We start from the raw sequence: 115,343 nt of genomic DNA, 5'->3' as shown, positions 1-115,343 counted from the left end.
TGCACAAACTGTTGGTGACCGCTGCCCTCGTCGTCGCCCCGATGACGTTTGCCCTCGGCACCGCTTCGGCCGGAGCGCCCGCACCGACCTTCACCATCTCGCCCAACCCGGCCACGCCGGGCTCGACGGTCGTCTTCAGCGGCACCGGTTGCCGGGGACAGGAAACCGATCCGGAAGGAAAGCAGCCGCACGTCACGCTGTACGCGATCGATGTCACCCCGACGTTGGCCAGTGCGGCCCGCCCGGCCAGGCAGTTCAAGGCGGCTGACAACCAGGTCGTCGCAGTCGTCCCGGTGAATCCGGATGGGACCTGGTCCTTCACCCCGGAGCCTATTCCGGACCCGTATCCCAGCGCCGAGATCGACTTCGGGGCGACCTGTGACACGTACACGGATTCGTTCCAGTACAAGCCGGTTACCTTCACCATCAACGGCAACGTGTCCTCCGCCGCCATGTTCTTGCCGGACTTCCTGATGGACACGCCGATCCTGAACGCCGGCAAGAGCTACGACGTCGACGCACTGGGTTTCGAACCGGGTGAAACGGTCGACCTCTACATCCACAGCACGCCGGTGAAGATCGCCAGCTACGTGGCCGACGCCGACGGGGTCATCGACACCAAGAAGTTCACGATTCCGCTGGACACCGTCGGCGGTGCCCACACCCTCGAGCTGGTCGGTGAAAGCAGCGCCGTCACCACGTCGCTGGCGATCGAGGTGATGGCCGCGCCGGTCAACACGACGACCACCGTGACCGCGACGACCACCGTTCCCACCATGGTGCCCGCGACCTCTGGTGACCCGGCGACGACCACGTCGACCACCGCCGGCGCCACCACGACTACCGGAGCGCCCATCCTGGCCAGCACCGGTGTCAGCGCCGCGCCCCAGATGACGGCCGTCGGCCTGCTGCTGACCTTGGGCGGCCTCGGGACCCTGCTGTTCGCCCGGCGTCGTGGGAGCCGTTCACACTGAGTTCCGTGAGCATCACTGACGACGGGCCGGACATCGCGACTGCGGTGCCGGCCCGTCGCCGTACCCGGCGCAGCCGCGCGGTGAAGGCGTTGTTCGCGGTCCTGTCGGCCGTCCTGGTGCTGATCGCGCTCGACGCGGTGGTGCTGTCGGCGCGGATCGACCACATCACGATCACCCCGACCGCCGGGGCACCGGGGGAGACGTGGGTGATCGTCGGCTCCGACTCACGGGCCGAGATCCCGGACGGGGCCAGCCGGGCGACGTTCGGGACGACCGATCAGGTCGCCGGGGCCCGGGCCGACATCGTCCTGGTGGTGCACCGTTCCCCGGCCGGCGCCGTGTCCACGCTCTCGATTCCGCGGGACATGTTGCTGCGGAACAGTCTCCGCCAGCTCAACCGGATGACCTTGACCTTCCAGGTCAGTCCGCAGAACCTGGTCGACAGTCTCTGCACCACCCTGGGGATACCGACCGACCACCTCGTGGTGGTGGATTTCGCGGTGTTCACCTCCGTGATCGACGATCTCGGCGGGATCGTCGTCGATGTACCGGCGCCGGTGCGCGATGCCTACACCGGACTGGACCTGACCACGGCCGGCCCCCAGCGCGTTACCGGAACGCAGGCCCTGGCTCTGGTCCGGTCCCGCCATCCCGAGCAGTTGGTCGGTGGCCGGTGGCAGCTGATGTCCGACGGGGCGCAGCAGCGCACGTCATGGGGTGGCGTGATCTTCCGGACCGTCGAGCAGGCGGTCGCCGCGTCCGGGAACCCGGCATTGCTGCAGGGACTCGCGTGGACGGTCAGCGGTGCCATGCGGACCGACCACAGCACCTCGCTGGCCGACCTGGCGATCCTGGCCCAGTACGCCGGACCGGTGGTCGACCTCCCGGCCAAGTCGGTGGGGGACGGGTTTGCGGTGGCGGCATCGGACGACACCTACTCGGCGCTGCAGGCGGCCGGATTCGACCGCACCTGCCGGTAGAGGCCGGGATCGGACCACACCCGGCCGTCGGTCAGTCCTCGAGCGTGTCCAGCATCAACCGGGCGGCCACGGCCTGGGCGTGTTCGGACGTCGGGCCGGGCGCCGGGACGAATACGGTCGCGCGGTAGTAGGCGAGTTCCCGGACCGACTCGATGATGTCGGCCAGGGCCCGGTGGGCCATGCCCTTGGCCGGCTGGGCGTAGTACACCCGGGGGAACCAGCGGCGGGCGAGTTCCTTGATGCTGGACACGTCGATCATCCGGTAATGCAGGTGACCGTCCAGCTCCGGCATGTCGCGGGCCAGGAAGCCGCGGTCGGTGGCGATGGAGTTGCCGGCCAGCGGTGCCGTCCGGGGGTCAGGGACGTACTGCTTGATGTAGTCCAGAACGATCTTCTGGGCCTCGTCGAGGGTGACCGTCGACGCCCGGACCTGTTCGGTCAGGCCGGATTTGGCGTGCATCTGCTCCACCACCTCGGGCATCGCAGCCAGTGCTTCGTCGGAGGCGTGGATCACCACGTCGACCCCGTCGCCGAGGATGTTCAGGTCCGCGTCGGTGACCAGGGCGGCGATTTCGATGAGGGCGTCGTTGTGGAGGTCGAGACCTGTCATCTCGCAGTCCACCCAAACCAGTCTGTCGTTCACAGTTAGTGACAGTAGCCGCCCGCGCCGTGACGCGTCGGAAGCCAACACGGCCGGCGGGCCGCGCCGCCCCGGATCCGGCCCTCGCCCGTGCTCAGATCTCCTGATTCACGGGCAGGATCACCAGGTCGCGAATGCCGATGTGGCGTGGCCGGGTCAGCATGAACACGATGGCGTCGGCCACGTCCTCGGATCTGATTCCGGTGCCCGCGGCGACCTTGTTCTCGATCTCGGCCGGTCCGGTGACCTGCCACAGATCGTTGAGCACGACGCCGGGCGCGATGGCGCCGATCCGGATGTCCGACCCGATCAGTTGCCGCCGCACCCCGTGGACGAAAGCCTGGACCGCGTGCTTGGACGCCGAGTAGACGGGCTCCCAGTGGATGGCCTGGTGGCCGGAAACCGAGCTGGTGACCACGATGTCGCCACCGTGACCGGCGTCCCGCATGGCTGTCACCGCGGCCTGCACCGTGGTGATCACCCCGGTCACGTTGGTGCTGATCAGGTTGGCGAAGTCGGCCGGGGCCCCGTCCCACAGATCGCCGGGCACGTAGACACCGGCGTTGGCCACGAGCACGTCCAGGCGTCCGAACGCCTCCACCGCCGCCGCGACCAGGCGGGGCCCGGCATCGGCCGCCGAGACGTCCAACGCCAGAACGGACGTGGGGCCGCCGAGGGAGGCGGCCGCCGTGTTCAGCTTCTCCACCGTCCGTCCGGTGAGCAGCACGGACGCCCCGAGAGCACAGACCGCGGCCGCGGTGGCCAGCCCGATGCCGGACCCGGCTCCGGTGACGGCGACTACCTTCCCGGCCAGCGGTGAGGTCGGATCAGACAATCGAGTAACCGCCGTCGATGACGATCGATTCGCCGACGATGTACTGCGATGCGTCGGAGGCCAGGAAGCAGACCAGGCCGTCGAGGTCGGCCGGCTGGCCCATGCGGCCGGCCGGAATCAGCGACTTCCAGTAATTGCCGAGCTCGGCGTTGGTGTCCAGGAACTGCCTCGTCATGTCGGACAGGAAGTAGCCCGGGGCGATCGCATTGACCCGGATGCCCTTCGAAATCCACTCGACGGCAAGTGATTTCGTGAGCTGGTCGACTGCGGCCTTGGAGGCGTTGTAGGAGACCTGGTTCTGCGGGATGTTGACCACGAACGCCGACATCGACGAGACGTTCACGATGGCGCCGGTGCCGCCGCCGGCCAGAACCGACCGGGCAAAGGCCTGGCAGCTGAAGAAGGTGCCGGTCAGGTTGACGTCGATCACCTTCCGCCACGACTCGGCGGTCACATCGAGGGAGTCGGACCAGGCCGTGATGCCGGCCGCGTTGACCAGGATCGACGGGGTACCGAGCGACCCGGCAACGGCGGCTACGGCGTTGCCGATGGAGGTCTGATCGGTGACGTCGGCGGCGATGCCGACGGTTCGGACACCCTTCTCGCCGGCCAGACGGGCGGCACTGTCGGTGACCTCGGGCAGCAGGTCGAGCAACGCGACCTCGGCGCCGAGTGCGGCGAGGGCGCCGGCCATCTGGTAGCCCAGTCCGCGGGCACCTCCGGTCACGACGGCGACTTTGCCCTTGAGGTCCTCGTACACGGTGTGCTCCTCCTCGTGCGGCAGTTCTCTGCCGGTTGTTCCTGCTCGACTGGCGCCCATCACGATCTCACCGCGAGAGTAGTGCGCGCGCTTTCGGGGGGATCATCGGGCTGCACTAGGGTCGAGCCGACCGGCCCGCACGGAATCTCGAAGGACCAGCCATGATGCCAGCCTCTCCTGATCGCATTCCCTGGCGCCGGCCGATGGCGCCGCGCAGCCGGGACGAGCGGCACCGTGCATCGACCCCGCTCGAGTGTCTGTTCGATCTGTGTTTCGTGGTGGCGGTGTCCAGGGCCGGGATCTCGATCGAGGAGCAGATCGGACAAGGACATCCCGGTGCCGGGGTCCTCAGCTACGCCATGATCTTCTTCGCCATCTGGTGGGCGTGGATGAACTTCACCTGGTTCGCCTCGGCCTACGACAACGACGATGTGCCGTACCGCATCTCGGTACTGGTACAGATCGCCGGCAGCCTGGTGCTGGCCGCCGGAGTGACCCCGGCCTTCGATCCCGAGCACCGCGACTTCACGGTCTTGGTGATCGGATACGTGGTGATGCGACTGGCGACGGTCAGCAACTGGCTCCGAGCGGCGCGCAGCGACCCTGAGCGTCGAATGACCGCCCTCCGATACGCCGGTGGCATTGTCGTCGTGCAGGTCGGGTGGGTTGCCCGGCTCTGGCTGCCGGAGAGCTGGGGCCTGGGCAGTTTCGTCCTTCTGGCGCTCCTGGAGATGGCCGTCCCGGCCTGGGCCGAGCGCACCGCCGTCACGCCCTACCACCCGTCGCACATCGCCGAGCGGTATGGGTTGTTCACCGTCATCGTGCTGGGCGAGTCGGTGACCGCCGTGGTGGTGGCGCTGGAAGCCGGAATCCACGAGACCGACCACAAGGCGGCCATGATCGGCGTGGCGACGGCCGGGATCCTGATCCTGTTCTCGATGTGGTGGGTCTACTTCGACAAGTCGGCCCACGACGCGCTCAACAATCTCAATTCGTCACTGCTGTGGGGTTACGGCCACTATCTGATCTTCGCGTCGATCGCCGCGGTGGGCGCCGGACTCAACATCGCGGTGGAGTACGACCGGCACGAGATCCACATCTCCGGCTGGGCATCCGGGCTGGCCGTGACCGTGCCCGTCACGCTGTACCTGGTTGTCGTCTGGGCCCTGCACCTGCGGCACCGGCACACGCCGGTCGCGTCGATGGCGTTTCCCGTCGTGGCCGTGCTGGTGCTGGCCTCGACCTTCTTCGGCGCTCCGATCCACATCACGGCCGTGCTGATGATCATCCTGGTCGCCATCACCGTGACGACCTCGCGCGGACGATCGCCGGTGGTCGGGCCGACGATCCCAAGTGTGCGCCGCTGATGTTCACTAGGATCGGCCGATGACCGTGCTGATCTGGATCGTTGTCGTGGTGCTGGTCGTGGTTCTGCTGCTCACCTTTGTCGGCCGCCGCGCCCAGGGCGGTGTGGATCCGACGCAGCTGCTGTTCGAGCCCGAACTGATCAACCGCGTGCGCGCCCTGGCCCAGACCAATCAGAAGGTGGCCGCGATCAGGATGTTGCGGGCGGGCACACCCGGCCTCGGGTTGGCGTCGGCCAAGGTGATGGTCGACCGGATGGCCGCCGGACCGGTCCCGCCCCCGCCGGCCGGGCCCGACCTCACCAAACCCGTCGCGTTGTCGGCCGACGAGATGCTGCCCAGCGCATCGTGGGTGCCGCTCGAGGTGGAGTTGCAGGCCCGGTCGCTCAAATCGTCCGGCCAGGCCATCGCGGCCATCAAGTTGGTGCGCGAACACACCTCGTGGGGACTGCGCGAGGCCAAGGACTACGTCGACGGGCTGTGATGCGGGTCAGGCCTCGAAGGATTCGCCTTGGGTCGGCACCACCCAGGTCGCGTCCGCCGGGCCGAACTTCTCCTGGATCCCGTAGAACATCGCCGGGTTGGCCAAGATACCCTCGTGGATCGGGAACGCCACCTTGGGCATGACCGCGCGGTAGTAGTCGACGCTCTCCTTGAGCGCCATCCACGGGGCGGCCGTCGGCAGGGCGAGAATCTCGACGTCCAGGTCGAACACGTCGAGCGCGTCACCGGGGTGCAGCAGACGGCCGCCGATCAGGTACGAGGCGTTGGTGATGGTCGGGATCTCGGGATAGATGACGGCGTGCTGGTCGCCGTGCACCGTCACGGGCGTCCCGACATCGAACGAGTCGCCGGCCGCGACCGCGGTCGCGGCCAATCCGGCGGACCTCAACGTGGCGGCCGAGCCGTGATCGGCGTAGAGGCCGGCCTGCGGGTTGGCCGCGACGAGGGCGGGCAGCCGATCGAGATCGAGATGGTCGAGGTGCTCATGGGTGATCAGGATTCCGGTCAACCCGGTGAGGTTCTCGAAGCCGGAGGAGAAGACTCCGGGGTCGACGAGCAGGTTGGCGTCGCCATCGACGACGTGCAAGCAGGAGTGGCCCAGCTTGGTGATCTGCATGAGGAACCTTTCGCGCGTGAAGTACTTTGTCCCGCTCACGATACGACCGGAGGCAGGGCTATGAACGGCGGGGCCGATGTCGCGTACCGTCTGCTGGGTGGCATTGCGCAAACAGGTCCGGCAGGCCGGCAACATCTTCGTCGGGACGGTGCTCACCGTCGTCGGCGTGATCGCGCTGGTGCACGCGGGCAACGCGCAAAGTCGGGTCTTCGCGGTGTTCGTGCTCCTGATCGGCCTCGCCGCCATCTATCTCGCCATTGCCGCCCTGCGCCGGCGGACCTGACTCCTGGCCCTGCCCTGGCGGCGCGGGTCGTCCGGCGTCAACCGATCCGCGTGAGCCAGGTTCGAGCGATGGGTCGCCGGGGGATCGGGCTGATGATCGTCGCGCTCGCGCTGATCGTCGTGGACGCGAGATATCGGCAACTCGACGTCACTGCTGAAAGCGCGAGAGTTAGCATTCACAAATGACTTCTGCTCTCGCTCGGGCCTCACGCGTGGTGAACCTGCCGTGGCGCCAACGCCCGATGGACATCGTGTTCACCGTCATCTTCTCGATCTTCATCGTCACCTGCATCATCAGTGACTCCGTGGAGGGCCTCGGCCTCGATCAAGTGGCCGATTCCCCGAACATCCTGGTGCGCTGGAACTACACCTACTCTTCGGCCAACGATCCGCTGTATCAGGCACATCCGCTGTGGCTGCGGTTCATCAGCGGAACGTCGGCGTTCGTCTACGTTCTCTTCTACGTGGTGCTGATCGTGGCATTGGTCAAGGCGTACAACTGGATCCAGCTCTACGCGGTCATCTACGCGACGATGATCATCTCGCTCACCGCCATCCCGATCTTCGGCGTCGAGTTCTTCGGTCCGGTCGGCCAGCGCACGCCGCACCCGTTCATCTTCCTGCTCTACAACGCGCCTTACGTGCTGTTTCCGCTGCTGCTGTTGATCCGCATGAGAAAGCCATTGCCGTTCACGCGGAAGTTCTGACCACCGGTCCGCCGAGAGCGCCGCAGACAACCGCCCTTCTCGTCGCCGCCGGCGATTCCGCGGCGGCGTGCTTCGTTCTCGAAGGTGACCGTGTGGCCCGGCTCGGGCCGGGCAGTAGACCTCGTCGACCCGGGACTTGCCGAGCGGGACTACGGCATGGCCGGGTCGTTGGATTCCTGCCGTCCCCGGGCCCGCTCGCTCTTGGCGATCGCCCGTCCGTTGGCGGAGACGATGATCCGGTTCGGATTGGCGACCGCCCTGGTCGGGTGGCCGGTGCCGGGATGCAGTTCAGGTCGGTCGGACATGGTGACTCCTCGCCGAGGGGGCAACGGGCGGTCGTGCTGCCGCTCTGTAGTCGTGGAACGCGCCGAGCGGGTGGGTTCATTCCCGTGCGTGGGAATCTCGGCGGCTGAATGCCTGCCCGCGCGCGTTCGCACGGTCGCGGCCGAGCGGATGCGGACATCGTCGATGCGGCGATCGAGGGATCCCGGCCGTATCAGGCGAGGTCGTGTATCACCTACATCCGCGATCGGCTCTCACCTACAGGGCCGACGACCGACCACGGCTGACCAAGCGCCGGCGGCCGGCCACCCAACGAGGCGATGTCCGGGAGCAAGGTGAACGCACCGATCATTCTGGCCGAGAAGCTCCGCCGTCCTGACGCGAGCGGGCTGTCACGTCCGCGCCTGGAACTTCCCCTCACGAGCGACCGGGGTCCCGGGCTGGATCTTGTTGTGGCGCCGGCCGGTTCGGGCAAGACCACCCTGCTGGCGCGAGTGGCCGACCGGTCCGCGGATCCGGTCGCGTGGTACCGCCTGACCCCGGACGACTGTGATCAGGACGTCTTCCTCGCGCATCTGGTGTGCGCCCTGGGATCGGTCTGCCCCGGGCTTCGCGACCAGTACGACCATGACGGGACGCTGCCGTTCGATGAGTTGCTGGCCACTCTGCACGATGCCGTCGTGTCCGACTGCTTGCTGGTCCTCGACGATGCTCACGAAGTGACCGGGTCGCCGGCCGAACGAAGCCTGGAGAGGTTGCTGCAGTTCCGGCCGCCCGCGGTGCGGGTGATGATCGGATCGCGGGGGGTGCCGGCGGTCAACGTGCCTCGGCTGCGGGTGTCCGGCCTCCTGCGCGAGATCGGCGCTGACGATCTCCGCTTCCGGTCCTGGGAGGTGGAGGAACTGTTCGGGGGTTACGGCGAGCCGATGTCCCCTGAGGCGGCGGCGGCGCTGACCCGCCGGACCGGGGGATGGGCGGCGGGGTTGCAGTTGTTCCATCTGGCCAGCCGCGGACGGTCGGGTGAGCGCCGAGTGCAGATGGTGGCTGAGTTGTCCCGTGGCTCGCGCCTGGTCCGTTCGTACCTGGCCCGGAACGTGATCGACGAGTTGCCGGAGTCCCGGCGCCGGTTCCTGGTGCTCACCAGCACGCTCGGGATACTCACCGGAGACCTGTGCGACGCGTTGCTGGACACCACCGGGAGCGCGTCCGTCCTCGATGAACTCGAGCAACGCCAGCTCTTCACATCATCGGACGACGACGGCCGCTCGTTCCGGTACCACGAGGTGCTCCGCTCGCATCTGGAGTTGACGCTGGTCGAGGAGTACGGCCCGGGCCTCGCTCGCCAGTGGTACGCCCGGAGCGCCGACCTTCTACGCCGGTCCGGCCATCATCGGGCGGCGGTCCGGGCGTACGCGCGGGCCGAGGATTGGTTGGCGGTCACGGAGCTGCTGAGGACCGTCGTGGCCGACGGCGACGACGACCTGGCCCTGCCTGCGGCAATGGTGCAGACCGATCCCTGGCTGGCCCTGGCCCAGGCGCGGCGGCACGTCCGGGACGGTGCTCTCGACGAGGGAGTGCGCCTGTTGCGCCTGGCTGAACGATTGCACGACGAGCCGGAATTCCAGCTGCAGTGCCGACAGGAACGCGCACGGGTCCAGGACTGGACGACGGCCACGGCCGTCGGCGCGGGGCGGGGGGACGAGTGGAGCGAGCGGATCCGGGCGGCCACCAGGGGGCAGCGGCAACGCTCCGAACCGAACCCAGAGCGGGGCCGGGAGGTGCTCGGAGAGGCGTTGTGCCGGTTGATCGGCGGGGACCTGGGCGGCGCGGCCGGTCTTCTGCGCCTGGTGCGTAACCATGACGACCCGGTGGTCGACCTGCTCGGCCGGCTGGCGTCGGGGGTGATCGAGTTGATCAACGGCCTGCGCGGACCGGTGGAGGACTGTGCCCTGGCGGAGCTCTCGGTCGACGCCGACCTCGCCGGGTACCCGTGGATCGCTCGCCTGTCCCGCGGCCTGTACGAGCTCGCGCAGATCAACCCCGATTCGCCGGCGTGGCGGGTGACGGCTGCGGCCGGACTGCCCGATGAGTGCGCGCGGCGCGGTGACCGGTGGGGTTCCGCCCTGTTGCGGCTGGCCGGGGCGGTGGTCGCTCACCTGACCGGTGACCCAGCGGCCGGCAGGCAGTATCTACTTGCCGCCGATGAGTTTCACGCGCTCGGTGCACCGGCACTGGCCGTCTGGCCGGAATCACTCGGGCTGCTGACCCGCGATGCCTCGCAGCAGAAGACGCGCGATGCCTCGCAGCCGACCACGGATGAGGCATCGCATCCGACGACGGGTGAGGCATCGCATCCGATGGCGACCGCGGCGGCGGTCGAGCGGGCCGCCGAGAAGCTCGGCAGCCCAGGGCCGCAGGCGGTGGCGTTGCTCGCCGTGGCCATGGCGGCGAATGACCAGGATTGGGTCAGGGCAGCCGCAGACGTGGCCGCCCGGTGCGGTCTGCGAAACGGCCTACGTGCGCTCGTCTCGCATCCGGGCCTGGGGGGCCGGGCCTCGACCCAGGACCGCGTCCCCGCCTCGTCGACCCGGGGCGGAGCCCCGGCCACGTCGCCCGGTCCGGCGGCCGCGCGGACGCTCCTTCCGTCTCCGGTTCCCGTGCCGATGCCGGCCCTCGACCGGCTGGGGGCTCCGGTGGGGTCGGGGGTTGCGGTGGGGTCGGGGGTTGCGGTGGGGTCGGGGGTTGCGGTGGGGTCGGCGGTCGCGGTGGGGTCGGAGGTCGGGGTGGCGTCGGCCGGTTCGTCCCGACGGAGCCAGTCCGGCGCGCCGAGGTCGATCGGCATCCGGCTCTTCGGCGGATTCGCCATCACCCTCGATGGCTGCCCCGTTGATGTGTCCGCCTTGCGACCGAGAGCGTTGGCGTTGCTTCGCTTCATGATGCTCTCACCCGACCGAGATCTGCATCGGGAGACGCTGATCGCCCAGTTGTGGCCGGAGGCCGATCTGGTCGCCGGGACCCGGCGTCTGCAGGTGGCGATCTCGAGCATCCGGCAGGTGTTGGAACGGGCCGAATGGCCGACCGGGGAGAGCCTGGTCCGTCACGGGGATGCCTACCAGCTGCATCTGCCGCCGGGCGCCCAGATCGATGTCCGCGAATTTGTGGACGCGGTGGCGTTGGCCGAAACGGCCACCCGCCGTGGCGATCTGGCCGCAGCCGCAGCGGCTCGTCGACGTGCTCTCGATCTGTACGCCGGAGATCTGCTCCCCGAGGATGGACCGGCCGAGTTCGTGGCGGACCGCCGGGAGGAGTACCGCCTGACCGCGGGCGCCGCCGCCACCGCGCTCGCCGCCGACCTGGCCGCGGCGGGCCACGCCGATGATGCCTTGGCGACCGCGCGGCGTGCCGTCCAACTGGACCCGTACCAGGATCCGCCGTGGCTGTTGACCATCGAACTGCACGAAGCGCGCGGTGATGCGAGTTCGGCCCAGCGCGCCCGGCGCCAGTATCACCGCATGCAGGAAGAACTCGGATTGCCCGTCGGCTGACTGGTTCGGCGTACTGGCGAGTTCGGCGTACTGACGGCGGCGGGGGTGCGGCGGCGGGGGTGCGGCGGCGGTCGTGGGACGCCTGGGATCACTGGTATTACCTGCGAGACCTCGTCACGGCCCCGGCAGCATGACGAGTGGAGGGCCGGTCTTACGAGTCGCCCAACCGGTCACGGCGTATCCACTACCTCGACGCGGTACGGCACGTGGGCCGGGACCGAGGCGGCGATGACCGACTCCAGCCGCCGCACGTCCAGGCCCGGATAGTCGGCCGAGCGGACCCTGACCACCAGTTCTCCACCCGGCGAACCCGGCGAACCCGACGAACCTGACGAACCCGACGAACCTGACGAACCTGACGAACCCGGCAAACCCGGCAGAGGGGCGTCCGGCGACTCCGACCACCGATGGCCGCCGGGATCCTGCAGGTGGACCTCGACGTCCAGGAAAAGCCGGATGGCGGCCCGGAGGCCACCGAGCGTGCCCCGCCGTGCCAGCAGGTCGATCCCGCCCGCGACCAGATCGCGTTGGCGTCGCTCGGGCTGGTTGTCGTCGATGGTCAAGCCGAGCCACCCGGCGAGCCAACCGAGGAGGTCCGGTGGCGCGGTCGCCGGATCCAGGTAGGCCGGGAACGAATCGAGGGTGGCGATCACCGGGGCCAACACCTCGTCCAGACCCGCGCAGATGGCCTGGGCCAACGGGTCGGCGAGGAACAGCGCCGGCAGGCCGGCGCCCAGGGGGTGCGGCGAGACCAGGTCGGGCACGGAGCCTCTCATGGCCGCACCCGGACCTGGTGTTCGAACGAGAACACCAGGGAGGTCGGCCTGAGCGTCAGCCGCTGCGTTTCCTGTCCGCGGCGTCGCGTGACCGGGTCGGCCGGATACAACCGGATCGTCATGTCCTGCGAGAGGTCGACCCCGCGCACTCGCGCCAGGGCGGCGTTGACCTCATGGGCTTGCACGGCCCGGCCGAGCGGCCACCCGGTGCCGTCCGCCCCGCCGATCAGCGGATCGAACAGCCGGTACAGCGCCTGCAGCACCTGCCGGCGGACGTCGTCGGAACGATGGGTGGCCTTGGCCGTCACGCTCACCACGGCGGTCAGCCACTCGTAGCGCGGTGGTGTCACCAGCAGTCGGGTGCCGATCAGCTTGCGCTCGGCCAGGTGGTTGGTGACCCGGTCCAGAGTCTCCGGAAGCGGGGACAGGTCCTCCAGGGCAACCGCTCCGGTCTGTGGATCCCGGCTCAGGTGCGGCACCAGCAGGATCCGAACGCCACCGGCCTCGGCCGGCGCCTCGGCGGCCACACACTGCACCCGGCCCAGTTCAGGCGCCACCTCCAGGGCGAGCTGCACGAAATCGTCCGCCGTGACCGCCCGGCTGCGGGACCGCAGCAGAAGCGGACCGCGGACCATCGCGTCGCCGATCGTCTCGCCGTCGGCGCCTCCGACGGCCGCCGACCGATTGACCACCGACGCGATCTCCGGATTGCTGGTCTTGAGCACCGCCACCTTCCCGGCGGCGACATTGCCGACGCTGCCGCCACCGGTCCGGTAGCAGAGCAGACGCAGGTGCGCCCCCTTGGGCGGGATGGCCCCGAAGCAGCGCAGCGTGCCGTCGGCCTGTCGCACCGCCGGACCGAATTGCACCTCACCGGCGAACGAATCGACGTGGAACACGGTGTCCTGCGGGCCGGACGCCGCGAAGTGTTCGACCGCGGTCCAGGTGGCGACCCCCTCGTCGTCCATCACCCCGAGCGTCATCGGTTCCTCCCACGGAACCACCGGATGGCGGGCCAGCCGGAAGCGTTGCGCGGGCGCCCCGTCCGACCGGCCGAGCTCCTCCTCGCGGATCACCTCCGCGTGGACCATCTTCGCCGTGCCGCCCTTGGTGAAGGCCGAGATGTGGCGCACCTGAGGCGATTCGCTGTAGGTCCGTTGATCCTCGCGCGGGGCCAGCAGCCGGCAGCGCAGCCAACCCGCCCGTTCCCCGCCGATGATCGACGTCTCGTGTGCGTCAGGCACATGCAGGACGACGTCACCCGGCCGGTTGAGGCCGCCGGTCTCGTCCAGGTCGGTCTCGCACGGCTGCCAGCCGGTCGCCGTCCAGGCCTCCCACTGCAGCGGTGGGTCCCGCGGGTCGACACCGACGCCCGACACCCGACAGTCCATGCGCAGCACCACCGCGCACGACGGAACCGCTGCGGACAGACCCACCAGGAGCGCGTCGCCCACCTGCGGTCGCTCCGCGAAGCAGGCGAAGCCACCGCCGGCGGCGAGTGCCGATGTCATGTCGACGACCTCGCCGCCGGCCGGCGCGGCACCGGCCCGTAGGAAGCTGCACGGAACGATCTCGAGGTCGGCGACCGTCGAGAACACGACGGCGTCCTGGGCGTCGGTGCGTGCCGTCGCCACCTCGGTCTCGGCGCGCACCAGTACCGGATAGGGGCGGGCGGCCGCGAGCCAGAAGGTGACCGTTCCCCGGGCCGCGCTCGGTGGGCGTTGCTCGAGCCCGATCAGTTCCAGGAATTTGACGTAGTGCTTGTCGGGCACCCGGTTCAACCGATAGATCAGTTGATCCACCATGCCGGCGAAGGCTTCGATCAGCGTGACTCCCGGGTCGGAGACGTTGTGATCGGTCCAACCCGGGCATCGCTGCTGCACCAGCCTTTTGGCGTCGTCCACCAGATCCTGGAAGTGCCGGTCGTCGAGGTGGGGGACGGGAAGGGCCATCGGGGCTCACCTGCTCGATTCGTCGGGAATGAGGTAGAACGGGAAGACCAGATTGCGTCGATCGTTGTAACCCTTGATGCGATAGGCGATGTCGATGTGCAGGACGCACAGGTCGGCGGTGGCGAAACTGACCTTCACGTCCTGCAGTTCGATGCGTGGCTCCCACGCCTCCAGCGCCGACCGCACGTCGTCCGCCACGGCGGCGGCGGTCGAGGCGTTGGCCGGGGAGAAGACCCGATCGTGTACGGCGCATCCGAACTCCGGCCGCATCGGACGCTCGCCGGGCGACGTGCCCAGGATCAACCGGATGGATTCGGCGATCTCCCGATCGCCCGACACCAGGCCGAAACGCCCGGACGCGTCGATGGAGAGCGGGAAGGACCAGCCGCGGCCGACGAAGTCCGGGGACGTACGGGCGCTCGTCATGCTCATCCTCCGATCAGGACGGTGAATTCGCCGACGACGATCGGAGCGCCGCACGCGGCCAGGTCGCCGACGCGTGCGGCCGGCCGCCCGCCGATCAAGACCGTGGGGCAGCCCGGCGGAACGATGACGGTCGGTGGATGGACGGCCGGCGGCGGGAACGAGCAGATGTGTGGCGTGCCGACGGTGGCCGCCGGGCGACCGCCGATGAGGACGGTCGGCACGCCGGGCGGCCCGATCAGGCCGGGATGTGCTGTGGCGTCGCCGATCCGGGCGGCTGGGGGCATCTGATCCTCCTAGTTGATCTTGACGAGGGTGGCCGACACCGAGCAGAGGGCGCCCCCCTTGACCTCGGTGGTGGTGGAGCCCTCCAACTTGGCCGTCGTCCCGGTCAAGGCCAGCGCGCCGCCGGCCTTGACCGTGACCCCGCCGCCGCTGCTCTCCAGGCTCAGGCCGGTGGAGGCCCTGACCGCGATCTCGCCGCCCTTGAGTTCGAGCTTGGCCGACGCGGCGTCGATGACGATCCCTTTCTTGCCCTCGACGCGGACGGTGCCGTCGCTGTGGACGGTGACCGCGGTCCCGACGGCGTCGAGGGTCAGCTTCAACCCGTCCCCGGCCACCGCCAGGGTGATGCCCTCGACCCGTCCGTCATCGTCGAACAGGTCGATGCGATGCCCACGCCGCGACACCGTCGACCGACGGTTCACCCGTCCCGAATTTGCGTCCACCGCGTCCCCGCCGCCCACCCTGGGCGTGTCGACCCCGTTGAAGAGGCCGCCGACGACGTACGGACGGCGAATGTCGTTCTGCTCGAACAGGACCAGCACCTCGTCGCCGACTTCCGGGACCACCATCCCGCCGCGATCCTTACCGGCTCCGGCCTGCACCGTGCGGGCCCAGTCGCTGGTGTAGTCGTCCGACAGCCACGGCATCGACAACCGGACGCGGCCCTGCGCCTGTGGATCGTGGTTGTCGCTGACCAGGGCGACCATCGGGCCGGCCAGGCCGGCGCCGGTACCGGTCGCGCCGGCGCCGGTCAACCCGAGCAGGCTGCGTTCCTGCCGACCGGTGACCGCGAAACTGGTGGTGTACCCGGTCACCGGGTCGTATCGGTGGCGGGATGTGGTGATGGTGTACTTCCCGTCGAACGGCTCTCCGATGTTGGCCACCGAGATCGCCTGTCCGGCCACCAGTTGCGGGTTCCCGCGAGCCACGCCGTCGAATTCGGCGAAGCTGCCGGCGACCTGCTCGGCCATGGCGGTCGCCGCTGCGTCCACCTCGGCCTGGCTGCGGTAGGGAGTGTCCGTGCTGACCAACACGGGCGAGCCGAAGGTCTCGGCCAGCTTGGCCGGGTTGGCTCCGGGGAGGTCGGCGCTCGTCGTCCGGGCCGGGGCGGTGGAGACCAGAGCCTTCTTGGTCGCCAGATCCCACCCCCGCACCTGCACCTGGCTGACCTGTTCGGCCGAGGTCACCACGGCCCGGAACCGCAGCAGGTCGACCCCCTGCTGCAGGACGAGCGGATCCTCGGTGGGGCGGGCGGTGCCGACCGGCGCGGTGGAAGCCGATGTCGGCTTGGCGAAATCCAGTGCCCCGTCGGTGACCGACACCTCGACGCCGACCTCCCGGGCCAGCGACTGCAGGAATTCCCAGTCGGTGATCCCGCTCTGGGTCAGGTGCTCGTACACCGTGCTGGTCGGGTCCATTCGTCCCGACCGCAGACCGGCCCGTTTGGCCACCGCGGCGGCAACGTCGGCCGCCGTCACCTGCCGGTAGGTGTGGGTCCCTCGGCCGCGGAACAACCGGTGCGACTGGTCGTACCCACGGATGACGGTGAACGTTCCGGTGCTGTCGAAATCGGTTTCCACCGCGGTGATCTCGCCGTCGAGCAACCCCGTGGCGCCCCGGCCCCCGGCCACCTCCACCGAGATCTTCACCTTGGCACCGATTTTCGCTCCCGCTTTGGCCAACACGATGTGGTCGGGATCGCGGAACCGGAGGAGGAACAGGTCCGGCAGCAATCGGCTGTCGTCGACCACGGCCGAGACGAGGCGAGCGCGCACGTCATCGGGCAACGGCGAGCCGCCGATCTCGACGGCGAAGCTGGTGCTGGTGGGCATGACGGTCAACCTTCCGCGCGAGTGAGCTCTTCCGCATCGGGGAGCAACAGCGTGTATCCGGAACCGATGCGCAACGGGTCGTCGATGTCGTTGAACTCGGCCAGCTCCCGCCATCGGGTGGCATCGCCGTACTCGCGGTAGGCCATCGAGGCCAGGGTGTCGCCGCTGACCATGCGATGCACCTTCTTGGTGGTGAGACTGCCGGACGTCGGGTTCTGCTTGCCCTTGCCGCCCGGCATCTCCTCCAGGGACACCGTGCACACGGCGCGGATGGGCGTGCCGTCGGAGGCGAACACCGTGTACTTGGCGCTGACCGACGTGATGAACGCCGGAAAGCTCTTGATCGGGCCCCAGTGGAACTGCACCAGGGGGGGCGACGCGGTGGGTTTGTCGCTGCTCGGAACGCAGCAGTTGAAGAGTTTCTCGACCACGGCCACCACACTGCCGTCGTGCTTGCCCGAGGCGTCGAAGAACATCTCCAGGGTCAGCTTGCACGGCTCGGCCCCCTTGAACTCCGGCGGCGCCGCCTTCTGGGCCGACTTCGCCGGTTTCCGTTCCCACTTGGCCGTCTTGGCGATCGTCAGTTCCTTCGGATTGAACTGGAAGTCGATCTTGTCGAGTTGGGCTCCGAGGGCGGCCCCGCCGACCGCCGGTTTCGATTCGTGGACGGTGATGCTGGCCCGGTCGATCTGCGCGCGGTTGTCGCCGCCGAGCGGCATGGGCGCCGCGGGTGTCCCGCCCGCGTTGGCCGACAGAGCGGTCGCCTCACCCATCACGCCGCCCCGGGAAGGATTCCGTGATGGGCGATCTCGAGCGTCTCGGTGGCCACCTTGGGCGAGTCGTAGTTCAGGCTCGGGCCGGTCCAGCGCACCGGGATGACGCCGATCAACGACCACCGGGCGACCACGCGGTCGTCCCACGACATGGCCGAGATGACCCCGGTGGTCGGCTGCACGCCGTTGACCATCTTGGCGAACCAACCGGTGAGCTTGGCCGAATCGGCGCCGATCGGGCGGGACAGCTTGACGTTGGAGTACTTCAGGCGGGTCGGCAACTGCCAGACCATCGAGTTGTTCCCGCCCTCCTCCCGTTGTTCCATCACCATCTCGATGCCGAGCCCGTCACAGCTGTTGAAGACGCCGAGATCGTCGTCGTCGATGCTGACCGCGAAACAGACGCTAACCGCCGGATCGTTGGTGTCCATGCTCTTCTCCTGGTGCGATAGGTGTGGTGCGCGAACGATTCCCGTGCCGTCAGCGCCGCAGATCGGTGATCAGGCCGGCTCGTTCCCGCTCCATCCAGAGGGCGTTCCGGAGCAGGGCCGACATCGGATCCAGCAGCCGACGGGCCAGTTCGTCCAGGTCGGTGGGCAGCGGCTCGCCGGGGCCGGTCCCCGGGGTGGCCACGGCGGCGACCGCCGGGGACGCTCCGAGACCGGCCCCGGCGACCCCCGGAGGTGGGGTGGGACTGCTGGTCGTGATGGACGGGGAGCCGTTGCCGGTGTCGGTGCCGACGCTGCCGGGGAGGTCCGGCCGGGCGGTGCTGCCTGCGGAGGCGGTAGCGCCCGTCGGCCCGGTCAAGGACGAAGCAATTCCGGGGACAGGCGGGCGGCTCGGCCAGGCGGGCGATCCGGATGGGGCCGACGCACCGGCAATGAGGGGGAGGGCCGACGGAAAGCCCGGTAAGGACGCGGGAAGGGATGCCGGCCCGCCGCTCGGCAATCCGATTCCATCGGGTAGCCCGGCCGGGCCGGACGTCAGGTCCGGTTGATCCAGCGGGAGCTCGGGTCGATGGATCATCCGGTCCCCGAGCGCCGGCCGACCCAGCGGCAGCGCGGCCAGATCGGAAAGGGTTGGTCGAGCCGGCAGGTCGGAGGGCGACGGAACCCCGGGCAGCGACGAGACATCCGGGAGGGCCGGCCACGCCTGCGGCAGGTCGGACGCCGACGGCACGTTCGGCAGACCGGGCACGTTCGGGAGATGCGAGATGTCGGGTGCGCCGGGCAGGGTCGGGAGGTGCGAGAGGTCGGGCACGTTCGGGAGATTCGACATGTCGGGTGCGCCGGGCAGGGTGGGGAGGTGGGACAGGTTCGGCAGACCGGGCACGTTCGGGAGATGCGAGATGTCGGGTGCGCCGGGCAGGGTCGGGAGGTGCGAGAGGTCGGGCATGTTCGGGAGATTCGACATGTCGGGTGCGCCGGGCAGGGTCGGGAGGTGCGACATATCCGGTAGGCCGGGCATGTTCGATGCGTTCGGCACCGTCGGTAGGTGCGGCAGGTCGGGAAGACCCGGCACGGCCGGCGCCGCCGGAAGATGGGGCAGTTTCGGCACGGAGGGCATCTTCGGCAGCGACGGCAAGCCGGGCAGAGATGGGAACGTCTGCACCACGGGGCCGTCCCCACCGGGTCCGGCGCCGCTGGTGACGCGAGGAGCCCCGGACAACGCGCCCGCCGTCGCGGGCGAGGGCGAAGGTGACGAGCCGGGCGAGACGCCCGAGGCCCCGGCGGACGGGTCCAGGGCGGTGGCCTGGATCGGACCGGACAGCAGGTGGGCCAGTCCGATGAGCGGTTGGTCCGAGTCGATCCCAGCCGTCGGATCGGTCGCCGAGGTAGGCCCGGCTGGATCAACCGGGCTCGGCCGCTCGGTCGGCTTCTGCGCGGATTCCTGGCGCTGCAGGACGAATGGTCCTCGCCCCAGCTGCAGCGGCGGCTCGAGAGCGATCGGGCCGGGTGACGGTGCCCCATGCGGCCCGGGGCGGGCCGGCGCCGAGGGAGCCATGTCGCGGACCACCCGTTGGACGCCCACGAAGGGCGCGGACCCGGTCGAGTCGGGCGTCGGTGTCCCCGTCAACGGCATCCCGAGTCCGCGCTCGACGGCGGGGTCCGGAGGGACCGTCCTGGTCGTTGCCCCCGAGGTCGGCCGGTGCCCCGACGAGAGCGGCATCGACGTCATCGGACCCTCGGTACCGATCTCGACGGGCGAGGCCGGCGTGGGCAGCGGAGATCGGTCCGCCGGCGCAGCGTCCGGTACTCGCTGGGCGACGGGCGATGTCACCGGTGCGTCCGACGGCGAGAATGGCTGCGGGGATGACGACAGTGCCGATGGGACAACGGAATCCGTCGTCGCGGCCGTGTCGCCGCTGCGGTCCGCGCCGGTGGGTCGCCCCGCGGTGGGGACGACCGGCAACTCCAGCCGGGGGCCGGTGTCTACGGCCTGGACGGCCTGGGCCACCCGCTGCACCTGTGGCAGGGAAAGGGGCACCACCGGTACCGGCCAGGGCTCTGCCAGAAGGTGCGGCGCGGCCGGTTCGGTCGGCGCGGCCGGTTCGGCCGACCGGGTCAGATCCGTTGCCGAGGAGGTGGTCCGGGACTCCGACGCAGTCGAACCACCGTCGGCGGCGGGAAGACGCTGAGCTGCCCGGTCACCGCCCGGCCGGTCACCGCCCGGCCGGTCGCCGCCCGGCCGGTCGCCGCCCGGCCGGTCGCCGCCCGGCCGGTCGCCGCCCGCCCGGTCGCCGCTGGACCGAGCGGCGACATCGGGCGCCGAGATGATGCGTTGCAGCAGACGCCGCACCGGCGCCGCCCCGCGGCCCGCCGCCGGTGGGGCCGAGGCCAGGACCAGGTCGGGACCGGAGTTGTCGCGTACCGCCGAGACCGGGTGAGCCGTCACCGTTCCGGCCGGCCCGGCGGTGTCCAGCTGGTGGCCCAGCGGGCCGAGCAGACTGGGGTTGTAGGACGTCACCATCGACGGCGTGAAGTCCGGAGCCGCCGGGGGCATGGCCGTCACCGACCGCTGGATGGGCGGCAGCTCCCGCCACCCGGGAGTCGGTTCCAGGCCGAGCGTGGGTGCGGACCGTCCGGACGTCTGCTTCGCCGGCCCGGCGGGTCCCGGCGCCGGCGATGACGTCGGCGTCGCCCGCGGCCACCACCGTGCCATTGTGCGTCACTGCCCCTTCTGGATCCTGGTGTTGATCTTGGCTATCTCGGCGGCGTACCGGCGCCGTTCGGCGTGTTCGAGATCGAGGAGATCGTCGGCCGCCCAATGGAAGTGATAGGCGATGTACGCGACCTCCTCGTACAGCCGGTCCGGTGCGCACGTCGTTATTCCCCCAGGCGCCCACCGGCGATGTCGATCGCGAAATGGTGGTCGCAGTTGGGACAGGTGACCGCTGCGCGGGTGTGCCCCTCGGTGTTGAGCCGCCGATAGAGGTCCTGCAGGAACGCCAGATCGGTGGCGAACATGTTCTCGATGACGCCGGCGTGCACATCGCTGACGGTGCCGATCCGGGTGACCACCCGGGCCAGCAGCACGACGGTCAGATACGCCGGGTTCTCCCGCACGCGGTCGTCCCGGAGTGGCACCAGTTCGTCGCGGGCAGTCGCCAGGCGCATCACGCCGTCCCGGTGCACGGTCCCGCCGGCGTCCACGTAACCCCGCGGCAGCTGGAAGGCGAATTCGGTGCGGAACGGCTCGGGGCGGACCTCGACCTCCCGGGTCCGCTCCGCGGCCGGCCGCTCGGCCAGGGACACCGCCCCGTCGGCCGGACCCCGTCGCATCAGCCGACCTCCATCCGCTCGTAGGTGACCACCAGTTTCTCGGTGAGCACGCTGGTGTCACCGGCCTTGAGCGAGCTGATCTCCAGGCTCTTCGGCCACGCGTTGGTCAGCGTGTACCGCTTGAGCGCGTTGCCCTCGTAGTCGTAGACCACGACGGCCCCGTTCTTGCGGGAGTCGCTCATCTTCCCGAACTGCGAGTCCTTGACCCACTGCTCGAAGCTGGTGTCGTCGGTGAGGCCGCGGGTCAACGTCACCTCGCCGGCCTTCCACCGTCCGGGGAGTTTCTTGATGACGTACTTGCCGTCGACGCCGTTCTCCTTGAGCTCGATCACATCCTGTTCCATCTTCAGACCGCTCACCTCGGTGATCGATTTGATCTGGATGCCGTCGATCTCCAGGCCGAACGAATGCCCGACGCTCGAGTCAAAATCCGCCAGAGCCATTGCTGCACAACCTTTCCGCAGAGATTCGAGTGAGAGGACTATTCGCTGACCAAGCTGGTGCCGCCGGAGAACTGCGAGAGCTGGAAGATGACGAACTCGGCCGGTTTCACCGGGGCGACCCCGATCTGGCAGACGACCTGCCCGGCGTCGATGCCTTCGGCCGGGTTGGTCTCGCGGTCGCACTTGACGTAGAACGCCTCGTCCGGGGTGCGGCCGAAGAGTGCACCCTTGCGCCATTCCATGACCAGGAACGCCGACAAGGTGCGCCGGATCTTGGCCCACAGAGCGTCGTCGTTGGGTTCGAACACCACCCAGTTGGTGCCGGCCAGGATCGATTCCTCGAGATAGTTGAACAGGCGTCGAACGTTCAGATACCGCCAGGCCGGATCGGAGGACAGCGTCCGGGCGCCCCAGATGCGGATGCCGCGGCCGGGGAAGGACCGCAGAGCGTTGATCCCGACCGGGTTCAGCAGGTCGTGCTCGTTCTTGGTGATCTGCACCTCGAGCGAGATGGCGCCTCGCACGACCTCGTTGGCCGGCGCCTTGTGCACGCCCCGGGTGTCGTCGTTGCGTCCCCAGATGCCGGCCACGAATCCGGACGGCGGCATGTAGATGTTCGATTGCGATGCCGGGTCGGTGGCCTTGACCCACGGCCAGTACAGCGCGGCGAACTTCGAGTCGTACCCGGCCTTGTCGACCCGCCATTCCTTCACCTGCTGGGCGTTGAGACCGGGCGGTGGGTCCAGGATGGCAATCCGGTCACCCATCAGTTCGCAGTGCGCGATCATGGCCAGCTGCACCGACTGGACTGTCTCCAGATCGATCGCGCCCTGCTGGTAGGCGCTCATCAGGTCCGGGACGCAGACCATGGTGACCTCGTCGATCGCCTCCAGCCCGGAGAATCCGGTGCGTTCGGACACGTCGCCGACGTAGTCCTCGCTCGACAACCGCGCTGAGGGCACCGCCGCCGGCGGAGGGGGTGCGGTCAACGTGACGCTCGCCCCGATCGGGGGCGCGACCAGGGCGGCTCCGCTGGCCGCCTCCTCGATCTTGATGAGCTTGGAACCGGCGTTCACGGCGGTGGCCAGGTTCTGCCGTCCCCGTCCCGTACCGAGCCGGTCGAACTCCTCCAGAACCTGCTCGCCCTGTCGCACCACGAGCTTGAAGGTGCCCTCCGGGGCGTCACCCTCGGGTCCGCGGATGTCGACCGTGAGTTGCCCCTCCGGAGTGCCGGCGTCCAGGGCGACGAATCGGTAGCCGCCGGAGACCGCTTGCGGACCGGCCAACTCGGGCCGATGGGCGCGGCCGTTCCCATTGCCCGGCTCGGCCCCGATCCGGACGACGTAGGCGTTCCCGCCGCCGTTCTGGAAGTAGGCGTAGACCGACTGGGCCAGGTAGGAGCCGACGACGAAACCGCCGAAGGCGTTGGTGAACTGCGTCCAGTTGCTGACCAGGGTCGGGCTGTTGAACGGCCCCTGTTCGGCGAGCCCGACGAAGGCGGCGACGGCGGTGCCGACGCCTTCGATCGGACGGGATCCGGAATCGACCTCGTCGATGTAGACCCCGGGGGAGAGGTAGGTCGGCATGTGCACTCCTTGACGGTGGTGGGGACAACAGGTTCCGGTCGGCTCGGTCTGACTCCGGCCGCCGGTGATCGGCTCGCCCGGCACATCGGGTGCCGGAACGTCAGGACTCGACTTCCTCCGTCTCGTCCTCCCGTTGGACGTAGGTCTGCACCTCGTCCTCCTCGGTCACTTCCTCGCGCTGGACGGCGGCGCCCGCCCCCGGCACGGTGGTCGGGCCCCCGGCGGTCACCGGGCCGGACATGGCGGCGTCGGCGGTCGCCGCCGCCTCCCGTTCGAACCGGTCGCCCGGATCGCTGACCCTGACCCCGTTTCCGGAATCAGTGCCCTCGACCGGTCCGTTGCGCTGTTGGACGACGTGGGTCAATTCGTGGGCCAGCATGTGCCGGCCCGCCTCCGACGAGGGTTCGTACCGGCCCTGTTGGAACACGACGTCGTGGCCGACCGTGTAGGCCTGCGCGTTCACCGCCCTCGCCGACTGGTGAGCGGCCCCGTCGGTGTGCACCCGAACGTCGGAAAAGTCATGTCCCAGTGCCGCTTCCATGTCCGAACGGACGTCGGAGGCCAAGGGGGCACCGCCCGAGGACAGCACGTCGTGCACCGGTGACGCATCCGGCTCGAGTACCGACCCGACGCCGGCGTTGCCCACCATCCGCTGTAGACCCATCAGTCCGGCCGGACCGAGGACATCCGGACGCCCCTGACCGGCCGCCTGCCACATCGGCGACGACGGCTCCGGTTCGATCCGAGAGGCCTTAGGACGCAGGGCGGAGCCGGCCCGTTCGTGGTCGTGGTCGTGCATCAGATCAACCCCTCCCGCACGGCGTAGGCGACGGCATGGGACCGGTTCTTCAACTGGAGCCGGGTGGTCAGATCGTGCAGAACGTTCTTCACCGTCCGCTGGCTGTAGCACAGCTCGGCCGCGATGGCGGCGGTGTCGTGGCCGTCGGCGACCATGCGGAGCACCTGCGCCTCACGGTCGCTCAGACCGGAGAAGGCCAGACCGCGCGGGGCGAGGACCTGCCGCTGCAGTCGGCCCACCTGGCCGAGCAGTCGGCCGATCAGGTCGGCCGGGATCTCGCCGCCACCGGAGGCCACCTTCATCACGGTCCGCACCAACAGGTCGGGGGTGGCCTCGGTTCGGCGCAGCAGCCCGGCCACCCCGGCTTCGGCGGCGGCGACCAACGTGGCGTCGTCGATCACCCTGGCCACCAGTACGGTCCGCGGCACGCCGCCGCGCTGGACCGCCCGGAGCACCCTGGTCACCTCCTCGTCGAGCGTGTCGGCGACGATCACGGCCACTTCGGCCGCGTCGATCTCGCCCGGACCGAGCACTCTGATCTCCGGGCGCATCCGCAGCTGGCTGGCCACCCCGGCCTGCAGGATCGGGTCGTCGGCGTACACGTAGGTCGGGATGGGAGCGGGCACGAGATCCTCCGGGTGAGCAGATGTTTCGTTGCCGGCCATCCTCCGCACCGTCCTCAACGTGCGCTCAACAAATGCTCAACGCGGCCACAGAATTTCCGCGGCGCCGGGCGAGGCGGGCTCACCGTGCCGTGGACCGGGCCGTGTAGGGGGCGAACTCCCGATCCAGGACGAGCCGACCCAGCTTGCGGTACTCCTGGGCGATGGCCGACACCAGATCGCTCATCTGCACCGGACGGCCGGCACCGGCGGCCAGATAGGCGGCGGTGATCGCCGCGGACCGGATGTTGCCGCCGGACAGGCTGAACGACCGGGCGCAGAAGTCCAGGTCCAGGTCCGGTGCGCACGGCAGTGGGGGCGCCAGGCACCGATGCCAGAGGGCCGCCCGGGCTGCCTCGTCCGGGGCCGGGAAGTCGATGACCGAGTCGAGCCGGCGGGTGAACGCCTCGTCGATGTTGGACCGGAGGTTGGTCGAGAGGATGGCCAGCCCGTCGAAGGACTCCATCCGCTGCAGCAGGTAGGCACTCTCGATGTTCGCGTAACGGTCGTGGGCGTCACGGACCTCGCTGCGCTTGCCGAACACCGCGTCCGCCTCGTCGAACAGCAGCACCGCGTTGACCCCGCCGGCCTCGGCGAAGATGCGTTCCAGATTCTTCTCGGTCTCGCCGACGTACTTGTCGACCACGGTGGCCAGGTTCACCGTGTAGAGGTCCAGTCCGAGATCGGCCGCGATCACCTCGGCGGCCATCGTCTTGCCGGTGCCCGAGTCCCCGGCGAAGAGCGCCAGCACGCCACGACCACGCCCTCCGCCCGGCCGCATCCGCCAGTGGGCGAGGACCCGGTCCCGGTTCCGGGCGCGGATCGACACCTCCTGCAACTGCCCGATGGTGGCGGGTGGCAGGACGAGATCGGGCCATCCGACGGCCGGTTCGATCCGCCGGGCCAGCCGCTCCAGGCCGGCCGCGTTCTGGGCCATGGCGCCCCGCCGCAGCAATCCCGCGTCCAGCGGGGTCCGCTGGAACCGGGCCAGGGCGGTGGCCGCACTCACCGCCCGGTCGATCTGGTCCGGCCCGAGCACCAGCTGCGCGCCGGACGCGCTCTCGGTCCAGGCGGCCAGTGCGCCGTCGTCGTCGGTGCGGGCCAGGGCGTGTCGCCACAGCCCGGTCCTGGTTCCCGCGCTCATCTGACCGGCGGGCACGATCAGCGGCACCAGGGAGCTCCATGACGGGTCCCAGTGGACCGAGCCGACCAGGGCGAGGGGGAGCCCGATCGCCGACAGGCGTTGGAGCGCACCGGGTACGGCGGCCAGGGCTTCGATCGGATGGGCCAGCACCAGGCCGCCGGTCAGGGCGGCCTCGCGGGCGACGACCGTCACCAGGTCGGCGGTCGGCGGGTAGGGCGGCCAGCGGGTCAGGTCGAGACCGATCAACGGGCGGCCGGCGCGGGTCGCCGCCGCCACCACCAGTCCGGTGCCGGTACCCGGGGCCGATTCCCGGACGTACACCAGAGGCTCGCCGGCCAGCAGGCAATCGGCCAGGGCGCCGACCAGCGGGCCGTCGAGCGGACGGCGCTCGGTCAGGAGCTCCAGCAGTTGCTCGTCGGGGGTGTCGTCGCCGAGCAGGTGCGCGGTCACCCGGTCCGGAATCCGCAGTCCGCGGCTCAGGAATGGGCGGTCCGGTTCCTCGATGGTCAGCAGTCCGGTCCGCACCAGCGGCGCCGCGGCGTGCAGCCGGGCTCGGGCGGCACCGTCGGTGGCCGGTATCCGCAACAGTTCCAGGGCCAGGCCGATGGTGGCCCGGCGGCGGGTGACGTCGTCGTTCAGGTAGGCGTAGAGCTTCTCGAACCGGCTGTCCAGGTCGGGAACCAATGCCACCAGCAGCAGCTCGACGTCCAGTTCGGTCAATTCGGCCCGGCGGGCCAGGAGGCGCAGCCTCGACGGTCCGCCGACCCGTTCGTCCTCGTCGGCCGCGGCCTCCACCACCCGAAGCCCATCCCGATCGGCGGGCGGCACCGGGTCCGGTTCCGACAGCACGTGTTCGATCGCCGCTTCGGACAGGTACAGACCCCGGAACGGATCATCCGGCGCCGGGTCGTTGCGGCGCCGGTGCTCGATCAGCCGGCGGACCTCCGTTTCCAGCCGGCGGGCCCGGGCCAGTAGGTGGGCCACGCCCGCCGGCTGCGCGACGACCGCGGACCGGTCATCGAGCACGGCGGACCCGGGCCCTTCTCGTCTCGGCCGGCGCGCGGCCGTCGACGCCTTGCAGGCCGACGGTCAGCGGGGCCTGAACCTCGCTCGCGGCCGGGTAGGAACGGCCGCTGTCGGTCGGCGCCGACACGACGACGTCCAGCGACGGCTTGAGCTCGCCGCCCAGTGCCGTCCAGACGTCGGCGAACGACCGGTCCTCCGGTGGTGGCAGGGCCACCGACACGGGGACCGGCAGTCCGATGTCGGCCAGGGATCCGGTCAGCACGTCGCCCGGCAGCGCGTCGTGGCGCAGGAAGCAGGCCAGCAGGGAGGCGAGCAGCCGGTGCTCGTCCTCCGGCCGCTGGGTCCAGGCGGTCACCAGGTACGACAGGCTGAAATAGCGGGGCGGCAGCCGGCGGCTGACCACCCGGTCGTCGGAATACTCGTTGATCAGGCCCCGCTCCCGGCGACGCAGGTCCTCGCGGATGTCGTAGAGGTAGACGTCGATGGTCGGGACGTTGCGCCGCCCGGCCCATTCCTTGGTCGGTGCGTCCAGCACGACTTCCACGTCCGACGAGTCGGCCGCCTCCCGCTCGATCAGCGCGCGCAGGGCGCTGTCCACCTCGGAGATCACCCGTCAACCCTCCGCCCCCGGCGGGGCCCGGTGAAGGCGCCGCGGGCACATCGGGAGGGAAGCGCCGATTGCCTTTTCGGGCAGGGGTCACTCAGCGACGCCCCACCACGCCGCCGGCGAATGCGCACACCGCGCCGGTGGCCACCATGATCAACCCGATGCCGGGGCCGAACGTGTCGGCTCGCACGACGAAGGCCAGTGAGAACCCGACCACGAACAGGAATCCGAGCATCGCCATGGTCCGGATCAATCGACCCTTGGTGCCGGTCAGACCGAACAGCGTCAACGTCGCGAACAGCAGGACGATCAGGCCCGCCGAGATCAACGCGGCCGGGACGTGGCGCAGTTGCTCGGCGCTGGTGTGCAGCGGCTTCAGGCTGATGTTGGTGTCCTCGGCGAACTCCGGAAGGGAGAAGTTGATGCCGGTGATCCGCCGTGGGGCGGTGGTCCAGGGCAGGAAGACACCGGCGATCATCAGCAGGCAGCCGAGCAGGGTGAGGAGCCGTCCGATCATCGGGCGCCGGTCCGACGACGTCTGGATCAGGCTGCCGGTGGTCGACACCTCGCGGCGCTCGTCCACCGCGGTGACGGTGATCTGCCGGGTCAGTTCCTTGCCCCGCTCGGGGCGGGAGGCGCGCAGGTGCAGGCGCGACGAGGCCCATCCGCCGGGCGGTATGTCCAGCCACGACGGCTGGAAGTCGAAGCGGACGGCCCGTTCCGGGTCGGATCCTTCGAGCTGGATGCGGGCCGGGACAATGCTCTCCCGGTTGTCGGCGATCAGGGTGACGACGGCGTCGGAGGCGTCCTGGATCCGCACCACACTGGGGTCGAGCCGAAGCTCCAGGATGGATGCCGAGGATGTCTGGACGAACGATCCAGTCCCTTCCACCCGGCGGCCGTCGTGGCTGGTCCCGACCACGGTCAGGGGCCGTTCGACCTCCTGGCCGTCGGGCGGGAGAGCGGCGTCCACGCGCAGTTGGGCGGTGAGGATCTCGCCCGGCCCGATCTGGACGACCGGTGGTCCGAATCCGAAGCGCACCGCCCGCTCGGGGTCGGAGCCGGACAGCGTCACGGTCTGCGGACGCCGTCCGGATCGGTTGTCCAGCACCACGTTCAGATATCCGGCGCCGGCGTCCCGGACGCGCAGGATGTTCGGTTCCAGCCACAGGGCCAGGTTCTGGGCCGAGGTCGACTGGGTCAGCGTGCCGGTGGCGGCGATCTCTCCGCGGCCGTCGTGGGCGCCGATGGTGAACCGGCGGGAGATCTCCTGTCCCGGTTCTGGCTCGGGCGCCTCCAGGCGCACGGTGCACACCCCGGCCCCGCCGGGCGGGACGACCAGCACCGGCGGGGTGAAGGTGAAACGCACGGCTCGCTCGTCATCGGAACCCTGCAGGGTCAACCGCACCGGCCTCGGACCTCCGGCCACGGCGGCCACCAGGCGGATGGTGGCCGCGCCGACGTCGCGGATCTTCGTCACGCTGGGCTCGAGTCGAAGGTCCACCTGCTGGGCGGTGCTGGCCTGAGTGAAGGTTCCGGTGGTGGTGAACTCGCGCGTGCCCTCGATGGCGGTCACCGTGAAGGACCGCGTCAGTTCCTGGCCGGGCGGCGGTTCCGGTGCCTGCAGCCGGACCCTGGCCGTGGCCTGGCCGCCGGGCGGAATGTCGAGCCGTGCGGGCTCGAAGATGAAGCGCACGAGCCGTTCCGGGTCAGATCCTTCCAGCCGCAGGCTCAGCGGGCGATTGCCGCCGGTGTTCTCGGCCAGCAGTTCGGTCTGACCGCCCGACGTGTCCCGGACCCGGACGATGCTGGGCGTGACGGTGAGCGTCACCGGGCCGTCCACCACACCGACCGTCAGGTCCACCCGCTGCGAGACCGCGACGCCCTGGTGGGCGGAGGAGCGCACCCGCAGATCGATCGGATATCGCCCGGCCGGCGCCATCGGAGCCGGCACCAGGCCGATGCGCAGGTCCACCGATTGATCGGCGTTCGGCAGGAGGCGCACCTCCGCCGGGACGGCGGTGACGAAGGGGGGCGCCGACAGGAGCTCGACGGTGAAGCGGTCGACGACGCTGGACAGGTTGATCACGTGCACCGAGACCATGGCCGGCTCCAGGCCGGGGATGACCGAGATCGTCGTGGGCTCGACGGCGATCCGGAGCCGCTCGCCGGCCCGTCGTCCGGACCCCGGGTCGACGGCCGGCGGGGAGGTGCCAGGTCGCACTGCGGGCACTCCGCCGACCGGGAGCAGAACCGTACGTTCATCGGGCCCGTTCGCCGGGTCCCAGGCCAGATAGGTGTTGCAGGAGTTGCAGAACTCCGTCATGGGCGAGTTGCTCTCACCGCACGACGGGCACACGAGTTCCGTCACTGCCATTGGTCGAGCGTGCGCAGCTTCGGGTTCCGCATCCAGCGCCCGCCAGCCCGCCGTTCGGACCGTGGATCCTGCCCGAACGGGCAGCGATCAGCGGGCCGGGACGGTGTCCATCGCCTCGGCGGTCAGCTGCACCGACCGCAGCCGGGCGGTCACCGAGGAGGCCTGGTGGGCGATGATCAGTTCGTCGGCGTCCGCGTGCCGGGCGAAGTCCACGAGGTAGTCCCGGACGGCGTCGGGAGTGCCGACCGCCGAATAGCGCACCATCTGCTCGATCTGCCGGCCCGCGTCCGACTCCAGAACGAGGTCGGCCTCCTCATCGGTGAACGTGCGGCCGCCGCGGCCGAACAGGGCGCCGACCCGGGCCCGCTTCACCAGGTGCAACTCCGCCTCGGCGGTGGCGAGGTCGTCGGCGGCGACCACGTTCACCCCCGCGATGGCGTGGGGGGCGTCCAGCTGCGGTCCCGGCCGGAACTCCTCCCGGTAGATGGAGATGGCGTCGTGCAGCGATCCGGGCGCGAAGTGCGAGGCGAACGCGAACGGCAGGCCGAGGGCGGCCGCCAGTCGCGCCCCGAAGAGCGACGATCCTAGGATGTACAGCGGAACGTCGGATCCGTTGCCGGGCACCGCGTTCACGCCCGCGACCACGGTTTCCCCCCGCAGGTAGCCCTGCAGCTCCAGCACGTCCTGCGGGAAGCGGTCGGACGAGGAGGCGTCGCGCCGGAGCGCGTACATGGTGGCCTGGTCGGAGCCGGGCGCCCGTCCGAGCCCGAGGTCGATGCGGCCGGGGTGGATGGCGGCCAGGGTGCCGAACTGCTCGGCGATGGTGAGCGGGGAGTGGTTGGGCAGCATGACGCCGCCCGCCCCGAGCCGGATGCTCGTGGTGTGGGCGGCCACGTGCGCGATGAGCACACTCGTCGCCGAGGAGGCGATGGAGGCCATGTTGTGATGCTCGGCGTACCAGACCCGTCGGTAGCCGAAGGTCTCGGCCTGCCGGGCCAGGGCCACGCTGGCCGCGATGGCTTCGCCGGCGTCCTGGCCCTTGTTGATCGGTGCGAGGTCGAGGATCGAGAGTGGAAGGTTCACCGAATTTGCAACCTCGCCCGGCGGGCGGGTATTCCGGTTTCCCCGCGGGTAACGTCGGGTACTGGAACAGGTTCCAAGAAGCGGTCGGTCCGCGGCCGCGCGAGCGGAAGTGGAGACCGCCGTGAGCATGCCGACACCGGTTCCGGACATCCCCGATCCGGCCCACCCATTGCCCACCCCCGAGCCGGGTCGCCCGCTGCCGACCCCCGAGCCGATCGAACCGCCGCCCTATCCGCCGGATCCGCTGGCGCCGCCGAGCCCGTTCGATCCGCCGGCCCTGTAGATGTCCTCGTCGGGCGCGGCGACCGGCAGTGGAGTCGGTGCCGTCCGCCTCGTCCGCAGCCCGTCGAGGAACAGCACCAGATAGCGGCGCCAGAGGTCAGGCGGTGCCAGTTCGTTGACCGAGCCGACGATGGTGCCGAGCACGGAGAAGTCGGTGAGTTCCACGTCGGGGCGTAGTTGTCCCTGCTCCTTCGCCCGGGTGAGCAAGGCTGCGACCGCCGGCACCAGTTTGTTCTTGGCCTCGATCGAGCAGTCGGCCCACCGGCCGGACATCTCCATCAGTTCCCGGAGCCCCCGGTCGTGCATCTGCATGGCGATGCTGCCCTCCAGGAAGTCGACCAGACCGGCCCAGGCGTCCGGATTCTGCGCGCTGACCCGGGCGAGCTCGGTGAGCTCCCCGAGCCGGTGGGTGAGCAGCGCCTCGATGAGTTCGTCCCGGTGCGGAAAACGTCGGTAGACGGTGCCGGCGCCGACGCCGGCGCGGCGGGCGATCTCGTCAAACCCGGCGTCCAGTCCCTTCTCGGCGAAGACGTCGGCCGCGACCTCGAGGATGAGTCGGCGATTGCGTTCGGCGTCGGCCCGCAGCGGACGGGCGCTCGCGTCGGCGCGGGCAGCGGTGGTCATGGCCCGATCCTACGGGAGACGGAAAGAGCTTTCCGGTTCTTGTGTTCCGCGTCACTATGTGGAGCAACCCTCTCCACTTTCGGCTAGCTTGATCGAAGCGGAAGGAACCTTCCGATTCTGACCATGGAGGCCGTGATGTCCACCAGTACTGCCCGGATCGATCAGGACGGGGCGGCGGCATCAACCATCACGCCCGCGCCCCTCGAGCAGGAGACGGCTTCCGGCCGGCAGCATTCGCGCCGTTGGTGGGTCCTCGTGGTGGCGGCACTGGCGCAGTTGGTCGTCGTCCTCGACGCCACCATCGTCAACATCGCCCTGCCGACGGCCCAAGCGTCCCTTGGGTTCTCGAACGACAATCGGCAGTGGCTGGTGACCGGCTACGCCCTCGCCTTCGGTGCGCTGCTGCTGCTCGGCGGGCGCCTGAGTGACCTGTTCGGCCGCCGCCTGATGTTCACCATCGGCCTGCTCGGCTTCGGTGCCGCCTCCGCGCTCGGCGGCTCGGCGAACAGCTTCGGCCTGCTGCTGACCGCCCGCAGCCTCCAGGGCGTGTTCGGCGCGTTGGTCGCCCCGGCGGCCCTTTCCCTGCTGACCGTCACCTTCACCAACGCGGCGGAACGAGCGCGAGCCTTCGCCATCTTCGGCGCGGTCGCCGGCAGTGGTGGCGCCATCGGGCTGATCCTGGGCGGTGCGCTCACCGAGTACGCCTCCTGGCGCTGGTGCATGTTCGTGAACGTTCCGCTGGTCGTGCTGGCCGTGATCGGCGCGGCCCTGCTGCTGCCCCGCCAGAACAAGGCCGAGGTCAAGCCGAAACTCGACCTGCCGGGAACGATCGTCATCGTGCTGGGCCTGGTCTCGCTGGTCTACGGACTGGCCCAGGCCGAGACCAAGGGCTGGACCAGCGGGGTCACGCTCGGCTTCATCGCCGCCGGCCTCGTGCTGATCGCGGTGTTCGTCAAGGTCGAGACCACGGTGTCGCACCCGTTGTTGCCGATGCGGATCCTGGCCGACCGGACCCGCGGTGGCGCCTACGCCGCCGTCGGGATCGTCGGGGCCGGCATGTTCGCGGTCTTCCTGTTCCTGACCTACTACCTCTCGACCATCCTGGCGTTCACTCCACTCGAGACCGGACTGTCGTTCCTGCCGATGATCGGCGGGCTGATGGTCTCGGTCCAGCTGACGCCGTCGGTCGTGAGCCGGATCGGAGCCAAGGTCCCGGTCCTGGTCGGTATGGCCGTGGCCGCGGTCGGCATGCTCATGCTGACCCAGCTCGACCTGCACAGTGCCTACACGGCGAACATCCTGCCCGGCCTGGTGGTCATGGGCCTCGGTATCGGCGCCGTCATGGGTACCTCGTTCGGAGCGGCCACCCAGGGTGTTGCCGCGGCCGACGCCGGCGTGGCCAGCGCTGTGGTCAACACGGTCCAGCAGATCGGTGGCTCCATCGGAACGGCGGTACTGAGTGCGGTCTCGGCCGCCGCGGCCACCAACTACCTCGTCGGCAAGCAGGCCACTCCGGCCAATGTGGCGCAGGCCGCGATGGACAGCTACACCACCGCCTTCTGGTGGGCGGCCGGTATCTTCACCCTGGGCGCGGTCGTCTGCGGGTTGCTGCTGCGGCACGGCGCGGTGGCGGTCGACCCGGAGGCCCCGAAGGTCATCGCCCACTGATCCCGTCCCGCCTCGAGCGGCGGGCGGCTCGCGGAAACGCGTGCCGCCCGCCGCTTTTCGCTCATCCGACGGCGGAGTACGCACCGGTATCGATGTCCTCGACGAGCCCGGGGCCGGTGGGGGTCCACCCGAGCAGCGCCTGCGTCGCCGCGCTGGAGGTCGCACCCTCCATGGCGAAGTAGCGGCCGATCCAACCGAAATGATCGGCGACGTCGCCCGGGTCGATCGAGACCACCGGCAGGTCGAAGGTCCGCCCGATGGCCTCGGCGATCTCCCGGGTGGGCACACCTTCCTCGGCCACCGCGTGCAGGCGGGATCCGGCCGGCGCCTTCTCCAGGGCGAGCGCCACCAGCCGGCCGGCATCGGACCGGTGAACCGCGGCCCAGCGGTTGGTACCGGCGCCGGGATAGCCGGAGACGCCCTTCTCGCGGGCGATCCCCGCGATCACCGAGATGAACCCGTGGTCACCGGCTCCGTGGACGGTGGGTGCGAAGCGCAGGCTCACCGTGCGGACGCCCCGGTCGGCGAACTCCAGGGCGAGGTTCTCGCTGCCGCCGCGAGGTGACTCCGGACCGTGGAACGGCGACCGGTCGGTCTCCACGGCCGGCCGGCCGTGGGCCAGGCCGACAACCCCGGACGCCAGCAGGAACGGCCGGTTGCTGCCGGCCAGTGCGTCCCCGATGGTCTGAACGGCGCCGCGCTCGGCGGCATTGGACACCGCCGGGTCCGCGAAGTCGTGTTTGTTGGCCAGGTGGACCACCGCGTCGGCCGCTTCGGCTCCGGCGCGGATGCTCTCCAGGTCGTCCAGATCGCCGCGGCGAACGTGAGCACCTTTGGCCTCGACGGCGGCGGCGGACGCGTCGGAGCGGGCGAGGCCGGTGACCTCGTGGCCGGCGGCGAGCAACTCGTCGACGGCGGCGGATCCGATCCATCCGGAGGCTCCGGTGACGAAAACACGCATGATCTTCTCCTTCGGCCCCGCCCACCAGACGGGCGGGGCAATCGGGGTGACGGCAGACTGATGTCAGCCGCAGACATCAATCTACATCTGACGACAGGCGCTGTCATCACTACACTGCACCCATGGCGCGATGGGAACCCGGTGCACGAGAACGCCTGCAGGTCGCAGCGCTGGAGTTGTTCGCCGCCCGGGGCTTCGAACAGACGACGACCGCCGACATCGCCCAGGCGGTCGGACTGACCGAGCGCACCTTCTTCCGCCACTTCGCCGACAAGCGTGAGGTGCTGTTCTTCGGTCAGGAGCAATACCTGCAGGCGTTCCTGGACGGAGTCGAGGCGGCGCCCGACGCCGCGGCGCCCCTGGAGATGGTTGCCTCCGCGCTGAATGCGGCGGCGCGGCTCTTTCCGAACGAGCGTCGGGGCTACTCGAGGGCTCGGCAATCGGTCATCGAGCGGAACCCGGCTCTGCAGGAGCGGGAGCGGCACAAGTTCGCCGAATTGGCCTCGGCCGTGGCCGGGGGCCTGCGCGGCCGGGGCGTCACCGAACCGGCCGCCACCCTGGCCGCGGAGTCGGCGGCCACCGTGTTCGGCATCGCCTTCGCCCGGTGGATCGCCGAGGGGGAGGACCGCCCGTTAGCGCAGATCGCCTCCGATGTGCTCGGCGAACTGCGGAACCTCACGAGTCCGGTGTCCCGGGCGACGACGACCTGATCGTCGGGCCGTCGGCCCGCTGCTCGTCGAGCATGACGGCGCCGACGTCGGCATCATCGACCGGCCCGCCGCCGTCCACTGCTCTCGATTGGTCCGACTTGGTGTCGTCCTCGGTCGGGGGGCCGGCGTCCATGCCGCGGGCCTCGTCGTCGGCGCTCGGGATCTCCTCGAGGTGACCCTCGACCGCGCGGCCGCGACGTTCCAGCAGCGCCTCCTCCAGATCCAGGTCGTGCTGCATCTCGATGAGCACGTTCTCCGACAACTCACCGCTGTTGCGCATCGAGACGATCACCGATCGCTCGATGCCCAGGAGGGAGCGTCGCCAGTCGGACAGGATGCTCAGTCGTTGGCCGAAGGCCCGCGACTTCCCCTCGTCGTCCCAGTTCCGCCAGTCGCGCAGGCCCGCCCACTTGCGCATCAGGTCGGCCTGACGGTCCGACAGCTGCCCGGCCTCCACCAACTCGTCGACGCGTCGATTGATCGCCGCATTGACCTCCGCGTGGGCTGATGCCCGCTCCCGGAGATCGTCGACCGTGCGGTCCTCGGTCAGATGCAGACGCCGGATGAGCAGCGGCAGGGAAGGGCCCTGCAGGCCCAATGTCCCGATGATCACCGCGATCGTGCACACCAGCAGGAGCGATCGGTAGGGCGTGTGCAGCGGCAGGGTCTGCGCGGCGGCCAACGAGACCACCCCCCGCATCCCGGCCCAGGACAGGGCCGCGACCCCGGCCACCCCGGTGGCCGCCGTGGTGACCGGGATCAACCGGACCGCCAGGTGGATGGCGTACAGCCAGAGCGGTCGACTCAGGATCACCGTGGCCAGCACCACCACGATGGCCGGGAGTACCTGATGCCCTTCCATGTCCAAGGAGGCGAAGACCCCTCGCAACTGCAGCCCGACCAAGGCGAACACCGTTGCCTCGAGGGTGAACCGCAGGGTGGCCCAGGTGGCGTCCTCGGTCAGCCGGACGGCCACTGCCACCTCCGCGGGGGAGCGGTGGCCGATGATCAGGCCGCTGACCACGACCACCAGGACTCCCGACGCGCCGGCACTCTCGCCCACGACGTACGCGGCGAACGGGCACAGCAACGTCATGGCCGTGATGGTCAATGCCGACCCGATGTGCCGACGGCCGTAGGCCACGGCGAAGCCGATCGCGGCCCCGATCAGCAGGCCCCCGACCGATGCCCAGGCGAATTCACCGGTGGCGTGCAGAAAGGACACGGAGCCGGCGCCGATGGTGGCCACCGCCACCTTGAGCGTCACCAGTGAGGTGGCGTCGTTGAAGAGCGACTCGCCCTCCAGGACGGTGAGCAGATTGCGGGGCAGGCCCACCTTGCGGGCGACGGCCACCGCGGCCACGGCATCCGGCGGGGCGAGAATGGCGCCGAGGGCCAGGGCGGCTCCGAACGGGATTCCGGGAAGCACCGCGGTGAGCGCGAACGCCACCGTGAACGCGGTCAACAGCACCAGTAGGACCGCCAGTTGCACGATCGGGCGGAGCAGGGCACGAAGGGCCACCGCGGAGGATTCGAAGGCGGCCCCGAACAACAAGGGCGGCAGCAGGACCGACAGCACGACCTCCGGGCTGACCTGGTAGGCCGGGATGCCCGGGAGGAAGGAGACCGCGAAACCGGCGACGACCAGCAGGATGGGCGACGGGATGGAGAGCCGTCGGGCCAGGGCGGTCACCAGCAGGACGCCGGCGAGAAGCCCCAGGACAGGCAAAGTGATGATCATTGATCCGCTTGTTCCCCGTTCGGGGTGATCCGAGCACTTGGACCGCGCCGAAGTGCCCGGGTCCGGGGATGACCCCGGCGATGACATTGTGCACGGCCTGGCGCAACGGGGCGCGGCGGCGTGGGACGGTAACGGGCGTGTCCGGATTCTCGTTGCGACGACCACGTCGGCCGATCACCGGAGCGACCGACGGCAGCCCGCGATCCTTCTGGCCGGCCGCGCGTATCCGGCGTCCGCTCGACATCGGCCGGCTGGTGCTGACATCGGGCCTCCTCGCCGTGGTGCTGACGGTGGCCCCGATCGATCTCGGCCAGTTGCGGGCCATCGCCTCACTGTTGCCCACGGTCCGCTCCGGGTTGCCTCGGATCGTGTTGGCCATCGCGAATGTGGCGGTCTCGGTCGCTGTCTTCGGGGCGCTGACCGCGCTCGTCGTGGATGCCGTGCGCTCACGGCGGCTGGCGCTGACCAGCGCCGCAATGGCCTGTGTGACCGGGCTGGTGATGGCGTTCGGGCTCGGTCTCCTGTTGCGCGTGGTGGCCGGTGACGAGATCGGGAGGTTGTTGACCGGGCCGTGGAGCGGTTCGGCCGGTCTGGCCATCACCGCAGTGATCGCGCTGCTGGTCGGGTCCGACCCGCACGGTCGTCGCGGATGGGTCGCGGCCCGGGTCAGCGTGGCCGGCGCGGTCGCGTGCGACCTGGCCCTGGGCAGCCTGACCGTGCCGAGCCTGGCCTATGCCGCGCTGGTCGGCGCGGCCGCCGGCTTCGCGGTCCGGGTCGCGGTCGGGGTCGTTCCGGCTCGACCACCTGAGGAGGTGTTGCGGGCCGTGCTGGCCGACGCGGATCTGGTGCTGACGGCGCTGACGCCGCTGGAGCAGGCGGCCGGGCGGATCCGATATACCGGGGTGGGTCCGGACGTCGGCGAGGTACGGGTGACCGTGGTGGACCCCGATCGCGGCGGTGTGCCGTTCGTCCGGCGGATCTGGCGGTTGCTGCGTCTACGCACGGCGGTCGTGGGCCGCCCGGCTCTGACGCTGCGGGGCCAGTTGGAGCGGCAGGCTCTGACCGCCGGACTGGCCAAGGCGGCCGGGGTGCCGGCCCCCGAGGTGCTCGCGTTGCTCGCGGCGGGCCCGGCGCTGGTGCTGGTCGAGCGGCCGCTGGTCGGAGTGCGGATCTCGGCGTGTTCGGCCGACGAGGCGGGCCGGGCCGTGGCCGCCGCGTTCGTGGCCCTGCGCCGGCTGCACGGGGTCGGCGTCGCGCACGGAGCTGTCACCGCCGAGGGCATCCGGCTGTTGCCCGACGGGGGAGCCGGTTTCGCCGACTTCTCACTGGCCCAGCCGGCCACCACGGAGCTGCAGCGCGGGTTGGACGTCGCCGCTCTGCTGGTCGTCACGGCGGCCGAGGTGGGCGCGGATGCCGCAGTCGCCGCCCTGCGCGCGACCTACGCCCTGACCCCGGCGACCGAGGCTCGCCTGGCCGCCCTGCTGCAACCGGTCGTCCTGCCTCCGCCGCTGCGCCGGGAGGTGCGCCGCACCCCGCGGCTGGGCGAGGTGCGGGAGGCGATCATCGGCCCGGGCGGACTGCGCGGCATCGTCGGAGCGCCGCGTCTGGAGCGTCTCCGCCCGCGCACCGTGCTCAGCATCGTCGGCGGAACCGTCGCCGTCTATCTCCTGGCCACGCAGTTGTCCCGGGTCAGCATCGGCGCGGCCATCCGGGCCGCGAACCCGGGGTGGCTCGCCGTCGCGGTGGTCGGATCGGCTCTGACCTACCTCGGCTCCGCGGTGGCCCTCCAGGCCTTCGTGTCCACGAGACTGCCGCTCGGCCGGACCGTCTTCGCGCAGCTGGCCGCGTCCTTCGTCGCCCTGGTGACGCCTCCGGCCGTAGGCCATGTCGGTCTCAACATCCGATACCTGCAGAAGTCCGGCCTGTCCACGGCCACGGCGACGGCCGACGTGGCGGTCAAGGAACTGGTCACCGTGATCATCACGGTCCCACTGCTGCTGATCTGCGGCTGGCTCAGCGGTGTCTCGGGGTCCCGGCTGGCCCTGCTTCCGAGCGGCACCGTGCTGGCCATCCTCGGTGCCACGGCTGCGGTGATGGCGGTGATCGCGCTGGCTCCGCCCACCCGGCGGCTGCTGCGCCGCCGGCTCGAACCGCTGATCCGGCGCACCCTGCCCCAGCTGATCACCACGCTCAGCGATCCGAAGCGCCTGGCCACCGCACTGGTCGGGGTGCTGGTGCTGAACGGGGGGTACGTGCTGGCGCTGGATGCGTCGCTGAGGGCCTTTTCCACGTCGCTCGGCCTGCCGACCCTGGTGGTCGTCTACCTCGCCGCTTCCACTCTCGGATCAGCCGCGCCGACGCCGGGCGGGCTGGGGGCGATCGAGGCGGCGCTGGTCGCGGGCCTGACGGCGGCCGGCGTGCCGGTCGGTGCCTCGATCACCGCCGTCCTGGCCTTCCGGGCGGCGACGTTCTGGTTGCCGGCGCCGTTGGGCTGGGGCGCCTTCGTGATGTTGCAGCGCCGTAGCCGGATCTAGCTGTACGCCGGCCGCGGGGGCCGGGCTCGACATCGCCGCCGGGAGGATGGCTGGCCCGAACGAACGCGGCCGGCTGCCCCCTGGTGCGGGGACAGCCGGCCGGAGGTCGGGAGCTGGTGCGTTGTCTCAGGTGTTGATGCCCAGAGCCCTGGTCATCGTGTAGAACAGCTCGGTCTGGTCGGTGACGCCCAGAACGTTGGCCGCCTGCGGGCCGCCGGCGGCGATCCGGACCTGGGTGCCGGTGTGCTCCTGGGAAGACCCGGCCGGGGCGGTGCCGTAGCTGATCGTCATGTCGGCGCCGTCCTTCGTGACCAGGGTGGCGGTCAGGCCGGGCGTGACCGATCCGGCCTCGACGATCTGGCTGGTGTGTCCGTGGTCGGCAGTGACGACGACCAGGGTGTCGGGGTGGCTCTTCTGGTAGCGCAGGGCGGTGGCGACGGCCTTGTCGAATTCGACGGTCTCACCGATCTGGCCGCACGGGTTGGCGGCGTGATCCTGCTTGTCGATGGACGCGCCTTCGATCTGCAGGAAGAAGCCCTTCGACTTGCCGCCCGACTTGCGGTCCAGGACCGAGATCGCGGTGTGGGCCATCGCCGAGAGGTGCGGCTGGGTGTTGGCCCGCGCGGCGTTGACCTGGCAGGTGGAGGGGACGGTTCCGGTCGAGGTCGGGGTCGGGCCAACGTATTCCAGGTCCATGTTGCCCGCGGCGAACGTCCCCAGGATCGGCTTCGTCCAGCTGACGTTGGCGAGCCCGTTGGCGTCGGTGACCACCTGGTAGCCGGCGCTCTGGGCTTGCTGGAGAACCGTCTTTCCGGTGAAGGTACCGGCAGCGATGGTCTCGTCGAAGTACTTCTTGCCGCCGCCGAGCAGGACATCCGGTCGGGTCTGGACGAGTTGCTCGGCGATGGATCCCTTGCCCCCGTACTGCTTGGCGTTCTGCGGGCACAGCTTCAGAGTCGCGGCGGGGCCCTTGCAGTCCCGGTTCACCACGTGCGCGCCGAGAACGGCGGGGGTGGCGTCCTGCAGTTCGGCCGTGGTCACGTCACCGGTGGCGTATCCGGCCTTGCGGGCCAGTTCCAGGACGGTGGGGACGTCCTTGCCGGAGGGCAGGACGGAGATGGCGCCGTTGTAGGACTTGTGGCCGGTCGCCCATCCGGTCCCCGACGCGGCGGAGTCGGTGACGTAGTCGGGCAGCGACGGGTTGTCCTTCTGCACTGAGTACGTGGTGTAGGCGCCGGTCAGCGGCAGCGAATCCATCGACAGCCGCCCGGCGGCGCCCTTGGCGTAGTTCCGGGCGATGGTGATCTCGGAGTCACCCATGCCGTCGCCGATCAGCAGGATGACGTTGCGGGCCTTGCCACCCTTGATCGCCTCGCGTGCTGCCTGCGTGTTGTCCCGGTGCTTGCTGCTGACCACCGTTGCGGTGGCGATCCCGGCCGCACCGATCGTCAGGGTGCCGGCCATCAGTACGACGCCCGCGCGGCGGGTCATCCTTGAACCGAACATCAATTTTTCGCTCCTGCTCGTCTGTGGTGGCGGCACCGCCCGTCGGCGCCGCCACCACAGCACAACCCGCCCGCATTAAAGGGCAAGTAAACCCGTATGAGCAGGGCGCAACGGGGGTATGAACAATGAGCATCTCCGCACTGAAGCGTCCGGCCCGCCGATCCGCAGTGCGGATCGGCGGGCCGGATGGCACGCCACCGCCTGGTCAGTCCCGGCGCGGACGACGCAGGGTGAAGGATTCGAACTCGCGGAGCTGCCCGTCGGTGCCGACGATCTCGTAGTAGGTGACCGCGATGGACGTCGTTCCGCCCCGGCGGGTGCCGGGATCGACGGTGAAGGAGGCGAACCCGTAGGCGTTGGCGGCGTCGCGGTTGGCCGACCAGGGCGCCGGTTCGGAGACATAGACCGGCGGTCGCTTGCCGGTGGTCGGGTCCGGAGTGCCGACGGAGGTGATCACCCGGCACTGCGGCGGCTGGAAGAACAGCGCGTTGGACGGGGCCGAGGTGCCACCGCCACCGATCACCATGTGCACCGTGCCCTTGCTGGTGTCGATCACGTCCGTACGGTCGGACACCGGGATCGGGGTCAAGGTCGCGTTGGCTTCTCGTCCTCGAATCGGGTGGGACCGCTCGTAGTGGTGCTCGTGACCACAGACGACCAGATCCACCCCGTACTGGTCGAACAAGGGGAGCCATTCCTGGCGGATACCCAGATCGGCGCCGTTGAACTTGTCGGCGGTGCTGATGGCCACCTGGTGCATGCACACGACGATCCAGTCGATGTCGGCGTTGCGGCGGGTGGCCGCCAGTTCCCGTTCCAGCCAGACCTTCTGGGCGTTGCCTGAGTAGCCGCGGACGTAGGAGTCGCCGCCGTCCTGGTAGCAGATGTCGTCGTTGTTCAGGCTGATGACCTTCACCGACCCGACGGTGAAGGAGTACCACAGGCCGGCGGTCACGTCCGTCTGTCCGGGCACCGGCGGGACGGAGAAGTAGGTCTGGTAGGCGCGGTAGCCGATCGGGCCGTTGCCCCTTTCGTTCTCGTGGTTGCCGGCCGACGGCATCCAGGGGCGGGATTTGGCGCTGCGGGTGTTGTTGTCCCAGAAGTCGGACCAGGTGCGGACCCGGTCGGTGGCCAGGTTGGCGTAACACAGGTCGCCGTTGAACAGGTGGAACAGGGGCTGCACGCGTTCGACACCGGCCGTGGTGTCACTGGCGGCCGGGGAGCCGAGGTTGTCGTTCACGAACGGCGGGTTGGCGATGGTCACCCCGGCCGGCGGAACGTACTTCTTGCCGGTGGTGGGGGTGCCCTGGTCGCCGAAGCTGGTGAAGGTGAACTTGGCCCGACCCTTCGGCGCGGTGCGGAACGTCGCGAATTCGGGTTCGGCGCCGTCGTGGCCGGCGGCGTACAGGTAGTCGGTGCCCGCCCTCAGCCGGGTGAACTTCGCGTGGTGGGCATTGACGACCTGCCCGGACTTGGCGTCGGTGTAGCTGACGGTCTCGGCGTCCACGGCCCGGAGGAATTCGCCGTCGATGGTGCCCAGCAGCACGCGGGGGCGGTGCACCGGCTGGAGGGAATGCCAGGACACGGTGACCTGGGTGGCGGCGTCGGCCCCGAACTGCAGGTGCAACCCGGCCACGCGTGGGGTGGTCAGCGGATCGCCCGCCGGGCGGGGCGACCACCCCGGCCGGGTCCGGGACTCAGCCGGGGAGGCGCCTGAGGCCGGGGGTGCTGCACTCAGGCTCAGTCCGGCGAAACCGATCCCGGCGGCGCCGGCCGCAGCCAGGAATCGGCGGCGGTTCGGGGCGCCCGGGACGGTGGGGGGATTGTGATCAGCGATGTCTTCAGCCATGGGTCAAGTGTGGAACGACGGGTGCCGATGACGTGCGACAACGTCCTGAACACTGGGCGAACACTGACGTTCCCGGCCGATGACGAGTTGCCCTCCCGTCGATGAAATCCGGTGCCGGATCACCGATCGGAGAAGATCTCCCGAGCGGGCGGTTCGCGCAGCGGCCGGGGTCCGGCCCGGTCGGTCAGTCGTTCTCCACGACGAAGTCCCAGGACGCGACGACGGAATTACCGGGCGCCCAGCGCATGAGTCCTTCACCGGTCTCCATCCGTGTGCGGACCCGAAAGGCCACGGTCTGGCCGGGTCCGATCGCCGCCGGGGGTGTCGATTGTCCCGGGGCCAGGGCCAATCGGTAGGTGCCACCGAGGTGGTCGATGGTGGTGAACTCGTGCAGGTCGATCGGTACGGTCGCCGTCGCCCGATCGAGAGTGATGGTCCAGGTGCAGGTGGTGGCCGGACTGACGTAGGGCAGGCCTTCACCGGGTACGTCCGGTCCGGAAACCGTTGCCCGCACCGACTTCCCATTCCCGAGACGGACCTCGACCTGATCTCCCTGAGTGGTCAGCGCCGGGTGCGCGGCGCTCCCGGTGAGCACGCTGTCGGGCTGTATCGCGGCGGTCGGCAAGTAGGTGGGCAGGGAACCGTAGGCCGGTTCGGTGGTGGCCGGGGCATTGCTGCAACCGGCCACGAACATCGCCGCAGCCGCGAGGGCGACGGTGGCGATCAGGCGCCGGGGGCGCCGGACGGTTGCCCGTCCGGCGTCCCTGGCTGGAATCAACGGTGTCCTCGGGTCCGGACGTTGTTGAACACGTCCCGCCCGAAGGGGGCGAGTCCGGGCTGGGCGGCAAATCCGAGGTGCCCGGCCCGGTCCAGACCGCCGGAAACCGTTCCGGCGACGAGCTTTGCGTGGTCGCCGCCGTGGCTGACTCCGAAGATGTCCTCCATCGTGCGCAGCCAGCTGTAGTGGTTGTAGAACACGCTGCTGGTCGTGCCGGGCTTGATCAGCGGGCTGATCAGCACGCTGCCGGTGTCGCCACCGCCGGGCGTGGCGTCGTTGTCGTCGTACAGCGGGTCGGCGGTCTGGCCGGGCAGGAGGTGCCCGGGGGCGCCTTCCGCACTGAGGGTGACGCTACTGACCGCCCCGGTCGGGGTGACGGCATTGCCCTTCGAGTCGACCAACTGGAACGAGCCGTCGACCACCGAGCCGCTCGAGGACGCGGCCGGTTGCGGTCCGGTGTCGCTCACCGTGCCCACGAAGGTGTCGGCCGGGATCGGGCTGGTGCCACCGGGTCCCGACTTGTCCACGGTGTCGACGACGCCGCGGCCGGTGTCGTCGGCCAGGATCGAGGCGTCCAGGACGTACGACGACGTTGCCATCGCCGCGGCCGAGTCGGTTCGCGCCCCCGGGGTGTTGCCGGAGCCGCCCCGGACGATGCCGGGCACACAGTTGGCCGGCACGAGGGTCGGGGTGGTCTGGGTGCAGGCCGGCGGCCGGTCGATGAACGCGTTGTTCCCGGGACCCGGGTACAGCTGCTGACCGGACGAGTTGTGGCCGAGCGTGGAGTTGGGCCCGGTCGGTTCGGTGTGCACGTTGCGGCCGAACAGGTTCTCGCCCGCGGCGTCGGCGGAGATTCCGGCGCTGGCGTTCGGCTGGTCGCCTTGCGTCGGCCCGTAGGCGTTGGCGTTGTTGAAGCTGTTGCCGCTGTAGGTGAACGGCGGATTTCCCTCGTCGAAGGTGATGTCGATGAGGCCGCCGTCCTTGAAGGCGGCCGACTTCTCGATCATCGGGATGTAGTACTCCAGGAACAGGTCGGAGGCGTACAGGCCGCCGGTGTAGTTCTTGGGGGCCACTGATTCCGGGTTCGGGGTGGGGGACTGGTAGATCGGTTGCCCGGCCGGGCTGAAGGAGCCGGAAAGGTTGTTGCCCTTGCAGATCGCGTCGTGCGCGTCGCTGCAGTTGTTGGGGGTGATCCAGGAGAAGGCCGGTGTCGTCGAGGCGTGCTGCAGGTCCTTGTACAGACCGTTGGAGGCACTGTCGAGATTCGCGATATGTGCGGCGTCACAGTCGCTTCCGCCCTGCGCCGGTGTCGTCAGCCCCGGCGTCGTCCCCCCGTTCGCGGTAACCGTTCCGGTGATCGCGTGGAACCACGGGAAGGGGAAGTGCTTGGCCACGTACTGGTCGTTGGCCTGCGCCCCGGTGAAGCTGGTGACGCCGGTCGGGAACGGGTGCGCGGCGCTGGCGCTCATGTAGGTCGGGTTAGTGGTCGGGTCGTTCGCGGCCATGCCGGGACCACCGCACGCGGCATCCTCACGTCCGGCCTGGTTGCCCAGGTCCTGCGCGTAGCCCTTCCAGGTCTTGCCGGCCGCGTCCAGCTGATTGAACAGAGTAGGCGCTTCGGTGGGGTAGGTGCAGCCGTTCGCACCGTTGGGCGCGTTCGCTCCACTGGGCTGGGCGCCGTTGGCCAGGGAGGCCACCTGCCCGTAGTTGACGGCGTCCTTGCCCGTCTTGGTGGTCAGAATGCTGGAATTGCTGCCGAAGTCGTAGTTCTCGACGCTGCAGTCGGACTGCACGTCCTGCTGCGGGCCCTGGCCCGAGACCATCGAGATGTAGTTGTCCTGGCTGTAGTGGCCCGTGCCGTAGTAGTTCTTCAGCAGGACACCCTGGGCCGGCAACGCCTTCCACAGGTAGCTGTTCTGATTCAGGCCGGTGAACGTGGCATCGTAGGACTTGTTCTCCAGGATGATCAGCCAGACGTGCTTGATGTCGCCGGACTTGAGGCCGGTGCTGGAGATCGTGGTCCCGGCCTGTTCGGCGTCCAGCTGGGCGGCGGCCCGCTGCGCCGCCGTCGGAACGGCGGCATTGGTGGAGGCGACGGCCAGCAGCGATGCGGCGACCGCGGCGACCGCGGCGGCTGCCACCAGCTTGGTGCGATGTCTCCCGAAGGATCGAAACTGCATGAGCAGGCTCCCGGTGTCGGCGAAGGGCGAGGCGGTGTCGCTCGGCCCAACATGGGAGTCTGCTGTCAGTGTCCGACCGGGAGTAGGGCCCTTCGGCGAACCGCGAGTGGCCAGCAGATGAACACGGCGTGGGGATGAAAATCCTTGTGCCACAACGGTAATGAGTCAGTAAAGTCGCCGGCGCTGGTCGGGTGGCGGCGAGTGCTCGTGGTCACCGCCACGGGCTGTTCGCTGCCCGTTCATGGAGGTGGCGCTGCCGTTCACGCCCGTCCGGCATCATGGCGCCGGTGCTGGGACGACGCGGACAGACGATGGCCTTCGCCGGTCTGCTCCTGGTGGCGATCACCTGGGGGACGACGTTCCCGATCTCCAAGACCCTGTTCGGCCGGGTCGGGGTGTGGGACCTGCTGGCCGTGCGGTTCTCCATCGCGGCCGGGGCGATGCTCGTGTGCTGGCTCCCTGCCGTTCGCCGGCTTCCGCGGCGGCTCCTGCGGCACGGCGCCGGGCTCGGTGTGGTCTACGGCGCGGCCCAGATCGTGGCCAACCTGGGGTTGGAGCGGGCGCCGGCTGCGGTGGCCGGTTTCATCACCGGAACCTACGTCGTCCTGACGCCCCTGTGTGCGGCCTTGATCCTGCGAGCGCGCATCGGGGCGAGGGCCTGGGTCGCCGCCGCCGTGGCTGCGCTCGGGCTGGGGACATTGGCCCTGCACGGATTCTCGGTCGGCGTCGGCGAGACCTTGGCTCTGCTCTCGGCCCTGCTGTACGCCCTGCACATCGTGGCGCTCGGGATGATCTCGACGGTCCGTGACGCGGTGGGGCTGGCGGTGGTTCAGATCGTGGCCACCGCCGCGGTATCGGTGGTGGCTGCGCTCGTCGTGCAAGGAAGGATCAACCTGCCCGGCCGCGGGACCGACTGGGCCGTGATCGCGTACATGGCCTTGGTCTCCGGGGCTCTGGCCATGATGATGCAGTCCTGGGCCCAGGCACACCTGCCGGCCACTCGGGTCGCCCTCGTGATGGCCACCGAGCCGCTATGGGCGGCCGCCCTGTCCGTGATGTTCCTGCACGAAGCGGTCACCGCGCGGTTGGTGATCGGCGCCACCGCCATCGTGAGCGCGCTGATCATCGCCGAGACCGGGGCCAGCGACGGACGGCGACCGGGCCGGGCGTCGCGACGACGGGTACGGCGGGCCGGCCGCCGACAGCGGTGATGGCCGAGGCGCCGGCCGCCCTATGGTGGTGCGGTGCACTGCGACTACTTCAGCGCCGGCCGATGCCGCTCCTGCCGGCTGATGGGCGTGCCGTACCACCGGCAGCTGGCCGACAAGCAGGTCATGGCCGCTCAGGCGCTGCGGCCGGTGGCGCCGGAGGTCCGGTGGGCCGATCCGTTCGCCAGCGCCGAGTCCGGTTATCGCAACAAGGCGAAGTGGGTGGTCGGGGGTGACCGGCGGAATCCGACCATCGGGATCCTGGACGAGCGCCGCGAAGGTATCGACCTGCGGCGGTGCGGGATCTGTGAGCCGTCCCTGATCGAGGCGTTCCCGGCGCTCGTCGACTTCATCGCCCGTATCGGCCTGGTTCCCTACGACGTGAACCGCCGGATCGGCGACATCAAGTACCTGATCGTCACCACCTCCCCGCAGGGCCAGTTGCTCGTCCGGTTCGTCCTGCGGTCGCTCGACCGCCTGGACGACATCCGGCGCGGACTGCCCGCGTTGCGGTCCGCTCTGCCCCAGCTCGCGGTCGCCTCGGTGAATCTGCATCCGGAACACAAGGCGGTACTCGAGGGCGATCGGGAGATCCTGCTCACCGAGGAGAGCTCACTGTCCATCCGGCTCGGGGACGTCAGTCTGTATCTGGGGCCGCAGGGCTTCTTCCAGACCAACACGGCGGTCGCCGCCGGCCTCTACCGGCAGGCCGCGGACTGGGCGACGCAGACCACCCCGACCTCGGTGCTGGATCTGTACTGCGGTATCGGCGGCTTCGCCCTGCACTGCGCGCCACCGTCCGCGCGCACCGTTCACGGCGTCGAGATCTCCGCGGACGCGGTGTCCGGGGCGCGGCGCAGCGCCGCGACCCGGCCGGACCCGGGTCGTTTCACGTTCGACGCCGATGACGCGGTGGCGCGACGGTTGGACGCGGATCTGGTGATCGTCAACCCACCTCGTCGCGGACTCGGCGCAACCGTGGCCGACTGGATCGACACCGGCGCCGCGCGCCACCTGATCTATTCGAGCTGCAACCCGGCGACTCTGGCTGCCGACCTGGCCCGGATGCCTTCGCTGCGGGCGATCGAGGCTCGACTGTTCGACATGTTCCCGCAGACCGCGCACATGGAGGTGGCGGTCCTGCTGGAACGGCGGTGATCATGGACGGGCCGCTGGTTCCGCCCCGCCTCGCTCCGGTACCCGGATTGTGGGCCCGAAGGGCGACCGTCGGATGGCCGGGGGAACAGGTCGCCCGATTCGGGCCTTTGTACCCTAGCCGCGTGCCGGACGACTGGTTATCGTCCACCGGATGCCATGGTTCTTTCGAGTGATCGAGCAGGATGACGGTACCTGGGCGTGCCGCCACGGCCGCACGCACTTCGACGTGCACGACCGGCTTGCGCTCGCCGTGGCCCATATCGTGGAACTGGCCAAGGGTTCCGAGCCGGCGCGGATATTCCTCCATCGACTCGATGGCGAGGTTGTCGAGCTGGCCGAATCGTGACGACACACGGCAGACCGGCTCGGGACTCTGCTCGGTCGTAGCGGGCGGTGGTGTGTTGCCCGGTCAGTCTGTGCCGGTCGGGTTCGGCGCCGTTGCACGGGAGGGATCCGTGTTGCTGCCGTTGGTCGACGATGCCCACAGGCGCGGGAGATCCGGAGCGGGAACGGGTGGTGACCAGAAGTATCCCTGCCCGAAATCGCAACCCAGGTCACGGGCAATCTGGGCGTTCCGGCGAGTTTCGACCCCTTCGATGGTGGTCTTGAGATCCAGTTCCGACGTCAATCCGGTGACCGCTGTGGTCAATGCGTTTCCGATGCGGCTACCGAGCGCGAGGGTCAGGGCGCGGTCGATCTTCACCCCGGACACCGGCATGCGCAGCAGGTATTCCAGTGATGACCAGCCGGTGCCGAAATCGTCCAGCCACACTCCGAACCCGGCGTCCCGCAACTGGTGAACCAGGCCGGACGTCACGCGCTCGCCCAGATGCTTCGTCTCGGTCAGTTCCAGGTCTACCGCCTCCGGTGACAAACCGGCGTCGGTCACCGCTGACGCGATCGGGGTGAGGAAATCATCTCGATCGAAATGGCGTCCGGACAGATTGACACTGAGGCGCAGATCGGGTCGTTCCGCGTGCCAGCGCACCACGTCCCGGGCCGCGAGTGAGATGATCGTCAGGTCCAGATCGATGATCAGGTCGCTGTCCTCGGCCAACGGGATGAATCGCGCCGGATTGGTGATTTCTCCTTCCGGGTGCTGCCATCTGGCCAATGCTTCGACTCCGACGATTCGATCGCTATCCAGGTCGACCACCGGCTGATACCAGGGGATGATGTGGCCACCCCGGATGGCCTGAGCCAATTCTTGGGTGAGGACGGACCCGACCTGCCGTTGTTCGTTCAGGCGTCGCATCAGGTCGAGCTGGTCTTCCACAACCGAGCCGAATTCGACCAGGCGGTCGGCCTGGTCGTCCGCAACGTCGCGAGGTCGGGGGTCGATGACGCACAGAGCGCCGATGATCAACGATTCCCGGCCCATCAGGGGGACCCCGATGAAGGTGCCGACATCGCGGCCGGTGACCACCGGGAAGCCGGCGAATCGCGGATCGAGTCCGGCGTCGGTGACCACCAGGGCCGACCCGCTGCGCACCACTGCATCGCACAGCGCCACCTCCCTCGGGGTGGCCATCTTGTCGTCGGTGCCCAGAATGCCGATGGTGTGCTGAGAGTCCTCATCGAGGATGTTGATCATCGCCATCGGGAAGGACAGGGCGCGCGCGGCAAGGGCGATCGTCGTCTGCAGGCGGGTGGAGGTCGCGGCGCCCTTCAGGTAGTGCCGGGCCGATCGACTCCGCAGCAACTCCGGCCCGTCCGTCACGAGGCCAGTGTTGCATATCACTATCGGGCGTGCAGGGTCGATTGTCTAAGGAGATGACGAGGCTCGCGTGCGCTGGATGCGCGACATGAGGGCTCGGGCCGCTGCTTCCACCGTGGGGCGGTCGTAGGTGAGGGCGAACTCGAATTCCCGCTCGTCATCAGGTCCGTTGTCACCAAGGTCGCGGGCCACCAGGGCACACGCGAAGTGCGGGGCCAGGACGATGAGATCCCATTCATTGCGAACCGGGTCGTCATCGGCCAGATTGGCGTACCGCAACCGACTGCTCTCGTCACGGGGAAGGTCGTGTCCGATGGCGGCGACAAAGCCGAGATGCTCGGCCAGGTCGTGGTAGCGGTCGGCGACGCGCGGCGTGAAGTGTTCGGCGATCTGAAAGGTGGCCAACAACATGCAGGTGGAGCCCAGACGCATTGCCTCCCGTTCCAGATGTGCGCTGACCTGTGTCAGAAGTGGCTTACGCGACCGCCGCGGGGTCACCGCCCACGGAAGGCAACCGAAAGGTGAGTTCAGCGAAGGACTCTCGATCGGTTGGGGCAGGCTCAGCCCTTCGATGTGCGTGGGAAGGCGATTGATCGGCCCCGGTCGGCCGAACCTCCAGCCCTGCCCCAAGCGGGCGCCGAGAGCTTCGGCTACCTCGATGTGCTGCTGTTCTTCTATGCCTTCGGCGAGGATGAGGGCGCCGGTCCGTTCGGCGTAGGCGTTGACCGCGTTCATGATTTCGGCGACGGCCGGGCTCGGGCGTCGCTGCACCAGTTGCAGGTCCAGTTTGATGATGTCCGGGCGCAACAATGACATGAAAGTCAACGACAGGTCGTTGGCGCCGACGTCGTCCAGGGCAATTCGCCATCCGGCCCGCCGTAGCCCATTCACGGTGGCCATGAGCTCCGCCGGTCGATCAGCCAGGGCTCGTTCGGTGATTTCCAGTACCAGTTGCAGCCGGCCGGGCGCCGATTCGGCCAGCAGCAGGAGCTCGCGCAACGGTGCGGATTCCAGTATCTCGGGTTCGATGTTGACGAACAGGGTAAGGGGCGCGTAAATGCCGCTGGCGATCGCACCGCGTACTGCGGCGCTCCGGCACAGCTGGTCCAATTCGGCCAACCGGTCGGCTTGCCGGGCCGCGGAAAAGAGCCGGTCCGGTGCGTGCAGCGGACCGACCGGACCGCGGGCGAGCGCTTCGTAGCCAACGACCGCGCCGGTGGTCAGATCGACAATCGGCTGGAAGACGCTGTGCACCAGACGGCCATCGAGCACCGCGTCGATATCGTGTATGGATCTGACCCCTTGGCTCATGCGGCGCTCCCGCAGCCGCACCGATCACGCCGGCAGCTGGAGCGGCCGGGCAGCGACACGACGACGCCCTCGGCCGGTGAGCCTCCCATCAGCCCATACTTTCACAGGCCCAGGTTGGAGCCGGAGCCACGCTGCGCCGAACGGTCGCGTCCAACACCCCAGGAATGGCGGGGCGGGCGTTGCTGCGAGGAGGTCGGAGCGGACCGGCAACGAGGTTCGCTCATCCATCGGGCGGTGTCGCTCGCTGGCGGTAGAGGTCCGCGTCGGCCTCGGCAATCAGCGCAGGTAGGGATTCCTGGTCTCCCAGGTCGGCCAAACCGATCGTTACGGATCCACCACCTGCGCCGTCCTCCGCCAGGAACCTGTTCACCCGGGCGAACCGAGCTCGCGCGGCGGCGACATCGATGCCCTCGATCGCGCAGAGGAACTCATCCCCGCCGTAGCGCATGACCAGGTCGTAGGGTCGCAGGGCGGCCTTGAGGGCATGGGCAACCCGCTGTAACAACAGGTCACCGGCCGCGTGGCCGAGGGTGTCGTTGATTCCCTTGAGGTCGTCAACGTCGATGAACGCCAGCACCATGCCATGCCCGGCGCGCCGTGCTCGCGCCATGTCCAGGTTCAGCTCGACGAGGCCTGCCGCCCGGCTGCACAACCCGGTCAGGCCGTCGACCGAGGCGACGTAGCGATCTTCGGCGGCGGCCTGCCGGTCAGCTGCCGCCTCTTCGCGATCATGCTTGGCGTCGATGCGGTCACCCGCCCCGGCGGTTCGATCGTCCCTGGCGTGGAGCCGGTCGTCCCGGGCCATCGAAGAAAGGGCGGCCTGATCGGCGGCGAGCCGCTCCTCTCGGGCGGAGGCGGCCTCGTCCCGGATGGAGGCGGCCTCGTCCCGTGCGGAGCCTTCCTCGTCTCGACCGACGGCCGCGACATCTCGTTGGCGACCGGCCTGATCCCGGCGTTCCGCGTCCCGCGCCCGCGCCTGTTCACCGAGAGAATTGTCGTTGGCATCGGTCACTTCGTGCCGCACCTTCTGCATCCCACGGCTACAGCGTGACCGGCCGGGATGCCCGAGCTGATACCGCCTAAGTCTAGATCCTTGCCGTGACTGACGACGGCGACGATTTGCCGTTGACCGGGGGACGGTTTGCTGCTCCGCGAGGTTCGCCGGCTCGCGCTCCACCCGCGCTGCGACCTGGACGGGTCCAACTGTCGCCTGGCGTTCATCCGGTGCTTCCTCGACAACCCCGCCCCTTCGCATCATGCCCATAGCTTTTTCGTACCGGACTCACACAGGGGGGTGGAGCATGCAGCGAGTGCCTGCCGTGCGTGCGCGAGGCATCGTCAAGTTCTTCGGTGATGTCATCGCCCTGGACGGCGTCGACATCGACATCGCCGAGGGTCACGTGCATGGCCTGGTCGGCCCGAACGGTGCCGGTAAGACGACTCTGCTCGGGTTGCTGTTGGGTTTGGCGGCGGCCGACAGCGGAACGCTCGAGGTGCTCGGCCGACCGGTGCGCCGCGCCCTCGCGCTGCCCGATGGCGTCGCGGGTTTTGTAGACGGGCCCGGCCTCTATCCGGCGCTGACCGCCCGGCAGAACCTGGTAGCGCTGGCTTCGCTGCGTGGTGACCGAAAGCCTGGAATTGATGACGCCCTCGACACGGTCGGCCTGATCGACGTCGCTGACGACCGTGTGCGCGGCTTCTCCCTCGGCATGCGCCAGCGACTCGGGCTCGCCGCCGCTCTGCTGACCCGCCCGCGCCTGCTCGTGCTTGATGAACCGGCCAACGGCCTGGACGCCGCCGGTACCCGCCAAGTTCATCGCGTCCTCTCGCGCCTGGCGGCCGACGGCGCTTCGGTCGTCCTGTCCAGCCACCGCATGGACGATCTCACCGCGTTGTGCACCGAGGTCAGCCTGCTGGCCGCCGGGAGGGTTGTGTTCTCCGGGCCGGTGAGCAAGCTCGCCGCGGAGACCGGTGAGGTCGACTACCGGCTGCGTACTTCCGACCGCGCGGCGACCCGACGTCTCGCCGACCAGGTCCCTGGCGTTCGCGTGCTTCCCGACGACGACCTGCTGCAACGTCAGGATGCCCAGGCTCTCCTGGTTCGGGGATCGACGGAATCGGTTGAGGGCCTCGTCGCGCACCTCGTCCGCGCCGGGGTCGCGGTCCGCGAGCTCGCTCCGGTCGTTTCCCCGCTGGAGTCCGCCTACCTCGCCCTGGTCGGGGCCGAGGAAGACCGGGTCGCCGTTGGCGTTTCGACGGGTGACGGACACCCCATGGCATCGACGACGGGATGACGCTGTGACTGCTCCGACCACCACCGTCCGGCCCGACTCGGCGGAGACGTCCCCGCGGCGTGATATCGCGCCCCCGCCCCTGCGGCGCGCCTATCGCTTCGAGCTCGTCAAGCTGCTGGCCCAATGGCGGCTGCGCCTGATCGTCCTGGTCTGCTGGCTCGGGCCCGGTCTGGCCGTGGCCGTTGTCAGCACCCAGACCACCTTGCCGTCCGACACCGTCTTCGGGCGCTGGATGGGTCAAACCGGCTGGGCCGGGTCCTTGGTCGTGCTGTCCTTCGCGTGTGACTGGGTGCTGCCACTGGTGGCCTCGCTGGTCGCCGGCGATGTGTTTGCCGGGGAGGACCGGCAGGGCACCTGGCGGCACCTCTTGGTAGCGGTGCGGTCACCGCGCCGCATCTTCTTGGCCAAGGCGCTGGCCAGTCTGACGGTGGTGCTCGGGCTGATGATCGCTCTCGCCGTGTCCAGCGCGGTCGGCGGGCTCGCGGCCGCCGGCGACCGGCCGTTGGTGGGGTTGAGTGGCCAGACCATCGCGCCCGGCCACGCCGCGGTGTCGGTGGTCGTGGCGTGGCTGGTCGTGCTGGCACCCACTCTGGTGTTCTCCGCAGTCGGGCTGCTCGGCTCCGTCATGTTCGGCCGATCGCCGATGGGGTTGCTGACCCCGGTTGTGCTCGCGTTCATCCTGGCCCTCGCGCAGCTGCTGCCGCTGCCCGTCCTCGTGCGCGCGGCCCTACCCAGCTGGTCCTTCCTGGCGTGGCGCGGACTCTTCACTGATCCGGCACAGACCGGCCCCGTCGTCGCTGGGGTGGTCGTCGACCTGGTGTGGGCGCTGGTCGCTGCGGTCCTGGCCTTTGTGGTGTTCATGCGCCGTGACTTCACCGACCCGGCCTTCGACGGGGCGAACGTTCGCGTGATCACCCTGGCCCTGGCGCCGCTGGTCGCCTTGCTGGCCGTCACCGTCGCCGTGCTTGGCGCGGTCACCCCGGCCTCTGGTTCAGGCATTGACCGGCCGAAGCTCGAGCTTTCCCTCGCGACCGCCTACGCCCACCTGTATCGGCTGCAAACCGGAGAACTGGGCCGCCCGGACGTGCCCGAGGCGCAGCTGCGCACTGGCGCGTCGTGCGACAAGGGCGGCGACCTGGTGGAGGACGTGGGCCCCGGGAACGACTGGCGGTGTGTCGTCACCTGGCACATTCCGGGCGCCACCGCAGTCGGGTCCGCGATCTATCAGCTGGACGTCACACCCGACGGGCGTTACGTCGCGGACGGCGACGGTCCCCAATCGGTCAACGGATTCTTCCAGGTGCGGACCCCAACGGGCGACGCGCCGAATCCGCTATGGCAGTTCGACGGTTCTGTCGATCTGTTCACTGCCACACAGAAGGGTTGACACATGCAGGTCACACGACAACGACGGCCACGCGCGCGACTCCGCCTCCACCTCGGCCGTCGGTCGCGGATCGTCGCCATCGGTGCCACGGCGATCCTCATCGGCGGGGCCGGCGTCGGATACGCATCCACCACGCCGTTCGGACACCGGCTGGTCGGCACGCAGTACACGGACGGGCTGCAGATCTCCTCCGACCAGGTCATCAAGCCGCTGGGCGATCGCCTCTTCACCAAGTTCGGCAAGTTCATGGCGTCGACCCCCAGCCCGAACGGGCGTTACTTGGCCGTCACGAGCGCTGACAAGGGCATCGTTCTGCAGATGTTCGACCTGAAGGACTACCGCTTGGTCTACACCGTCGGCTCGGCAACGTTCGCGAACCAGTCGACCAAGGACGGCACGGTCGGCCAGGGCGGGCCGGCGTGGTCACCCGACGGCAGGACGCTGTGGCTGCCGCAGGCGAACGGCCTCACCCGCTACCCGGTCCAGGACGACGGCACGCTCGGTGTGCCGATGACCGTCCACCTGCCGACGGTGAACGGCGCCGCGCCGCTGCCGGGTAAGGCCGTCTACTCTCCCGACGGCAAGGCCCTCTACGTTCCGGTCAACGGACAGAACACCGTCGTCTCCCTCGATCCGGCCACCGGCCAGGTGCAACAGACCTGGAACGTCGGCATCGCCCCGCGTGAACTGGCCTTCGTCGGCACCAAGCTGTACGTGAGCAACGAAGGCGGCCGTCTCGCCAGACCAGGCGAGACCACGATCAACTCCTACGGTACCGAGGTCCCCGCCGACGCGTTCTACGGGACATCGACCACCGGCACCCTCAGCGTCATCGACACCTCGTCCACGTCGGCGAGCGTGCGGTCGATCGCCGTCGGCCTGCACCCCACCGCCCTCTACGTCAGCGGCAGAGCGCTGTTTGTCGCCAACACCAACAGCGACACGGTCTCGGTCGTCAACACCGGCAACGACAAAGTCGTCCAGACGATCGCGACCCAGCCATGGCCGCAATCGACCGTCGGCTACCAGCCGACCGGCATCGCGCTCACCAACGGCCATCTGCTGGTGACCTTGGCCCGTGCGAACGCGGTCGCCGTCTACCGCTACTCCGGCGCACCGCAGGACCCGGTGAGCTACCTGGGCCTGCTGCCAACGGACTACTACCCCGAGGACGTCACGGTGGCCGGCGGCCAGGTCGTGGTCACCAACACCCGCGGCATCGACGCCCGCGGGCCTGAGCTGACCTTCGCCAAGGGCCCCGGCACCGTGCCGGCGACGGGACACGGGACCCACAGCACCACCGGGTCGCTGACGAAGTTCGCGCTGCCCAGCGACCAGCAGATCGCGAAGGACACGGCCACCGTGTTCGCTCAGAACGGTTGGAAGACCAAGGACGCAGCCCAGGCAAAGGGCAAGCCCAAGGCCCCCGTTGCCGTGCCGGTCCGGGTGGGGGACCCGTCGACGATCAAGCACGTGTTCCTCATCGTGAAAGAGAACCGCAGCTACGACCAGGTGTTCGGCGACGTCGCCAAGGGCAACGGAGACCGCACGCTGACGCAGTTCGGTGCGAACGTGACGCCGAACCAGCACGCGCTGGCCGACCAGTTCGGGCTCTACGACAACACCTACGACACCGGCACGAACTCCGCCGAAGGTCACAACTGGGTGATGCAAGGTGACAACCCGGAATACACCGAGTCCTCCGCCGCCGAGTACCTCCGCAGCTACGACACCGAGGACGACGTCCTGGGTCACCAGCGTTCCGGGTTCCTCTGGACGGCCGCCGAGGACGCGGGCGCCGGCGTGCGCAACTTCGGTGAATTCACCCAGTTCGAGACCAAGCCGGCCGACGCCACCTGGCAGAAGTACTACTGCGCCGCCACGAACGTCGACCAGGGCGGGGACCCGGCCCAGCTGACCGACCCGTCGATCAAGCAGGACACCGAGTCCCCGATCCCGTCGCTCAACGCGGTCACCAACCACGACTACCCCAAGTTCGACACCAACATCCCGGACATCTACCGCTACAACATCTGGAAGCAGGACTTCGAGAAGAACGGCCCGGCCAACCTGAACATGCTCTGGCTGTCCAGTGACCACACGGGCGGCACTCCCGACCCGCAGGCGCAGGTCGCCGACAACGATGTTGCGGTCGGCAAGATCGTCCAGGAAATCTCTCACAGTCCCTACTGGAAGGATTCCGCGATCTTCGTCCTCGAGGACGACAGCCAGGACGGCGCCGATCACGTCGATGGACACCGGGCGCCGATCCAGATCATCAGCCCGTACGCCAAGCACGGCGTCGTCGACAGCACCTACTACACCCAGATCACCATGGTGCGCACGATCGAGCAGATCCTGGGCGCGCAGCCGCTGAACCAGAAGCTCGCCGCCGCCACACCCATGTCCGGCGCGTTCACCAACAAGCCCGACTTCACGCCGTACACCGCGGTGAAGAATCAGATCCCACTGACCGAAGGCGTGAGCTCCGCACCTGCCTGCGGCCTGGATACCGTCAGCACAACCCGGACGGCTGCGAAGGTGGCGGCGGCGCCGTCGATTCCTGCTATGCAGCAGGGCGTCGCAGCGCAGTGGGCGACTTGGGCCAAGAGCCAGCGTTTCACCGGTGACCGGGCCGTACCCGACTACGCCGACCCCGAGCAGATGAACCGGTACACCTGGTATCGGACCTACGGTTTCACCAAGCCCTACCCGGGCGACCCGAAGATCTACGCTCCGGCGCAGGTCCCGGGTGCCTACATCCCGAGCCCGGACACCGAATGATCTGACCCGCCCCATACGGCGAACGCACCACCAGCACGAAATGACGGCCCGCCGGGACCAACCCGGCGGGTCGTCATGCTGCGGGTCAGCGGGACGGTGTGACTGATCTTGGCTTCTGGACCCGCCGGGCGCAGCTTGGCCGGAAGGAAGGTTGACGACCGAGATCACCGAATCCATGCCGAACCTCAGCGGGATGGATCAGCAGGAGTTCGCGCCGGCTCTGGTCGCCCAGAGCAGGTCAGAGCGTTGTGGAGTTGATCAGGCCGGTAGGGCTGTGGCCTGGTTGACCAGGTGATCGAGAACGACTCCCGGCCGGCAATTTCCTGATCTGCGAGAGTGCGCCCGGCAGGATTCGAACCTGCGACCGGCGGATTAGAAGTCCGCTGCTCTATCCAGCTGAGCTACGAGCGCTTGCGGTCCACAGCGTAACGAACGCGGGGCCATGGCCGGCACATGCGGGCGGGCCGACTCGGATGGTCGCACCGGGACCTTCGTCCCGGCCGGGCGTCCGGCTCCACTGGGTACCCTGACCAGGTGCCCGATGCGACGTCCCTCGACGCCGGTGACGTTCTGGAAACGGATCTGCCGAGCGACCCTGCCCCCACCCCGCCCGACGCGGGAGTGGGTGAAGCGGACGCGGGAGGCCCGATCGAGCCGGCCGAACCGGACGCGCCGCCGGCGCAGACCGGACCGGGTGACCGCTGGCGGGTGACGGCCATCGCGCTGGCCACCGTTGTGATCGGCGCGTGCGTCTCGATCGTGATCTCGATCTTCCTCCCGTCGCGTTACGCGGTGGCCGGTATCGCTGACTCGGGTCAGTTCACCGAGTTGACGCTGGCCGGGATGAAGGCGCTGTTCGACCTGTCGGCCGCGCTCACGGTCGGATGGCTGATCGCCGCCTTTGCCCTGGCGGCGCCGCAGAAGTCCGGCATCTTCGACGTGGGCGGGTACCGGGCGATCCGGGCCGCCTCGCTCTCGGCCTGGGTGTGGACCGCGGTCTCGTTGGCGATGTTGCCGTTGACGGTCGCTGACCAGCGGGGGATCACCCTGGCCAGGGCTCTGAACGCCGACGATCTGAAGGCCGGCATCCAGCAGTTCCCGGTCATCCGCGGCTACCTGATCTGCGCCGTCATCGCCGTTCTCATCGCGCTGATCTCTCGTGTCGTGATGCGCCCGGGCTGGGCGTTCGTGCTGCTGCTGGCGGGCATCGGTGCGTTGCTCCCGCAGGCCCTGGGCGGCCACGCGTCCGGCACCGACGACCACGACGTCGCGGTGGACACCATGATCTTCCATCTGATCGGCATCTCCATCTGGATCGGCGGGCTGCTCGCCTTCCTGGGCATGGTGCGCCAGAACGTTCCGCACCTGCCGTCGATCGCCCGGCGCTACTCGAACCTGGCCCTGATCGCGTTCATCGCGGTCGCCCTGTCGGGTCTGGTCAACGCCTACATCCGCATCACCTACGTCTCCGACCTCTGGACCACCGCCTACGGCCGGCTGGTCGTGGTGAAGGCGATCGCTCTGATCGCGCTCGGCATCTTCGGCTACGCCCAGCGCAAACGGGCCCTCCCGGCGATCGCCGGAGGCAAGCGCCGCCCGCTGGTTCGGCTGGCCATGATGGAACTGGTCGTCATGGGGGCGACCGTCGGTGTCGCCGCGGCCCTGGGCCGCACCGCGCCGCCGGCCCCCAACGGTGTGTTGGCGACCGGGCTGAACGCGACCGTCGAGCCGATTCTGGGGTTCCCGCTGTCCGGTCCGCCCACGTTGCTGCGGTTGCTGTTCGACTGGCGGTTCGACTATCTGCTCGGAACCGCGGCGGTGGTCATGGCCGTGCTGTACCTGGTGGCCGTCCGACGGCTCCGCCGGCGCGGGGACGCGTGGCCCCCCGGCCGCACCTGGGGCTGGATGCTCGGCTGCCTCGTCATCTTGATCGCCACCTCGTCCGGCCTCGGCCGGTACGCCTCGACGCAGTTCTCGCTGCACATGATCGCCCACATGCTGCTGGGCATGGTCGTGCCGATCCTGCTGGTCCTCGGCGCCCCGGTCACCCTTGCGCTCCGCGCGCTCCCCGTGGCCGGCCGGAACAACCCGCCTGGGCTGCGCGAGGGCATCGTGGCCGCCGTGCACGGCCGGATGGCGCGCTTCCTGACCCACCCGCTGGTCGTGCTGCCGTTGTTCATCGGGTCGTTCTACGCGATCTACTTCACCGGGCTGTTCGACTCGATGATCCAGTCGCACTTCGGTCACCTGGTGATGAGCGTCCACTTCATGGTGGTCGGCTACCTGTACTACTGGGTGATCATCGGCATCGACCCGGGCCCGCGCCGGGTGCAGCCGATGGTCAAACTCGCACTGCTGCTCGCGGCGTTGCCGTTTCACGCCTTCTTCGGCCTCGCCCTGATGAACTCCCACTCGCTGCTGGCGGCGAACTACTACCACGACCTGGCGCTGCCCTGGGTGACCGATCTGATCGGCGATCAGCGACTCGGGGGCGCCATCGCCTGGGGCGCCACCGAATTGCCGATCATCATCGTGCTGATCGCCCTGCTGTCCCAGTGGGCCAAGGCCGACGATCGGGAGAACAAGCGCGTCGACCGCCACAAGGACCTCGCCGGCGACGAGGAACTACAGGCCTACAACAACATGTTGGCCGGCATGGCCGGCCCGCCGACTTCCGACTCCAGCCCGCCGACCGCCTCGAAGACGTCCTCCGAGGAGCCTCCGCCGGCCGACGAGTAGCCGACCGGCACGCGACCTCGACGCCGCGGACCGCCGACGTTTGTCCACACACCTCTCGGGCATCCACATTCTCGCTCCGGCCCTTTCCCGTCCGACGGGACGCTGGAACCGTTGACCCATCACGACGAACCGGGCCGGATGTAGCCCGCTGACGAGGGGAACGGACATGAGATTCGACGGGGCAGAGTTGCGGATGTCGGGCCGGGCGGTCACCAACCCGGTGATCTCCAGCAGCAACAGCGAGCGGGTGACGTTCCGCGCGGTGTCGACCGAGCGGCGCTACGACGACGCGGTGGGCGAGTGGGTCGACGGTGACGAGTTCGCCACCACGGTGGTGTGCTGGGGGAAACTCGGCGTTCAGGTGCTGCAGATGGTGCGCAAGGGCGACCCGGTGGTCCTGGACGGCCGGATGGTCAGCCGCCGTTTCGAGCGCAACGGCGCAACCGAGTACATGCAGGAGTGCAAGGCCGACCACGTGGGTTTTGACATCGGTCGGTCCAACAACCGGGTGATGCGCAATCCGCGGCATGCCTCGGAGAACCCGGAGTCGGAATCGGCCACCACGGCCGGCGCGGCGGCTGATGTCGCCGCGGCCGACCCGACCGGCGAGAAGGACCCGTTCGCCCTGGCCCGCACGGCGGCCGAGGAACCGGAGCTGGCCGGCGCGCCGTTCTGATCCTCTTACCGGCACGGACGCCTCGGCACGGACGCCTCGGCACGGACGCCTCGGCACGGACGCCTCGGCACGGACGCCTCGGCGCTGCGCCGGGCGCGAACGCGGCGCGGCAGCTGCGCCGGTTAGGGCAGACTGTGCGGTGGTGTGCGTACCGATCGGGACCGTCCGGTCGCGGGACGCGCCGCCGTCCCCGGGGACCGCCGCCGTCGGTGGCGGACCGACGGAGCCCGCCCGTTTGCAGCGCTAGAGAGGTAAGTCCTTGCCAGAGTTCATTTACACGATGAAGAAGGCCCGCAAGGCCCATGGGGACAAGGTCATCCTGGATGACGTCACCATGTCGTTCTACCCCGGCGCGAAGATCGGTGTGGTCGGGCCCAACGGCGCCGGCAAGTCGACGATTCTCAAGATCATGGCCGGGCTCGACACCCCGAGCAACGGCGAGGCGTTCCTCACCCCCGGGTTCTCCGTCGGCATCCTCATGCAGGAACCGGAACTGGACGAGAGCAAGACCGTGCTGGAGAACATCCAGTCGGCCTACGGCGACATCAACGCCAAGATGGCCCGGTTCAACGAGATCGCCGAGCTCATGGCCACCGACTACTCCGACCAGTTGATGGAGGAGATGGGGGAGCTGCAGGAAGTCCTCGACCACGCCAACGCCTGGGACCTGGAGGCGCAGATCGACCAGGCCATGGACGCCCTGCGTTGCCCGCCCGGGGACGCCGACGTCAAGGTGCTCTCCGGTGGTGAGCGCCGCCGGGTCGCGCTCTGCCAACTGTTGCTGTCGGCTCCGGACCTGCTGCTGCTCGACGAGCCCACCAACCATCTCGACGCAGAGTCGGTGCTGTGGCTGGAACAGTTCCTGTCCAGCTACGCCGGCGCCGTCCTGGCCGTCACTCACGACCGGTACTTCCTGGACAACGTCGCGCAGTGGATCGCCGAGGTCGACCGCGGCCGGTTGATCCCCTACGAGGGCAACTACTCCACGTACCTGGAGAAGAAGGCCGACCGCATGTCGGTCGAGGGCCGCAAGGACGCGAAACTGGCCAAGCGGCTGCGGGAGGAACTGGCCTGGGTCCGGTCGGGGGCGAAGGCCCGCCAGGCCAAGAACAAGGCCCGGCTCGATCGGTACGAGGAGATGGCGGCCGAGGCCGACCGCACCCGCAAGCTCGACTTCGAGGAGATCCAGATCCCGCCGGGACCGCGACTCGGATCGATCGTGGTCGAGGTGGAGAAGCTCCGCAAGGGCTTCGGGGACCGCGTGCTGATCGACGGGCTCTCGTTCACGTTGCCGCGCAACGGCATCGTCGGGGTGATCGGTCCGAACGGGGTCGGCAAGACCACCCTGTTCAAGACCATCGTCGGGCTGGAGGACCCCGACGACGGCCGGGTGAAGGTCGGCGAGACGGTCAAGCTTTCCTACGTCGACCAGAACCGCGGTGGCCTCGACGCCAAGAAGAACGTGTGGGAAACCGTGTCCGACGGCCTTGACTTCATCAAGGTCGGACACACCGAGATGCCCTCGCGGGCCTACGTCTCCGCGTTCGGGTTCAAGGGTCCGGACCAGCAGAAGCCGGCCGGGGTCCTCTCCGGTGGCGAGCGCAACCGGCTCAACCTGGCCCTGACCCTCAAAGAGGGCGGCAACCTGATCCTGCTCGACGAACCGACCAACGACCTCGACGTGGAAACCCTCAGTTCGCTGGAGAACGCGCTGGAGAACTTCCCCGGTTGCGCCGTGGTCATCTCGCACGATCGTTGGTTCCTCGACCGCACCTGCACCCACATCCTGGCCTGGGAGGGCAACGACGACGACCCGGCCCAGTGGTTCTTCTTCGAGGGCAACTTCTCCGACTACGAGAAGAACAAGATCTCGCGAATGGGCGCTGACGCGGCCCGTCCGCACCGGGTCACCCATCGCAAGCTGACCCGCGAGAGCTGACCGCGGGTAAGGCTCAGTTCCGGCGGACCGGGTTCCCCGGGATGGGTCCGTCCAGGTCCTGACGACGACAAGTCGCGCCGGACCCGATCGGCGCCCGTGACACACCAAGGCCAAGGGCCGGACCAGCAGCATCGGTCCGGCCCTTGGCCCTTTTCGGCTTCCGGTAGCGACCGCGCCGGCAGCGCCGACGCAACGAATTGCCGGGGTTGATGAGCAATCTTGCTCGGTGTCCGCCGCCGCCCGATCGACCGTCGTCGCTCCGCGTCGTCCACGATCACGGGGGATAGGCTCGACCCGGCAAAGGGGCCACGGAGAAGCAGAAAGTGGAGTCGATGACTCAGACGGACCAGAACCCGGCCACTCGCGGTGCGAAGGCAGGCGGGATGAGCTCGGTGGATCAGGCGTCACTGCTGCGGCCGGACATCGCCGACCTGCTGCAGGCCTACTACACCCACGTCCCGGAGGAAGATCGTCCACGCGATCCCCAGGACGTACTCGGCATCGTCGACAGCCATTTGCGAGTGGCCCGCCATCGCCGGACCGGCACGGCCGCCATCCGGATCTTCAATCCGAGCGTCACCACCGACAATGGGCCCGGCGGCTGGTCGGCCACCTCCACCGTGATCGACATCGTCAACGACGACATGCCGTACGTGGTGGAGTCCGTGGTGAGCGCGATCACCGCCGCCGGGGTCACGGTTCACCGCGTGCTGCATCCGATCCTCGCGGTTCGACGGTCCGCCGACGGCCGACTCCAGGACGTGGTGGGCGAGTCCCGCCGTGGTCTCGACCCGCAGGACTCGCTTCGGGAGTCCTGGGTGCACATCCTGATCGATCGGTTGTCCGACGCGGAGCGGGCCGAAACGATCGAGGCCACCCTGCACACGACGCTGGAATCGGTCCGGGCCGTCGTGACCGACTCGGCTGCGCTGATCGGTGCGGCCGCCGTGGTCGCCTCCGAACTGCGCTCCTCGTTCTCGCCCCGGTCGACCCAGGAAGTGGCCGAGGCCACCGACTTCCTGTACTGGTTGACCGCCGGCAACCTCACCTTTCTCGGCTATCGGTGCGACGAGGCCGCCCCAGTCGGCGATTCCCATGCGCTGCACCCGGTCCCGGGCACCGGCCTGGGGATCCTGCGGGACGGTCTGGCCTCGGCGGCCGGGTTCGACGACGAATGGGTCAACGCCGACGCGACCGCCGGGCACCTTGTCCTGACCCAGACCTCCGGCGGAACCCCGCTGTCCCGGGAAGCCCCACCGTTCTCCGTCGCCGTGCGGATCCTGGGGCCGGCCGGGCAGATCATCCGCCAGCACCGCTTCCTGGGCATCCTCACCCCCCGGGCACTGAACGCCGAGATCACCGCCACCCCCGTGCTCCGGCAGACCGTGGCCCAGGTGCTCGCGTCGTTGGGTGCCGCGCCGGACTCCTACACCGGGCAGCGGGCGATGGAGTTGCTCGCCACCTACCCCAGGGCCGAGTTGTTCTGGGCGCCCCCGCAACTGGTCCTGGACACCATGAACGGGGTCCTGCAGCTGTCCAGCCGCCGCCGCCTCCGGGCCTACCTGCAGCCCGACCCGTTCGGGCGTTTCACCTCGGTGTTGGTCTACCTGCCTCGGGACCGGTACACCACCGACGCACGGCTGGCCATGCAGCGTGTGCTGCTGGAGACGTTGCAGGGCAAGGACATCCGTTACACCGCACGGGTCGGCGACTCGTTGCTGGCCGCCGTGCACTTCACTGTGGTGACCGACCAGGCCCACCCGGTGACGTTGGACGACGCGGGCATCGTCGAGCTGAACCGCAACCTCCGGGCGACCATCCGGACCTGGGAGGACCGGTTGGTGCAGGCCGTGGTGGGGGGCGACGAGGAACTGGACACCGCTGCGGCGCTGGCCCGCTACGGCGAGGCGTTCGACGAGGCGTACAAGGAGGACTACCAGGTCGACGACGCCGTCTCCGACCTGCGGGCCCTTGATGCCCTGGCCGGCCCCGACGACCTGGGTCTGCGCTTCACCGTGTCACCGGCCCACACCGCCGAGAACCGCCGCCTGAAGCTCTACGTCACCGGCGGTACGGTCACCTTGTCCCGGGTGCTTCCGGTCCTGCAGAGCCTGGGCGCCGAGGTGATCGACGAGCGGCCCTACGAGGTTCGTCGGTCGGACGGAACTCCTTCCCGCATCTACGATTTCGGCCTCCGGTTTCCGGCTGACCTGCTGCCCGACGAGAACGAACTGTCCGCCGTCCGGGAGCGGTTCTCGGCCGCCTTCGTCGCCGTGTGGAACAACCAGGCCGAGATCGACGGGTTCAATTCACTGGTGCTGGTGGCCGGACTGGACTGGCGGTCGGTGGCCGTGTTCCGGGCCTACGCCCGGTACCTACGGCAGATCGGCACCCCTTACACCCAGCGCTATCTCGAACAGGTCCTGATCGCGAACCCGTCGATCTGTGCCGATCTGGCCGCGCTGTTCGCCGCCCGGTTCGATCCGGACGCGTTCGAGGGCGGCCCGGCGATCGGTCCCGCCCGCTCGGCCGAGATCGACCGCCTCACCGAGTCGATCACCGTCGCCCTCGACGAGGTCATCAGCCTCGACGCCGACCGAATCCTGCGGACGTACCTGGCCGTGATCACGGCCACCGACCGGACCAACGTCTACCGGGTCGGCGCTGACGGGGGTTTCCGGGCCGCGATGTCGTTCAAGCTCGACCCGCACAAGATTCCCGGTGTTCCGAAACCCGTTCCGGCTCACGAGATCTGGGTGTACTCGCCGCGACTGGAGGGGGTGCATCTGCGGTTCGGTGCGGTCGCTCGGGGTGGCCTGCGCTGGTCGGATCGCCCGGAGGACTTCCGGACCGAGGTACTCGGCCTGGTCAAGGCGCAAGAGGTCAAGAACGCCGTCATCGTCCCGGTCGGGGCGAAGGGCGGATTCGTCCTCAAGCGGCAGCCCGCGCCGACCGGTGACGCGGCCGCCGACCGAGATGCCTTCCAGGCCGAGGGCGTCGCCTGCTACCGGTTGTTCATCGCCTCGTTGCTGGACCTCACCGACAATCGGATCGGCAGTACCGTCGTCGGGCCGGATCGGGTGATCCGTCACGACGCCGACGACCCGTACCTGGTGGTCGCGGCGGACAAGGGGACGGCCACCTTCTCCGACATCGCCAACGGCGTGGCGGCCGACTACGGCTTCTGGTTGGGAGACGCCTTCGCCTCGGGCGGAAGCGTCGGCTACGACCACAAGGCGATGGGCATCACCGCGCGCGGCGCGTGGGAGTCGGTCAAGCACCACTTCCGGGAGATCGGCGTGGACACCCAGACCCAGGATTTCACCTGCGTCGGGATCGGCGACATGTCCGGGGACGTCTTCGGCAACGGCATGCTGCTGTCCGAGCACATCCGGTTGGTCGCGGCGTTCGACCACCGCCACGTCTTCATCGACCCGGACCCCGACCCGGCCGTCGGCTTCGCCGAGCGCCGGCGGTTGTTCGACAAGCCGCGCTCGTCGTGGGCCGACTACGACACCGCGCTGATCTCGGCCGGCGGCGGGGTCTTCCCCCGCACCGCCAAGGCCATTCTCATCAGCGAGGAGATGCGGCGCGCACTCGGCATCGACGCCGGCATCAAGTCCATGTCTCCGGTCGAGTTGATCAAGGCCGCCTTGCTCGCGCCGGTCGACCTGCTGTGGAACGGCGGCATCGGCACCTACATCAAGGCCTCGACCGAGGTCAACGCGGCGGCCGGCGACAAGGCGAACGACGCGGTTCGGGTCAACGGTGCCGAACTCCGCGCCAAGGTGGTCGGTGAGGGTGGCAATCTCGGCGTCACCCAGCTCGGTCGGATCGAGTTCGCCCGGGCCGGTGGTCGGATCAACACCGATGCCATCGACAACTCGGCCGGCGTCGACACCTCCGATCACGAGGTCAACATCAAGATCGCCCTGCAGCCCGCGTTGGCGGAGCACAAGCTGACCGAGCAGGGTCGGGACGAACTGCTGGCATCGATGACGGACGAGGTCGGCGCGCTCGTACTGGCCGACAACACCGCGCAGAACCGGGTGCTGGGGGTCTCCCGCCACCACGGCGTTCCGATGCTGTCCGTGCACGCCCGCCTGATCGATCACCTGGTGGCCTCCGGCCGGCTCGACCGGGCACTGGAGTTCCTGCCCAGCCACGCACAGATCGCGGCTCGGATCGCCGCCGGCGAACCCCTCACCTCACCGGAACTCTCGGTGCTGCTGGCGTACGTCAAGGCGGCCCTGTCCGAGGCCATGCTCGCCGACGGCCTGCCCGACGAGCCGGCGTTCGCCGACCGTCTGGGCGACTACTTCCCCCAGGCTCTCCGGGCCGCCGCGGCCGACGGGGTGGTCGACATCGCCGGGCACCCGCTGGCCCGGGAGATCGTCACCACGATGACGGTGAACGAGGTGGTCAACGGGGCCGGCATCACCTACCCGTTCCGGCTGTTCGAGGAGATGGGGGCGTCGTACACCGACGCCATCCGGGCCTACACCGTGATCACCCGGGTGTTCGGCCTGCGGGAGCTGTGGGCCGACATCGCCGCGCAGGACAACCTGATCCCGTCCGCCTGCCAGGACTCCCTGTACCTCGAGGCCCGTCGGCTTCTGGACCGAGGTGCGCGATGGATCCTGACCCACCGGCCCAGCCCGCTCGACGTGGGGCAGGAGATCAGCCGGTACGCGGATGCGGTCGTCGAACTGACCCCGAAGATGCCGCGCCTGGTCCAGGGCGTCGAGCACGACAACGTGCGGGCCGATGCCGCCCGGCTGATGGCGCAGGGTGCGCCGGGCGACCTGGCCAATCGGGTCGCCTACTGCCTGTACACGTTCAGTGTGCTGGACATCGTCGACGTGGCGACCCAGGTCGACGCGCCGCTGCTCGAGGCGGCCGAGATGTACTACGCGCTGTCCGCCCATCTGGACTTCGATCGGATCCTGTCCGCCGTCACCGGCCTGGAGCGAGGGGATCGGTGGCACGCGCTGGCCCGGCAGGCCCTGCGGGACGATCTGTACCGCTCCATGCGTCTGATCACGGCCGACGTGTTGACCGGCACCGATGCCGGCGCGGACGTCGCGTGGCGGATCGAGCAGTGGGAGGGGCAGAGCGTGGCCAAGCTGACCCGGGCCCGCGACACCCTGGCTCAGATCGCCGCGTCCGGCGCCGGGGACCTCGCGGCACTGTCGGTGGCGGCCAGCGAAGTGCGATCGATGGTCAGGTAGCCGCCTCGCCGGCCGTCGCGGCCGGCGGATCGACCAGGACGGGCGGTCGGACAAGGGACAATGGCAGTTCACGGTGCCGTCGGGCAGCGCGAGAGCGGAAGGGATGCCCGCACAGTGCACAAGAACCAGCCGGGTCGCCGGTACGTCACCGACGTCAGGGTGCGATGGTCCGACCTGGATGCCTACGGACATGTGAACAATGCCCGGGCCCTGACCCTCCTCGAGGAGGCGCGGGTCGACTGGCTGTTCACCGAGGCCACCCGCCGCGGCGCCGCGGCGCTGACCGGCGGCATGGTCGTGTCACGGATGTCGGTCCACTACAAGCGGTCGATCACCTTCGGCGAGCAGGTCAAGGTCTCGATGGGCGTGGTCGAACTCAAGAGCGTGTCCACCACGATCGACTATGTCGTCACGGTCGACGACCAGGTGTCCATCACCGCCACCACCCAGCTGGTGCCGGTCGATCCGGTGAACTGGCGGCCCCGGCGCTGGGACAGCGCCGAGCGAGCCTTCCTCACCGAATACCTGGCCGGCTGAGGTGGCGCGGCTCTGGCCCGCCGATCGGGCCGACCGGGACGACGCCGCCGCCTTCGCCGGGCGGGTCGCCCGCTGGGATCCGGCCGGTCCGGTCCGGCTCCGGGCCGACGGTGCCGCGGTCCGGATGTTTGCGACCACACCGTTCGACGCCTTGGTGTCGCGCACCATCGCCGGATCTCTGGAGCCGCGGGACGTGACGGTGCACGCCGGCAATCTGCTGTCCGGGCTGGCCGTCTCGGCCAGCGTCGAGGTCGACCCCGGACCGGCCATCGACGCATCCTGGCGATCCCAACTCCCGCCGGCGGGCGGATGGATCAGCGTCGACGAGATCCCGGCCCGGCTGCTGTCGGATCTCGCCGACCAAGGCGTCTCCCAGGCCCGCGACAATCCGGGACCGGCCGGCGGGGCCTCGACGGCCCTGCTGGATTCCGAGGTGCTCACCGTCACCGGCTCGGGGATGAACGTGTCGGTACCGCTCCGGATGTTGTTCGCCCTGTCCGGCATGGGTTTCGCACCGGCGGCCGAGGGCGAGCGGGTCCGGGTCAGTGCCACCGACTCCTGGGTGCGGATCGACGCCCGGTTCGGTGCCGTCCTGCGTCGCCGACACTCCTTGCTGCCGTTGCTGCTGTAGTCGGTAGGGACGTTCCGCAGCGGGGCGGCCGGCGACCTTACGGCGACGGGTTCGGGGGGAGTCCGGCGATGGTGTAGCCCATCGCCCTGAGCCCCGCGATGATCCGGGGAAGGGCGGCCAGGGTTTGTGCGCGATTGCCGCCACCGTCGTGCATCAGGATGATGGCCCCGGGCGTCACGCTGCCCAGCACGTTGCTGACGATCCTGCCGACACCCGGCTTGGTCCAGTCCAGCGAATCATCGGCCCAGGCCAATGGGATGGTGTGGTGCTTGGCCAATTGCGCCTTCAGCCGGGTGCCGTGCCCCCAGTTGCCGCCGGGCGCCCGGTAGTACCTGGGCGTGATTCCGGTCAAGGTACTGATCGCCTGCTGGGTGCGGCTGATCTCCGAATCGATCACCGGCACCGGCTTGGCGGGAAGGGCCTCGTCGTGATCCCACGAGTGGTTGCAGAACGTGTGCCCTTCGGCCTTGATGCGGGCCTCCACGGCCGGGTAGCTGCCGACCTGCTCGCCGATCTGGCAGAACGTCGCCTTGATGCGGTACTTCTTCAGAACGTCGAGAACCCGGCCCGTGTACGGCCCCGGGCCGTCGTCGAAGCTCAGGCTGACCACCTTCCCGCCGCCGATCCAGCCGAGGACGTGGGCGTAGGCCGACGGGACCACCACGGCGGCCGGGGGCGCGGTCGACCGGGTGGTTGCTGCGGCCGCCGTGGTCGGGGCGGTGACGGTCGGCGTCACCACCGCTGGTGAGGATGCGATCGGCCGGCCCGGAGACGACGCGGGAGCCGAGGTGCCGGGCGCGGTCGCAGGGGCCGGCGTGGTGCCGGTGATCGGGCCGGGATCGGGACCGGAGGCCGCGGTCGGATCCACCGACAGGGTGGCCAGCGGTTCGGTGGTCACCGCCGGGTCCGGCAGGTCCGGGACCGTCACCTCAACCTGCACCGGCAGTGACGGTTCGATCGGCGCCGGGGCGGAAGAAACAACCGGGGATGAGGTGGTGACGTTGGGTTCGGTGGCCGAATCCGGCCGCTGCGGGTCGAGCCCCCAGGTTGCCACTCCGGCAGTGGCGAGGCAGATGACGACCGCCACGCCGACCAGCGCCACTCGTCCGATCCTGCTGATTCCCATCTCGCCCCCTAGACGTCCGCCACCGACCCCGGTTGCTCTGGCGGGGGAGCCGCACGCGTCCCTCGCCGTGGTCGGCCCGGGGCGGATCAGCTCTTCGGCACCAGCCAAGCCGCGGCATTCCCAGGCAGGAGACCCTCGTCGGTGAGTTCGGCCGAACTCAAGAGTAGGTCGCCGGGCGGCAGCACGACCGGCACCGCGCCGGAGTTGAGAACGCAGATCAGCCCTCCGCCCCGCCGCCGGAACGCGAAGCAGTCCTCCGGCGCCCCGTACCAATCGACGGCGTCACCACTGAACTCGGGGCGGGTCGACCGCAGTTCCAGAGCCTTCCGGACCAGGCTCAGGGTCGATCGCGGGTCTTCCAGTTGGTTCTCGACGGTCACCAGGCCGTATTCGTCCGGTACCGGCAGCCAGGTGTCGACCGTGGTCGAGAACCCGTAGGGCGTCTGGGTCCCCTCCCAGGGCAGCGGCAGTCGGCAGTTGTCGCGGCCGCGTTCGGTGTAGCCGCTGCGTACCCATGTCGGGTCCCGCAGGGCCTCGTCCGGGATGTCGATGCTGGCCAGACCCAGCTCTTCGCCGTTGTACAGGTAGCACGAACCAGGCAACGCCAACTCCATCAACAGAGCGGCCCGGGACCGGTCGAGGCCGACCTGACCGCCGCCGAACCGGGTGACGGTGCGGAACTTGTCATGATTGGACAGGGTCCACACCGGAACCGCATCGACCGAGGCCGCAGCGGCCAACGAACGGGTCACGGCGTCGCGCAGTTCGGTGGCGTCGAACGCGGACTCCAGGATCGCGAAGTTGAACGCCTGGTGGAGCTCGTCCGGGCGGATGTAGGCGGCGAAGCTGCTGTCGCCGACCCAGATCTCACCGACCGTCATCCGGTCCGGGTACCGGTCGACGACCGACCGGATGAACCGGTGGATGTCGTGGACGTCTTCGTGGTCGAAGCGGGGGTCGCGCCCGCCTTCGGAGATCGGGACCACGCCGCCATCCTGGCCGGACAGATCCTGGAGCTGGTGGACGTCCGCGTCGGCCGCTGCGCGGGCCGCTCGCTCGTAACCGGATCGGTCGAAGGCGGACGGATGTCCGGCCGGCGCGTCCGGCAGACCCTCGGGTTTGGACATCCCGTGCGCGACGTCGATCCGGAAACCGTCGACTCCGCGATCCAGCCAGAACGTGAGGGTCCGTTCGAGATCGGCGTGGACCTCCGGGTTGCGCCAATTCAGGTCCGGCTGTTCGGGGGCGAACAGATGCAGGTACCACTGGCCGTCGGGCACTCGGGTCCAGGCCGGACCGCCGAAGATGGAACCCCAGTTGTTCGGCGGTTCGGAGCCGTCGGCCCCGGTTCCGTCCCGGAACAGGTAGCGGGCCCGTTCGGGACTTCCCGGCGGGGCGGCCAGTGCGGCCTGGAACCACGGGTGAGCGGAGGACGTGTGGTTGGGGACCAGATCGATGACGACCTTCAACCGATGCTCGTGGGCCCGCCGCACCAGGGTGTCGAAATCGTCGAGAGTGCCGAAGGACGGATCGACCCCGCGTGGGTCGCTGACGTCGTACCCGGCGTCGGCCATGGGCGACGGGTAGAACGGGGTGATCCAGATGGTTTCCACCCCGAGAAGCTCCAGGTATCCGAGGTGGTCGGTGATGCCGGCCAGGTCACCGATCCCGTCGCCATTGGAATCGGCGAACGACCGGATGTAGATCTGGTAGCCGACCGTGTCGGTCCACCAGGACCGACCAGTCGGGCGTTGTCCCGCTTCAGTTGTCACGGCTGACGATTTTGCCATGCCCGGGACGGCCGCCGGCCCGATCGGGGTGGCCACGGTCGGCCGTCAGTGCAGGCTGTTGACCATCGAGTCGGCGGCCATCACCAGATAGGCCCACAGACGTTCACGTGCCGAATCGGTCAGCCCGGCCGGTTCGATGGCCTTGGCCATGGCCGCCAGCCACGCATCGCGCTCGGCCGGTCCGATGATGAAGGGCGCGTGCCGCATCCTGAGGCGAGGGTGCCCGCGTTGGTCGGAGTAAGTGCGGGGGCCGCCCCAGTACTGCTCCAGGAACATCCGGAACCGGACCTGTGCCGGCCCCAGATCCTCTTCCGGGTAGAGCGGGCGCAGCACGGGGTCGTCTTCGACGATCGCGTAGAACCGGGCGACGATCCCGGTGAAAGTCGGGCTGCCGCCCACTTCGTCGTAGAAGGATTCGGGGGCGCTCATCGCACCATTGTCCGTCACGTCCGGCGCGGAGATTCGACGGGCCGGCGGTGGGGCGCCCGGCTCGACGGACGGATGCGGAACAACGTGGCGGAAGAAAAGTCTGGCCCAGTGGGCTCGGGCAGGGTTCACTAGAACACGGGTGACGGCTGTTCGGGTGTCGCCGTGATCACTGCTGACCTGACGGGTGGTGAATGTCGACATGACTGTGCCGGTGACGGCGACCGGACGGGTGCTGCTGCTGAACGCCACTCACGAGCCGCTGGCTGTGCTGAACGGTCGTCGCGCGGTCGTGCTGATGCTGGCCGGAAAGGCCGAATGTGTCGTGGCGCGCCCAGCGGGCGAGAAGATGCGCTCGCCCAGCTTCGTGCTGGCCGTCCCGGCCGTGCTCCGGCTGAATCGGTTCGTGCGGGTGCCGTACGCACCCGCCGCAGCCATCACTCGGACCGGGGTGTTGCGACGAGATCGGCGACGGTGCGCCTACTGTCGGGCGCCCGGAGACACCATCGACCACGTAGTTCCTCGGAGTCGTGGTGGTGCTCACTCGTGGGAGAATTGTGTTGCCTGCTGTACGAGATGCAATGCCAGGAAGGCTGACCGACTGCTGTCGGAGTTGGGCTGGGCTCTGACCTTCGTGCCGGAGAGTCCGAAGCGCATAGGCGCCGGACGTCTGTGGCTCAGCGAAGACGCCGATCCGGCCTGGCATCCATGGCTCGGAACCGCTGCATGAGCCGGTCGAGTGCGTCCCGCCAACGCGGGTGACGCGTGTGGGACGAATAGTCCAGGACGACATTGCGCCGTCCGGGTGAACGCGTGCCTGGGGCGACCGAATCGAGTGGCTCGCCGACTCCCGTGCTCAGCACGATCGTGGAGCGTCGATCTCAGATCACTCGCCGGCGGTGTTGAAGCCGAAACGGCCGCCACGAGCCGTGGAGGAGCTGGCCGACGCCGTGCTGAAGCCGAAACGGCCGCCACGAGCCGTGCTCGACGTTGCAGCGAAACCGAAACGGCCGCCGCGGACAGTGGAGGAAGTGTTCGACATGATTGCTCCTAGTAAGTCTGGCGGACTCGGCGGAACGCCTTTGGGTTTCAGTCGCGAATTTTTTCGACGACCGCGGGATCGGGCGGCAGACCGGCCTGACGTGCCAGAAGGTCAGCGAACCGGTTGCCCCCAAAGGGTTGTGGTGCGACCGGTAATGCTGAACACTGGGTGAATCACGTTCCGTTCGGAGCTGCTGGCGAGAATTTTAGAACGTGGTTTTTAGGGCCTGGAGCAAGCCTGCCGGTCGCTAGTTACGCTCCGTGTTTCTCATGCGAGTCAGCCAGGGGGACGGCCGGATGGTTTGGCGTGCGTGAGTGTCAGATCACCCGTTCGCCAGGATGGACGCGCTCGCGAAGTTCACCCCAATGATTTGTATTGCCGTTTCGTCAGGCCTCTCAACCTCCTCTTGGAAGCGCCCAAATGTGATCCAGGTCACTAGATGTAGCTCCTTCGCCGGATCGCGTGGCCGCCGGTCGGGTGTCGGAACCCACGTGGTGCGCGCCGTCGGCCCTTGTTGTGCACGTTCCACCACCGAACTAGCCTCAGGCGAGCTTCGCTCGGCGGTCGGTCGTCCGGTGGGGGATGTCCGGTCGGGAGAGGTCGAAGCGGTCGATCCCTTGCCGATGACGCAGTCCGGGTCAAGGCGCTGAAAGGGGACCAGTGAGGCAGAACGAGTCGTCGTTGCCCGCTTCATTCCGTCGCCTGGTCATCGCCTGGTTCGCCGGGCAGTGCGCGGAGGGCATGAGATTCGCCGCACTTCCCCTGCTGACGCTCACCACAGACGCGTCGCCGACCTCGGTGGCCGCGGTCGCGGCCGCGGCGTCGCTGCCCTGGCTCCTGGTGGCGCTCCCGGCCGGGATCCTGGTCGACCGGATAAGTCCGGCCTGGGCGATCGCGGGAGCAAACCTGGCCCGCGCGATCGTGGTCGGACTCCTCGTCGTCGCCATCCTGGGCGGATTCGTGTCGATTCCGCTGCTCGCGGTGGCCGGGTTCGCGTTGACCACGGCCGAGACATTCGCCGACAGCGGGGCTCAGACGCTGCTCGTCCGGATCGTGCCGCTCAATGCCCTTGAGCGGGCCAATTCTCGGTTCGTCAGCTCCGAGAACGTCGGCCTGGACCTGCTGGGGCCGCTGGCCGCCGGCGTCTTGTTCGTCATGAATCCGTGGGTGCCGTTCGCCATCGGCGGCGTCATCTTCGTCGTCGCCGCCGGCGTCGTCGCAAGTCTGTCCGGATCCCGGCCGACGGATCGGCCGGAGCCCGATCGAACCGGCTCGGAGCCGGGCCCGGCCCGTTCCACCATTTCGGGGGCGTTTCGGATCATCTTCGGAAACCGGATGCTCCGGTCCCTGGTGATCACGGTGACGGTGCTGGCCGCCTCGGCCGGGGCGATGGAAGGGGTTCTCGTCCTGTACGCGACGCAGTCCATCGGCCTGTCCAAGTCGTTGTATCCGACGCTTCTGGCCGGATACAGCGTCGGCCTGCTCATCTCGGCCGGGTTCGTCCCGCGGTTGGCGGCCCGGTATCGGTCGGGGTCGCTCATGCTGGTGGCGGTGGGGGTCGTCGGCGGCGCTCTCGTCCTCCTCGGCGTGCTGCCGCACCAGATCGTCGCCTGGGTGGCGTTCGCCACCATGGGGGCCGCCGGCGGACTCTGGAACATTCTGTCGGCCAGTCGGCGGCAGCGCGGGACGCCGCCGCACGCGACGGCCGCTGTCTCCAGTGCCTTCCGGACGGTTTCCTGGGGCGCCGTCCCCATCGGCGCCGCGGTGGGAGGGCTGGTTGCCGACCGCTGGGGCGTTCCGGCCACCTTCGTGCTGGCCGGAGTGGGTGCGCTGCTGATCGGCGCGATCATGGCCAGGAACCTGCTCGTCTCCGAGCCGATCTCCGAACCGGCCACGGTGGCCGAACCCACCGAGCGTTGAGCCGGCGCCCGAGCCTCCGGATCGGATGATGCCCGCCTCGATCCGGGCAATCCACACGCGGCGACCAGGGAACCCGGACCCGATCTGTCGGATCGGCCGCGTCGTCGGATAGCGTTCCACCCGTGAACATCCTGCAGACCGTGCTGGTCTACGTAGGCGGCCCGCTGGCGGTGTACGGCGTCATCGCCCTGCTGACGCTGGTGCCCAGCCGCGTGAAGAGTCGTCCGAAGTATCGACCCGGCTCCACCTGGGACTATCCGGATCAGTTCTGGGCCGGGGACTACCCGGTGGCACCGGCTGACCCGGCGCTCGTGGGCGCCGGTACCGAAGGAGGCGCACGTGGCACCTGGTGAGGTCATGAAGAGGGCCGACGCCGGCGTCGTCTCGCCCTGGCATCCGCCGACGGTGGGGCCCGTCGGCGACGCGGAACGGCCGCTGGACAGCAAGCAGCTCGAGACGCTCGACGAGGTGATCAGCAGCGCCGAGCGGGTGACCGGCCTGCGGTTCGCGGCGTTCCTGGGTGATCTCGGGAGCGACTCGCGGGCGACCGCGCTCACCCTCCTGGCCGGCCTCGGGACGGATGCGGCGAACGCCGTCCTGGTGGCTATCTCGCCCGGACAACGCATCGTGGAGGTGGTCACCGGCACCATTGCGGCGCTCCGCATCACCGACCGCGCGGCCCGCCTCGCCGTGCTGAACGTGATCTCGTCCGCGACCAACGGCGACCTGATGGGTGCCCTGACCAACGGCATCCGGACACTGGCCGACCAGGCCGGGACCCTGCCCGATCGGAGCAGTTGGTAGTTCATCGTCCCGACCAACGTGAAGGATCCCGCCCGCGGCTGCGGACGGGATCCTTGATCGTTCCTGGGTCGTCGGCCCGACCGATCAGGCCTGGTCGTAGGCCCGGGCCCGCAACGCCCGTTCGGTGCCCGACCGGCCCTCGGAGACCAGGCGGGCCAGAGCCGTCGCGTGCTCGCCGCCGGCCCATTCGACCGCCCGGTCCACCATCTCCGGGCGGATCGACCATCGGGGGTAGAGCCCGACGGCCACCTTCTGTGCCACCTCGATGCTGCGCCGCGACCACACCTGGTCGACGACCTCGAAGTAGCGGGTTGCGTACGGCTCCAACAACGCCAGTTGCGCGGGGTGCGAGAAACCGGCGATGGCCGCGTCCTGCATCGCATTCGCCATGCCGTCGTCCTCGATCAGCCGTTCCCACACGGCAGCCTTGGCGGCGGCGTCGGGCCGGAGCGAGCGGGCGGTCATCGCCCGCCGCTCGCCGGATGCGGTGGCATCGACGGTGGAGGCCGCCTCGATGTCGTCCACCCCCGCCACGCCGTGCGCCACGAGGGCATTGAGCAACGTCCAGGCCAGGTCGGCGTCGACCGTCAGGCCGGCCAGCGGCGCCGATTCGTCACGCCAGCCCTGAATGATCTCGAGCTGGTCGGCCGACAGCGACGCGGCGCACAGGGACTGGACGGCGGCCAGCTGGACATCGCTGCCGGGCTCGGCCGACGTGGCCAGGTCAAGGAGAGCGGCGGTGAACCGCGGCCATCCGGTGGTGGCGGCCCAGTCCGGATCGGAGTACGACCCGATGGCCAGGTGCACCTGCGACAGCACCCGCTGCACGACGCCGATCTGATCCTCGCCGTGGACGCCGGTCAGCGCGAGTTCGACGAAGTCGCGGGCCCGCATCTTGGCGTCGCGGGTCATCTCCCACACGGCCGACCAGACCAGCGTGCGGGGGAGCGAGTCGGCGATATCGCCGATCCGGCTGATCGCCGTGGCCAGCGAATCCTGGTCGAGGGCGAGTTTGCAGTAGGTGAGGTCGTCGTCGTTGGCCAGCACGAGCGCCCCGTGCGCTACCCCGACCAACCCCGGGACGGCGGTGCGGGCGCCGGTGACATCCAGCTCGACGCGGTGGGTCCGGACCAGCCGGCCCTCGGCGTCGTCGTAGATGCCAACCGCCAACCGGTGCGTCCGCAGCTCACCGGCGCCCGGCTCGGCGCCGCCCTGCACCACCTCGAAGGAGGTGTAGCGGCCGTCCGGTCCGACTTCGAACTCCGCGTGCAACGGGTTGATGCCGGTGGTCTGCAGCCACTGACTGGTCCAGCCGGACAGGTCGCGTCCTGATGCATCGGTCAGGTGCTTCATCAGGTCGTCGAGAGAGGCGTTGGCGAACGCGAACTCCCGGAAGTAGGTGCCAAGGCCGGCCAGGAACGGCTCGAAGCCGACGTAGGCGGCCAGCTGCTTGAGGACACTGGCGCCCTTGGCGTAGGTGATGCCGTCGAAGTTGACCTCGACGGCCGCCAGGTCGACCATGTCGGCCGCGATGGGATGGGTGGAAGGCAGCTGGTCCTGGACGTAGGCCCAGGACTTCTCGACGTTGGCGAAGGTGGTCCAGGCGGTGGTGTACTCGGTGGCCGAGTTCTGCGCGACCACCGACGCCCAGGTGGCGAAGGACTCGTTCAACCACAGGTCGTCCCACCAACGCATGGTGACCAGGTCGCCGAACCACATGTGCGCCATCTCGTGCAGGATGGTTTCGCAGCGCCGCTCGTACAGGTAGTGGGTCACCTTGGACCGGAAGACGTACTCCTCCCGGAAGGTCACCGCCCCGGCGTTCTCCATGGCACCGGCGTTGAACTCGGGGACGAACAGCTGGTCGTACTTGCCGAACGGGTAGCGGACGCCGAAGGCACCGTGGAAGAAGTCGAAGCCCTGCTTGGTCTCGGTGAGAATCCGCTCGCTGTCGAGGTGTTCGGCCAGCGTGCTGCGGCAGTACAGGCCCAGATCGATGCCGTCGTGGTGGTCGCGGACGACGTGATACGGCCCGGCGATCAGAGCCGTGATGTAGGTGCTCATCGGCTGCGTGGTGGCGAAGTGGTGGACCGATGCTCCGCCGGAGCCCGGCGGAGCCGTGTCGACACCGGTCGCCGCACCACCGGTCACCACCTGCCAGTGCGCGGGAGCGGTGACGTCGAAGGTGAACCTGGCCTTGAGGTCCGGCTGGTCGAAGCAGGCGAAGAGCCGCTTCGCATCGGCCGTCTCGAACTGCGAGTACAGGTAGACGGCGCCGTCGACCGGGTCGACGAACCGGTGCAGGCCTTCGCCGGTGTTCGTGTACAGGCCGACGGCCTCGATCGCCAGGAGGTTCTCGGCCTCCAGGTCGGTCAGGGCCAGGCCGCCGGCGTTGGTCCAGCCGGACACGTCGACCGGCTTGCCGTTGAGCGTCGCCGTCGCGATGCCGTCGCCCACGAAATCGATGAAGGTGGTGGTGCCGGGGGTCGCGCTGAAACTCACCTCGCTGCGGGTGGCGAAGGTCTTCTCACCCGGTCCACCCGCGCCGTCGGTCAGATCGAGGTCCACCCGATAGGACTGGACCGACAAGGCCGCCGAGCGCTCGGCGGCCTGGGCCCTGGTCAGGTTCGGTGGTTGGGACGGGTTGTGATGGCCGCTTCCGGTGGCGGCGTGAACGACAGACATAGGCTCCATCAGATCAGATGTGGGGCCCTGGTTCGGCGAGGGGAACATTCCCGGCGCCGTCGCGGTTGCCCCTCGTGCACCCGACAGGCCCGTCAACCCAACCGGAGGTCATCCCATGACAGCAACCCTCTCCTCGGAGTCAGCCGGCACCGACGCGGACGGCACCAGACGAGACCGGGCCGGCCTCTGGTTCGATCCGCTGTGCCCGTTCTGCTGGATCACCTCCCGCTGGATCCTCGAGGTGGAGAAGGTCCGCGACATCGAGGTCGAGTTCCACGTCATGAGCCTGGCCGTGTTGAACGAGGGCCGCGACCTGCCCGAGGAGTATCGCTCGCTGATGACCAAGGCGTGGGGCCCGGTGCGGGTGGCCATCGCCGCCGCCCAGGCCAAGGGGGACGGTGTCCTCCCGGCGCTCTACACGGCGATGGGGACGCGGATCCACAACCAGGGCAACAAGGATTACCCGCAGGTGATCGCCGAGTCGTTGGCCGAGGTTGGGTTGCCCGCCGAACTGGCTGCGGCGGCCGACACCGACGAGTACGACGAGGCCCTGCGGGCCAGCCACCACGCGGGTATGGACAAGGTGGGACCGGACGTCGGTACGCCCACGATCCACATCAACGACGTGGCTTTCTTCGGCCCGGTGATCTCCAAGATCCCGCGCGGCGAGGAGGCGGGCAAGCTCTGGGACGCCACCGTGACCCTGGCCGGTTACCCGTACTTCTTCGAGATCAAGCGCACCCGAACCGGTGGCCTCGACTTCGACTGACCGGTCCCGGTGGGCGCTTCGGGTGGCGGTCGAGTGCACGGGCCGCGGAGAACGGCGGGGTGGCCGGGCGGTGGGTGCGGCGTAGATCGCCCGATGGGCTGATTCGGGCTAGGTTGGATCTTGATCCGACCCAGCGAAGGGACCGTGATTTCGATGATGAGTCCGTCCGGCATACCGCTTCCGCCCGATTTGGCCGCAGGCCCCGTCGTGATCGGGGTGGACAACGCGACCACCTGCGGTCGGCCGCTCCGGGCGGCCGTGTTCCTGGCTCGCGCGCTCGGGCGGCCGGTCCTGCTGGTGCACGTCCGGCGGCGCACCATGCCGATGGTCGAGGGATACGTGCCGATCCCCGAGGAGATGGATGCCAACGACACCGCCGAGGAGGCCATCGAGGACGGACTCCGGGCGATGTTGGTCTCCGGCGGCGAACTGGAAGGGGTCGACTGGGAGTTGATCTCGGTGACCGGCGAGGCGGCCGGAGAGCTCATCCGGGTGGCCGAGGAGAAGGACGCTGCCTGCGTGGTGGTCGGCAAGCGGCACAAGGGGTTTGCCGAGCTGGTCCACCGGATCGCTTCCGGATCGGTGTCCCGCGCGGTGATGGCGTCGCAGAAGTTCCCGGTGCTGGTCGTCCCCTGATCGCGCACGGCCGGACCGCCTCTCATCCGGGCCGGTCTCAGCCCCCGTGCTGCGGCCGTCGGCCCCGCTTGCTCTCGGACCGCGGCCGTGGCTCGCGCGACTCGGCCTCCCGCGGTGCGGCCGCCTTCCCGGCCACGAGGGGAGCGGGCGGGACGTAGAAGCGACGGACGATGATCAGCTCCTCCTCCGCCCGGGCCAGATCCGCGGCCGTGGGGTTCGCGACCTCTCGCGCCCGCATGGCCACGGTCGGAGGAAGTTGCGTGGTCCGGGTCGACACCAGGGCCCGAAGTGATCGCTCCATGGCCGATTCCCGGCGTCGGTCGTCGCGGGCCGCCGGAAGGTGACGTTCGCCGCGTGGCGGTCCGGTCGGCTCGTCCGGGGGCGATGCCGGCGGCGCGGTATCCGGACTGCGGGACCCGCCGTCCCGGCCCTGACGTCCCTGCCGCTGGCGGCGGCGATGCTGAGGCGGTTCGTCACTCGCCGCCACCGCCGGACGATCGGCGGCGAGGGCCGGGGTCGGCTCGGCCGCCGGCTCCACCGATTGCGGTGGCGCGACCGGAGCCTCCGCCTCGGCCACCGGGTTCGGCGGTCCGGCGGGGCGGCCGGCCGAGCGGCGACGTGGTCTTTCCATGTGGTCAGCATGCCGTACCGGAGCGCGACCGATCAGAACCCCTCAGGGGTGAACGGGCGCAACGGCGTGGCCATGGCCGCGTCCAGACGGCCGATCGCGGCCGGGTCGCCGGTGACGCGGCCGGCTGTGGCGAGCCGGGCGATGCGGGTGCCGCCGAGGAAGGCGCTGCCCAGATCCGCTATGTCGCAACGGATCTCCGGCTCATCGTCAACCTGATGAGCTCGTCCGCCGTCGGCGTCGAGGTCCAGCGCGAACACGCCGTCGTTCCACGGGCAGAAGCGGTCCGTGACCGCGACGGTCACCCGGGCCGTCGCCGAGTAGGTTCGCCGATCGATCGCGTCGGTCAGGCGGACCAACCGGACCCACACGTGGTCGGAGACGGCGGTGGACAGCGCCCTCGGATCGTCGAGCAGGTCGATCAGGGGTTCGTCGACCCCGGCCAGAGGGACCTGCACGGTCCGGACCAGCGGATAAGACAGCACGTGACGCCACAACGAGGCCCGGGCGGCAGGGGTCGCGGCGCAGATCTCACCGACGGTCAGCTTCGAGTCCGGGCCGCCGTCGCCGAACGAATCCGCGACCCGGAAGGACAGATAGCCGTCCGGGTGCAGGACGAATCGACGCGCCGGGCGACCGGCGGCCGCGAACGGGTGCTCGGACAGCAGGTGTTCCCAGACCGCATCCGTGCGGTCCAGATAGCCGACCGCGACCGGGCGGACGCGATCGTGGATCGCCCGCATCAGCGGCATCGCCTCGGCCCTGGGCATCTCCAGCACCGGATCGGTGACGGTGCCCGGTCGCAGGCGGGCCGGAGTGGTGATTTCCCGCCGGGTCCGGTTGGTGGCCAACCCGTACCCGAAGCGGCCGTAGATCCCGGCCTCGCTGGCCGTGAGCACGGCGATCGGCTCGATGCCGTCGGCGTGCAGCTGGTGGGTCATCACGTGCCGGAGCGCGCCCCGCCGCTGCTGGTCCGGACGGACGGCAACCCAGGTCACGGCCGCGACCGGCGACGGCCCCCGACCCGGGAACGTGAGTGACCGCGATTGGATGCCGCCGAGGCCCACCATCAGATCGCCCAGGGCCGGATCGAAGACACCGGTGAAGCGCCCGAGGTCGTACTGCGGCCGCAGGAAGCGATCGAGGTAGTCGGCGTCGGGGACGTAGCCGAAGGCCAGGGCGTCGACCCGAGTGGCCGCGGCCCAGTCCGCCTCCGAAGTGTCCGAGAGGGCGCGAACGACGAAGCCGCCCGCCCCCGTGGTGCTGGTCGGGGCGGGCGGCTGGTCGTGGGTTCCGGTCATTGGCACGAGCTTGCCGTACGCGGTGGTCGTTGTCCCGCCGTTTTCCGCCGCGGTCAGCCGGGGCGCTGGTTCAGTGGGCGGCCGCGACCGCCGGTGCCTGGCCGATGCCGTCGAGCAGGTCGCGGAACCAGCCGGTGCCGATGTCGAACGGCTTGCCGCCCTTGATCCGGGCGAACTCGATGGCCCGCAACCGATCTCCGGCCTCTTCGTCGTGTCCGATCACGCCCGGTTCGCCGCGCAGCGCGCAGTCGACGGCGTAGTCCGTCATCGACTTGATCAGGCGGAGATCCTCGCTGTTGGCGGCGGCCGCGCGGGAGTAGTAACCGGACTTCTGGACCATCACCTTCTCCGCGCCGAGCTTCTCGGCGAACTGCTTGGCGAACCAGGCCCCCGGATTGACCTCGTCCAGACGGACGTGGCCGAACGGGTCGCGCGGGACGTCGGCGCCCGAGGCCTCCAACTGCGCGACGATCGTCTCCAGCCCCGCACCTTCGGACAGGAAGATGGTCACGTTGCCGACGGTGTCCATCACCTCGCGCAGCCGGGCGGCCTCGGCCTCGAGGTCGAACGCGGCCTCGGGTACGTAGACCGCGTGCACGTCCCAGGCCTCCCGGGACAAGCCGATCTCCGGCAGCCACTCCTGCGTGTCCAGCCACTTCCGGTAGGCCTTCGCGGTGGCCGCGGTCAGCCAGCCGCAGTGGCGGCCCATGACTTCGTGCACGATGAGCATCCGGGAGCCGGAGTTGTGCTCCCCGATGATGTTCCGGGCGAACTCGGCCCCCTGTTCGGCCGCGGTCCACGCACCCAGGGACTGCCGGATCGGGATGACGTCGTTGTCGATCGTCTTGGGCAGCCCGACCACCGTCAGCGCGTAGTCGTGCTGGGCCAGGAAGGCGGCCAGGTCGGCGGCCGTGGTGTTCGTGTCGTCGCCGCCGATGGTGTGCAGGACGTCGACGCCGTCGGCGGTGAGCCGGTCGGCGGCCACCTTGAGCGGGTCGTCGCCGGCGTTCACCAGCCCGCGCTTGACGAGGTCCTTGACGTTGGTCAGCTTGACCCGGGAGTTGCCGATCGGGGATCCGCCGAATCGGTGCAGCAGACCGGCGTTCGCCCGGACCTGGGGCGTCACGGTGATGTAGTCACCGGACAGCAGACCCTGGTAGCCGTGCTTGTAGGCGATGATCTCGACCTCGGGCGACAGTTCCGTGTACCGCTCGATGAGTCCGCCGACCGCGGACGACAGGCAGGGGGCGAAACCCCCGGCGGTGAGCAGTGCGACCTTGCGGACCGTCATCGTTGTTTCAGGCCTTTCCGGGACAGAGATCAGGAGCAGTTCTTCGAGATCGGGCGCGGATGCGACCCCGGCCACTTTAGCGGCTCGGGTGCCGCTACCTCGGCGGCCAGAGGGGGCGGCGCATCACCAGCAGGTACACCGAGCCGGCCAGCAGACCCCAGAACGCCGCGCCGATCCCGCCGAACGCGACGCCCGACGCGGCCACCAGGAAGGTCACCGCGGCCGCTTCGCGATGGCCCCCGTCGGCCAGTGCGGAACCGGCGGCCGAGGCGAAGGTGCCGATCAGGGCCAGTCCGGCGATCGCCGCCATGATCCCGGCCGGTGCAGCCTGGGCCACCGCCGCGACCAGGGCCGACGCCGGTCCGAGGACCAGGTACACCGCCCCGCAGGTGACCCCGGCGACCCACCGGCGCTCCGGGTCCGGGTGGGCGGTGGGACCGGCGGCCAGGGCCGCGGAGATGGCGGCCAGGTTGATGGCGTGGGCCCCGGCGAAGGCGCCGACGACGGTGGCGCCCCCCGTGTAGAGCAGCGGCGGCGCGAGGCGGGGCCGGTATCCGAACGATGCCAGGACGGCCATCCCCGGGATGTTCTGGCTGGTCATGGTGACCAGGAACAGCGGGAGGGCGATGGCCACCACCGTCGCCGGCTCCCACGACGGCGACACCGCGACCACCACCGGTGCCAGGCGGGCGCCGGCCAGGTGGGAGAACGACCCGGTGACGGCCATGACCACGACGGCCACCCCGAGGGCGCCCGGCACGGCCCAGCGCCGGGCCACCCGGGTGAGCACGAGCCAGGTCAGCACCACCGGGGCGATGGCCGCGGGCGATGCGCTCAGTGCCCGGAACGGCTCGACGCACAGGGTGAGCAGAACTCCGGCCAGCATCGCGTTGGCCAGCGCCGGGGGGATGGCGGCCACGGCCCGGCCGAGCGGCCGGATCAGTCCGCACAGCGCGATGAGCGCCCCGGCCAGGGCGAACGCGGGCACGGCGGCGGCAAAACCGTCGGCCGGCATGGCCGACCCGGCCAACAGGGCCGCGCCGGGGGTGGACCAGGCCATCGTCATGGGGATCTTCAGCCGCCACGAGAAGAAGATCGATCCGGCCCCCATGCTCACGCACAGGACCAGCAGACCGGAGGCCGCCTGATCGGTGTCGGCGCCCACCGCCCGCAGCCCGGCCAGCACCACCGCGAAGGAGCTGGTGAACCCGACGACGGCCGTCACGACGCCGGCGACGACGGCTGGCCCGACACCGGTGTCCGCAGTGGGACGTTTCGCCGTGACCGACGTGTGCGTCATGGATTCTCCCGTGTCTCGCGTTCCGTATACAGAACGCGGCTACTCTAACCGGAAGCTGCAACGGAAGGAACGCCGGTGTCCCAGGCTCCACGCCTCGCCCCCAGGGCCGGTGCGACCGCGGCGCCGACCGGCGGCCCACCGGCTCTCGCCGTCCCGGTGATCGTGGGCCGCCGCATCACCGAGTTCCGTCAGCAGGCCGGGCTGTCGCTCTCCGAACTGGCCCGGCGGGCAAACCTTGGCAAGGGCACACTGTCCGAGCTGGAGGCCGGCCGGCGGAATCCGACCCTGGAGACGTTGTATGCCCTGACGGCGCCCCTCGGCGTCGGTCTGGCCAGCCTGATCGACCTGGGGGCGCCGGCCGTCGGGCTCCGCGGGGCGGTCAGCGGCGACGCCGTCACGGCGGTCCTCCTGGACGTGATCGGCGAAATCGGGGTGGGCGCCACCACTGAGGTCTACCGGCTGATCATCGCATCGGGCGGCCGGCGCCTCTCCCCGGCTCACGGGTCCGGGGTGCGGGAGCAACTGACGATCGTCAGCGGTGTGGCCGAGGTGGGAAGAATCGGCCAAGCGCAGCGCGTCGGAGCAGGGGAGACGGTGACCTGGCTGTCCGACGTCGAGCACACCTTCGCGGCGCTCGGAACGGAGCCTGCGGTCGGCGTACTGGTGATCACCAATCCGGCGCCGACCCGGGGCGGGTCCAGGCGGTGATCCGGGTCTGGGGGAGAAGACTGGAGCGGGCGACGAGAATCGAACTCGCGTAATCAGTTTGGAAGACTGAGGCACTACCATTGTGCTACGCCCGCGCTGCCGGCCTCGTTGCCGTGCACGGTAATGGTAGCCCAACGGTTAGGCTGCTCGGGTCAACCGCGCCCCGTCGGCGCCGGGCGGCACGGCAGTCTCGGGATGTAGCGCAGCTTGGTAGCGCATCCGCTTTGGGAGCGGAGGGTCGCAGGTTCAAATCCTGTCATCCCGACTCAGTACGAACGAGCGTGAGCAACGGACGCATTCCACCGGGAAGCCCGGCCGGGACCGGCCCGGTCCCGGGCTCACCCCCAGGGCCCGGCCCCGCGCCGCTGACCATCGTGTGACTTTCGACCCGCGCACCAGGGGCTTTCGGCCGTAGGTCAGCACCGGCCGGGCGCGGCATGCTCGGAAGCCGAAACCGGATCTCAGCACGTCGATGAGGGCGTCGTTGCAACGGGAAGAGGTGCCAGGTGAGCGAGGAAATGACCACCACCGACGAGCAGGAACTGCGGGCGCGGGCGGTGAAGCGGTGGAAGAAGCAGCGTGACTTCCGGATCCACGTGCTCATGTACGTCGTGATCAACCTGGCGCTGGTGGTGATCTGGGCGGTGACCGGGGCCAAGTTCTTCTGGCCGGTGTTCGTCATCGTGCCGTGGGGGATCGGGGTCGTCGGCGCCGCCTGGGATGCCTTCAGTCGCGAGTTGCCGACCGAGACCGAGATCAGGCGGACGATGGACCAGTTGCGGACCCGGTCGTGATCGTCGATGAGCACAGCGGTTGATCGGCGCGTTCCCCCGCAAAGGCTGATCAATGCCATCAACCCTGTGGTGCGCGGACTGCTGCGGTCGCCGCTGCACGGCCTGCTGGACCGGAGCGTCCTGGTGCTGCATCTGCGGGGGCGCAAGACCGGCCGCCGCTACGACATCCCGGTGAGCTACATCGATTTCGACGGCCGGCTGATGGTCACCACCCAACACAGGTGGCGGATCAACGCCCGCGGCCGAACGGATATCGAGGTGACTCATCGCGGGCGGCGCCGGACCATGCGGGCCAGTCTGGACGAGGATTGCCGGTCGGTGGCCACCAATCTCCACCGGGTGATCGAGCGCATCGGGTGGAAGGCCGCCCGGCGTCAGCTGGGTCTGCAGATCACCGTCGGCCGGACCCCGACCGTCGCCGAATTGGAGACGGCGGTGCGCGAGTTCGATCTGGCCACCCTCACGCTCAGCGAGTCGTAGCCGGCACCTGCCCGCTCATTTCAGGCCGCGGATCCAGGTGGTGGCGATCCCGGAGATCACGTCGGCCCGATAGACATCGGCGTGACTCGCGCCCGGGATGATCGTCAGCTGCACCGGATGCCCGGCCCGCCGGAGCGCCGCGGCGAACGTCTCGCTGAAGCTGGTCGACACCAGTTCGTCCGACGAGCCGTGTACGAGAAGCACCCGCAGCGGATGCGACCCCGTTCGCAGGCCGACCCAGGTCATCGGATTGCCTTCCCGCCATTGCGCCGGCTCCGCGGCGGATGACGCACCGAACAGGGGAAATGCGATTCCTTCGGCCTGGCTGATGTCGTACGGACCGGACAGGCCGATCAGACCGTCGGGTTCGACCGCCTGGTACGGGCAGGCGTGCCGGAAGTGCGCTCCGTCCAGCGCCGCCAGGGCGGACAGATGCGCTCCGGACGAGTGACCCATCACGACGATCTGTCCGGGGGAGAACCCGGCGAGACGAGCCTGAGCGGCGGCGTAGTCGATCGCGCACACGATGTCGGCGACCGGCACCGGGAAGGTGACCCCCGAGTCCGCGGCGCGGTAGGTCGCGTTGAGAACCACCATCCCGTTCGCCGCGAGCGCGTCGGCCAGTGGGGCCAGCCCGCCGCGATCGGCGCTCGACCAGCCGCCGCCCGGGATGAGCACCACCGTGGGCGTGCGCCCGGCGGCCGGGGCCGGAAGATAGAGATCCGCCGCGACCCCCGGAAGGTAGTCCTGGGTCTGCTTGAAGTGCGCCAGGGCCGGGGTGGTGCGGTGGGCGCGAACGAGAGTCCAGACGACAGCGGCGACGGCGATGACGACGACGGCCGCGACGGCGAGCACGATCCGCCGTCGGCGGCCCGTCATCCGATGTCCGGTCACGGTCACCTCCGTTCCGGGAGCCTGCCGCGACGCCGCAGCGCCGCCGTCCTGCGCGGTCTGCGGGTATGTGCCGTTGGCCTGCGTCCGGCATCGCCCCTGAACGCCCGATTGTGAAGGCGGCCGGCCGCCCCACCAAGGGCCGAAAGACCCCTCGATGTCCCGCGGCCGAGCCGGCCGGAGCGTTGTCGGCCTGCTCGATCGGTCCGGTGGCACAGCGAGGTGGGGGAAGATGTTCGCCATGCGCATCCGGAACGCTTCGGCCTACTTCATCGCCCTCGGGGTTTCGGCGACTCTGGTCATCAGTGGCTGTGCCGCGGCGTCGTCGGCCGAGTCGGCGGCGTCAGCCGGCGCGGCGGGGGAGTCGACCCCGCCGGCCGCGTCCGCTGCGTCGGCGTCGGCGTCGGCCTCGATGTCGGCGCCGGTATCGGCCCCGGCATCGTCGGGAGTAGCGGGGACCCAGAGCAGCATTCCGTCGGCGCCCGGGACTGCGGGATCGGCCGCGTTGCCGCCGACCGCGGCCGTCGCGCCGGTGACGTCCGGTCCTGGTGAGGTCGCGACGCCGCTGCCGAACTGCACCCCGAGCACTCTCAAGACCCGGACCCCCGGCCGGCTGGTGTTCACGGCCGCAGGTTCCGCCTCAGCGCCGTGGTTCAACGGTGCCCCGTCCGGCGGCAAGGGTTACGAGGCGGCGGTGGCGCTGGCGGTGGCCAAGGAACTGGGCTACTCCGCGTCGTCCGTCAGCTGGTCCACGACCGCGCGCGCCACGCTGCTGGCCGGGAAGGCCAGCGGGTTCGACGTGGCGATCGGCGAGTTCGCGACTCCCGACGTCGGGTCGTCGACGGTGGACTACAGCAGCGGCTACTTCTCGATCTCCAACTCCGTCGTCAGCAAGACGGGCCGCCCGGCCGCCGCGATCACGTCGTCGGCCGGTCTCAAGGGCATGGCGATCGGTGTGGTGGCCGGTGCGCCCGCGGTCGCGAGCGCCCGGACCGGTGCGACGGTGCGCACCTACCCGAATGCGACGGCCGCCCTGGCCGCCCTGACCGGTGGAACGGTCAGCGCCGTTGTCGTCCCGACGCCGACGGCGGTCACCCTCGGAGCGGCCTTCACCGTGGTCGGCCAGTTGCCGGACGGCGACGAGCAGCCCCAGCAGTTCGGCATGGTGCTGCCCAAGCACTCGCCGCTGACGTCGTGCGTGTCCGCGGCCGTGGACCAGCTCCGGGTTACCGGTGTGCTCAGCTCCCTGGTCCGGACCTGGGTACCCGATGCCGCCAAGCCGCTGGGATAGCGCGTCACCTGGGCCGCCCCGATCCAGCGTCGTCTCAGACGAGGTGGTTGTAGACGCCGCCGGATCCTGCCCGGTCGAACGTCATCTGCGGGATCCGGACGGTCGGCTGCGTCACGCCTCCATATCCGGCCCACGACGTCAGGATCGACGCGTGTCCGCGGGATACGCGATAGACCCGATTGGATTGGACCGAGCGCAGCAGCGTCCCGTCGGCCGGCCGCTGCTGCAGGTGTGACCACCTTCCCGCCTGGCCGCCCCGGGCGATCGCGGCCGGATCAATGTCGACCCACCGTGAATAGGGCGCGAGGCCGGTCAGGTCCGGGATGTAGAGGGGGGCGCCGCCGGCCACGCGGTAGATCGAACCACTCCGCGGATCCCGCAACATCGATCCGTTCGTCGGCTTGGCCCGCAGATGCGACCACTGACCACCGCCGCCGGCTCGACTGATGGCCCCGGCGTCGACCGATTGCGCCGGTCGGGCCCCGCCGAACACCGCGAAGGTCGATACATAGATCGGTGCGCCACCCGCCATCACGTAGACCTCACCGCTGCTGGCGGTGGTGCGGATGAACGTGCCGTCGGGCAGGTAGTAGCGGAGGTGGCTCCATCGGCCGGCCTGTCCCGCGTGCCAGATGGCCTGATAGTCGACCTTCGTCGTGGCCCGGCGGCCGCCGAAGTTGGCCCAGCTGGAGACGTACGTCGGCGTCCCCGCGACGATCCGGTACACCTGAGAGTTGCTGCTGGCCGTCACGAACGTGCCGTCCGCCGGGTAGAACGACAGGTGCGACCACACCCCGGCCCGGCCGGCCTGGCTGATTGCATTCCGGTCGACCTGCACCGTCGGCTGCCGGGCGCCGAACGCGGCCCAGCTACTGACGAAAATCGGTGCGCCGCCGACCACTTCGTAGACTTCGCCGCTGACCGTGGCCTGCAGGAAGGTGCCGCTGGCCGGGACCGACCGCAGAGCCTTCCATTGGTCCGCGGTGATGGTCCGGACGGCGGTCGATCCTCGGAAACCGGCGAACGTGCTGACGTAGATCGGGGCACCACCGGCGATCCGGTACACCCCGCCCACACCCGCCGTCCTGACGAAATCACCGTTGCGGACCGGCGCCGGAGCCGTGACCGACGACTGGATCGTCCGGGCCGCGTACGTCGCCGTGGCCCGCGCCGGGTCGGGGTAGGAGTAGGAGTTCTGCAGGATCGCCACGTAGTACTTGTCCGTGTACCCGACGGAGTTGATGACCTTGTTGGCCGCTGACCACACCTGGTCGTCGCCCCAGCCCTGCTTCGACCCGTGGGTGCCGGACAGGGAGTTCATGCCGAAGGCCTGGTTGAACCCGTCGGAGCCGACCGCGGCCACGTGGGCCATCACCGGCATGAGCCACGGGCCGACCTGTGGGTCACGGGCCGCGCGGTAGAGGAACGTCGTCATGTCCTGGGCCGTGATGCGGACAGCTCCCCAGTGCCCGACCCGGTCGGTCGCGTTGATCGTGGAGTGCATGCCGTAACGCGCGGCGATCGTCGGGACGGCCGACGAGGTGAAGTACGAGTTCGCGGTCGCGTCGTCGGAGTACCGGATCATGTAGCTGAGCTGGTTCAGCACCGAAGCACTCTGGTGCTGATATCCGCCCACCAGGACCAGGTAGTACGACGCGATCATCAACTTGACGACCGACTCGGAAGCCACCTGGGTGCCGGCGTTGCCGGACTGGGCCAACACCTGCCCGCTGGCCCGGCTGGTCACGCTGATATGGGTGTTGATGCCGTTGGCCGATGCTTCCGACACGGCCTTCGCGACGGCCTGGGCCGGGGTCAGCTGCGCCACGGCCAGTTCGCCCAACAGCGTCGCCGAGGTAGCGGGCGCGTCCCGGGACGCACTGGCGGGGGCCGGAGAGTCCGATCGAGGTGCCGTCACCGCGGCCGGCGACGCGGCGCCGGCGGACACGACCATGATGCTCGACAGGGCGAGGGCCGTTATGGTTGCGGTGGCGAAGATCGATCTGCTCAAGCGTTTCCCCTAGCATCTGGCGAGCACCGGCGGTGCCGACCCGTCCATTGCTGATCCGGCGGCCCGATGCTAATGCACGGACCTGAGATTCCCGGGTCCTCCCGCCCCATCGCAGATGGCGCGGGAGCCGGTTGCGGTCCGGGGAAATCGCAGGTCCGTGGGTCGCATAGAATTACGGGCGCTGTGAAGAACTTGCATCGACGACCCCACCGCACAGCGGTCGACGGCTGATCTGCCGCCGGCGCACGCGGGGTCCGGCCTGGATGCATCGCGAAGCCATTCCACCCAAGTTGTCGTTACCTCAAGGAGTCCCGCACGTGAAGAGCACTGTCGAACACCTGAACCCGACCAGGGTCAAACTCTCCGTCGAGGTTCCGTTCGACGAACTGAAGCCGCACTTCGCCAAGGCGTACCGCGCCCTGGCCGGAACGGTCAACATCCCCGGGTTCCGGGCCGGCAAGGTCCCCGCGAAGATTCTGGACGCCCGTCTGGGCCGAGGCGCGATCCTGTCCGAGGTCGTCAACGACGCCGTCCCGGTGAAGTACGGGGAGGCCGTCTCCGAGGCCAACCTGACGCCACTGGGTCAGCCCGAGATCGAGGTCACCAAGATCGAGGACGGCGAGACCCTCGAGTTCACCGCCGAGGTCGACATCCGGCCGGAGATCGTCCTTCCCGCGGTCGACGAGATCGCCGTCGAGGTGGCCGACGTCGAGATCACCGAGGCCGACATCGACGAGCAGGTCGAGGCATTGCGCGACCGGTTCGCCAGCATCACCCCGGTCGAGCGGCCCGCCGCCGACGGGGACTCGGTGTCCATCGACCTCCGGGCCGTGGTCGACGGCGAGGAACTGCCGGACGCCAGCACCGACGGGCTGACCTACAAGATCGGTACCGGCGACCTGGTCGACGGCCTCGACGCGGCACTGATCGGGCTGTCGGCCGGGGAGACCGCGACGTTCACCACCGCCCTGGTCGCCGGCGAGCACGCCGGTGAGGAGGCGGAGGTCACGGTTACCGTCAACAGTGTGTCCGAGCGGACCCTGCCCGAGGTCGACGACGACTTCGCCCAGCTGGCCAGTGAGTTCGACACCGTCGCCGAGATGCGCGACGACCTCGTCGAGCGGATCCGTCGGGTGAAGAACATGGGCCAGGGCAGCGAAGCCCGCGACAAGGTGCTGGAGGCCCTGCTCGCGGCCACCGACATCCCGGCCCCGGAATCGATCGTGGCTTCGGAGTACGAGGCGCGCCAGCACGATGCAGTGCACTCGTTCGACCACGACGAGGACCAGCTGAACGCCTACCTGGAGGGCGAGGGCCAGACCCGCGCCGAGTTCGACGCCGAGACCCGCGAGTCGGCCGAGACCGCCGTGCGTACCCAGTTGCTGCTGGACGCCCTGGCCGAGCAGCAGGGCGTTGGCGTGTCGCAGGAGGAGTTCACCGAGCGGATCATCTACAACGCGCAGCGCTTCGGGGTCAGCCCGGACGAGTACTTCAAGCGCCTGCAGGAGGGCAACCAGCTGGGCGCCGTCATCGCCGACGTCCGCCGCGGCAAGGCGCTGGCCAACGCGGTGCAGCTGGCCAAGGTCACCGACGCCTCCGGCAACGCCCTGAACATCGCTGAGCTGTTCGGCGTCGAGATCGTGGACGAGGACGAGGACGACACCGAGGACGCCGCCAACGGTGTCATCGAAGGATCGACCGAGGAGCCGGCGGCCGACGACCAGACCGACCCGGAAGCGGTCACCAGCAAGTAGTAGCGCGTCCCTGCGCCCGCAGGTTCTGCGCAGACGTGCCGGAGCCGGCGCGGTGCCCGTGGTCAAGCCGTCAGCGAACAGGCGGCCCAACGGGCATCGCTCCGGCTCCTTCGTCGTTACTGTCGGGTGAGTCGGCCCCGGGCACCCACCTGCTGTGGTCGCCCACCGATTGCCTTTGTAGCTTCAGTCCCACCAGCACCACCCATACCGATGAACATCCGGGAAGGGCCTCGCGGCCCCGATCGGACTTCTGACAGGAGACGTCAGTGAGCCAACGTCACACGCTTGCGGGCCCGACCGCGCATCAGCTCCGGGCCATCGAGAGCGCCGCTCCGGAGATCTTGCCGGCCGTCATGCGGGGGACCCCAGGGTTGTCGCTGTCGGATTCAGTCTCGGAACGACTGCTTCGCGAGCGGATCATCATTCTCGGCTCCGAGGTCCGGGACACCAACGCGAACGAGATCACCGCGCAGCTGCTGCTGCTCGCCGCGGAGGACCCCGAGAAGGACATCACCCTCTACATCAACTCGCCCGGCGGCAGCGTCACGGCCGGCATGGCCATCTACGACACCATGATGCTGATCGAGCCCGACGTCGCCACCACGGCAATGGGGCTGGCCGCTTCCATGGGCCAGTTCCTGCTCACCGCCGGTGCGCCCGGCAAGCGAGCGGCCCTGCCGCACGCCCGGATCCTCATGCACCAGCCCAGTGCCGGCGTCGGCGGAACCTCCTCGGACATCGCCATCCAGGCCGACATGCTCAACAAGTCCAAGCTCGAGATGGCCGAACTGATCGCCCAACACACAGGCCAGACGGTGGAGCGGATCACCCTGGACTCCGACCGTGACCGCTGGTTCACGGCTCAGGAAGCACTCGAGTACGGATTCATCGACAAGGTTGTCTCCCGCGCATCTGAGAACCCGGCGAGCACGCCGCCGGGCAACTGAACCGGTTCGTCCACGACTCCGTCAAAGAAGATCACAGAGAGAAGCCCCAGAAGATGAACCGTCCCGGCCACCAGATGCCACTGGGCGTCGCTCACGGCAACGCCTTGAACCTCCCGCAGGCCCGTTACATCCTGCCGTCCTTCGTCGAGCGCACCAGCTACGGCGTGAAGGAGTCCAACCCTTACAACAAGCTGTTCGAGGAACGGATCATCTTCCTCGGCGTGCAGATCGACGATGCCTCCGCCAATGACGTGATGGCGCAGCTGCTGACCCTCGAATCGACCGACCCCGACCGCGAGATCGTCATCTACATCAACTCGCCCGGCGGCTCGTTCACCTCGATGACGGCGATCTACGACACCATGCAGTTCGTCCGGCCCCACATCCGGACGGTCTGCCTGGGCCAGGCCGCCTCGGCCGCGGCGGTGCTGCTCGCCGCCGGCTCCAAGGGGATGCGGATGGCTCTGCCGAACTCGCGGATCCTGATCCACCAGCCGGCCACCGAGGGCGTCTACGGCCAGGTGTCCGACCTGGAGATCCAGGCCAAGGAGATTCAGCGCATGCGGAACTCGCTGGAAACCATCCTGTCGCGTCACTCGAACAAGACGCCCGAAGAGGTCCGCAACGACATCGAGCGCGACAAGATCCTCACCGCCGCCGAGGCCAAGGAATACGGCCTGGTCGACGACGTGCTCGAATACCGCAAGATCGACAACTGATCTCGGCGCTTTTTCAGGTGGCGGGAAGCCCGGCGGCCGATACCCTAGAACGGTATCGGCCGTCGGCGTCCCACCCCAGACGTCACGGCCGGCGGCAGTCGAGGCGACATTGCCCCGACTTCGTGTCGTAACCGGCAAACCTCAGCCGGGCGGGCACGCACCGGGTACCGTCGGCAGCAGCTGACCTTCGACCGCCGGCCCAACGGGGCCGCGGTCAGAACCACACACCACTACCGGAACCGGCCAGAAGTTGGCCCTATCCAAGATCGAGAGGGCTCATGGCGCGCATCGGCGACGGGGGCGATCTGCTGAAGTGTTCCTTCTGCGGAAAGAGCCAGAAGCAGGTTCGCAAGCTCATCGCAGGCCCCGGCGTGTACATCTGCGACGAGTGCATCGATCTGTGCAATGAGATCATCGAGGAGGAGCTGGCCGAGACCAGCGACGTCAAGCTCGACGACCTGCCCAAGCCCACGGCGATCCGCGAGTACCTCGACCAGTACGTCATCGGTCAGGACACCGCGAAGAAGGCACTCTCGGTCGCGGTCTACAACCACTACAAGCGGATCCAGGCCGGCCCCGATCGCGGTCCGGAGCCGGTCGAGCTGGCCAAGTCCAACATCCTGATGCTCGGCCCGACCGGGTGCGGCAAGACCTACCTGGCCCAGACCCTGGCCAAGATGTTGAACGTCCCGTTCGCGATCGCCGACGCCACTGCGCTGACCGAGGCCGGTTACGTCGGCGAGGACGTCGAGAACATCCTGCTGAAGTTGATCCAGGCGGCCGACTACGACGTGAAGCGGGCCGAGACCGGCATCGTCTACATCGACGAGGTCGACAAGATCGCCCGCAAGTCGGAGAACCCGTCCATCACCCGGGACGTGTCGGGTGAGGGTGTGCAGCAGGCGTTGCTGAAGATCTTGGAAGGCACGCAGGCTTCCGTGCCGCCGCAGGGCGGTCGCAAGCACCCGCACCAGGAGTTCATCCAGATCGACACCACGAACGTGCTCTTCATCGTGGCCGGCGCGTTCGCCGGGCTGGAGAAGATCGTCGGTGAGCGGGTCGGGCGCCGCGGACTTGGCTTCGGAGCCGAGATCCGGTCCAAGTTCGACATCGATGCGTCCGACATCTTCTCCGACGTGATGCCCGAGGATCTGATCAAGTTCGGCCTGATCCCCGAGTTCATCGGGCGTCTGCCGGTGGTCGCGGCGGTCACCCACCTCGACAAGGAGTCTCTGATCAAGATCCTGACCGAGCCGCGGGACGCGTTGTCCAAGCAGTACATGCGGCTGTTCGACATGGACGGCGTGAAGCTGGAGTTCGACCCGGATGCCCTCGAGGCGATCGCCGACGAGGCGATCCTGCGTGGCACCGGTGCTCGTGGCCTGCGCGCCATCATGGAAGAGGTGCTGCTCCCGGCGATGTACGAAGTGCCGGGCCGGGACGACGTCGAGCGGGTCGTCGTGACCGCCGAGACGGTCAAGAAGAACGTCTACCCGACGATCGTGCCGCGCGCGCCGAAGCGCACCCCGCGGGAGAAGTCGGCCTGATCTCTCCATCGCTTTGTCGTTGTCGGCCCCGTGTACATCTCGCCCACGGGGCCGATCGGCGTCTGCGGGTCCGAGCCGCTGATCTCAGTAGCAGTTCGTGGTGAGCCAGGTCGAGAGGTTCGTGATGGCGGTGGTGACCTTGCCGTCGGTCAACGACATGGCGAGCTCCGTCATGGACTTGCCCGCGGCCCCGCCGGCCCACGACCGCAGCGTCGTGACGTCACCCTGCACCGCGGGCGGAAGCCCCGATGCCGGAAGAGCCTTGAGAGCGGCATCGACGCTCGCTTGAGTGACCTTCGCGTTCATGTCGCCGCTGCTGCTGATCTGGTCGAACAGCGCGGTGAAGGCCTGGACGCCGGCCAGCACCTTGTTGCAGTCGGCCGACAGGCCCGGGACGCTCGACAGGCTCGACGGACCGGACTTCGTGATCGTCCCGTGCGTCGAGGTTCCCGGGGAGGTCGGCGGGACCGGAGTTCCGCTCGTCGACGGCTCCGTGAGACCGGTCGCGCTGGAGGTGGACGAAGAGCCGCCGGACTCCGTCGAACCGGTCGGAGAACTCGCGCTGCTCCCGGTGGAGGTGGCCGGGCTGGACGCCGCGGTGGCTTGGGCCGCCGCGTTCACCTGAGCCTGCCCGCTGACCGTTGTCGCACAACCGCCGACCAGGAGCGCACCGGCCAGAGCGCCGGCAACGGACACCGAACGGAACCTCATGGGGCTGCTCCCAGCGTCTGCCCGGATCGCCGGGTGTGCGGCGGTGATGTCGAGATGATGGTAGGCCCTGCGTCGGCTCAGGCGGCGCCGATCACGCGATCTGCCCCTGAATAGAGATTGAAGCCGTGGTCGCGGGTGAAGCCGATCAGCGTCAGGCCGGTTTCGGCGGCGAGTTCGACGGCCAGCGACGAAGGCGCGGAGACGGCGATGAGCATTCCGATGCCGGCCATCACCGCCTTCTGGACCAGTTCGAACGAGGCTCGTGACGATGTCAGCAGGGCCTCACCGCCCAACGGAACGTCGCCGGCGAGCAAGGCGGCGCCGATGACCTTGTCGACCGCGTTGTGGCGCCCGATGTCCTCGCGGACCAGGCGGAGCGATCCGTCGGGGGAGAGCAGGGCAGCGCCGTGGATGCCTCCGGTGCCGGCAAATGCCTTCTGGTGGCTCCGCAACTGATCGGGAGCGGCGCAGAGAACATCCGGGTCGAAGTGCAGGGTGGCCGGCAATGCGTGGCGGGTACGGAGCTTGAGCTGATCGATCGATGCCGAACCGCAGACGCCGCAGGCCGAACTGGTCACGAAGGCACGGGCGCCGGACCGGGCCGCCACTGGTACGGGCCCGGCGAGCTGCACGTCCAGCACGTTGTAGGTGTTGCGACCCTGCTCGTCGACACCGTCGCAGTACCGCATGGCGACGACGTCCGCGGCCGTGGCGATGATGCCCTCGGCGTGCAGCAGCCCGTGAGCCAATTCGATGTCGTGGCCGGCGGTCCGCATGGTGACCGACATCGACTCGCCGCCGAGACGGATCTCCAGCGGCTCCTCGCCGGCCACCAGATCGGCGCGCGGCGAGAACGTGCCGTCCCGGTACCGCTGGATCCGCGCTCGGGCGGTCACTCTGCTCACCCCGCCAGTATGCGGCGTCCGATCCGCTCGCCGACGGCGCAGTGGCGTCGTCCGTTGGACGGCGGCCCTGCGCGCATCGTGATCACCGGGTCGGCCGGCTCCGGGAAGAGCCGGCTCGGTGGCATCCTCTCGCCCCGCCTGGGCCCGTCGCGCATCTAACGGGACGGGCTCTATCACGGACGGACCGACCTATCGGCGGACCATCCTGATCTCCAGGATGCCGGCCGAATCGATCTTCTCGCTGCCGTCGGGAATGAAGTCGTGATGCACGTAGAAGGCACTCGCCCGGGGGTTGTCGCGGTAGACCCACAGACAGGCCGGACCATCGCCGATCGCTGCCTGCAGCAGATCGTCGGACACGCCTGACCCCTGCCGGCCCTGGCGGACGAAGATCGCGTAGAGCTCCCGCTCGGTGGGCGGATCCTCATCCCGGCTGGGACCGGAGATCGCGATGCCGACCACCTCTCCGTCGACCTCGGCCAGGTAGTGGTCCGCGATGCCGCTCTCGATCTCCTTACGTCGCCGTACGGCCAGTTTGACCGGATCGAACTCGGCGAAACGCTCTGACCCCCAGAGGTTCTCGTACGCTTCCCGCCAGCAGGCCAGGTGGCACGCGGAAAAGGCCTCTGCGTCATCCGGCTCGGCCCGGCGAATCGTCGGAATGCTCATGTATCCACCTTCGGCGCAGCCGTCGGGCGAGGTCGGTCGATGCCCCGGTCAGCGCCTCGACATCACTCACCCGGGTCCAGCACTTTGCCCTCCCAGGCTAGTGCACTGGTCGGACGCCGTTGGGTGCCCCCGTCCGCAGGCTCAGCCCTGCACCGCGGCCCAGGCCGCATTGGTCAACGCGATCATCTGCTGCTGGCCCTCGGCACCGTCGAAGCCCGAGCTGAACACCTGAACCGTCAGCGCGCCGTCCGAGCGCTGACAGGCGGCCGTCAAGGAGTTGCCCGGATCGATCGGGTGGCCGGCGGTGGTCGTCTCCGGGTGCACGACACGACAGCTGATCTGGTCGAACGTCTTGATCTCCTGCTGATTGACGGCCAACCCGAGGTAGGCCGGATCCGTCACCGGCCCGAGGGTCAGGCCGGGTGAGCCGGCCCGGACGGCGATGACCGTTGCGGTCTTCTCCAGGCCCGCATCGGCGTACGAGCGGACGTCGACCGCGGTGGTGCCGTAGGCCGCCTCGTACGACGCCACGGTGAGACTCTTCACCTTCGCCTGGTTGGCCTGCTGGGAGGCCAGCACGGTGGCCTTCCGGCCCGCCGTCGTCGACGACTGGTCCAACTTCGCCTTGTTGGCGGCAACCAGGTCCTGGTAACCGGCCAGAGATCCGGGAAGGGCGATCGCCCTGGTGTCGACCGAAGCCGCCGCACTCGTCCCGAAGTGCATCTTCTTGGTGGCCAGCAGGATTCCGCCCACCGCGACGGCGATCACCAGCCCGATGACCAGACCGACCAGGGTTGCCCCCCATGGCTTCCGGGGCGAGGGAGCGGGCGCGGCCGACGACGCGTACGGCGACCCGCGGTCGGGCGGCACCGGGGCGTTCATGGCGACGTGGCCGGGCTGATACCCGGGCTGACCCGGCTGAGGTCGGTACGGATCGTGAGGTTGTCCCATGTCGAGGACTCTCTCAGAGGTCTTTGCGTCGCGTCAGCAGATTGTCCAACCTGCCGCCCGGGTCACCCGATCGGTTGCCGCCGGACGACTGTCGACTTCCGGGTCGGGACAGCTCCGGTCACCGCGACGGACGGTTCCGGCGCGCGGGACAACACCGATTTGATCGCCGCACCTGGCACCATGGACGCTGTGACCGTCTACCGCGACTCCGGTGTGGTGCTGCGGGTCCACAAACTGGGTGAGGCGGACCGCATCGTCACTGTGCTGACCCGACGGGAGGGTCGGATCCGGGCCGTGGCCAAGGGGGTCCGTCGGACCAAGAGCCGATTCGGCGGTCGTCTCGAGCCGTTCAGCCATGTCGACATGCAGCTCTACGCCGGGCGGAACCTGGACATCGTCAACCAGGTGGTGAGCCTGGATTCGTTCGGTTCGGCCATCGCCGCCGACTACTCCCGCTACACGGCGGCCACCGCCATCGTGGAAACCGTCGAACGGCTGACGTCGGAGGAGCGCGAACCGTCGCTCAAGTTGTACCTGTTGCTGGTGTCCGTGCTGCGGGCCCTGGCCGAGACCGAACGTGACCCGTCGTTGCTGCTGGATGCATTCCTGATCCGGTCGATGTCCCTGGCCGGCTGGGCCCCCGCGCTGTCCGAGTGCGCCCGGTGCGGTGACCCCGGCCCCCATGCCGCCTTCCACGTCCCCTCCGGCGGGCTGCTTTGCGGCAACTGCCGGTCACCGGGCGTCGCCCGTCCCGCGCCCGGGGCGATCGCGTTGATGGCGGCGTTGGCCTCCGGTGACTGGCCCGGCGCCGAGGCGTCCACCGGATTGATGCGCCGGGAAGCGTCGGGGCTGGTCGCCGCGCTGTTGCAATGGCACATCGAACGCGGCCTGAAGTCCCTGCCCATGGTCGATCGGGGCGGATCGAGCCCGTCCCCGGAGCTGGGTGGCTACCCGGCCGCGCGGGGAGCGGCACTGGCCCGGATCGCGGCCGGGCAGACCGGCCCGGCCGAACCCCTCGAGGACGACCCCGGGTTCGACGGCCCTGACGAAGTCGAGCCGCCCCGGGTCGGAACGCAGCAACAGACTGGTGCCCTGACATGAGAGCCCGCAACGTCCCCACCGCCCTGCCTCGCCGGGAGCCCACGCCGCACCCCTCCGGCGCCGTGCCACCGGCCATCGCGGCGTCGGCCGTCCCGCAGCACGTGGCCCTGGTGATGGACGGCAACGGCCGCTGGGCCAAGGCCCGCGGTCTGCCCCGTACCGAGGGTCACAAACTAGGCGAGGCGGCGCTGTTCGACGTGGTCGAAGGGGCGATCCAGATCGGAGTCAAACACCTTTCGGCATATGCGTTCTCGACCGAGAACTGGAAGCGGTCGCCCGATGAGGTGCGGTTCCTGATGGGCTTCAACCGGGACGTGATCCGGCGGCGGCGGGACGACATGCACGCCCTCGGTGTCCGCGTCCGCTGGGCCGGCCGCCGGCCCCGTCTGTGGCGCAGCGTCATCCACGAACTCGAGGTGGCCGAGCAACTGACCGCCGGCAACGACGTCCTGACATTGACCATGTGTGTCAACTACGGAGGCCGCGCGGAGATCGCCGACGCCGCCAAGGCGATCGCCCTCGAGGTGGCCGCCGGCCGGATCAATGCCTCGAAGGTGGACGAAGCGATGCTCGCCAAGTACCTCGACGAACCGGACATGCCCGACGTCGATCTCTTCCTGCGCTCGTCCGGCGAGCAGCGCACCAGCAACTTCCTGCTCTGGCAGTCCGCCTACGCCGAGATGGTCTTCCTGGACACCCTGTTCCCCGACTTCGACCGGCGTGACCTGTGGCGGGCCTGCGAGATCTACGCCTCGCGGCAGCGCCGGTTCGGGGGCGCCGAATCCGATGACCTGACGCCGGCGGCGACGACGGACCAACCGGGATGACGGACGTCAGAGACCGCCCCGCGCCGCCGGCCCCGCGCCGCCGGCCGCGTTACCGGCCGGGATCGCTCGAGATCTTCGCGCTCATCCTGCTGACCGCCGTGCTCCTGCGGAGTCAGCTGGCCAGCCTGCTGACCAAGGTCCTGCCGTCCGGCTGGTCGACCGTCTTCGTCGCCATCTGCGTGCAGGCCACCCCGTTCCTGGTCCTCGGGGTGCTGGTGTCCGGGGCGATCGCCGCGTTCGTCCCGGCCGCCTTCTTCACCAGGTTCATGCCCGAGCGGGCGGTACTGGCTGTCCCGCTGGCCGGCGTGTGCGGGATCGCCCTGCCCGGCTGCGAATGCGGTTCGGTACCGATCGCGAACCGGCTGATGAATCGGGGTGTCCGCCCGTCAGCTGCGCTGGCTTTCCTGCTGTCGGCGCCGGCCATCAATCCGATCGTGCTGGTGGCCACGGCCGTGGCGTTCCAGGCCGAACCGAGAATGGTCTGGGCTCGCCTGGTCGGCGGCCTGCTGACCGCCGTCATCGTGGGGTTGGTCTGGGAGAAGCTGGGCCGGCCGGCCTGGATGAAGCCCCGCCTCCGGGAGCAGTCGGACAGCGAGGACACCGGTCTGAAGGTGTTCCTGCCGACCATGCGCGCCGATTTCACGCAGGCGGCCGGTTTCCTGGTGATCGGCGCCGCGGCCGCGGCCACGCTGAACACGGTGGTGCCGCGGACGTTCATGCAGCACGTCGGGGGCAACGTCGCGCTGGCCGTTCTGACCATGGGCCTGCTCGCGTTCTTCCTGGCCCTGTGCTCGGAGTCGGACGCGTTCGTGGCGGCGTCGTTCTCCACCATCCCGGTGGTCGGCAAGCTGGTGTTCCTGACCGTCGGACCGGCGGTCGACATCAAACTGTTCGCCATGCAGTCCGGCACCTTCGGGCGGAAGTTCGCGGTGCGGTTCGCGCCGGTCACGTTCGTGGTGGCCATCGTCGTCGGTGTCGGCACCGGCCTGTTGTTCTTCGGAGGCTGGCGTTGAACAAGACAACCCAATCCGTGCTGATCGTCCTACTGGGCGGTCTCCTGATCTCGATCACGGTCAGCGGCCGGTACACGTCCTACGTCAAACCGGGCTTCGGGCCGCTGTTGGTGATCGCCGGGGTCATCCTGATCCTGGTCGGCGTCCTGTCCATCGTCACCGGCATCCGCGGTGACCGGAAGGCCGACCTGCAGATGGAAGCCGACGCCGCGCGCGGCACGGATACAGCGCCGTCGGTGCCCGCCCCGCCGGTCGACCATTCGCACGAGGAGGCCGACGGTCACGGGCACAGCCACGACCGGTCCAAGGCGCCGTGGTTGATCCTGGCCCCGATCCTGGTACTGCTCCTGCTGGCGCCGCCGGCGCTGGGCGCCGACGCGGTGAACCGGAACGCCGGGTCGCAGGCGTTGCAGGGACTCACCGGTGTCGCCTCGGCCACCGGGGCCGGCGCTGACGTCGCCGCGGGCGGCTCGTCAGGGGGATATGCACCCAACGACGGCAGCGGCCACGGCATCGGCACCAAGGCCTTCGCCAAGCAGCGCCCGACCATGAAGTTCGCCGCCCTCCCGGCGGGTCAGGATCCGGCCCTGACCCTGAAGGAATTCATCATGCGTGCCCTGTACGACGGCGACAACTCGGTGTCGGACAACAACATCACCGTCGTCGGGTTCATCGCCGGCGCCGGCGACGGCTACACCAGCGGCTACTCGCTGGCCCGGATGACGATCAGTTGCTGCGCCGCGGACGCCAGCCCCATGCGGGTGCACATCGACGCCCCGGCGAAGTACGCCGTGAACACGTGGGTCAGCGCGGTGATCAGCGCCCAGGTCGGAACCGCCGACTCCGGGAACGACTACGTACCGACCGTCGACGTGGTGTCCATGACGCCCATCAGCCAGCCGTCCGACCCCTACGAACACTGAGGTCGACGGCCGCCGGCGGCGGAGCCGGCCGGCCCTGCCGCGGACGAGGCGCGCTCAGCCCAACTCGGCCTGGAGCGCCGCGGTCAGGGTCGGGTGGGTGAATCCGAAACCGGAGTCGAGCAGGGCCTTCGGGATGGCCCGCTGGCCGTTGACGATCTCCTCGGCGAAGTCACCGACGGCGATCTGCAGAGCAAACTTCGGCACCATCCACGGGGTCGGCCGGTGCAGTTGGCGACCGAGTTCCTTCGCGAACTCGGCGTTCGTGACCGGGGCTGGGCCGCAGACGTTGACCGGCCCGGACACTTCCGTGGTCAGCAGGTGCACCATCGCGTCGATGTGGTCGGTGGCCGAGATCCACGGGTAGTACTGCCGGCCGGAACCGAGCCGGCCGCCGGCGAAGAGCTTGGTCAGCAACGCCAGCTTGGGCAACAGTCCGGCCTCCTTCCCCAGAACCAGCCCGGTGCGCAGGTGCGCGACCCGCACCCCGGCCGTCTCGGCCGCCTCGGTGGCCCGCTCCCAGTCCACGCACACGCCGGCCAGAAAACTGGTTCCCGCGTGGGCCGTTTCGTCGATCTCCTCGTTACCGCGCGGGCCGTAGTAGCCGACTCCGGAGGCGCTGAGCATCACCGGAACGTCGGCCTGAGCCGCTCGTGAGGCCAGCAGCGTCGTGGGGTTCACCCTCGAGGAGCGGATCAGGTCGCGGTAGGCGACACTCCACCGCTTGTCGCCCACTCCGACGCCGCACAGGTTGACGATGCCGTCGACCCCCTGGAGGTCGGCGGCGTCGAGCTCACCCCGGTCCGGGTCCCAGGTGACCTGGTTCGCTCCGGTGGGGGCGCGGCGGACCAGTTGCGTCACCCGGTGCCCGTCCGCGGTCAGCTTCCCGATCAATCGTTGTCCCAGGAACCCACTGGCTCCGGCCGCGATGATGTGCACGTCTGGCGTCCTTCTGTCGTCGTCGGTCCGGATCTGTCGGTCCGGATGGACCTGCTCCCTGACCCCGGAAGACGGCTGAAGGCCAACCCCTCGGACGAGTGGTCGGCCTCCAGCCGTGGTTCATGCGTGGGTCACAACCCCAGATCGCCCTCGAAGTCGCCGGCTTCGATGCGCTTCTTGACCGCTCCGAGGAACCGCGAGGCGTCGGCCCCGTCGACGTTGCGGTGGTCGTAGGACATGGCCAGGTACGCCATGGACCGGATCGCGATGACCTCGCCGCCGTCGGGGGTGGTCAGCACCACCGGACGCTTGACGATCGCGCCCGTCCCGAGGATGGCCGACTGCGGCGGCACGAAGATCGGGGTGTCGAACAACGCCCCGACACTGCCGGTGTTGGTGATGGTGAACGTCCCCCCGGACAGATCGTCCGGGCCGATCTTGTTGTCGCGGGTGCGGGCGGCCAGGTCGGCGATCTTGCGGGCGATCCCGCCGATGTTGAGATCGTCGGCTTCCTTGATGACGGGGACGATCAGCCCGCGGGGGGTGTCGACGGCGATGCCCAGGTTGACGTGGCCGTGGTACGTGATCTCCTTGATGTCCTCGGACAGTGACGAGTTGACCACCGGGTAGAGCTTCAGGGCCTCGATGGCGGCCTTGACGAAGAACGGCAGGAACGACAGCTTGACGCCCTCGCGGGCCTCGAAACTGGCTTTCGCCTTTGCCCGCAGGTTTGCCACGCGGGTCACGTCGACCTCGATGACCGTGGTCAGCTGGGCCGCCGTGTGCAGGCCGTACACCATGTTCTTGGCGATCGACTGGCGGATCCGCGGCAGCTTCTGGGTGGTTCCGATCAACGCCGTGGCGGTCGCGTCGGGGACCGGCTTGGCCGCCGAGGGGGCCGGCGTCGCCGAGGCCGCCGGAGCCGGAGCGGCCGCTGCCGCCTTGGCCGCCTTGACGGCCTCGCCGGCGGCGACGACGTCCTCACGGCGGATGCGGCCCCCGACGCCGGTACCGGTCACGGTGGACAGGTCGACGCCTTGGTCGGCGGCCAGTTTGCGGATCACCGGGGTGACGTAGCTGGAGGTGTCGGCCTTGGGGGCGGGCTGCCAGCCCGCGGCGGCGGGCTTGGCCGCCGGTGCCGCAGCGTCGGGCGACGGGGTGACCGGCGCCGGTGCAGCGGCGGGGGCCGGAGCGGCCGGGGCCGGAGCGGCGGGGGCCGGAGCGGCGGCCGGGGCCGGAGGGGCGGGGGCCGGAGCGGCCGCCGGCGCCGCGGCCTGGGGGGCCGGAGCCGGGGTGGGTGCCGGGGCCGGTGCTGCGCCCTTGTCGCCGATGACGGCGAGCTGCCCGCCGACCTCGACCGTCTCGTCCTCGCCGACACTGATTTCCAGGAGGGTGCCGGCCACGGGGGAGGGCACCTCGGTGTCGACCTTGTCGGTCGAGATCTCCACCAGCGGCTCGTCCACGGCGACGGCGTCGCCGACGGCCTTGAGCCAGCGGGTGACCGTGCCTTCGGTGACCGATTCGCCCATGGCCGGCAACAGGATCGGAGTACCGGAACCGGTCGCCGGGGCGGCGTCGGCCGTCGGCTTCTCGGCCGGGGTCTCCAGGTCGGTCGACGGCTGCTCCGGCTCGGCGGCCGCCGCGGCCGGAACCGCCTCGGGCTCGGGTGCGGCGTCAGCGGCTGCCTCAGGCTCCGGAGCTACCTCCGGCTCCGGGGCTGCCTCCGGCTCCGGAGCCGCCGCGGGCTCTGGTGCCGCCTGGGCGGTGGCGCCACTGCCGTCGCCGATCACGGCCAACTCGGCACCGACCGCGGCCGTCTCGTCCTCGGCGACCACGATCTTCTCGAGCACGCCGGCGACCGGGGAGGGAATCTCGGTGTCGACCTTGTCGGTCGACACCTCCAGCAACGGCTCGTCGACGGCGACCGTGTCGCCGACTTCCTTCAGCCAGCGGGTGACAGTGCCTTCGGTGACGCTCTCACCGAGAGCCGGCATCTGCACGGAGTGCGACATGGATTTTCTTCCCTACCTTGGTCGAGAAAGCAGTTGGACGGGTGCGTCAGTTGTGGACGTGCAGCGGCTTGCCGGCCATGGCCAGCATGGCCTCGCCGATCGCCTCGTACTGGGTCGGGTGCGCGTGGACCAGCGGCGCGACGTCCTCGGGGTTGGCCTCCCAACCGACAATGGTCTGGGCCTCGCCGATCAGATCGCCGATCCGGGCGCCCACCAGGTGGATGCCGATCACCGGTCCGTTCTTCACCCGCACCGCCTTCACACCACCGGCTGTGCGCAGGATCTGCGACTTCGGGTTCCCGGCCAGGTCGTAGACAAACGTCTCGATGTTCTCGGCCCCGTGCACCTCGGCCGCCTTGGCCTCGGTCAGGCCGACCGACGCGATCTGCGGATCGCAGTAGGTGATCTTGGGGATCAGCGAGTCGGGGATGACCTCGGGGTTGAGACCGGCGATGTCCTCGGCCACGAACACACCGTGCTGGAACCCGCGGTGGGCCAGCTGCAGGCCGGGGACGATGTCGCCGACGGCGTACACGTTGGGCAGGTTGGTGCGCAGCCGCTCGTCGGTGATGACGAAGCCGCGATCCATGTTCAGGCCCGCTTCCTCGAACCCGCAGCCGGCGGTGGCCGCGCCGCGGCCGACGGCCACGAGCAGCAGGTCGGCCGAGAAGGTCTTGCCGTCCTCCAGGGTGACCGTGACGCCGCTGTCGTCCTGGGTGACACCGGCGAACCGGATACCGGTGGAGAAGGCGATCTTGCGCTTGCGGAAGGCGCGCTCGAGCAGCTTCTGGGCCCACGGATCCTCGGCCGGAACCAGACTCGGCAGGGCCTCGACGATGGTGACCTTGGTACCGAAGGAGGCCCAGACGGAGGCGAACTCGACGCCGATGACGCCGCCGCCGAGGACGATCGCCGACTCGGGGATCCACTCCAGGCCGAGTGCCTGTTCGCTGGTGATCACGCGACCCTCGATGTTCAGGCCGGGCAGCGACTTGGAGTAGGAACCGGTGGCCAGCACGACGTTGGTGCCGATGTACCGGTCGTCACCGACGACGACGGAATTCGGACCGACGAAGGTGCCCTCGCCCTCGATGACGGTGATGCCGCGCGACTTGACCAACCCGGTCAGCCCCTTGTGGGCCTTGGCGACGATACCGTCCTTGTACTTGTGCAGGCCCGGTACGTCGACCCCGTCGAAGGTGGTGCGCAGCCCGTAGGCCGCACCTTCGCGTGCGTCGTCGGCGACCTCGGCCGCGTGCAGCAGGGCCTTGGTCGGGACGCATCCGCGGTGCAGGCAGGTGCCGCCCAGTTTGTCCTTCTCGATCAGAACCACGGAGGAGCCGAGCTCGGACGCACGCAGTGCAGCGGCGTAGCCGGCTGACCCTCCGCCGAGAACGACCAGGTCGACGGTGGTGTCGGTCATGTGAAAACGAACTCCTCAGGCTCTCGTGGAAGCTGTTCCCGGCCGCTGTCGATGATCACGACGGCTCCGGTGCGGCCTCCATCTTGACATCTCGCCCGACCGCGCGCGTCGCGGGTGCATGTTCGGCCGGCCCCCGCGGCCCGAACGGAGGCCGTCCGACACGCGGAGCAGTCCCGGCTGGTGGCGTTGCTTGACGGGCGGATGGTTGACACTGGTGGCAACAAGTCCGCGGTTCGGCTCCGGTTCAGGGTTCGCCGTGGGCGTAACCACGGCGGGGGACCATCATGGACAGAGCTGGAGTTGGGCGACGATGAGCTGGTTGTCCAGGATGCGGCCGGGCCAGGGATCGCGGTCGGAAAGCCCCCGCGCGCAGCGGCGCGCCGTGGTCGACGGGCTGGTCGACTGGGTGGCGGTGCGGCGCGGTGTCGAGGTCTTCGTCGAACCCAAGACGCCGATGACGCCGGTCACGATGGTTCTGGTCGCCCATGACGGTGAGTTCACCCGGAAGCAGGTCGCGTCGCCCGAGGCCGCCAAGTCGTTCGCCCGGCAGCACCGCCTGCCGATCTACGACGCGACCATCGTCGGATACCCGCAACGGATGCGGGACTACTCCCGCCGTCAGAAGATTCTGCAGGAACGCGCCCGGCGCGATGAGCTGGGCGATCGCTGACGGCGGGAGCGCCGCTCAGCCGGCGGCGATGTCGGCCAGGACGGCCAGCAGCGTCCGGACGGGCACCCCGGTTCCACCGGAGCCGTTGTAGCCGTAAGGCTTTCCGCTGTTGAAGGCCGGCCCGGCGACGTCCAGGTGGGCCCAGGGCAGCCCGTCGGGGACGAAGTTGGACAGGTAGTGCCCGGCCACCAACATGCCGCCGACCCGGTCCCAGTTGATGTTCTGCAGGTCGGCGACCTGGGATTGGATGCTCTCGCCGAGTTCTTCCGGCAGCGGCATCGACCAGCCGCCCTCGCCGACCTCGCGGGCCAGTTCGGCCACCCGGTCGCGGAAGTCGTCGGAGCCCATCACGGCCATGGTGCGGTTGCCCAGGGCGACGACCTGGGCGCCGGTCAGCGTGGAGGTCTCGATCAGGTAGTCCGGTTCTTCCTCGGCCGCCCGCACGATGGCGTCGGCGAGGACCAGCCGGCCTTCGGCGTCGGTGTTCAGGACGTGCACGGTCTTGCCCGGTTCTCCGTGGGCGCCGTAGTGCCGGATCACGTCACCCGGACGGTAGGACGACCCGGACGGGAGGTTCTCGGCCATCGCGGCCCAGGCGGTCACCGCGACCGGGAGACGCAGGGCGGCGGCGGCGATGACGGTGGCCACGACGCAGGCCGCGCCGGACATGTCACTTGTCATGTTCTCCATGCCCTGGGCCGGCTTGATCGACAGCCCGCCGGAGTCGAAGGTGATGCCCTTGCCGACCAGGGCCACGGTCTTGGTGGCTCCCTTGGGGGAGTAGGCCACCCGGACCAGGCGCGGGGGCCGGCTGGATCCCGAACCAACGGCCAGGATGCCGCCGAAGCCCTGAGCTGCCAGCTGATTCTCGTCGAACACCTCGACGGACAGCCCGGCCGCCTCCGCCGCCGCCGTGGCCCGCTCGGCGAAGGCCTGCGGGAACAGGTCGTTGGGTGCGGTGTTGATCAGGTCGCGGGCCAGCAGCACGCCCTCGGCCGTCGCGACCGCGTCCCGCAGGGTCGCCTTGGTGGCCTTGTCGTTCTTCGTCACCGAGAGCGCGATCGATTCGACCGGCGGCTTCGACGGCGTCTTGTACCGGTCGAACACATACCCGCCGAGCAGGTGACCCTCGGCGGCCGCGGTGAGGTCGATCAGGCCCAGGGTCGAGGTGATGGAGGGCTTACCGGCCACTCCACGCGAGGCGATCCCGGCCGCCTTGCGCAGGACCTCGGGAATGAACTTGTCCTCGGCGCCGAGCCCGACCACAGCGACCACGACGGCGGCGACCGAGCCGTCGCCCGGGACCAGGGTGAGTTCGCCCGCCTTGCCCGAGGCGCCGGTGAGGGCGGCCGTCGACACGGCGTCGGCGAAGCGCTGATCGGCCGGGACCGGGCCGTTGGGGCCGGCGTAGGCGGCCACCACCAGCACGTCGGTCTTGGCCTTGGCCGGGTCGGCGGTGGTCAGGGAAAGCGTTGTCATCGGCAAGATGCTCCTTGGGTTCGAGTGCCTGCATGGCACGGTAGCCGTCGCTCCCGACGATGGAGCACTACGGTCTAGAACCATGACTGCCGACTCACCCGCCGATCTGCTGCACTCGCCCCTGCATGACGCCCACCTGGCGCTCGGCGCCACCATGGGTGCCTTCGGCGGGTGGGACATGCCGATCTCCTACGCCGGCGGCGGGGTGGTCGCCGAGCACACCGCGGTCCGCACCACGGTCGGGTTGTTCGATGTCTCGCACCTGGGCAAGGCGTCGGTGACCGGCCCCGGGGCCCGGGACTTCGTGAACCGCACACTGACCGCCGACCTGGGCAAGATCGGGCCCGGCCAGGCCCAGTACACCTTGTGCTGCAACGAGTCCGGTGGCGTGATCGATGATCTCATCGCCTATCTGGTGAGCGACGACGAAGTCTTCCTGGTACCCAACGCGGCCAACACGGCCGACGTTGTCACCGCGCTGGCCGCGGTCGCTCCGGACGGCGTCGTGGTCACCGATCGTCATCGCGAATTCGGCGTGATCGCCGTCCAGGGACCGCAGTCGGCCGACGTCGTGGCCGCGGTCGGTCTGCCCACCCAGCTGGACTACATGGCCTGGGCCGACGGCACCTGGACCGACGGTGCCGGGGTGCCGGTCACGGTGCGGGTGTGCCGCACCGGATACAGCGGTGAGCACGGGTACGAGCTGCTGCCGCCCTGGGACGCCGCCCGTGGCCTCTGGGACGACCTGGCGGTCAAGGCGGCCGAGCGCGGTGGGCGCCCGGCCGGGCTGGGGGCCCGCGACACCTTGCGGACCGAGATGGGTTACCCGCTGCACGGGCAGGACCTGGGCCCGGAGATCAGCCCGGTGCAGGCGAGGTCGACGTGGGCCGTGGGTTGGAGCAAACCGGCGTTCTTCGGCCGGGACGCGCTGTTGGCCGAGAGGGAGAACGGGCCCCGGCGCACACTGCGCGGGCTCGAGGCGCTGGACCGCGGGGTGTTGCGTCCGCACCTGCGAGTGGTCGGCGCCGACGGGACCGACATCGGGGAGACCACCTCGGGCACCTTCTCCCCGACGCTGGGCAAGGGCATCGGCCTGGCGCTGATCGACACCGCCGCCGGCGTCCAGGACGGTGACGAGATCTCGGTGGACGTCCGCGGCCGCTCGTTGCGGGTCCGCGTGGTGCGGCCGCCGTTCGTCCCGTCGCACGTCAGGTAGCAACATCAGGGTCGGCACCAGGCCGTCGGGACAAGGTCGGCAGGGGTTTCGGCGGCCCGGAGGGCGAAATACTAGGACGTCCGATGGTCGTAGTAGATTCGCCTCATGACGACCGCCTTCACCCGCACAAGCAACCCATCACCCGTGCCCGACGAGCGTCGGGCCGAGATTCTGGCGGCGCCCGGTTTCGGCCGGTACTTCACCGATCACATGGTCGTCATCGACTTCGAGAACGGCGCCTGGCGCGACCCCCGGCTGGTTCCCTACGGCCCGTTCACCCTCGACCCGGCCACCATGGTGCTGCACTACGCGCAGGAGATCTTCGAAGGCCTGAAGGCCTATTCGCAGCCGGACGGGTCGGTGGCCACGTTCCGTCCGCAGGCCAACGCGGCCCGGTTGAATCGGTCGGCTGACCGGCTGGGGATGCCCCGGCTGCCGGAGGAGATGTTTCTCCAGTCGCTCCGCGAACTGGCGCTGGCCGACCGGGCGTGGGTGCCGACCGGAGGCGAGGCGTCCCTGTATTTCCGGCCGTTCATGTTCGCGTCCGAGGTCGGACTCGGGGTACGACCGGCGAACAAGTACGTCTACTCGGTGATCGCGTCACCGGCCGGCGCCTACTTCGCCGGCGGCATTCAGCCGGTGAGTGTGTGGTGGTCGACGGAATACGTGCGCGCGGCCCCGGGGGGCACCGGCGCGGCCAAGACCGGCGGCAATTACGCGGCCTCCCTGGCCGCGCAGGCCCAAGCGGCGGAGCAGGGCTGCGACCAGGTCGTCTGGCTCGACGCGGTCGAGCGCCGCTGGGTCGAGGAGATGGGCGGGATGAACCTGTTCTTCGTCTTCGGAGAGGGTGCCGACGCCGAGTTGGTCACTCCTGAGTTGTCCGGTTCGCTGCTGCCCGGCGTCACTCGTGATTCGTTGTTGCAGCTGGCCCGCGATCGCGGTTACCGAACGGCGGAACGTCGGATCTCCACCGACGAATGGGCCAAGCGGAACGAGAGCGGCGAACTGACCGAGGTCTTCGCATGCGGCACGGCTGCCGTCATCACCCCGGTCGGCTCGGTCAAGCACGCCGACGGCGGGTTCGACATCGCCGGCGGCCGGCCCGGAGCCATCACGATGGAGCTCCGGGAAGCCCTCACCGGCCTGCAGCGCGGCCAGCTGGCCGACCCGCACGGCTGGATGGTCCCGCTCGCCTGAGCCCGAGCTTCCTCGGCGCAGACGGAACTGCCCGGCGCAGACCGAACTGCCCATCGGACCGGAAAAACCGGCGTCGATGGGCAGTTCTATCTGCGCAGCCTGATCCGGGTGCCGCCAATTGGTGCCGGGACGACAAAAAGGCGGCGGGACCATCGGTCCCGCCGCCTCTCGGCGCAGTATTGGGGGTCGAACCGGTACTAGCCGCGGACGACCTTGCCGGCCTTCAGGCAAGACGTGCAGGCGTTGACGCGCTTGACGGTGCCCGGAGCAACCTGGGCGCGAACGGCCTGGATGTTCGGGTTCCAGCGACGGTTCGTACGGCGGTGGGAGTGGGAAACGCTCATCCCGAAGCCCGGGCCCTTGCCACAGACGTCACACACGGCAGCCACTTCGGCTCAACCCCTATCGAAGAATGCGATCGCACCCGGTCGGCACGATCAGAAAGTCGCGGAAATTTGCGGTTGCGCCCGATGGGAGCCGGGCAACCCTCCAAGAATAGCCAGCGCGGCCGTTCCGGCCAAATCCGCCGGCCCGGCCCGCGGTGTTCCGGTGGTCCCCGGACGACCGCAGGCTCCGACCGGCCGTGTCCGGCGGCAAGATGGCTGACATGACGACGTTCGACACCGAACTGGTCGACCGGTGGTTCACCGGCCTGCTCGACCCCGACGGCAGCGCCGACCACGCGCCCTGGCTCCGGCCCGAGGCCGACGAGCGCGAGGTCCTGCTGGCCGGCGGCCGGTCGATCGCGGCGGCGGTCGGCTGGTCCGAACTGCCGAAACCGGTCCCGGCGCCGTCCCGCCCGGCCGCCGCGGTGCTGCAGGTGTACCTGGCCGGCGTGGCCACCGGCATCGCCGGCGCGCGCCGCAGCATGGCGGTCGGCCACGAGGTCGACGACGAGTCGTCGACCGACCGGTTGTGCCTGGTCGCAGGCCTGATCGCCGGGGGTGCGGCGGTCGCGGTCGATTCGTCGGCCGACAGCGATCCGGAGGCGGCCGAGCTGGCGCAGGTGGCCGGGAACGCCGCGGCGGAGCTGGTGGTCGACGGAGCCGACCTGCACGCCATCACCCGCGCCGCCGCCGCTGCCGCGCTGCTGGCCGGTCCACCCGACGCGGCCAACCGCGATCCCGGGTACCGGGCGCGGGCCCTGGTCGGCTCGGTCCTGGTCGGTCTCCAGCGGGCCAGTGCGCCGCCCGGCGCACCCGTACGCCGGCCCAGCTGCGGCGCGGGTCCGGGCGCCAACAACGGCATGCCCCTGTTGGCCGAGGTGACGTTCACCATGTTCCTGCCGCCCGACGACGCCGTCGGGCTGGAGCGCACCCTGGCCGGTCTGTCCGACGAGATCGTCGTCCTCTCCGACGGTGACCGTCGCTCCTTCCACGTCCACACCCGGTCGGCGGGCGAGGTGATCGCGGAGTCATACGCCGTCGGGTCGGTGTTCTCCCTCGTGGTCGGGCGGCTGGACTGACGGTCGCGGACGGGGTGACGCCCCGGCTGTCGGTGCCGGCAGGCACGATGGTGCGCGGACCCGGAGGGAGATGACGATGGACGAGAAGCCGAGCGGCGCGATCGGCATGTCGACGCCGCTCAAGCGGGTCCTTGGGGTCCGAGCGGCCAAGCAGCTGGAGGACAAACTGTCGTTGGCGACGGTCGGGGAGCTGTTGCGGTACTACCCCCGCAAGTACGACCGGCGGGGCAAGCTCACCGACATCGCGGGCCTCAAGGTCGGGGAGAAGGTCACGGTCTGGGCCAGCGTCCGCTCGGTGAAGGATCGTCAGCTGGGCCCCGGGCGCAAGGTCCGCAACATCACCAATGTCGTGATCAGTGACGGCAAGAGGGATCTGACCTGCACGTTCTTCAACCGGTGGAACCTGGGCAAGATGTTGCCGGTCGGCACCGACGCTATGTTCTCCGGCACCGTCAGCAGCTTCAACAATCAACTCCAGATCACCTCGCCCCAGGTCGCGGTGGTCAGTGTTGCCGGGGCCGACCGGCTCAGCCCGGCCGCCGCGAAGGGCACGTCGGCCTCTGAGTCGGTCGACGACCGACCCGGAGAGACCAGGGCCAAGGACGCCATCGACGTGCTGGAGTCGTTCGCCGGTGGGCTGATCCCGGTGTACCCGCTGTCCGAGGGCATCACCGGGACGCTGCTCCAGCGTTGCGTCCGCACTGTGCTGGACGTTCTCGAGGTGGTCGAGGACCCGCTCCCGGAGGTGTTGCTGGCCAGCCGGGGGCTGGTCGACCTCGACACGGCGTTGCACGACGTTCATCGCCCCACGGACGAGACCGCCCTGGACGCGGCGCTCGCCCGCCTCCGGTATGACGAGGCGCTGTCCATCCAGCTCGTGCTGGCCCGTCGAAAGGCGCAGATGCGCCACTTCCCGGCCGAGCCCTGCCCGGCCGTCCCGGACGGACTGCTGGCCGAGTTCGACCGCGAGCTGCCGTTCACCCTGACCGCGGGCCAGCGTGAGGTCGGCGAGGCCATCGCCCACGATCTGGCCACCATTCATCCGATGAACCGGCTGCTGCAGGGTGAGGTCGGCTCGGGCAAGACGGTCGTCGCGCTGCGGGCCATGCTCCAGGTGATCGACGCCGGGCGGCAGGCCGTGATGCTGGCCCCGACCGAGGTCCTGGCCGCGCAGCACGCCCGGTCCCTGCGCAGCGTGCTGGGTCCACTGGGCAACGGCGGCGAACTCGGGTCCAGGCCCGGAGCCGTCAAGATCACCCTGCTGACCGGTTCGATGAACACCTCGGCCCGACGCGAGGCCCTCCTGGACATCGCGTCCGGGCAGGCCGGGATCGTGGTCGGTACACACGCCCTCCTGTCCGAGGGGGTGTTCTTCGCCGGACTGGGTCTGATCGTCATCGACGAGCAACACCGGTTCGGGGTCGAACAGCGGAACGCGCTGCGCAACAAGCATCCCGAAGGCAACCCACCGCACGTGCTGGTGATGACCGCAACGCCGATC

General features: G+C 69.4%; 98 protein-coding genes and 3 tRNA genes (2 of these 101 running past the window's edge). 46 read left to right on the top strand and 55 right to left on the bottom strand.

The annotated features are described in order from the left end of the window. Together BLS97_RS22355 and BLS97_RS22350 are read left to right on the top strand one after the other, a co-directional pair. Window positions 1-974: the 3' portion of a hypothetical protein gene (locus BLS97_RS22355; RefSeq protein ID WP_090480815.1), read on the top strand. It extends 7 nt beyond the left edge of the window; only the last 974 of its 981 coding nucleotides appear in the window; its start codon lies beyond the left edge, outside the window; it ends in the stop codon at window positions 972-974. 5 nt (window positions 975-979) lie between these two features. Then, window positions 980-1,954, top strand: coding sequence for an LCP family protein (locus BLS97_RS22350; protein ID WP_157695635.1), 975 nt, complete (start codon window positions 980-982; stop codon window positions 1,952-1,954). A 31-nt stretch (window positions 1,955-1,985) separates the two neighbouring features. Here BLS97_RS22350 and orn read toward each other — a convergent pair whose 3' ends face one another. From orn to BLS97_RS22335, 3 genes are all read right to left on the bottom strand, one after another. Beyond that, window positions 1,986-2,597 (bottom strand): oligoribonuclease, encoded by a 612-nt coding sequence (gene orn, locus BLS97_RS22345; RefSeq protein ID WP_090480808.1) that lies wholly within the window; start codon window positions 2,595-2,597, stop codon window positions 1,986-1,988. 91 nt (window positions 2,598-2,688) lie between these two features. Beyond that, on the bottom strand, window positions 2,689-3,429 hold the full coding sequence (locus BLS97_RS22340) for an SDR family oxidoreductase (RefSeq protein WP_197676321.1): 741 nt from the start codon (window positions 3,427-3,429) through the stop codon (window positions 2,689-2,691). Further along, window positions 3,422-4,189, bottom strand: a complete 768-nt coding sequence (locus tag BLS97_RS22335) for an SDR family NAD(P)-dependent oxidoreductase (RefSeq protein ID WP_197676320.1) — start codon at window positions 4,187-4,189, stop codon at window positions 3,422-3,424. Before BLS97_RS22335 ends, BLS97_RS22340 begins: the two co-directional genes overlap by 8 nt. 164 nt (window positions 4,190-4,353) lie before the next feature. Between BLS97_RS22335 and BLS97_RS22330 the strand changes: the two genes are divergently transcribed. Continuing rightward, a complete protein-coding gene (locus tag BLS97_RS22330; protein WP_090482969.1) occupies window positions 4,354-5,556 on the top strand; it encodes a low temperature requirement protein A in 1,203 nt (400 codons plus the stop codon). Between the two features lie 19 nt (window positions 5,557-5,575). Next, window positions 5,576-6,037: a hypothetical protein gene (locus tag BLS97_RS22325; protein WP_090480802.1), complete on the top strand. Its 462-nt coding sequence runs from the start codon at window positions 5,576-5,578 to the stop codon at window positions 6,035-6,037. A 6-nt stretch (window positions 6,038-6,043) separates the two neighbouring features. On the opposite strand, the gene BLS97_RS22320 is transcribed toward BLS97_RS22325, so the two are convergent. Beyond that, window positions 6,044-6,673 carry an MBL fold metallo-hydrolase gene (locus tag BLS97_RS22320; RefSeq protein WP_090482966.1) on the bottom strand — a complete coding sequence of 210 codons (630 nt, stop codon included), beginning with the start codon at window positions 6,671-6,673 and terminating at the stop codon, window positions 6,044-6,046. A gap of 97 nt (window positions 6,674-6,770) precedes the next feature. On the opposite strand from BLS97_RS22320, the gene BLS97_RS22315 reads away from it, so the two are divergent. Continuing rightward, window positions 6,771-6,956, top strand: coding sequence for a hypothetical protein (locus BLS97_RS22315; protein WP_157695634.1), 186 nt, complete (start codon window positions 6,771-6,773; stop codon window positions 6,954-6,956). Between the two features lie 181 nt (window positions 6,957-7,137). Next, a complete protein-coding gene (locus BLS97_RS22310) occupies window positions 7,138-7,662 on the top strand; it encodes an EXPERA domain-containing protein (protein WP_090480797.1) in 525 nt (174 codons plus the stop codon). Between the two features lie 149 nt (window positions 7,663-7,811). Here the strand turns inward: BLS97_RS22310 and BLS97_RS23150 are convergent, their stop codons facing one another. Further along, entirely contained in the window at window positions 7,812-7,967 is a 156-nt protein-coding gene (locus BLS97_RS23150; RefSeq protein WP_157695633.1) for a hypothetical protein, read from the bottom strand. 312 nt (window positions 7,968-8,279) lie between these two features. On the opposite strand from BLS97_RS23150, the gene BLS97_RS22305 reads away from it, so the two are divergent. Further along, entirely contained in the window at window positions 8,280-11,489 is a 3,210-nt protein-coding gene (locus BLS97_RS22305; protein WP_172832332.1) for a BTAD domain-containing putative transcriptional regulator, read from the top strand. Between the two features lie 170 nt (window positions 11,490-11,659). Here BLS97_RS22305 and BLS97_RS22300 read toward each other — a convergent pair whose 3' ends face one another. The 19 genes from BLS97_RS22300 to BLS97_RS22210 form a co-directional block, all read right to left on the bottom strand. Continuing rightward, entirely contained in the window at window positions 11,660-12,265 is a 606-nt protein-coding gene (locus BLS97_RS22300; RefSeq protein ID WP_090480790.1) for a phage tail protein, read from the bottom strand. Then, on the bottom strand, window positions 12,262-14,217 hold the full coding sequence (locus tag BLS97_RS22295; RefSeq protein WP_090480787.1) for a putative baseplate assembly protein: 1,956 nt from the start codon (window positions 14,215-14,217) through the stop codon (window positions 12,262-12,264). The genes BLS97_RS22300 and BLS97_RS22295 overlap by 4 nt, the downstream gene beginning before the upstream one ends. A 6-nt stretch (window positions 14,218-14,223) precedes the next feature. After that, entirely contained in the window at window positions 14,224-14,643 is a 420-nt protein-coding gene (locus BLS97_RS22290; RefSeq protein ID WP_090480782.1) for a GPW/gp25 family protein, read from the bottom strand. Window positions 14,644-14,645: 2 nt separating this feature from the next. After that, window positions 14,646-14,927 carry a PAAR domain-containing protein gene (locus BLS97_RS22285; protein WP_090480776.1) on the bottom strand — a complete coding sequence of 94 codons (282 nt, stop codon included), beginning with the start codon at window positions 14,925-14,927 and terminating at the stop codon, window positions 14,646-14,648. A 9-nt stretch (window positions 14,928-14,936) separates the two neighbouring features. After that, window positions 14,937-16,757, bottom strand: a complete 1,821-nt coding sequence (locus BLS97_RS22280; protein ID WP_090482963.1) for a VgrG-related protein — start codon at window positions 16,755-16,757, stop codon at window positions 14,937-14,939. A 5-nt stretch (window positions 16,758-16,762) separates the two neighbouring features. Next, on the bottom strand, window positions 16,763-17,530 hold the full coding sequence (locus BLS97_RS22275; protein ID WP_090482961.1) for a CIS tube protein: 768 nt from the start codon (window positions 17,528-17,530) through the stop codon (window positions 16,763-16,765). Further along, window positions 17,530-17,961 carry a phage tail protein gene (locus tag BLS97_RS22270; protein WP_090480772.1) on the bottom strand — a complete coding sequence of 144 codons (432 nt, stop codon included), beginning with the start codon at window positions 17,959-17,961 and terminating at the stop codon, window positions 17,530-17,532. The genes BLS97_RS22275 and BLS97_RS22270 overlap by 1 nt, the downstream gene beginning before the upstream one ends. Before the next feature lie 49 nt (window positions 17,962-18,010). Continuing rightward, complete coding sequence (locus tag BLS97_RS22265; RefSeq protein WP_157695632.1) at window positions 18,011-20,542, bottom strand: hypothetical protein; 2,532 nt, start codon at window positions 20,540-20,542, stop codon at window positions 18,011-18,013. A 156-nt stretch (window positions 20,543-20,698) separates the two neighbouring features. After that, on the bottom strand, window positions 20,699-20,860 hold the full coding sequence (locus tag BLS97_RS24375) for a DUF6760 family protein (protein ID WP_407938087.1): 162 nt from the start codon (window positions 20,858-20,860) through the stop codon (window positions 20,699-20,701). Next, on the bottom strand, window positions 20,857-21,312 hold the full coding sequence (locus BLS97_RS22255; protein WP_231988260.1) for a hypothetical protein: 456 nt from the start codon (window positions 21,310-21,312) through the stop codon (window positions 20,857-20,859). Before BLS97_RS22255 ends, BLS97_RS24375 begins: the two co-directional genes overlap by 4 nt. Further along, window positions 21,312-21,755: a phage tail protein gene (locus BLS97_RS22250; protein ID WP_090480765.1), complete on the bottom strand. Its 444-nt coding sequence runs from the start codon at window positions 21,753-21,755 to the stop codon at window positions 21,312-21,314. The genes BLS97_RS22255 and BLS97_RS22250 overlap by 1 nt, the downstream gene beginning before the upstream one ends. 38 nt (window positions 21,756-21,793) lie before the next feature. Continuing rightward, the gene (locus BLS97_RS22245; RefSeq protein ID WP_090482951.1) at window positions 21,794-23,341 is read right to left on the bottom strand and encodes a phage tail sheath family protein; all 1,548 of its coding nucleotides are present in this window, start codon (window positions 23,339-23,341) and stop codon (window positions 21,794-21,796) included. Window positions 23,342-23,441: 100 nt separating this feature from the next. Beyond that, complete coding sequence (locus BLS97_RS22240) at window positions 23,442-24,140, bottom strand: eCIS core domain-containing protein (protein WP_090480762.1); 699 nt, start codon at window positions 24,138-24,140, stop codon at window positions 23,442-23,444. After that, window positions 24,140-24,805, bottom strand: coding sequence for a helix-turn-helix transcriptional regulator (locus tag BLS97_RS22235; protein ID WP_197676318.1), 666 nt, complete (start codon window positions 24,803-24,805; stop codon window positions 24,140-24,142). Before BLS97_RS22235 ends, BLS97_RS22240 begins: the two co-directional genes overlap by 1 nt. 79 nt (window positions 24,806-24,884) lie before the next feature. Then, complete coding sequence (locus BLS97_RS22230; protein WP_090480759.1) at window positions 24,885-26,972, bottom strand: ATP-binding protein; 2,088 nt, start codon at window positions 26,970-26,972, stop codon at window positions 24,885-24,887. Next, on the bottom strand, window positions 26,962-27,582 hold the full coding sequence (locus tag BLS97_RS22225) for a DUF4255 domain-containing protein (RefSeq protein ID WP_090480756.1): 621 nt from the start codon (window positions 27,580-27,582) through the stop codon (window positions 26,962-26,964). The genes BLS97_RS22230 and BLS97_RS22225 overlap by 11 nt, the downstream gene beginning before the upstream one ends. A gap of 91 nt (window positions 27,583-27,673) precedes the next feature. Then, window positions 27,674-29,956 carry a zinc ribbon domain-containing protein gene (locus BLS97_RS22220; protein WP_157695631.1) on the bottom strand — a complete coding sequence of 761 codons (2,283 nt, stop codon included), beginning with the start codon at window positions 29,954-29,956 and terminating at the stop codon, window positions 27,674-27,676. 87 nt (window positions 29,957-30,043) lie between these two features. Next, on the bottom strand, window positions 30,044-31,039 hold the full coding sequence (locus BLS97_RS22215) for an LLM class flavin-dependent oxidoreductase (protein ID WP_090480749.1): 996 nt from the start codon (window positions 31,037-31,039) through the stop codon (window positions 30,044-30,046). 228 nt (window positions 31,040-31,267) lie between these two features. After that, window positions 31,268-31,945: a TetR/AcrR family transcriptional regulator gene (locus tag BLS97_RS22210; RefSeq protein ID WP_090480745.1), complete on the bottom strand. Its 678-nt coding sequence runs from the start codon at window positions 31,943-31,945 to the stop codon at window positions 31,268-31,270. A 135-nt stretch (window positions 31,946-32,080) separates the two neighbouring features. Between BLS97_RS22210 and BLS97_RS22205 the strand changes: the two genes are divergently transcribed. Continuing rightward, the gene (locus tag BLS97_RS22205) at window positions 32,081-33,613 is read left to right on the top strand and encodes an MFS transporter (protein WP_090482944.1); all 1,533 of its coding nucleotides are present in this window, start codon (window positions 32,081-32,083) and stop codon (window positions 33,611-33,613) included. A gap of 61 nt (window positions 33,614-33,674) precedes the next feature. Here the strand turns inward: BLS97_RS22205 and BLS97_RS22200 are convergent, their stop codons facing one another. Continuing rightward, window positions 33,675-34,574: an SDR family oxidoreductase gene (locus BLS97_RS22200; RefSeq protein WP_090480742.1), complete on the bottom strand. Its 900-nt coding sequence runs from the start codon at window positions 34,572-34,574 to the stop codon at window positions 33,675-33,677. A gap of 122 nt (window positions 34,575-34,696) precedes the next feature. Here BLS97_RS22200 and BLS97_RS22195 point away from each other — a divergent pair, with 122 nt between their 5' ends. Then, window positions 34,697-35,284, top strand: a complete 588-nt coding sequence (locus BLS97_RS22195; RefSeq protein ID WP_090480739.1) for a TetR/AcrR family transcriptional regulator — start codon at window positions 34,697-34,699, stop codon at window positions 35,282-35,284. On the opposite strand, the gene BLS97_RS22190 is transcribed toward BLS97_RS22195, so the two are convergent. Further along, entirely contained in the window at window positions 35,250-37,025 is a 1,776-nt protein-coding gene (locus BLS97_RS22190) for a Na+/H+ antiporter (RefSeq protein ID WP_157695630.1), read from the bottom strand. The two genes, BLS97_RS22195 and BLS97_RS22190, sit on opposite strands and share 35 nt — an antisense overlap. Window positions 37,026-37,162: 137 nt before the next feature. Between BLS97_RS22190 and BLS97_RS22185 the strand changes: the two genes are divergently transcribed. Next, entirely contained in the window at window positions 37,163-39,559 is a 2,397-nt protein-coding gene (locus BLS97_RS22185; RefSeq protein WP_090480733.1) for a lysylphosphatidylglycerol synthase transmembrane domain-containing protein, read from the top strand. A 126-nt stretch (window positions 39,560-39,685) separates the two neighbouring features. Here the strand turns inward: BLS97_RS22185 and phoA are convergent, their stop codons facing one another. The 4 genes from phoA to BLS97_RS22165 form a co-directional block, all read right to left on the bottom strand. Beyond that, window positions 39,686-41,050, bottom strand: coding sequence for an alkaline phosphatase (phoA, locus tag BLS97_RS22180; protein WP_231988259.1), 1,365 nt, complete (start codon window positions 41,048-41,050; stop codon window positions 39,686-39,688). 220 nt (window positions 41,051-41,270) lie between these two features. Continuing rightward, window positions 41,271-42,914 (bottom strand): purple acid phosphatase family protein, encoded by a 1,644-nt coding sequence (locus BLS97_RS22175; protein ID WP_090480730.1) that lies wholly within the window; start codon window positions 42,912-42,914, stop codon window positions 41,271-41,273. Window positions 42,915-43,098: 184 nt separating this feature from the next. After that, window positions 43,099-43,692, bottom strand: coding sequence for a hypothetical protein (locus BLS97_RS22170; RefSeq protein ID WP_157695629.1), 594 nt, complete (start codon window positions 43,690-43,692; stop codon window positions 43,099-43,101). Continuing rightward, a complete protein-coding gene (locus BLS97_RS22165; RefSeq protein ID WP_090480724.1) occupies window positions 43,689-45,872 on the bottom strand; it encodes a hypothetical protein in 2,184 nt (727 codons plus the stop codon). Before BLS97_RS22165 ends, BLS97_RS22170 begins: the two co-directional genes overlap by 4 nt. Window positions 45,873-46,159: 287 nt before the next feature. Here BLS97_RS22165 and BLS97_RS22160 point away from each other — a divergent pair, with 287 nt between their 5' ends. The 3 genes from BLS97_RS22160 to BLS97_RS23145 all read left to right on the top strand — a co-directional run bounded on the left by BLS97_RS22160 (window position 46,160) and on the right by BLS97_RS23145 (window position 48,584). Then, window positions 46,160-47,083, top strand: a complete 924-nt coding sequence (locus BLS97_RS22160) for a DMT family transporter (RefSeq protein WP_172832331.1) — start codon at window positions 46,160-46,162, stop codon at window positions 47,081-47,083. Between the two features lie 33 nt (window positions 47,084-47,116). Then, the gene (locus BLS97_RS22155; protein WP_090480718.1) at window positions 47,117-48,238 is read left to right on the top strand and encodes a methyltransferase domain-containing protein; all 1,122 of its coding nucleotides are present in this window, start codon (window positions 47,117-47,119) and stop codon (window positions 48,236-48,238) included. Window positions 48,239-48,407: 169 nt separating this feature from the next. After that, entirely contained in the window at window positions 48,408-48,584 is a 177-nt protein-coding gene (locus BLS97_RS23145; RefSeq protein ID WP_157695628.1) for a hypothetical protein, read from the top strand. Window positions 48,585-48,647: 63 nt separating this feature from the next. On the opposite strand, the gene BLS97_RS22150 is transcribed toward BLS97_RS23145, so the two are convergent. From BLS97_RS22150 to BLS97_RS22140, 3 genes are all read right to left on the bottom strand, one after another. After that, window positions 48,648-49,958 (bottom strand): sensor domain-containing phosphodiesterase, encoded by a 1,311-nt coding sequence (locus BLS97_RS22150; protein WP_157695627.1) that lies wholly within the window; start codon window positions 49,956-49,958, stop codon window positions 48,648-48,650. A gap of 45 nt (window positions 49,959-50,003) precedes the next feature. Then, window positions 50,004-51,287: a sensor domain-containing phosphodiesterase gene (locus BLS97_RS22145; protein ID WP_197676316.1), complete on the bottom strand. Its 1,284-nt coding sequence runs from the start codon at window positions 51,285-51,287 to the stop codon at window positions 50,004-50,006. A 199-nt stretch (window positions 51,288-51,486) separates the two neighbouring features. Beyond that, the gene (locus BLS97_RS22140; protein WP_157695626.1) at window positions 51,487-52,278 is read right to left on the bottom strand and encodes a GGDEF domain-containing protein; all 792 of its coding nucleotides are present in this window, start codon (window positions 52,276-52,278) and stop codon (window positions 51,487-51,489) included. Between the two features lie 289 nt (window positions 52,279-52,567). On the opposite strand from BLS97_RS22140, the gene BLS97_RS22135 reads away from it, so the two are divergent. From BLS97_RS22135 to BLS97_RS22125, 3 genes are read left to right on the top strand one after another with little or no spacing between them, the layout of a single operon-like run. Further along, entirely contained in the window at window positions 52,568-53,560 is a 993-nt protein-coding gene (locus BLS97_RS22135; protein ID WP_090480706.1) for an ABC transporter ATP-binding protein, read from the top strand. A gap of 4 nt (window positions 53,561-53,564) precedes the next feature. Continuing rightward, complete coding sequence (locus BLS97_RS22130) at window positions 53,565-54,947, top strand: ABC transporter permease (protein ID WP_090480703.1); 1,383 nt, start codon at window positions 53,565-53,567, stop codon at window positions 54,945-54,947. A 3-nt stretch (window positions 54,948-54,950) separates the two neighbouring features. Then, window positions 54,951-57,731, top strand: coding sequence for a bifunctional YncE family protein/alkaline phosphatase family protein (locus BLS97_RS22125; RefSeq protein ID WP_090480700.1), 2,781 nt, complete (start codon window positions 54,951-54,953; stop codon window positions 57,729-57,731). A gap of 337 nt (window positions 57,732-58,068) precedes the next feature. Here the strand turns inward: BLS97_RS22125 and BLS97_RS22120 are convergent. Next, a tRNA-Arg gene (locus BLS97_RS22120) sits at window positions 58,069-58,142 on the bottom strand. Window positions 58,143-58,265: 123 nt separating this feature from the next. Between BLS97_RS22120 and BLS97_RS22115 the strand changes: the two genes are divergently transcribed. From BLS97_RS22115 to BLS97_RS22090, 6 genes are all read left to right on the top strand, one after another. Beyond that, window positions 58,266-60,470 carry a cytochrome c oxidase assembly protein gene (locus tag BLS97_RS22115; protein ID WP_157695625.1) on the top strand — a complete coding sequence of 735 codons (2,205 nt, stop codon included), beginning with the start codon at window positions 58,266-58,268 and terminating at the stop codon, window positions 60,468-60,470. Between the two features lie 166 nt (window positions 60,471-60,636). Beyond that, window positions 60,637-61,146 (top strand): single-stranded DNA-binding protein, encoded by a 510-nt coding sequence (locus tag BLS97_RS22110; RefSeq protein WP_090480694.1) that lies wholly within the window; start codon window positions 60,637-60,639, stop codon window positions 61,144-61,146. A 259-nt stretch (window positions 61,147-61,405) separates the two neighbouring features. After that, a complete protein-coding gene (gene ettA / locus BLS97_RS22105; protein ID WP_090480691.1) occupies window positions 61,406-63,085 on the top strand; it encodes an energy-dependent translational throttle protein EttA in 1,680 nt (559 codons plus the stop codon). A 332-nt stretch (window positions 63,086-63,417) separates the two neighbouring features. Beyond that, window positions 63,418-68,316 carry an NAD-glutamate dehydrogenase gene (locus tag BLS97_RS22100; protein WP_172832330.1) on the top strand — a complete coding sequence of 1,633 codons (4,899 nt, stop codon included), beginning with the start codon at window positions 63,418-63,420 and terminating at the stop codon, window positions 68,314-68,316. A 114-nt stretch (window positions 68,317-68,430) separates the two neighbouring features. Further along, window positions 68,431-68,853 carry an acyl-CoA thioesterase gene (locus BLS97_RS22095; protein ID WP_197676315.1) on the top strand — a complete coding sequence of 141 codons (423 nt, stop codon included), beginning with the start codon at window positions 68,431-68,433 and terminating at the stop codon, window positions 68,851-68,853. A gap of 1 nt (window position 68,854) precedes the next feature. Then, window positions 68,855-69,484, top strand: coding sequence for a hypothetical protein (locus tag BLS97_RS22090; RefSeq protein WP_090480686.1), 630 nt, complete (start codon window positions 68,855-68,857; stop codon window positions 69,482-69,484). Between the two features lie 37 nt (window positions 69,485-69,521). Here the strand turns inward: BLS97_RS22090 and BLS97_RS22085 are convergent, their stop codons facing one another. The 3 genes from BLS97_RS22085 to BLS97_RS22075 all read right to left on the bottom strand — a co-directional run bounded on the left by BLS97_RS22085 (window position 69,522) and on the right by BLS97_RS22075 (window position 72,829). Next, window positions 69,522-70,610: a polysaccharide deacetylase family protein gene (locus tag BLS97_RS22085; RefSeq protein ID WP_090480683.1), complete on the bottom strand. Its 1,089-nt coding sequence runs from the start codon at window positions 70,608-70,610 to the stop codon at window positions 69,522-69,524. An 86-nt stretch (window positions 70,611-70,696) separates the two neighbouring features. Then, window positions 70,697-72,400 carry a glycoside hydrolase family 13 protein gene (locus BLS97_RS22080; protein ID WP_090482931.1) on the bottom strand — a complete coding sequence of 568 codons (1,704 nt, stop codon included), beginning with the start codon at window positions 72,398-72,400 and terminating at the stop codon, window positions 70,697-70,699. A 45-nt stretch (window positions 72,401-72,445) separates the two neighbouring features. Next, window positions 72,446-72,829: a globin gene (locus tag BLS97_RS22075; RefSeq protein WP_090480681.1), complete on the bottom strand. Its 384-nt coding sequence runs from the start codon at window positions 72,827-72,829 to the stop codon at window positions 72,446-72,448. A 199-nt stretch (window positions 72,830-73,028) separates the two neighbouring features. Here BLS97_RS22075 and BLS97_RS22070 point away from each other — a divergent pair, with 199 nt between their 5' ends. After that, window positions 73,029-73,556 carry an HNH endonuclease gene (locus tag BLS97_RS22070; RefSeq protein WP_090480677.1) on the top strand — a complete coding sequence of 176 codons (528 nt, stop codon included), beginning with the start codon at window positions 73,029-73,031 and terminating at the stop codon, window positions 73,554-73,556. 156 nt (window positions 73,557-73,712) lie between these two features. Here the strand turns inward: BLS97_RS22070 and BLS97_RS23140 are convergent, their stop codons facing one another. After that, on the bottom strand, window positions 73,713-73,868 hold the full coding sequence (locus BLS97_RS23140; RefSeq protein ID WP_157695624.1) for a hypothetical protein: 156 nt from the start codon (window positions 73,866-73,868) through the stop codon (window positions 73,713-73,715). A gap of 681 nt (window positions 73,869-74,549) precedes the next feature. Between BLS97_RS23140 and BLS97_RS22065 the strand changes: the two genes are divergently transcribed. From BLS97_RS22065 to BLS97_RS22055, 3 genes are all read left to right on the top strand, one after another. After that, complete coding sequence (locus BLS97_RS22065) at window positions 74,550-75,788, top strand: MFS transporter (protein ID WP_157695623.1); 1,239 nt, start codon at window positions 74,550-74,552, stop codon at window positions 75,786-75,788. A gap of 122 nt (window positions 75,789-75,910) precedes the next feature. After that, the gene (ctaJ, locus tag BLS97_RS22060) at window positions 75,911-76,141 is read left to right on the top strand and encodes an aa3-type cytochrome oxidase subunit CtaJ (protein ID WP_090480671.1); all 231 of its coding nucleotides are present in this window, start codon (window positions 75,911-75,913) and stop codon (window positions 76,139-76,141) included. A 4-nt stretch (window positions 76,142-76,145) separates the two neighbouring features. Next, a complete protein-coding gene (locus BLS97_RS22055) occupies window positions 76,146-76,592 on the top strand; it encodes a DUF5130 family protein (protein ID WP_090480667.1) in 447 nt (148 codons plus the stop codon). A gap of 84 nt (window positions 76,593-76,676) precedes the next feature. Here the strand turns inward: BLS97_RS22055 and pepN are convergent, their stop codons facing one another. Beyond that, window positions 76,677-79,277, bottom strand: a complete 2,601-nt coding sequence (gene pepN / locus BLS97_RS22050; protein WP_090480665.1) for an aminopeptidase N — start codon at window positions 79,275-79,277, stop codon at window positions 76,677-76,679. A gap of 115 nt (window positions 79,278-79,392) precedes the next feature. Between pepN and BLS97_RS22045 the strand changes: the two genes are divergently transcribed. Both BLS97_RS22045 and BLS97_RS22040 read left to right on the top strand, forming a co-directional pair. After that, complete coding sequence (locus tag BLS97_RS22045; RefSeq protein ID WP_090480662.1) at window positions 79,393-80,046, top strand: mycothiol-dependent nitroreductase Rv2466c family protein; 654 nt, start codon at window positions 79,393-79,395, stop codon at window positions 80,044-80,046. A gap of 153 nt (window positions 80,047-80,199) precedes the next feature. Beyond that, window positions 80,200-80,682, top strand: coding sequence for a universal stress protein (locus tag BLS97_RS22040; RefSeq protein ID WP_090480659.1), 483 nt, complete (start codon window positions 80,200-80,202; stop codon window positions 80,680-80,682). A 37-nt stretch (window positions 80,683-80,719) separates the two neighbouring features. On the opposite strand, the gene BLS97_RS22035 is transcribed toward BLS97_RS22040, so the two are convergent. The 4 genes from BLS97_RS22035 to BLS97_RS22020 all read right to left on the bottom strand — a co-directional run bounded on the left by BLS97_RS22035 (window position 80,720) and on the right by BLS97_RS22020 (window position 85,202). Next, entirely contained in the window at window positions 80,720-81,313 is a 594-nt protein-coding gene (locus BLS97_RS22035) for a hypothetical protein (protein WP_157695622.1), read from the bottom strand. A 32-nt stretch (window positions 81,314-81,345) separates the two neighbouring features. Next, window positions 81,346-82,611 carry a GNAT family N-acetyltransferase gene (locus BLS97_RS22030; RefSeq protein WP_090480653.1) on the bottom strand — a complete coding sequence of 422 codons (1,266 nt, stop codon included), beginning with the start codon at window positions 82,609-82,611 and terminating at the stop codon, window positions 81,346-81,348. A 70-nt stretch (window positions 82,612-82,681) separates the two neighbouring features. Beyond that, window positions 82,682-83,902: a pyrophosphate--fructose-6-phosphate 1-phosphotransferase gene (locus BLS97_RS22025; protein WP_090480650.1), complete on the bottom strand. Its 1,221-nt coding sequence runs from the start codon at window positions 83,900-83,902 to the stop codon at window positions 82,682-82,684. A gap of 94 nt (window positions 83,903-83,996) precedes the next feature. Then, window positions 83,997-85,202 carry a benzoate/H(+) symporter BenE family transporter gene (locus BLS97_RS22020; RefSeq protein ID WP_090480648.1) on the bottom strand — a complete coding sequence of 402 codons (1,206 nt, stop codon included), beginning with the start codon at window positions 85,200-85,202 and terminating at the stop codon, window positions 83,997-83,999. Window positions 85,203-85,277: 75 nt separating this feature from the next. Between BLS97_RS22020 and BLS97_RS22015 the strand changes: the two genes are divergently transcribed. Then, window positions 85,278-85,910 (top strand): helix-turn-helix domain-containing protein, encoded by a 633-nt coding sequence (locus tag BLS97_RS22015; protein ID WP_197676314.1) that lies wholly within the window; start codon window positions 85,278-85,280, stop codon window positions 85,908-85,910. A gap of 21 nt (window positions 85,911-85,931) precedes the next feature. On the opposite strand, the gene BLS97_RS22010 is transcribed toward BLS97_RS22015, so the two are convergent. Further along, window positions 85,932-86,005: transfer RNA gene (locus tag BLS97_RS22010), tRNA-Gly, on the bottom strand. Window positions 86,006-86,101: 96 nt separating this feature from the next. Here BLS97_RS22010 and BLS97_RS22005 point away from each other — a divergent pair. The 3 genes from BLS97_RS22005 to BLS97_RS21995 all read left to right on the top strand — a co-directional run bounded on the left by BLS97_RS22005 (window position 86,102) and on the right by BLS97_RS21995 (window position 87,184). Beyond that, window positions 86,102-86,175 (top strand) — tRNA-Pro (locus BLS97_RS22005). A 253-nt stretch (window positions 86,176-86,428) separates the two neighbouring features. Then, the gene (locus tag BLS97_RS22000) at window positions 86,429-86,704 is read left to right on the top strand and encodes a 2TM domain-containing protein (RefSeq protein WP_090480642.1); all 276 of its coding nucleotides are present in this window, start codon (window positions 86,429-86,431) and stop codon (window positions 86,702-86,704) included. Window positions 86,705-86,710: 6 nt separating this feature from the next. After that, entirely contained in the window at window positions 86,711-87,184 is a 474-nt protein-coding gene (locus tag BLS97_RS21995; protein ID WP_090480639.1) for a hypothetical protein, read from the top strand. 15 nt (window positions 87,185-87,199) lie between these two features. Here the strand turns inward: BLS97_RS21995 and BLS97_RS21990 are convergent, their stop codons facing one another. Continuing rightward, window positions 87,200-88,078 carry an alpha/beta hydrolase gene (locus tag BLS97_RS21990; RefSeq protein ID WP_172832328.1) on the bottom strand — a complete coding sequence of 293 codons (879 nt, stop codon included), beginning with the start codon at window positions 88,076-88,078 and terminating at the stop codon, window positions 87,200-87,202. A 229-nt stretch (window positions 88,079-88,307) separates the two neighbouring features. Here BLS97_RS21990 and BLS97_RS21985 point away from each other — a divergent pair, with 229 nt between their 5' ends. Next, window positions 88,308-89,366 carry a transporter substrate-binding domain-containing protein gene (locus BLS97_RS21985; protein ID WP_157695621.1) on the top strand — a complete coding sequence of 353 codons (1,059 nt, stop codon included), beginning with the start codon at window positions 88,308-88,310 and terminating at the stop codon, window positions 89,364-89,366. Window positions 89,367-89,400: 34 nt separating this feature from the next. On the opposite strand, the gene BLS97_RS21980 is transcribed toward BLS97_RS21985, so the two are convergent. Then, window positions 89,401-91,377 carry a PASTA domain-containing protein gene (locus BLS97_RS21980; RefSeq protein ID WP_090480632.1) on the bottom strand — a complete coding sequence of 659 codons (1,977 nt, stop codon included), beginning with the start codon at window positions 91,375-91,377 and terminating at the stop codon, window positions 89,401-89,403. 317 nt (window positions 91,378-91,694) lie between these two features. Here BLS97_RS21980 and tig point away from each other — a divergent pair, with 317 nt between their 5' ends. The 4 genes from tig (at window position 91,695) to clpX (ending at window position 96,344) form a co-directional block, all read left to right on the top strand. After that, window positions 91,695-93,131 carry a trigger factor gene (gene tig, locus BLS97_RS21975; protein WP_090480628.1) on the top strand — a complete coding sequence of 479 codons (1,437 nt, stop codon included), beginning with the start codon at window positions 91,695-91,697 and terminating at the stop codon, window positions 93,129-93,131. A gap of 317 nt (window positions 93,132-93,448) precedes the next feature. Continuing rightward, window positions 93,449-94,078: a ClpP family protease gene (locus tag BLS97_RS21970; RefSeq protein ID WP_269457515.1), complete on the top strand. Its 630-nt coding sequence runs from the start codon at window positions 93,449-93,451 to the stop codon at window positions 94,076-94,078. Window positions 94,079-94,131: 53 nt separating this feature from the next. Continuing rightward, complete coding sequence (locus tag BLS97_RS21965; RefSeq protein ID WP_231988256.1) at window positions 94,132-94,797, top strand: ATP-dependent Clp protease proteolytic subunit; 666 nt, start codon at window positions 94,132-94,134, stop codon at window positions 94,795-94,797. A 278-nt stretch (window positions 94,798-95,075) separates the two neighbouring features. Next, the gene (clpX, locus tag BLS97_RS21960) at window positions 95,076-96,344 is read left to right on the top strand and encodes an ATP-dependent Clp protease ATP-binding subunit ClpX (protein WP_090480625.1); all 1,269 of its coding nucleotides are present in this window, start codon (window positions 95,076-95,078) and stop codon (window positions 96,342-96,344) included. An 84-nt stretch (window positions 96,345-96,428) separates the two neighbouring features. Here the strand turns inward: clpX and BLS97_RS23135 are convergent, their stop codons facing one another. The 4 genes from BLS97_RS23135 to BLS97_RS21935 form a co-directional block, all read right to left on the bottom strand. Beyond that, window positions 96,429-97,040, bottom strand: a complete 612-nt coding sequence (locus BLS97_RS23135) for a hypothetical protein (RefSeq protein WP_172832326.1) — start codon at window positions 97,038-97,040, stop codon at window positions 96,429-96,431. A gap of 92 nt (window positions 97,041-97,132) precedes the next feature. Beyond that, window positions 97,133-97,960 (bottom strand): formate dehydrogenase accessory sulfurtransferase FdhD, encoded by an 828-nt coding sequence (fdhD, locus tag BLS97_RS21945; RefSeq protein WP_090480616.1) that lies wholly within the window; start codon window positions 97,958-97,960, stop codon window positions 97,133-97,135. Window positions 97,961-98,149: 189 nt separating this feature from the next. Beyond that, window positions 98,150-98,629: a GNAT family N-acetyltransferase gene (locus BLS97_RS21940; RefSeq protein ID WP_090480613.1), complete on the bottom strand. Its 480-nt coding sequence runs from the start codon at window positions 98,627-98,629 to the stop codon at window positions 98,150-98,152. 141 nt (window positions 98,630-98,770) lie between these two features. Beyond that, window positions 98,771-99,580, bottom strand: coding sequence for a hypothetical protein (locus BLS97_RS21935; protein WP_157695619.1), 810 nt, complete (start codon window positions 99,578-99,580; stop codon window positions 98,771-98,773). Window positions 99,581-99,769: 189 nt separating this feature from the next. Here BLS97_RS21935 and recO point away from each other — a divergent pair, with 189 nt between their 5' ends. From recO to BLS97_RS21915, 4 genes are read left to right on the top strand one after another with little or no spacing between them, the layout of a single operon-like run. Beyond that, window positions 99,770-100,681: a DNA repair protein RecO gene (gene recO, locus BLS97_RS21930; protein WP_090482918.1), complete on the top strand. Its 912-nt coding sequence runs from the start codon at window positions 99,770-99,772 to the stop codon at window positions 100,679-100,681. Beyond that, on the top strand, window positions 100,678-101,508 hold the full coding sequence (locus tag BLS97_RS21925; RefSeq protein ID WP_090480607.1) for an isoprenyl transferase: 831 nt from the start codon (window positions 100,678-100,680) through the stop codon (window positions 101,506-101,508). The genes recO and BLS97_RS21925 overlap by 4 nt, the downstream gene beginning before the upstream one ends. Then, entirely contained in the window at window positions 101,505-102,521 is a 1,017-nt protein-coding gene (locus BLS97_RS21920) for a permease (RefSeq protein WP_090480604.1), read from the top strand. The genes BLS97_RS21925 and BLS97_RS21920 overlap by 4 nt, the downstream gene beginning before the upstream one ends. Continuing rightward, a complete protein-coding gene (locus BLS97_RS21915; protein ID WP_157695618.1) occupies window positions 102,518-103,444 on the top strand; it encodes a TIGR03943 family putative permease subunit in 927 nt (308 codons plus the stop codon). Before BLS97_RS21920 ends, BLS97_RS21915 begins: the two co-directional genes overlap by 4 nt. A gap of 54 nt (window positions 103,445-103,498) precedes the next feature. Here the strand turns inward: BLS97_RS21915 and BLS97_RS21910 are convergent, their stop codons facing one another. The 3 genes from BLS97_RS21910 to lpdA all read right to left on the bottom strand — a co-directional run bounded on the left by BLS97_RS21910 (window position 103,499) and on the right by lpdA (window position 107,815). Beyond that, complete coding sequence (locus BLS97_RS21910) at window positions 103,499-104,380, bottom strand: TIGR01777 family oxidoreductase (protein ID WP_090480598.1); 882 nt, start codon at window positions 104,378-104,380, stop codon at window positions 103,499-103,501. A 131-nt stretch (window positions 104,381-104,511) separates the two neighbouring features. Then, window positions 104,512-106,392, bottom strand: coding sequence for a 2-oxoglutarate dehydrogenase, E2 component, dihydrolipoamide succinyltransferase (gene sucB / locus BLS97_RS21905; RefSeq protein ID WP_090480595.1), 1,881 nt, complete (start codon window positions 106,390-106,392; stop codon window positions 104,512-104,514). Window positions 106,393-106,438: 46 nt separating this feature from the next. After that, entirely contained in the window at window positions 106,439-107,815 is a 1,377-nt protein-coding gene (gene lpdA, locus BLS97_RS21900) for a dihydrolipoyl dehydrogenase (protein ID WP_090480592.1), read from the bottom strand. Window positions 107,816-108,125: 310 nt separating this feature from the next. Here lpdA and BLS97_RS21895 point away from each other — a divergent pair, with 310 nt between their 5' ends. Then, window positions 108,126-108,485 carry an oxidoreductase gene (locus BLS97_RS21895; RefSeq protein WP_231988255.1) on the top strand — a complete coding sequence of 120 codons (360 nt, stop codon included), beginning with the start codon at window positions 108,126-108,128 and terminating at the stop codon, window positions 108,483-108,485. A gap of 15 nt (window positions 108,486-108,500) precedes the next feature. Here BLS97_RS21895 and BLS97_RS21890 read toward each other — a convergent pair whose 3' ends face one another. After that, window positions 108,501-109,964: a leucyl aminopeptidase gene (locus BLS97_RS21890; protein WP_090480587.1), complete on the bottom strand. Its 1,464-nt coding sequence runs from the start codon at window positions 109,962-109,964 to the stop codon at window positions 108,501-108,503. Window positions 109,965-110,046: 82 nt separating this feature from the next. On the opposite strand from BLS97_RS21890, the gene gcvT reads away from it, so the two are divergent. Both gcvT and BLS97_RS21880 read left to right on the top strand, forming a co-directional pair. Further along, on the top strand, window positions 110,047-111,180 hold the full coding sequence (gene gcvT, locus BLS97_RS21885; RefSeq protein WP_090480584.1) for a glycine cleavage system aminomethyltransferase GcvT: 1,134 nt from the start codon (window positions 110,047-110,049) through the stop codon (window positions 111,178-111,180). A gap of 105 nt (window positions 111,181-111,285) precedes the next feature. Next, the gene (locus tag BLS97_RS21880) at window positions 111,286-112,377 is read left to right on the top strand and encodes a branched-chain amino acid aminotransferase (RefSeq protein WP_090480581.1); all 1,092 of its coding nucleotides are present in this window, start codon (window positions 111,286-111,288) and stop codon (window positions 112,375-112,377) included. A 197-nt stretch (window positions 112,378-112,574) separates the two neighbouring features. Here BLS97_RS21880 and rpmB read toward each other — a convergent pair whose 3' ends face one another. Beyond that, a complete protein-coding gene (gene rpmB / locus BLS97_RS21875) occupies window positions 112,575-112,766 on the bottom strand; it encodes a 50S ribosomal protein L28 (protein ID WP_090480578.1) in 192 nt (63 codons plus the stop codon). 218 nt (window positions 112,767-112,984) lie between these two features. Between rpmB and BLS97_RS21870 the strand changes: the two genes are divergently transcribed. Further along, the gene (locus tag BLS97_RS21870; protein WP_157695617.1) at window positions 112,985-113,842 is read left to right on the top strand and encodes a hypothetical protein; all 858 of its coding nucleotides are present in this window, start codon (window positions 112,985-112,987) and stop codon (window positions 113,840-113,842) included. A gap of 106 nt (window positions 113,843-113,948) precedes the next feature. Next, window positions 113,949-115,343 carry the 5' portion of an ATP-dependent DNA helicase RecG gene (gene recG / locus BLS97_RS21865; RefSeq protein ID WP_172832402.1) on the top strand. 930 nt of this gene lie beyond the right edge of the window, so the window shows 1,395 of its 2,325 coding nt (coding positions 1-1,395); the start codon lies at window positions 113,949-113,951; its stop codon lies beyond the right edge, outside the window.

The sequence above is a fragment of the Nakamurella panacisegetis genome (assembly GCF_900104535.1).
GTDB lineage: Bacteria > Actinomycetota > Actinomycetes > Mycobacteriales > Nakamurellaceae > Nakamurella > Nakamurella panacisegetis.
This window is presented reverse-complemented; position numbering and strand designations above follow the sequence as displayed.

Coding starts and splice junctions, on each gene's coding strand:
- BLS97_RS22285 (WP_090480776.1), bottom strand. CDS start 14,927: ATGCCCCCAGCCGCCCGGATCGGCGACGCCACAGCACATCCCGGCCTG.
- BLS97_RS21985 (WP_157695621.1), top strand. CDS start 88,308: ATGTTCGCCATGCGCATCCGGAACGCTTCGGCCTACTTCATCGCCCTC.
- BLS97_RS22245 (WP_090482951.1), bottom strand. CDS start 23,341: ATGCCGACCTACCTCTCCCCCGGGGTCTACATCGACGAGGTCGATTCC.
- BLS97_RS22205 (WP_090482944.1), top strand. CDS start 32,081: ATGTCCACCAGTACTGCCCGGATCGATCAGGACGGGGCGGCGGCATCA.
- BLS97_RS22325 (WP_090480802.1), top strand. CDS start 5,576: ATGACCGTGCTGATCTGGATCGTTGTCGTGGTGCTGGTCGTGGTTCTG.
- BLS97_RS21925 (WP_090480607.1), top strand. CDS start 100,678: ATGAGAGCCCGCAACGTCCCCACCGCCCTGCCTCGCCGGGAGCCCACG.
- BLS97_RS22135 (WP_090480706.1), top strand. CDS start 52,568: ATGCAGCGAGTGCCTGCCGTGCGTGCGCGAGGCATCGTCAAGTTCTTC.
- BLS97_RS22000 (WP_090480642.1), top strand. CDS start 86,429: ATGACCACCACCGACGAGCAGGAACTGCGGGCGCGGGCGGTGAAGCGG.
- BLS97_RS22255 (WP_231988260.1), bottom strand. CDS start 21,312: ATGCGACGGGGTCCGGCCGACGGGGCGGTGTCCCTGGCCGAGCGGCCG.
- BLS97_RS22310 (WP_090480797.1), top strand. CDS start 7,138: ATGACTTCTGCTCTCGCTCGGGCCTCACGCGTGGTGAACCTGCCGTGG.
- BLS97_RS22320 (WP_090482966.1), bottom strand. CDS start 6,673: ATGCAGATCACCAAGCTGGGCCACTCCTGCTTGCACGTCGTCGATGGC.
- BLS97_RS21940 (WP_090480613.1), bottom strand. CDS start 98,629: ATGAGCATTCCGACGATTCGCCGGGCCGAGCCGGATGACGCAGAGGCC.
- BLS97_RS22235 (WP_197676318.1), bottom strand. CDS start 24,805: ATGGCCGGCAACGAAACATCTGCTCACCCGGAGGATCTCGTGCCCGCT.
- BLS97_RS22125 (WP_090480700.1), top strand. CDS start 54,951: ATGCAGGTCACACGACAACGACGGCCACGCGCGCGACTCCGCCTCCAC.
- BLS97_RS22290 (WP_090480782.1), bottom strand. CDS start 14,643: ATGACGAGCGCCCGTACGTCCCCGGACTTCGTCGGCCGCGGCTGGTCC.
- BLS97_RS21890 (WP_090480587.1), bottom strand. CDS start 109,964: ATGACAACGCTTTCCCTGACCACCGCCGACCCGGCCAAGGCCAAGACC.
- BLS97_RS22025 (WP_090480650.1), bottom strand. CDS start 83,902: ATGACGGTCCGCAAGGTCGCACTGCTCACCGCCGGGGGTTTCGCCCCC.
- BLS97_RS23140 (WP_157695624.1), bottom strand. CDS start 73,868: ATGTCGAACACTTCCTCCACTGTCCGCGGCGGCCGTTTCGGTTTCGCT.
- pepN (WP_090480665.1), bottom strand. CDS start 79,277: ATGTCTGTCGTTCACGCCGCCACCGGAAGCGGCCATCACAACCCGTCC.
- BLS97_RS21880 (WP_090480581.1), top strand. CDS start 111,286: ATGACGACCGCCTTCACCCGCACAAGCAACCCATCACCCGTGCCCGAC.
- BLS97_RS22085 (WP_090480683.1), bottom strand. CDS start 70,610: ATGGGAATCAGCAGGATCGGACGAGTGGCGCTGGTCGGCGTGGCGGTC.
- BLS97_RS21935 (WP_157695619.1), bottom strand. CDS start 99,580: ATGGGACAACCTCACGATCCGTACCGACCTCAGCCGGGTCAGCCCGGG.
- BLS97_RS21920 (WP_090480604.1), top strand. CDS start 101,505: ATGACGGACGTCAGAGACCGCCCCGCGCCGCCGGCCCCGCGCCGCCGG.
- BLS97_RS22280 (WP_090482963.1), bottom strand. CDS start 16,757: ATGCCCACCAGCACCAGCTTCGCCGTCGAGATCGGCGGCTCGCCGTTG.
- BLS97_RS22165 (WP_090480724.1), bottom strand. CDS start 45,872: ATGCAGTTTCGATCCTTCGGGAGACATCGCACCAAGCTGGTGGCAGCC.
- BLS97_RS21870 (WP_157695617.1), top strand. CDS start 112,985: ATGACGACGTTCGACACCGAACTGGTCGACCGGTGGTTCACCGGCCTG.
- sucB (WP_090480595.1), bottom strand. CDS start 106,392: ATGTCGCACTCCGTGCAGATGCCGGCTCTCGGTGAGAGCGTCACCGAA.
- BLS97_RS22070 (WP_090480677.1), top strand. CDS start 73,029: ATGACTGTGCCGGTGACGGCGACCGGACGGGTGCTGCTGCTGAACGCC.
- BLS97_RS22055 (WP_090480667.1), top strand. CDS start 76,146: ATGAAGAGGGCCGACGCCGGCGTCGTCTCGCCCTGGCATCCGCCGACG.
- BLS97_RS22075 (WP_090480681.1), bottom strand. CDS start 72,829: ATGAGCGCCCCCGAATCCTTCTACGACGAAGTGGGCGGCAGCCCGACT.
- BLS97_RS22190 (WP_157695630.1), bottom strand. CDS start 37,025: ATGATCATCACTTTGCCTGTCCTGGGGCTTCTCGCCGGCGTCCTGCTG.
- BLS97_RS22195 (WP_090480739.1), top strand. CDS start 34,697: ATGGCGCGATGGGAACCCGGTGCACGAGAACGCCTGCAGGTCGCAGCG.
- BLS97_RS22300 (WP_090480790.1), bottom strand. CDS start 12,265: ATGAGAGGCTCCGTGCCCGACCTGGTCTCGCCGCACCCCCTGGGCGCC.
- lpdA (WP_090480592.1), bottom strand. CDS start 107,815: ATGACCGACACCACCGTCGACCTGGTCGTTCTCGGCGGAGGGTCAGCC.
- BLS97_RS22175 (WP_090480730.1), bottom strand. CDS start 42,914: ATGGCTGAAGACATCGCTGATCACAATCCCCCCACCGTCCCGGGCGCC.
- BLS97_RS21965 (WP_231988256.1), top strand. CDS start 94,132: ATGAACCGTCCCGGCCACCAGATGCCACTGGGCGTCGCTCACGGCAAC.
- BLS97_RS22330 (WP_090482969.1), top strand. CDS start 4,354: ATGCCAGCCTCTCCTGATCGCATTCCCTGGCGCCGGCCGATGGCGCCG.
- BLS97_RS22020 (WP_090480648.1), bottom strand. CDS start 85,202: ATGACGCACACGTCGGTCACGGCGAAACGTCCCACTGCGGACACCGGT.
- BLS97_RS22040 (WP_090480659.1), top strand. CDS start 80,200: ATGATGAGTCCGTCCGGCATACCGCTTCCGCCCGATTTGGCCGCAGGC.
- BLS97_RS22030 (WP_090480653.1), bottom strand. CDS start 82,611: ATGACCGGAACCCACGACCAGCCGCCCGCCCCGACCAGCACCACGGGG.
- BLS97_RS22080 (WP_090482931.1), bottom strand. CDS start 72,400: ATGGCAAAATCGTCAGCCGTGACAACTGAAGCGGGACAACGCCCGACT.
- BLS97_RS22035 (WP_157695622.1), bottom strand. CDS start 81,313: ATGGAAAGACCACGTCGCCGCTCGGCCGGCCGCCCCGCCGGACCGCCG.
- BLS97_RS22045 (WP_090480662.1), top strand. CDS start 79,393: ATGACAGCAACCCTCTCCTCGGAGTCAGCCGGCACCGACGCGGACGGC.
- BLS97_RS22220 (WP_157695631.1), bottom strand. CDS start 29,956: ATGGCAGTGACGGAACTCGTGTGCCCGTCGTGCGGTGAGAGCAACTCG.
- phoA (WP_231988259.1), bottom strand. CDS start 41,050: ATGACCCGCCGCGCGGGCGTCGTACTGATGGCCGGCACCCTGACGATC.
- BLS97_RS22270 (WP_090480772.1), bottom strand. CDS start 17,961: ATGGACACCAACGATCCGGCGGTTAGCGTCTGTTTCGCGGTCAGCATC.
- BLS97_RS22250 (WP_090480765.1), bottom strand. CDS start 21,755: ATGGCTCTGGCGGATTTTGACTCGAGCGTCGGGCATTCGTTCGGCCTG.
- BLS97_RS23150 (WP_157695633.1), bottom strand. CDS start 7,967: ATGTCCGACCGACCTGAACTGCATCCCGGCACCGGCCACCCGACCAGG.
- BLS97_RS21895 (WP_231988255.1), top strand. CDS start 108,126: ATGAGCTGGTTGTCCAGGATGCGGCCGGGCCAGGGATCGCGGTCGGAA.
- BLS97_RS22295 (WP_090480787.1), bottom strand. CDS start 14,217: ATGGCCCTTCCCGTCCCCCACCTCGACGACCGGCACTTCCAGGATCTG.
- clpX (WP_090480625.1), top strand. CDS start 95,076: ATGGCGCGCATCGGCGACGGGGGCGATCTGCTGAAGTGTTCCTTCTGC.
- gcvT (WP_090480584.1), top strand. CDS start 110,047: ATGACTGCCGACTCACCCGCCGATCTGCTGCACTCGCCCCTGCATGAC.
- BLS97_RS21995 (WP_090480639.1), top strand. CDS start 86,711: ATGAGCACAGCGGTTGATCGGCGCGTTCCCCCGCAAAGGCTGATCAAT.
- BLS97_RS22110 (WP_090480694.1), top strand. CDS start 60,637: ATGAGATTCGACGGGGCAGAGTTGCGGATGTCGGGCCGGGCGGTCACC.
- BLS97_RS22100 (WP_172832330.1), top strand. CDS start 63,418: ATGACTCAGACGGACCAGAACCCGGCCACTCGCGGTGCGAAGGCAGGC.
- BLS97_RS22210 (WP_090480745.1), bottom strand. CDS start 31,945: ATGACCACCGCTGCCCGCGCCGACGCGAGCGCCCGTCCGCTGCGGGCC.
- BLS97_RS22200 (WP_090480742.1), bottom strand. CDS start 34,574: ATGCGTGTTTTCGTCACCGGAGCCTCCGGATGGATCGGATCCGCCGCC.
- BLS97_RS22275 (WP_090482961.1), bottom strand. CDS start 17,530: ATGGGTGAGGCGACCGCTCTGTCGGCCAACGCGGGCGGGACACCCGCG.
- BLS97_RS22240 (WP_090480762.1), bottom strand. CDS start 24,140: ATGCACGACCACGACCACGAACGGGCCGGCTCCGCCCTGCGTCCTAAG.